At 39.0% G+C, this 115,343-nt stretch carries 115 protein-coding genes and 1 pseudogene (1 of these 116 only partly in view); 43 read left to right on the forward strand and 73 right to left on the reverse strand.

What is annotated here, in order from left to right:
* Positions 1–243: 243 nt before the first annotated feature.
* Entirely contained in the window at positions 244–2,229 is a 1,986-nt protein-coding gene (locus tag B7E07_RS16195) for a S9 family peptidase (protein ID WP_080847409.1), read from the reverse strand.
* Positions 2,230–2,459: 230 nt separating this feature from the next.
* Between B7E07_RS16195 and B7E07_RS16200 the strand changes: the two genes are divergently transcribed.
* Positions 2,460–2,858 carry a hypothetical protein gene (locus B7E07_RS16200; RefSeq protein ID WP_080847413.1) on the forward strand — a complete coding sequence of 133 codons (399 nt, stop codon included), beginning with the start codon at positions 2,460–2,462 and terminating at the stop codon, positions 2,856–2,858.
* 90 nt (positions 2,859–2,948) lie between these two features.
* Here the strand turns inward: B7E07_RS16200 and B7E07_RS16205 are convergent, their stop codons facing one another.
* Positions 2,949–3,506: a competence protein ComK gene (locus B7E07_RS16205; protein ID WP_080847414.1), complete on the reverse strand. Its 558-nt coding sequence runs from the start codon at positions 3,504–3,506 to the stop codon at positions 2,949–2,951.
* A 183-nt stretch (positions 3,507–3,689) separates the two neighbouring features.
* On the opposite strand from B7E07_RS16205, the gene B7E07_RS16210 reads away from it, so the two are divergent.
* Entirely contained in the window at positions 3,690–3,935 is a 246-nt protein-coding gene (locus tag B7E07_RS16210) for an IDEAL domain-containing protein (RefSeq protein WP_257391473.1), read from the forward strand.
* Positions 3,936–3,986: 51 nt separating this feature from the next.
* Here B7E07_RS16210 and B7E07_RS16215 read toward each other — a convergent pair whose 3' ends face one another.
* The 3 genes from B7E07_RS16215 to B7E07_RS16225 form a co-directional block, all read right to left on the reverse strand.
* Positions 3,987–5,279 (reverse strand): M48 family metallopeptidase, encoded by a 1,293-nt coding sequence (locus B7E07_RS16215; protein WP_080847416.1) that lies wholly within the window; start codon positions 5,277–5,279, stop codon positions 3,987–3,989.
* Between the two features lie 117 nt (positions 5,280–5,396).
* The gene (locus B7E07_RS16220) at positions 5,397–5,702 is read right to left on the reverse strand and encodes an AzlD domain-containing protein (RefSeq protein ID WP_080847419.1); all 306 of its coding nucleotides are present in this window, start codon (positions 5,700–5,702) and stop codon (positions 5,397–5,399) included.
* Positions 5,695–6,426: an AzlC family ABC transporter permease gene (locus tag B7E07_RS16225; protein ID WP_080847421.1), complete on the reverse strand. Its 732-nt coding sequence runs from the start codon at positions 6,424–6,426 to the stop codon at positions 5,695–5,697. Before B7E07_RS16225 ends, B7E07_RS16220 begins: the two co-directional genes overlap by 8 nt.
* 144 nt (positions 6,427–6,570) lie before the next feature.
* Between B7E07_RS16225 and B7E07_RS16230 the strand changes: the two genes are divergently transcribed.
* Positions 6,571–7,122, forward strand: a complete 552-nt coding sequence (locus B7E07_RS16230; RefSeq protein ID WP_080847424.1) for a helix-turn-helix domain-containing protein — start codon at positions 6,571–6,573, stop codon at positions 7,120–7,122.
* Between the two features lie 70 nt (positions 7,123–7,192).
* Here B7E07_RS16230 and B7E07_RS16235 read toward each other — a convergent pair whose 3' ends face one another.
* The 9 genes from B7E07_RS16235 to B7E07_RS16275 form a co-directional block, all read right to left on the reverse strand.
* Positions 7,193–7,987 (reverse strand): ABC transporter ATP-binding protein, encoded by a 795-nt coding sequence (locus B7E07_RS16235; protein WP_080847427.1) that lies wholly within the window; start codon positions 7,985–7,987, stop codon positions 7,193–7,195.
* Complete coding sequence (locus tag B7E07_RS16240) at positions 7,962–8,969, reverse strand: ABC transporter permease (RefSeq protein ID WP_080847430.1); 1,008 nt, start codon at positions 8,967–8,969, stop codon at positions 7,962–7,964. Before B7E07_RS16240 ends, B7E07_RS16235 begins: the two co-directional genes overlap by 26 nt.
* A gap of 28 nt (positions 8,970–8,997) precedes the next feature.
* A complete protein-coding gene (locus B7E07_RS16245) occupies positions 8,998–9,987 on the reverse strand; it encodes an ABC transporter substrate-binding protein (RefSeq protein WP_080847433.1) in 990 nt (329 codons plus the stop codon).
* A gap of 593 nt (positions 9,988–10,580) precedes the next feature.
* Complete coding sequence (locus B7E07_RS16250; protein WP_080847436.1) at positions 10,581–11,360, reverse strand: enoyl-CoA hydratase-related protein; 780 nt, start codon at positions 11,358–11,360, stop codon at positions 10,581–10,583.
* A gap of 143 nt (positions 11,361–11,503) precedes the next feature.
* Entirely contained in the window at positions 11,504–13,057 is a 1,554-nt protein-coding gene (locus B7E07_RS16255) for a fatty acid--CoA ligase family protein (RefSeq protein WP_080847439.1), read from the reverse strand.
* A gap of 150 nt (positions 13,058–13,207) precedes the next feature.
* Complete coding sequence (locus B7E07_RS16260) at positions 13,208–14,197, reverse strand: lipoate--protein ligase (RefSeq protein WP_080847441.1); 990 nt, start codon at positions 14,195–14,197, stop codon at positions 13,208–13,210.
* Positions 14,198–14,210: 13 nt separating this feature from the next.
* A complete protein-coding gene (locus B7E07_RS16265; RefSeq protein ID WP_080847444.1) occupies positions 14,211–14,945 on the reverse strand; it encodes an MBL fold metallo-hydrolase in 735 nt (244 codons plus the stop codon).
* Between the two features lie 260 nt (positions 14,946–15,205).
* Entirely contained in the window at positions 15,206–17,374 is a 2,169-nt protein-coding gene (locus tag B7E07_RS16270; RefSeq protein WP_080847445.1) for a YhgE/Pip domain-containing protein, read from the reverse strand.
* Positions 17,375–17,444: 70 nt separating this feature from the next.
* Positions 17,445–18,017: a TetR/AcrR family transcriptional regulator gene (locus tag B7E07_RS16275; protein ID WP_080847448.1), complete on the reverse strand. Its 573-nt coding sequence runs from the start codon at positions 18,015–18,017 to the stop codon at positions 17,445–17,447.
* A 451-nt stretch (positions 18,018–18,468) separates the two neighbouring features.
* Between B7E07_RS16275 and B7E07_RS16280 the strand changes: the two genes are divergently transcribed.
* Positions 18,469–20,574 carry a methyl-accepting chemotaxis protein gene (locus tag B7E07_RS16280; RefSeq protein WP_080847452.1) on the forward strand — a complete coding sequence of 702 codons (2,106 nt, stop codon included), beginning with the start codon at positions 18,469–18,471 and terminating at the stop codon, positions 20,572–20,574.
* A 363-nt stretch (positions 20,575–20,937) separates the two neighbouring features.
* On the opposite strand, the gene hemY is transcribed toward B7E07_RS16280, so the two are convergent.
* Genes hemY through hemE form a run of 3 tightly spaced genes read right to left on the reverse strand, consistent with a single transcriptional unit; the run spans position 20,938 to position 24,409 of the window.
* The gene (gene hemY / locus B7E07_RS16285) at positions 20,938–22,374 is read right to left on the reverse strand and encodes a protoporphyrinogen oxidase (protein ID WP_080847455.1); all 1,437 of its coding nucleotides are present in this window, start codon (positions 22,372–22,374) and stop codon (positions 20,938–20,940) included.
* Positions 22,375–22,401: 27 nt separating this feature from the next.
* Positions 22,402–23,337: a ferrochelatase gene (gene hemH / locus B7E07_RS16290; protein ID WP_080847458.1), complete on the reverse strand. Its 936-nt coding sequence runs from the start codon at positions 23,335–23,337 to the stop codon at positions 22,402–22,404.
* 25 nt (positions 23,338–23,362) lie between these two features.
* Entirely contained in the window at positions 23,363–24,409 is a 1,047-nt protein-coding gene (gene hemE, locus B7E07_RS16295; protein ID WP_066447767.1) for a uroporphyrinogen decarboxylase, read from the reverse strand.
* 261 nt (positions 24,410–24,670) lie between these two features.
* On the opposite strand from hemE, the gene B7E07_RS16300 reads away from it, so the two are divergent.
* Together B7E07_RS16300 and B7E07_RS16305 are read left to right on the forward strand one after the other, a co-directional pair.
* A complete protein-coding gene (locus tag B7E07_RS16300; protein ID WP_080847461.1) occupies positions 24,671–25,186 on the forward strand; it encodes an antibiotic biosynthesis monooxygenase family protein in 516 nt (171 codons plus the stop codon).
* A 301-nt stretch (positions 25,187–25,487) separates the two neighbouring features.
* Entirely contained in the window at positions 25,488–26,894 is a 1,407-nt protein-coding gene (locus tag B7E07_RS16305; protein WP_080847464.1) for a hypothetical protein, read from the forward strand.
* Between the two features lie 115 nt (positions 26,895–27,009).
* On the opposite strand, the gene B7E07_RS16310 is transcribed toward B7E07_RS16305, so the two are convergent.
* Positions 27,010–27,672 carry a phosphatase PAP2 family protein gene (locus tag B7E07_RS16310; RefSeq protein WP_080847467.1) on the reverse strand — a complete coding sequence of 221 codons (663 nt, stop codon included), beginning with the start codon at positions 27,670–27,672 and terminating at the stop codon, positions 27,010–27,012.
* Positions 27,673–27,942: 270 nt separating this feature from the next.
* Here B7E07_RS16310 and B7E07_RS16315 point away from each other — a divergent pair, with 270 nt between their 5' ends.
* Positions 27,943–29,148, forward strand: coding sequence for a M20 family metallopeptidase (locus tag B7E07_RS16315; RefSeq protein ID WP_080847470.1), 1,206 nt, complete (start codon positions 27,943–27,945; stop codon positions 29,146–29,148).
* 30 nt (positions 29,149–29,178) lie between these two features.
* Here the strand turns inward: B7E07_RS16315 and B7E07_RS16320 are convergent, their stop codons facing one another.
* From B7E07_RS16320 to B7E07_RS16330, 3 genes are all read right to left on the reverse strand, one after another.
* Complete coding sequence (locus B7E07_RS16320) at positions 29,179–29,904, reverse strand: EcsC family protein (protein ID WP_080847473.1); 726 nt, start codon at positions 29,902–29,904, stop codon at positions 29,179–29,181.
* Between the two features lie 64 nt (positions 29,905–29,968).
* Entirely contained in the window at positions 29,969–31,186 is a 1,218-nt protein-coding gene (locus B7E07_RS16325) for an ABC transporter permease (RefSeq protein WP_080847476.1), read from the reverse strand.
* On the reverse strand, positions 31,179–31,919 hold the full coding sequence (locus B7E07_RS16330) for an ABC transporter ATP-binding protein (RefSeq protein ID WP_080847477.1): 741 nt from the start codon (positions 31,917–31,919) through the stop codon (positions 31,179–31,181). The genes B7E07_RS16325 and B7E07_RS16330 overlap by 8 nt, the downstream gene beginning before the upstream one ends.
* 740 nt (positions 31,920–32,659) lie before the next feature.
* Here B7E07_RS16330 and B7E07_RS16335 point away from each other — a divergent pair.
* The 3 genes from B7E07_RS16335 (at position 32,660) to B7E07_RS16345 (ending at position 34,978) form a co-directional block, all read left to right on the forward strand.
* Positions 32,660–33,079 carry an HIT family protein gene (locus B7E07_RS16335; RefSeq protein WP_080847478.1) on the forward strand — a complete coding sequence of 140 codons (420 nt, stop codon included), beginning with the start codon at positions 32,660–32,662 and terminating at the stop codon, positions 33,077–33,079.
* Positions 33,080–33,238: 159 nt separating this feature from the next.
* On the forward strand, positions 33,239–34,321 hold the full coding sequence (gene serC, locus B7E07_RS16340) for a 3-phosphoserine/phosphohydroxythreonine transaminase (protein ID WP_080847480.1): 1,083 nt from the start codon (positions 33,239–33,241) through the stop codon (positions 34,319–34,321).
* A 135-nt stretch (positions 34,322–34,456) separates the two neighbouring features.
* Positions 34,457–34,978 (forward strand): tryptophan transporter, encoded by a 522-nt coding sequence (locus B7E07_RS16345; protein WP_080847482.1) that lies wholly within the window; start codon positions 34,457–34,459, stop codon positions 34,976–34,978.
* Between the two features lie 96 nt (positions 34,979–35,074).
* Here the strand turns inward: B7E07_RS16345 and pdxR are convergent, their stop codons facing one another.
* Positions 35,075–36,529: a MocR-like pyridoxine biosynthesis transcription factor PdxR gene (pdxR, locus tag B7E07_RS16350; RefSeq protein ID WP_080847484.1), complete on the reverse strand. Its 1,455-nt coding sequence runs from the start codon at positions 36,527–36,529 to the stop codon at positions 35,075–35,077.
* 130 nt (positions 36,530–36,659) lie between these two features.
* Here pdxR and B7E07_RS16355 point away from each other — a divergent pair, with 130 nt between their 5' ends.
* The 6 genes from B7E07_RS16355 (at position 36,660) to B7E07_RS16380 (ending at position 40,958) form a co-directional block, all read left to right on the forward strand.
* Positions 36,660–37,277 carry a LysE/ArgO family amino acid transporter gene (locus B7E07_RS16355; protein WP_176215228.1) on the forward strand — a complete coding sequence of 206 codons (618 nt, stop codon included), beginning with the start codon at positions 36,660–36,662 and terminating at the stop codon, positions 37,275–37,277.
* Positions 37,278–37,405: 128 nt separating this feature from the next.
* The gene (locus B7E07_RS23960) at positions 37,406–37,579 is read left to right on the forward strand and encodes a hypothetical protein (protein ID WP_218970432.1); all 174 of its coding nucleotides are present in this window, start codon (positions 37,406–37,408) and stop codon (positions 37,577–37,579) included.
* A 172-nt stretch (positions 37,580–37,751) separates the two neighbouring features.
* Positions 37,752–38,123: a YtxH domain-containing protein gene (locus tag B7E07_RS16365; protein ID WP_257391474.1), complete on the forward strand. Its 372-nt coding sequence runs from the start codon at positions 37,752–37,754 to the stop codon at positions 38,121–38,123.
* 872 nt (positions 38,124–38,995) lie between these two features.
* Positions 38,996–39,571, forward strand: a complete 576-nt coding sequence (locus tag B7E07_RS16370; RefSeq protein ID WP_080847489.1) for an HTH-type transcriptional regulator Hpr — start codon at positions 38,996–38,998, stop codon at positions 39,569–39,571.
* A 433-nt stretch (positions 39,572–40,004) separates the two neighbouring features.
* On the forward strand, positions 40,005–40,553 hold the full coding sequence (locus B7E07_RS16375; RefSeq protein ID WP_080847491.1) for a DUF3267 domain-containing protein: 549 nt from the start codon (positions 40,005–40,007) through the stop codon (positions 40,551–40,553).
* Positions 40,554–40,778: 225 nt separating this feature from the next.
* Positions 40,779–40,958: a hypothetical protein gene (locus B7E07_RS16380; RefSeq protein WP_066447810.1), complete on the forward strand. Its 180-nt coding sequence runs from the start codon at positions 40,779–40,781 to the stop codon at positions 40,956–40,958.
* A 212-nt stretch (positions 40,959–41,170) separates the two neighbouring features.
* On the opposite strand, the gene B7E07_RS16385 is transcribed toward B7E07_RS16380, so the two are convergent.
* Positions 41,171–41,266, reverse strand: coding sequence for a YjcZ family sporulation protein (locus tag B7E07_RS16385; RefSeq protein WP_066447818.1), 96 nt, complete (start codon positions 41,264–41,266; stop codon positions 41,171–41,173).
* A 58-nt stretch (positions 41,267–41,324) separates the two neighbouring features.
* Positions 41,325–41,408 (reverse strand): YjcZ family sporulation protein, encoded by an 84-nt coding sequence (locus tag B7E07_RS16390; protein WP_139785739.1) that lies wholly within the window; start codon positions 41,406–41,408, stop codon positions 41,325–41,327.
* A 431-nt stretch (positions 41,409–41,839) separates the two neighbouring features.
* Between B7E07_RS16390 and B7E07_RS16395 the strand changes: the two genes are divergently transcribed.
* Positions 41,840–42,766, forward strand: a complete 927-nt coding sequence (locus B7E07_RS16395; protein ID WP_080847494.1) for a peptidylprolyl isomerase — start codon at positions 41,840–41,842, stop codon at positions 42,764–42,766.
* Positions 42,767–42,831: 65 nt separating this feature from the next.
* Here B7E07_RS16395 and B7E07_RS16400 read toward each other — a convergent pair whose 3' ends face one another.
* The 6 genes from B7E07_RS16400 to B7E07_RS16425 all read right to left on the reverse strand — a co-directional run bounded on the left by B7E07_RS16400 (position 42,832) and on the right by B7E07_RS16425 (position 50,733).
* Complete coding sequence (locus tag B7E07_RS16400) at positions 42,832–43,017, reverse strand: sporulation YhaL family protein (RefSeq protein WP_080847495.1); 186 nt, start codon at positions 43,015–43,017, stop codon at positions 42,832–42,834.
* 161 nt (positions 43,018–43,178) lie between these two features.
* Positions 43,179–44,123: a 3'-5' exoribonuclease YhaM gene (gene yhaM, locus B7E07_RS16405; RefSeq protein ID WP_080847497.1), complete on the reverse strand. Its 945-nt coding sequence runs from the start codon at positions 44,121–44,123 to the stop codon at positions 43,179–43,181.
* 99 nt (positions 44,124–44,222) lie between these two features.
* Positions 44,223–47,192, reverse strand: coding sequence for an AAA family ATPase (locus B7E07_RS16410; protein ID WP_080847499.1), 2,970 nt, complete (start codon positions 47,190–47,192; stop codon positions 44,223–44,225).
* 28 nt (positions 47,193–47,220) lie between these two features.
* Positions 47,221–48,444, reverse strand: a complete 1,224-nt coding sequence (locus B7E07_RS16415; protein WP_080847501.1) for a metallophosphoesterase family protein — start codon at positions 48,442–48,444, stop codon at positions 47,221–47,223.
* Positions 48,445–48,587: 143 nt separating this feature from the next.
* Complete coding sequence (locus B7E07_RS16420; protein ID WP_080847504.1) at positions 48,588–49,841, reverse strand: ABC transporter permease; 1,254 nt, start codon at positions 49,839–49,841, stop codon at positions 48,588–48,590.
* Entirely contained in the window at positions 49,834–50,733 is a 900-nt protein-coding gene (locus B7E07_RS16425; RefSeq protein WP_080847507.1) for an ABC transporter ATP-binding protein, read from the reverse strand. Before B7E07_RS16425 ends, B7E07_RS16420 begins: the two co-directional genes overlap by 8 nt.
* A 139-nt stretch (positions 50,734–50,872) precedes the next feature.
* On the opposite strand from B7E07_RS16425, the gene B7E07_RS16430 reads away from it, so the two are divergent.
* On the forward strand, positions 50,873–51,058 hold the full coding sequence (locus B7E07_RS16430; protein WP_080847512.1) for a YhzD family protein: 186 nt from the start codon (positions 50,873–50,875) through the stop codon (positions 51,056–51,058).
* A 177-nt stretch (positions 51,059–51,235) separates the two neighbouring features.
* Here the strand turns inward: B7E07_RS16430 and B7E07_RS16435 are convergent, their stop codons facing one another.
* The 7 genes from B7E07_RS16435 to B7E07_RS16465 all read right to left on the reverse strand — a co-directional run bounded on the left by B7E07_RS16435 (position 51,236) and on the right by B7E07_RS16465 (position 59,691).
* A complete protein-coding gene (locus tag B7E07_RS16435) occupies positions 51,236–52,009 on the reverse strand; it encodes an enoyl-CoA hydratase (protein ID WP_080847516.1) in 774 nt (257 codons plus the stop codon).
* A gap of 233 nt (positions 52,010–52,242) precedes the next feature.
* The gene (locus tag B7E07_RS16440) at positions 52,243–53,862 is read right to left on the reverse strand and encodes a long-chain fatty acid--CoA ligase (protein ID WP_176215306.1); all 1,620 of its coding nucleotides are present in this window, start codon (positions 53,860–53,862) and stop codon (positions 52,243–52,245) included.
* A gap of 463 nt (positions 53,863–54,325) precedes the next feature.
* Positions 54,326–55,825: a coproporphyrinogen III oxidase gene (locus B7E07_RS16445; protein ID WP_373886075.1), complete on the reverse strand. Its 1,500-nt coding sequence runs from the start codon at positions 55,823–55,825 to the stop codon at positions 54,326–54,328.
* 486 nt (positions 55,826–56,311) lie between these two features.
* Positions 56,312–57,178, reverse strand: a complete 867-nt coding sequence (locus B7E07_RS16450; protein ID WP_080847522.1) for a Cof-type HAD-IIB family hydrolase — start codon at positions 57,176–57,178, stop codon at positions 56,312–56,314.
* A 114-nt stretch (positions 57,179–57,292) separates the two neighbouring features.
* Positions 57,293–57,817: a D-glycero-alpha-D-manno-heptose-1,7-bisphosphate 7-phosphatase gene (locus B7E07_RS16455; protein ID WP_080847525.1), complete on the reverse strand. Its 525-nt coding sequence runs from the start codon at positions 57,815–57,817 to the stop codon at positions 57,293–57,295.
* A gap of 152 nt (positions 57,818–57,969) precedes the next feature.
* Positions 57,970–58,320, reverse strand: a complete 351-nt coding sequence (locus B7E07_RS16460) for a YlbF/YmcA family competence regulator (RefSeq protein WP_066447861.1) — start codon at positions 58,318–58,320, stop codon at positions 57,970–57,972.
* 231 nt (positions 58,321–58,551) lie between these two features.
* Positions 58,552–59,691: a DUF445 domain-containing protein gene (locus B7E07_RS16465; protein WP_080847527.1), complete on the reverse strand. Its 1,140-nt coding sequence runs from the start codon at positions 59,689–59,691 to the stop codon at positions 58,552–58,554.
* Positions 59,692–59,812: 121 nt separating this feature from the next.
* Between B7E07_RS16465 and B7E07_RS16470 the strand changes: the two genes are divergently transcribed.
* Genes B7E07_RS16470 through B7E07_RS16485 form a run of 4 tightly spaced genes read left to right on the forward strand, consistent with a single transcriptional unit; the run spans position 59,813 to position 64,825 of the window.
* Positions 59,813–61,192: a YheC/YheD family endospore coat-associated protein gene (locus B7E07_RS16470; RefSeq protein WP_080847530.1), complete on the forward strand. Its 1,380-nt coding sequence runs from the start codon at positions 59,813–59,815 to the stop codon at positions 61,190–61,192.
* 3 nt (positions 61,193–61,195) lie between these two features.
* Positions 61,196–62,296 carry a YheC/YheD family endospore coat-associated protein gene (locus B7E07_RS16475; RefSeq protein WP_080847532.1) on the forward strand — a complete coding sequence of 367 codons (1,101 nt, stop codon included), beginning with the start codon at positions 61,196–61,198 and terminating at the stop codon, positions 62,294–62,296.
* Entirely contained in the window at positions 62,274–63,635 is a 1,362-nt protein-coding gene (locus B7E07_RS16480) for a YheC/YheD family endospore coat-associated protein (RefSeq protein ID WP_080847534.1), read from the forward strand. Before B7E07_RS16475 ends, B7E07_RS16480 begins: the two co-directional genes overlap by 23 nt.
* On the forward strand, positions 63,632–64,825 hold the full coding sequence (locus B7E07_RS16485; RefSeq protein ID WP_080847537.1) for a YheC/YheD family endospore coat-associated protein: 1,194 nt from the start codon (positions 63,632–63,634) through the stop codon (positions 64,823–64,825). Before B7E07_RS16480 ends, B7E07_RS16485 begins: the two co-directional genes overlap by 4 nt.
* A 42-nt stretch (positions 64,826–64,867) precedes the next feature.
* On the opposite strand, the gene B7E07_RS24480 is transcribed toward B7E07_RS16485, so the two are convergent.
* Positions 64,868–64,990, reverse strand: coding sequence for a hypothetical protein (locus tag B7E07_RS24480; protein ID WP_257298207.1), 123 nt, complete (start codon positions 64,988–64,990; stop codon positions 64,868–64,870).
* 207 nt (positions 64,991–65,197) lie between these two features.
* Here B7E07_RS24480 and B7E07_RS16490 point away from each other — a divergent pair, with 207 nt between their 5' ends.
* The 4 genes from B7E07_RS16490 to B7E07_RS16505 all read left to right on the forward strand — a co-directional run bounded on the left by B7E07_RS16490 (position 65,198) and on the right by B7E07_RS16505 (position 67,974).
* Positions 65,198–65,407, forward strand: coding sequence for a YheE family protein (locus B7E07_RS16490; RefSeq protein ID WP_080847540.1), 210 nt, complete (start codon positions 65,198–65,200; stop codon positions 65,405–65,407).
* A 94-nt stretch (positions 65,408–65,501) separates the two neighbouring features.
* Positions 65,502–65,702, forward strand: coding sequence for a hypothetical protein (locus B7E07_RS16495; RefSeq protein ID WP_080847542.1), 201 nt, complete (start codon positions 65,502–65,504; stop codon positions 65,700–65,702).
* 128 nt (positions 65,703–65,830) lie between these two features.
* On the forward strand, positions 65,831–66,721 hold the full coding sequence (locus B7E07_RS16500; RefSeq protein ID WP_080847545.1) for a PucR family transcriptional regulator: 891 nt from the start codon (positions 65,831–65,833) through the stop codon (positions 66,719–66,721).
* Positions 66,722–66,876: 155 nt separating this feature from the next.
* A complete protein-coding gene (locus B7E07_RS16505) occupies positions 66,877–67,974 on the forward strand; it encodes an ABC transporter ATP-binding protein (protein WP_080847548.1) in 1,098 nt (365 codons plus the stop codon).
* A 74-nt stretch (positions 67,975–68,048) separates the two neighbouring features.
* On the opposite strand, the gene hxlA is transcribed toward B7E07_RS16505, so the two are convergent.
* The 8 genes from hxlA to B7E07_RS16545 form a co-directional block, all read right to left on the reverse strand.
* Positions 68,049–68,666: a 3-hexulose-6-phosphate synthase gene (gene hxlA / locus B7E07_RS16510; protein ID WP_080847551.1), complete on the reverse strand. Its 618-nt coding sequence runs from the start codon at positions 68,664–68,666 to the stop codon at positions 68,049–68,051.
* Between the two features lie 122 nt (positions 68,667–68,788).
* Entirely contained in the window at positions 68,789–69,739 is a 951-nt protein-coding gene (locus B7E07_RS16515; protein WP_080847552.1) for a sugar kinase, read from the reverse strand.
* A 48-nt stretch (positions 69,740–69,787) separates the two neighbouring features.
* Entirely contained in the window at positions 69,788–70,462 is a 675-nt protein-coding gene (gene rpiA, locus B7E07_RS16520; protein WP_080847554.1) for a ribose-5-phosphate isomerase RpiA, read from the reverse strand.
* 28 nt (positions 70,463–70,490) lie between these two features.
* Positions 70,491–71,777: a TRAP transporter large permease gene (locus tag B7E07_RS16525; RefSeq protein WP_080847556.1), complete on the reverse strand. Its 1,287-nt coding sequence runs from the start codon at positions 71,775–71,777 to the stop codon at positions 70,491–70,493.
* Positions 71,777–72,262, reverse strand: coding sequence for a TRAP transporter small permease (locus B7E07_RS16530; RefSeq protein WP_080847557.1), 486 nt, complete (start codon positions 72,260–72,262; stop codon positions 71,777–71,779). Before B7E07_RS16530 ends, B7E07_RS16525 begins: the two co-directional genes overlap by 1 nt.
* Positions 72,263–72,280: 18 nt before the next feature.
* A complete protein-coding gene (locus B7E07_RS16535; RefSeq protein WP_080847559.1) occupies positions 72,281–73,303 on the reverse strand; it encodes a TRAP transporter substrate-binding protein in 1,023 nt (340 codons plus the stop codon).
* A 36-nt stretch (positions 73,304–73,339) separates the two neighbouring features.
* A complete protein-coding gene (hxlB, locus tag B7E07_RS16540; RefSeq protein ID WP_080847561.1) occupies positions 73,340–73,897 on the reverse strand; it encodes a 6-phospho-3-hexuloisomerase in 558 nt (185 codons plus the stop codon).
* 18 nt (positions 73,898–73,915) lie between these two features.
* On the reverse strand, positions 73,916–74,920 hold the full coding sequence (locus B7E07_RS16545) for a LacI family DNA-binding transcriptional regulator (RefSeq protein WP_080847563.1): 1,005 nt from the start codon (positions 74,918–74,920) through the stop codon (positions 73,916–73,918).
* A gap of 207 nt (positions 74,921–75,127) precedes the next feature.
* Here B7E07_RS16545 and B7E07_RS16550 point away from each other — a divergent pair, with 207 nt between their 5' ends.
* Positions 75,128–75,847 carry a sugar phosphate isomerase/epimerase family protein gene (locus tag B7E07_RS16550; RefSeq protein ID WP_080847565.1) on the forward strand — a complete coding sequence of 240 codons (720 nt, stop codon included), beginning with the start codon at positions 75,128–75,130 and terminating at the stop codon, positions 75,845–75,847.
* Between the two features lie 275 nt (positions 75,848–76,122).
* Here the strand turns inward: B7E07_RS16550 and B7E07_RS16555 are convergent, their stop codons facing one another.
* Positions 76,123–76,365 carry a hypothetical protein gene (locus tag B7E07_RS16555; protein ID WP_080847567.1) on the reverse strand — a complete coding sequence of 81 codons (243 nt, stop codon included), beginning with the start codon at positions 76,363–76,365 and terminating at the stop codon, positions 76,123–76,125.
* 264 nt (positions 76,366–76,629) lie between these two features.
* On the opposite strand from B7E07_RS16555, the gene B7E07_RS16560 reads away from it, so the two are divergent.
* Positions 76,630–76,848 carry an alpha/beta-type small acid-soluble spore protein gene (locus tag B7E07_RS16560; protein WP_066447930.1) on the forward strand — a complete coding sequence of 73 codons (219 nt, stop codon included), beginning with the start codon at positions 76,630–76,632 and terminating at the stop codon, positions 76,846–76,848.
* Between the two features lie 69 nt (positions 76,849–76,917).
* Here B7E07_RS16560 and fumC read toward each other — a convergent pair whose 3' ends face one another.
* The 8 genes from fumC to sigY form a co-directional block, all read right to left on the reverse strand.
* Positions 76,918–78,297 carry a class II fumarate hydratase gene (gene fumC, locus B7E07_RS16565; RefSeq protein WP_080847568.1) on the reverse strand — a complete coding sequence of 460 codons (1,380 nt, stop codon included), beginning with the start codon at positions 78,295–78,297 and terminating at the stop codon, positions 76,918–76,920.
* A gap of 363 nt (positions 78,298–78,660) precedes the next feature.
* Complete coding sequence (locus tag B7E07_RS16570; RefSeq protein ID WP_080847572.1) at positions 78,661–80,421, reverse strand: ABC transporter ATP-binding protein; 1,761 nt, start codon at positions 80,419–80,421, stop codon at positions 78,661–78,663.
* A gap of 1 nt (position 80,422) precedes the next feature.
* On the reverse strand, positions 80,423–82,165 hold the full coding sequence (locus tag B7E07_RS16575; protein ID WP_080847575.1) for an ABC transporter ATP-binding protein: 1,743 nt from the start codon (positions 82,163–82,165) through the stop codon (positions 80,423–80,425).
* A gap of 406 nt (positions 82,166–82,571) precedes the next feature.
* A complete protein-coding gene (locus tag B7E07_RS16580) occupies positions 82,572–82,889 on the reverse strand; it encodes a YbjQ family protein (RefSeq protein WP_080847577.1) in 318 nt (105 codons plus the stop codon).
* Positions 82,870–83,073 carry a hypothetical protein gene (locus B7E07_RS16585; protein ID WP_080847579.1) on the reverse strand — a complete coding sequence of 68 codons (204 nt, stop codon included), beginning with the start codon at positions 83,071–83,073 and terminating at the stop codon, positions 82,870–82,872. Before B7E07_RS16585 ends, B7E07_RS16580 begins: the two co-directional genes overlap by 20 nt.
* Positions 83,074–83,087: 14 nt before the next feature.
* Complete coding sequence (locus B7E07_RS16590; RefSeq protein WP_080847582.1) at positions 83,088–83,297, reverse strand: sigma-Y antisigma factor component; 210 nt, start codon at positions 83,295–83,297, stop codon at positions 83,088–83,090.
* A complete protein-coding gene (locus tag B7E07_RS16595; protein WP_080847585.1) occupies positions 83,294–83,626 on the reverse strand; it encodes a YxlC family protein in 333 nt (110 codons plus the stop codon). Before B7E07_RS16595 ends, B7E07_RS16590 begins: the two co-directional genes overlap by 4 nt.
* Positions 83,610–84,146 (reverse strand): RNA polymerase sigma factor SigY, encoded by a 537-nt coding sequence (gene sigY / locus B7E07_RS16600; protein WP_080847588.1) that lies wholly within the window; start codon positions 84,144–84,146, stop codon positions 83,610–83,612. Before sigY ends, B7E07_RS16595 begins: the two co-directional genes overlap by 17 nt.
* Positions 84,147–84,564: 418 nt before the next feature.
* On the opposite strand from sigY, the gene B7E07_RS16605 reads away from it, so the two are divergent.
* Positions 84,565–84,879, forward strand: a complete 315-nt coding sequence (locus tag B7E07_RS16605; protein WP_080847593.1) for a hypothetical protein — start codon at positions 84,565–84,567, stop codon at positions 84,877–84,879.
* A 32-nt stretch (positions 84,880–84,911) separates the two neighbouring features.
* Entirely contained in the window at positions 84,912–85,430 is a 519-nt protein-coding gene (locus B7E07_RS16610) for a universal stress protein (RefSeq protein WP_176215229.1), read from the forward strand.
* 387 nt (positions 85,431–85,817) lie between these two features.
* On the opposite strand, the gene B7E07_RS16615 is transcribed toward B7E07_RS16610, so the two are convergent.
* The gene (locus tag B7E07_RS16615; protein WP_080847600.1) at positions 85,818–86,276 is read right to left on the reverse strand and encodes a helix-turn-helix transcriptional regulator; all 459 of its coding nucleotides are present in this window, start codon (positions 86,274–86,276) and stop codon (positions 85,818–85,820) included.
* A 213-nt stretch (positions 86,277–86,489) separates the two neighbouring features.
* Between B7E07_RS16615 and B7E07_RS16620 the strand changes: the two genes are divergently transcribed.
* Positions 86,490–87,611 (forward strand): histidine kinase N-terminal domain-containing protein, encoded by a 1,122-nt coding sequence (locus B7E07_RS16620; protein WP_080847608.1) that lies wholly within the window; start codon positions 86,490–86,492, stop codon positions 87,609–87,611.
* Positions 87,612–87,905: 294 nt separating this feature from the next.
* Here the strand turns inward: B7E07_RS16620 and B7E07_RS16625 are convergent, their stop codons facing one another.
* The gene (locus B7E07_RS16625; protein WP_080847612.1) at positions 87,906–89,129 is read right to left on the reverse strand and encodes a dicarboxylate/amino acid:cation symporter; all 1,224 of its coding nucleotides are present in this window, start codon (positions 89,127–89,129) and stop codon (positions 87,906–87,908) included.
* A 251-nt stretch (positions 89,130–89,380) separates the two neighbouring features.
* Between B7E07_RS16625 and B7E07_RS16630 the strand changes: the two genes are divergently transcribed.
* The 4 genes and pseudogenes from B7E07_RS16630 to B7E07_RS16640 all read left to right on the forward strand — a co-directional run bounded on the left by B7E07_RS16630 (position 89,381) and on the right by B7E07_RS16640 (position 92,068).
* Positions 89,381–89,938: a GNAT family N-acetyltransferase gene (locus B7E07_RS16630; protein ID WP_080847615.1), complete on the forward strand. Its 558-nt coding sequence runs from the start codon at positions 89,381–89,383 to the stop codon at positions 89,936–89,938.
* A 287-nt stretch (positions 89,939–90,225) separates the two neighbouring features.
* Positions 90,226–90,408: pseudogene (locus B7E07_RS24485) on the forward strand (MerR family transcriptional regulator); the annotation flags it as partial.
* 12 nt (positions 90,409–90,420) lie between these two features.
* The gene (locus B7E07_RS24490) at positions 90,421–90,627 is read left to right on the forward strand and encodes a MerR family transcriptional regulator (RefSeq protein ID WP_257391475.1); all 207 of its coding nucleotides are present in this window, start codon (positions 90,421–90,423) and stop codon (positions 90,625–90,627) included.
* Between the two features lie 64 nt (positions 90,628–90,691).
* The gene (locus tag B7E07_RS16640) at positions 90,692–92,068 is read left to right on the forward strand and encodes a hemolysin family protein (RefSeq protein ID WP_080847621.1); all 1,377 of its coding nucleotides are present in this window, start codon (positions 90,692–90,694) and stop codon (positions 92,066–92,068) included.
* A gap of 91 nt (positions 92,069–92,159) precedes the next feature.
* Here the strand turns inward: B7E07_RS16640 and B7E07_RS16645 are convergent, their stop codons facing one another.
* On the reverse strand, positions 92,160–93,569 hold the full coding sequence (locus B7E07_RS16645) for a sensor histidine kinase (RefSeq protein ID WP_080847624.1): 1,410 nt from the start codon (positions 93,567–93,569) through the stop codon (positions 92,160–92,162).
* A complete protein-coding gene (locus tag B7E07_RS16650; RefSeq protein WP_080847626.1) occupies positions 93,559–94,260 on the reverse strand; it encodes a response regulator transcription factor in 702 nt (233 codons plus the stop codon). The genes B7E07_RS16645 and B7E07_RS16650 overlap by 11 nt, the downstream gene beginning before the upstream one ends.
* Positions 94,261–94,451: 191 nt before the next feature.
* Between B7E07_RS16650 and B7E07_RS16655 the strand changes: the two genes are divergently transcribed.
* A complete protein-coding gene (locus B7E07_RS16655; protein ID WP_080847629.1) occupies positions 94,452–95,069 on the forward strand; it encodes a hypothetical protein in 618 nt (205 codons plus the stop codon).
* Positions 95,070–95,167: 98 nt separating this feature from the next.
* On the forward strand, positions 95,168–95,488 hold the full coding sequence (locus B7E07_RS16660) for an ArsR/SmtB family transcription factor (protein WP_080847632.1): 321 nt from the start codon (positions 95,168–95,170) through the stop codon (positions 95,486–95,488).
* Here B7E07_RS16660 and B7E07_RS16665 read toward each other — a convergent pair.
* Positions 95,485–96,408 carry a cation diffusion facilitator family transporter gene (locus tag B7E07_RS16665; protein ID WP_080847633.1) on the reverse strand — a complete coding sequence of 308 codons (924 nt, stop codon included), beginning with the start codon at positions 96,406–96,408 and terminating at the stop codon, positions 95,485–95,487. The genes B7E07_RS16660 and B7E07_RS16665 overlap by 4 nt on opposite strands.
* 433 nt (positions 96,409–96,841) lie before the next feature.
* Here B7E07_RS16665 and B7E07_RS16670 point away from each other — a divergent pair, with 433 nt between their 5' ends.
* On the forward strand, positions 96,842–97,153 hold the full coding sequence (locus tag B7E07_RS16670) for a DUF948 domain-containing protein (RefSeq protein ID WP_080847634.1): 312 nt from the start codon (positions 96,842–96,844) through the stop codon (positions 97,151–97,153).
* A gap of 106 nt (positions 97,154–97,259) precedes the next feature.
* On the opposite strand, the gene B7E07_RS16675 is transcribed toward B7E07_RS16670, so the two are convergent.
* Positions 97,260–98,111 carry a YihY/virulence factor BrkB family protein gene (locus B7E07_RS16675; RefSeq protein WP_080847635.1) on the reverse strand — a complete coding sequence of 284 codons (852 nt, stop codon included), beginning with the start codon at positions 98,109–98,111 and terminating at the stop codon, positions 97,260–97,262.
* A 187-nt stretch (positions 98,112–98,298) separates the two neighbouring features.
* On the opposite strand from B7E07_RS16675, the gene B7E07_RS16680 reads away from it, so the two are divergent.
* The gene (locus B7E07_RS16680) at positions 98,299–99,171 is read left to right on the forward strand and encodes a YitT family protein (RefSeq protein ID WP_373886076.1); all 873 of its coding nucleotides are present in this window, start codon (positions 98,299–98,301) and stop codon (positions 99,169–99,171) included.
* An 80-nt stretch (positions 99,172–99,251) separates the two neighbouring features.
* On the opposite strand, the gene B7E07_RS16685 is transcribed toward B7E07_RS16680, so the two are convergent.
* The 7 genes from B7E07_RS16685 to B7E07_RS16715 all read right to left on the reverse strand — a co-directional run bounded on the left by B7E07_RS16685 (position 99,252) and on the right by B7E07_RS16715 (position 106,032).
* The gene (locus B7E07_RS16685; protein ID WP_080847641.1) at positions 99,252–100,664 is read right to left on the reverse strand and encodes a SpoVR family protein; all 1,413 of its coding nucleotides are present in this window, start codon (positions 100,662–100,664) and stop codon (positions 99,252–99,254) included.
* Between the two features lie 129 nt (positions 100,665–100,793).
* The gene (locus tag B7E07_RS16690; RefSeq protein ID WP_080847644.1) at positions 100,794–101,390 is read right to left on the reverse strand and encodes a PepSY domain-containing protein; all 597 of its coding nucleotides are present in this window, start codon (positions 101,388–101,390) and stop codon (positions 100,794–100,796) included.
* 224 nt (positions 101,391–101,614) lie between these two features.
* The gene (locus tag B7E07_RS16695; protein ID WP_080847647.1) at positions 101,615–102,322 is read right to left on the reverse strand and encodes a PepSY domain-containing protein; all 708 of its coding nucleotides are present in this window, start codon (positions 102,320–102,322) and stop codon (positions 101,615–101,617) included.
* A gap of 64 nt (positions 102,323–102,386) precedes the next feature.
* Entirely contained in the window at positions 102,387–103,724 is a 1,338-nt protein-coding gene (locus tag B7E07_RS16700; RefSeq protein WP_080847654.1) for a sensor histidine kinase, read from the reverse strand.
* Positions 103,721–104,416 (reverse strand): response regulator transcription factor, encoded by a 696-nt coding sequence (locus B7E07_RS16705; protein WP_080847656.1) that lies wholly within the window; start codon positions 104,414–104,416, stop codon positions 103,721–103,723. Before B7E07_RS16705 ends, B7E07_RS16700 begins: the two co-directional genes overlap by 4 nt.
* A 251-nt stretch (positions 104,417–104,667) precedes the next feature.
* Complete coding sequence (locus tag B7E07_RS16710; RefSeq protein ID WP_080847658.1) at positions 104,668–104,982, reverse strand: DUF3889 domain-containing protein; 315 nt, start codon at positions 104,980–104,982, stop codon at positions 104,668–104,670.
* A 39-nt stretch (positions 104,983–105,021) separates the two neighbouring features.
* On the reverse strand, positions 105,022–106,032 hold the full coding sequence (locus tag B7E07_RS16715; RefSeq protein ID WP_080847660.1) for a M14 family zinc carboxypeptidase: 1,011 nt from the start codon (positions 106,030–106,032) through the stop codon (positions 105,022–105,024).
* Between the two features lie 173 nt (positions 106,033–106,205).
* Here B7E07_RS16715 and B7E07_RS16720 point away from each other — a divergent pair, with 173 nt between their 5' ends.
* Positions 106,206–106,460: a YhdB family protein gene (locus B7E07_RS16720; protein ID WP_080849235.1), complete on the forward strand. Its 255-nt coding sequence runs from the start codon at positions 106,206–106,208 to the stop codon at positions 106,458–106,460.
* A 67-nt stretch (positions 106,461–106,527) separates the two neighbouring features.
* On the opposite strand, the gene B7E07_RS16725 is transcribed toward B7E07_RS16720, so the two are convergent.
* Together B7E07_RS16725 and B7E07_RS16730 are read right to left on the reverse strand one after the other, a co-directional pair.
* Entirely contained in the window at positions 106,528–108,267 is a 1,740-nt protein-coding gene (locus tag B7E07_RS16725; protein WP_080847661.1) for a phospho-sugar mutase, read from the reverse strand.
* 139 nt (positions 108,268–108,406) lie between these two features.
* The gene (locus B7E07_RS16730) at positions 108,407–109,909 is read right to left on the reverse strand and encodes a bifunctional GNAT family N-acetyltransferase/carbon-nitrogen hydrolase family protein (protein WP_080849236.1); all 1,503 of its coding nucleotides are present in this window, start codon (positions 109,907–109,909) and stop codon (positions 108,407–108,409) included.
* 398 nt (positions 109,910–110,307) lie between these two features.
* Here B7E07_RS16730 and B7E07_RS16735 point away from each other — a divergent pair, with 398 nt between their 5' ends.
* Positions 110,308–110,751, forward strand: a complete 444-nt coding sequence (locus B7E07_RS16735; RefSeq protein ID WP_080847663.1) for a disulfide formation protein C — start codon at positions 110,308–110,310, stop codon at positions 110,749–110,751.
* On the forward strand, positions 110,748–111,212 hold the full coding sequence (locus B7E07_RS16740) for a thioredoxin family protein (RefSeq protein WP_080847666.1): 465 nt from the start codon (positions 110,748–110,750) through the stop codon (positions 111,210–111,212). The genes B7E07_RS16735 and B7E07_RS16740 overlap by 4 nt, the downstream gene beginning before the upstream one ends.
* A 51-nt stretch (positions 111,213–111,263) precedes the next feature.
* On the opposite strand, the gene B7E07_RS16745 is transcribed toward B7E07_RS16740, so the two are convergent.
* Positions 111,264–111,665 carry a YhcU family protein gene (locus B7E07_RS16745; RefSeq protein WP_080847668.1) on the reverse strand — a complete coding sequence of 134 codons (402 nt, stop codon included), beginning with the start codon at positions 111,663–111,665 and terminating at the stop codon, positions 111,264–111,266.
* A gap of 242 nt (positions 111,666–111,907) precedes the next feature.
* Here B7E07_RS16745 and B7E07_RS16750 point away from each other — a divergent pair, with 242 nt between their 5' ends.
* Positions 111,908–112,813, forward strand: a complete 906-nt coding sequence (locus B7E07_RS16750) for an RluA family pseudouridine synthase (protein ID WP_080847671.1) — start codon at positions 111,908–111,910, stop codon at positions 112,811–112,813.
* A gap of 72 nt (positions 112,814–112,885) precedes the next feature.
* Here B7E07_RS16750 and B7E07_RS16755 read toward each other — a convergent pair whose 3' ends face one another.
* Complete coding sequence (locus B7E07_RS16755; RefSeq protein WP_080847673.1) at positions 112,886–113,146, reverse strand: GlsB/YeaQ/YmgE family stress response membrane protein; 261 nt, start codon at positions 113,144–113,146, stop codon at positions 112,886–112,888.
* Between the two features lie 299 nt (positions 113,147–113,445).
* A protein-coding gene (locus tag B7E07_RS16760) for a HelD family protein (RefSeq protein ID WP_080847676.1) crosses the window boundary here: on the reverse strand, positions 113,446–115,343 show its 3' portion. Its footprint extends 373 nt past the window's final position; only the last 1,898 of its 2,271 coding nucleotides appear in the window; its start codon lies beyond the right edge, outside the window — the gene reads right to left on this strand; the stop codon is at positions 113,446–113,448.

Below are 115,343 nucleotides of genomic sequence, written 5' to 3' on the forward strand. Positions count from 1 at the left end.
TGCGCTGCGGACCCTCGCTTTCCGTGGGGAGGAAGCTGAGCCTCCTCGGAGCAAGCTCCTGCGGGGTCTCACCTTTTCCTCTATTGCCCACAGGAGTCGAGGGTCCTCCGCTCCATTTCACTCATGCTAATAAAACACATTTTATAATCGTAAAAAAACCGAATGATTAGAAAGATGACTTCCTAACCATTCGGTTCTATGAGAGTGTTAAATACTTATGACCCAGCCTCGTTTTTTTCTTTTTTATAAGTAGGCATTAAACCAACCTGTAATATAGTTTAGTCTGTCTATTCTCAAGTTTGGCTTTCCGCTTCTCGATAGTTCATGATTGGCTTCCGGGAAACGGATGAATTTCGTTTCTTTCTTCCGATGCTTCAGGGCAATAAATAATTGCTCCGCCTGCTCAATTGGACAGCGATAATCCTTTTCACCATGCAAAATAAGCAGTGGTGTTTCTATGTTATTCACATAAGCAAGCGGGGAATGCTTCCATAGCTTCTCTATATCATTCAAGTCCGCCTGAATTTGCCAGTCTGTGAAATAATAACCGATATCACTTACTCCATAGAAGCTGATCCAATTGGATATTGATCTCTGCGTAACAGCTGCTTTAAAGCGATTTGTATGACCAACAATCCAGTTTGTCATAAAGCCGCCATAGCTGCCTCCGGTAACTCCGAGACGATCACTGTCAATAAAGTCATAATTAGCCAGCACATGATCAACTGCTTCCATAATATCTTCGTAGTCCTTGCCGCCATAATCTCCTCTTACAGCATCTACGAATTTCTGGCCATACCCGTGGCTACCGCGCGGGTTAATAAATAAGACAGCATTTCCTTCTGCTGTAAGACATTGAAACTCGTGAAAATACGAATTAGCGTACATTGCATGTGGTCCGCCATGAATCTCCACGACTAGAGGGAGCTTATCTCCTTCTTTATATCCTGCCGGCTTCATGAGCCAGCCATGAATATCCCAATCATCTGAAGACTTAAACTGCAGCGGCTCTGCGTCTGCTAACTCAACTTCCTGTAAGAACTCGGCATTGACACTTGTCAGTCTTTTTAATTCACCGGTTGATATCGTTAAATAAAATAGGTCACCAGGCTCTGATGGTTTGCTGATGGCAACTACTGCTTTATCAAGGCTTCCTCCCGTAGTCAATCCATACACATGCTGACGTTCATGCAGGGTTGGGTACATCTCTCCATCAATTGACCCATAATAAACAGCGGTACTGCCATGATCAGTCGTAATGAAATAAAAGCTGCGGCTATCATCTCCCCAAAGAATTCCAGGGTTAACCGCACCCTGCTGAAAATCACCAATGGCGAAATCGCCAACAAGAGTATCCCATTCCTCCGTAAGACATGTTAATGCCGCTTCTTCCAGATGATATAGCCAGATTTTTGTTAATGTAGCATTTTCATACTCACGCGTATGCCCTGTCATCCCTAAATATTTTCCATCTGGCGAATACGAAATATTTCCAAAAAAGCCTGTACCATTAGTTAAATTCTTCAATTCCTTAGAAGACATATCTAACAGAAAAACGTCATTTTGAAATGAAAAATCTTTATCCTCGGCTAAATCTGCCGTCACTACCATTGTTTGTCCATCAGGCGACCAGCAGTGCACATGATAATCATATTGTCCTGAAGTTACTACTTCAACCTCACCAGTCTCAACAGCTACAACAGCTGCATATTTATATTTGCCATCCCAAAAGGCAGCAGCATCCGACTTATGCTTCATCACATCAATTTCTAGAGGAGCCGGTTTCTCCTCTTTATCTTTATCAGGCTGATCTGAAACAGACTCTCCTTCTTTTAAAGAAGTAGTAAAAGCAATTTTTGTGCCGTCTGGCGACCAGATTGGATTGGATGCACCGTGCAGGCATGAGGTCAGCTGACGGGCTTCACCACCATCTTTATTCAATATGTATATTTGTGATTTGCCATCACGATCAGACACAAAAGCAATGCTTTTCCCATCTGGAGACCAGCGCGCTGAATGATTTCTGGCTTTTCCGAATGTCCATTGCACTTCTATTCCCTGCTCTGTATTCAAATAATAAATATTAGAGCAGTATCCGTTTTTCTCTTCGCTGGCAATTGTTTGTGTGTAAACAAGATCACTGCCATTAGCAGCAAGCTGAGGATCCACAACCGACTTTAAGTTATATAAATCCTCAGCCTTTATTGCACGCAATTGCTTCTTTTCCATCTTTTCATCCCCTTATTAAATATTCCACCTTCAATATTTCGACATCTGAAATAAATACCCTTCTTATTTCTACAATTTTTTTCAATGAGCTACACATATTAAGAATAGAGGCGGTTCCCGATCATCACAAAATAAGAAGTGATTTTTTGGAAACAGTTGCGATGTAAAAAAATCCGTTGTAGAATAAAAAGAGAACAAATGTTCTATACCAAGTGAGGGAGCAGGAAAAAATGACGAGAATTCCAGAAGCAGATCGGGACATCATGGAGCAAGCCATCTATTTGCCGATGGTTTTAACTATTTTAAATCGCGATCTTCAAGTCATCCAAAAAAGCCCTTTTAAATTAAAACAGCCTTATTTGAATTTAGTGGAAGAAACCCTGAAGGCAATTCAGAGGGAACTTGCAGAGGTAAAAAAGTATATGAGCAATAACCGCCTGAAAGTAGAACAGATTAAAAGCGATGATGCGTTCACCATGTTTATGTTTCTTTACAAAGGCTATGAAGAACATCACAATTACTTTAATCCGCGAATCCGCAATAAAGTTCAGGAGCTCCTTGAATATTATTTATTTAAAAGATACATTATTCAGCTAAAGATATCCGACCGAACACGCTCTGAAGCATAATTTTTTAAACAAGTGAGGAAACAGATTTATAATTTCAAAAAGCCAGCAGTCCCAAGGTGATTTCCATGACCTCACCTGCTAAAACCACGATTAATCGCGTTCTTTCCTTAGCTGTTTTTTATATGATGACCTTCTAGGCCTCTTTTCGCTTACAAAAAAAAGCGTTTTTCTTTCCGATTCTTCAATTCTGCGCATTAAGGTTGTTTTTAATACTGCTGTTCGCATGATCTGATTTCTAAACGTATTGTACGAAACAGGCAGCCTGAGACTTAGCTGATTCTTAAACGTAATCTCTGTTTCTCCATCCTCCGTGCGCTTATGGGAATAAATATGCTCAGCAGAAATCCATGTGCATCCATTTTTTGTAGCAGATGAGGTAGGGAAAAAATAAAGATAATTTGTGGAGTCAATGGTGATTGGAAGCTTATGAGTGTATCCAGTCAATTGCTTAGTGCCTTCCCTGCGTCCTTCATAGCTTGATCCAAAAAACCTGCAGCCTTCCTTGATAATATCCAATGGTTTAAAAGGGGAAGTCATTTCATCATCCAATTCAATAATATGGGAGTATATTTTACTGCCATATGGAATTGGGCGAATAATCATGGTGTTAGGGTTGATCTCATATTCGTCAATAATTGTCTTTGACATTCTTTTCAGCTCCTTTTACATAATCTCCCTTCAAGTATAACGAAATGTACAGGTTATGAAATTAAATTGTGCCAATATTCCTAAAATGTTCACAATTATACCCCTGAATAAATATTTTCTAAAAATTCAAAATAAAATGATTGCACATGCCCTTCTTACATACACTATTAAAAAGCAGCTGAGGTGATTTTCTTGAAAGAACATTCAAACACCGAACTGACAAAAGCCCGTATGATGAAGAGAAAAAGATTGAAGGAAGATTTTGTTTTAGATCTCTATCTTGACATGCTCGTGTATGAAGCTACATTACTGCAGAAAAAAGAAACCTTATTGAAAAAGATTGACAATGCCATCGATCAGCATGATAAGCAGCAATTTATGTCGTTAGCAAACGAATATAAGGAACTCACAAAACAATTTGGAACATAATTGAAAAACCTCTCCTAACTTTGGAGAGGTTTTTCATTAGAAGCGAGCAGATCATTGACCCTGCTCGCTTTTTTCTTGATTTCTTTTTTCAATTGCATATTCCTCCAGCATAGAAATTCTCTCTAGCATGGTTGGATGTCCATAGCGGAAAATCTTTACTAAAAGCGGCGGGTTCACTTGACTTCGTCCTGCACGAGTCAGCTCTTGAAAAGTACCTATGGCAGCATCCGCGTTTTCAGTCATTTCAATTGCATAAGTATCTGCCCGTGTCTCCTGATACCGGGAAACCAGATTCTCAAAAGGACTTGCCACAAAAAGCAGCATTGAAATAATCATCAAAAACAACGGAAAAGAGCGAATATCATCAACCGCTGGAATTCTCAGCGCTTTGCCAAAACGAGCAACAACCGCTTCCATTATTTTTGCAGCTAAAAACAAACCAATTAAGGTGAGCAGCAAATAACCCGCGATACCAATATAAATATGCTTTTCCACATAATGGGCCATTTCATGTGCCATGATAAAGAGAATTTGGTCATCATCCAGTCTGTTTAAGGTCGTATCCCAAAGCACGATTCTGGAGTTAGAGCCAATACCCGTCACATACGCATTCAGAGCATTTGTTTTCTCAGCCATATTTACTTCAAACACGTGCTCAGCAGGTATGTTCGCCTGATCAGCAAGGTTTAATATCTTCTCTTCAAGTTCTTGGTTTTTTAACGGATAAAAGTCATTGTAGAGCGGGTCAATGATTACCGGCTGTAAAAACATAATAAATAATGAAAACGGCACGGATAGGAGCCATGCATAAAGCCACCAGCGTTTAATGCTTTTTTTCATTAGCCAATATAGAACGGCTGCAATGATCGCTATTGTGCCAAAATTAATCCAGAAATCGATTAACTCATCCTTCATCCAGCTGCTGAAGCTTTGTGTTGAAATATTATATGTTTTAGATAAGGAATAGCTGATATAGCTTAAAGGCAATGTTGCTGCAAATGCAATAAACGAAAGCCATGCCACATATATAACGGTTTGTACAAATTTATAAGTTGAAGATTGCTCTGCCCATTTTTTAAAAACGCCCGAAAGACCGAATAATAAGATAAATAGGTAAAGCAGCCATTCAAATGGCGTAGACAAAAAGAAGAGCAGATTTCTAATCTTTGAATATTCCTCACTCAGCATCAGCTCTCTGCCATTTAAAAATGTCGCAGGGTCTGCGCGCGAACCTTCATATTCAAACGGAAGACTTGCATCCGCAAAATAAAATAAATACCAATAAAAAAATAACCCATATAAACAATAGGCTAAAATCCCATATAAGCCAATTTTCCTTGCCATCTCATCCCCCCTTGTACAAACTTGTCCTTATTAGTGTAGTATAAATCACAAAAATTAGAACTGCTAATTTGGACAATTTGAAGATGAGATGACGATAAGGAAATACGAGTAGAAAAACTAAATTAAATAAGAGTAAACCGCTAAACATGCAATCGATCCTAGCACCACAAAAATAACATTTACCCCTATATACGCTAATAAAAAGGCCGCACAGGCTCCAAGCAGACCAAACCAAATATCTTCCCCGATAAATAAAACCCCCGGAAAAATTAATGCTCCCAGGGTGGCATATGGAACATTTTTCAAGACCCCTTGAACAAAGGCAGGAAGCTCTGCTCCTTTAAAGAGAATAAAAGGAAGCAGCCGCGGAAGGTATGTAACCACTCCCATTCCAATGATCATCCACATGATTTCACTATTCACTGGACTTCCCGCCTCCTTCTCTTATATATTGTACAGCCTCAACCACTACAGCTGAGATCAGCGTAGCCGCGACAATTGACCAGCCCGTCGATAAACTTTCCGTTACAGTAAAAATACTGTTCAGGCACGCCGATGTGGCAGCAAGAATGACAACCTTTACTCCTTTTTTCATCGAAGGAACGAGCAGTCCAATAAACATGGCATAAAGAGCAACCGACATACTGTCCTGTAAAACACCTGGAATACTCGCTCCAATGACATGGCCTACTCCCGAAAATACAACCCAGCTTGCATAAGCGATTAGATTAACACCAAGCATGTAGCCTGCCGAAATGCTCCCTTCCTTGACAGCTGCGATCGAAAAGGTTTCATCCGTGATGCCAAACGAATAAACAGCTTTTGAGAAGGTAGAATCATTATCCGCTTTTTCATTTAATGCTGCGGACATCAAAAAATGTCTGATATTCACAATAAAAGTTGTCGTAATGATCTCAAAGATACTCGTTCCTAAAGTAAGCATGGTCAGCGACATATATTGAGAAGCCCCAGCAAATACAACCATACTCATCATAACGGTTTCAACAAGAGTTAACCCAGTCGACTTAGCTAATAACCCAAATGTTAAAGCAATCGGTGCATAGCCGATTGCAATCGACAGCCCTGAATGCAGCCCTCTTTTAAAATCAGAAGGAGAAGTCTGTTCTTTCATTGCAATTTCAGTCATACCGTAACCACCTTAATCGAAAAAGTGTAAACGCAAATAGAGTGCTCTTTTCACTAAATCATTTATAATGAATATACTTATTCATACTTTTCCATTATATTATACATATGTGCGTTTTATCAGACAACCATATTGGAGGTAAATATGGAGAATATTCAAAAAAACATTGGAAGCAACTTAAAGGATATAAGACGATTGCGCGGACTTTCATTAGATGGATGTTCAGCCCTAACAGGCGTAAGTAAAGCGATGTTAGGACAAATTGAGCGCGGAGAATCAAACCCAACAGTAACAACATTATGGAAAATAGCCAAAGGACTGCAAATATCATTTTCCTCCCTCATAAAAGAAGATCCCTCTACGATCCAGATGATTGAATTAATGTCCATCGACCCCGTGGTGGAAGAGGATGGAAACTATCGGGTTTATACAGTATTCCCTTTTGATCCCCGCAGAAAGTTTGAAGTATTTACAATTGAATTAGAATCTGGATACACTCACACTTCCCAAGAACATACAAAAGGCGTAGAAGAGTATATAACTGTCATGTCCGGGGTACTTGAACTTGATGTAAACGGACAAATTTTCACCATATATAAAGGAAATTCTATTAAATTTGTCGCAGATCAGCATCATGCATATAAAAACTCCGGGAATGAAGTCACTCGCTTTCAGGCTATTATGTATTACCCCTAAGCACCCTTTTATCCATGCAAAGGCAGGATCACCTAGTAGAAGCTGATCCTGCCTTTTTATGAACATATCATTAAATTAATATAGCCTGGTCATTTGTTAACTGTTCACCGCGAATGCGCTGGAATTCTTCTAGCAGACTTGTAACAGTCAGCCCTTGCTTTTGCTCTTCAGTAGCTTCCATAATAATTTGGCCTTTATCCATCATAATCAGTTTATTTCCAAGATCAAGTGCCTGCTGCATATTATGGGTCACCATTAAGGTCGTAAGTCCAAAATTGGCCACAATGGTTTTCGTCAGTTCTGTAATCAGTTCGGCTCTTGAAGGATCAAGTGCAGCCGTATGCTCATCCAGCAGCAAAATTTTCGGTTCAGTAAAAGTCGCCATTAATAAGGACAATGCTTGACGTTCTCCTCCTGATAAAAGACCAACCTTTGCCTGCAGGCGATTCTCCAATCCTAAGTGAAGCATTTCAAGCTTTTCCTGAAAGAAACTGCGTCTGTTCTTTGCTACTCCCATTTTCAATCCGCGCCGGTGTGTTCTCGTATATGCAATAGCCAGGTTTTCTTCAATCGTCATGGAAGGAGCTGTGCCAGCCATAGGATCCTGAAAGACTCTTCCGATAAGCTCTGAACGTTTATGTTCTTTCCAAAACGTTACATCACTTTCAGCGATCCTGACTTCCCCAACATCGGGTATCATTTTTCCAGAGATTACATTCATCAATGTAGACTTGCCTGCACCATTGCTGCCAATGACGGTCATAAAGTCACCAGGTGCAAGATGAAGATTGAGATTTTTGAGCGCCGTCTTCTCGTCCGCGGTTCCCTCATTAAACACTTTATGAATCTGTTTTAGCTGCAGCAAGCTGTTCACCACTCTTTTCCATCATGTTTCTGCTTACCTCTGCCATTCTTCTTTTACGCCGCTGCCTTTCACGCTGATTTTCAATCAGCTTCGGAACGACAAGGGCACCAATAACAATTAAAGCAGTAATAAGCTTCATATCTCCTGTATCTAGAAACTCAACACGAAGTGCCAGCGTTACAATAATTCGATAAAGGATTGCTCCTCCAATGATGGCAAGTGTTGCTCTCACAATCGTTTTTGCACCAAAGACCGCTTCGCCAATAATGACCGATGCAAGCCCAATCACAATCATGCCGATTCCCATGCCAATATCACTGAAGCCATTATATTGGGCAATTAATCCTCCAGAAAGGGCAACGAGTGCATTGGATAATCCAAGGCCAAGCACCTTCAATAAATCTGTATTGGCTGAGAAGCTGCGAATCATTGTTTCATTATCTCCTGCCGCCCGAATGGCCAACCCGATATCTGTTTTTAAGAACCAGTCAATCAGGAATTTAAACAAAAAGGCAAGCAGCAGCATCAGGATAATAATTCCCCATGTTTTTGGAATAAATCCTGGCATCATACTCTCCAAAAACTCATCAATCCCTAAGCTTTTCCAGAATGAAGTAAGCTTTGTCATCATCGTTTCTTCAGATAGTAAAGGTATATTTGATTTCCCCATTATTCTTAAGTTAATTGAATATAAGGCAATCATCATAAGAATCCCTGATAATAAAGGATTGATTTTTCCTTTAGTATGAAGCAGACCCGTTAAGCAGCCTGCCAGAAAACCGCTGAGCATGGCTGCGGCAGTGGCGATAAATGGATTCACTCCTCCGACGATCAGCACCGCAGCCACAGCTGCACCAGTCACAAAGCTGCCATCGACCGTTAAATCGGGAAAATCAAGGATTCTAAATGATAAATACACGCCCAATGCCATTAAGGCATATATCGCACCTGCCTCTATAGAGTTAAAAATTGCAATAGGCATACAAGCTCTTCCTTTCTATTTGCCGCTATTATTCTTCAAACTCCGCAATCTCTTCCCATTCTGTCTTTAGTTCTACACCCATTTCAGCTGCAGCATTTTTATTGATTAATAGCTTTAGATTTTGAGGATATTGAACAGGAAGCTCTGAAGGCTGTTTTTCTCCCTTTAATACTTGTGCTGCCATGATGCCTGCTTCATAGCCAATATCATCATAATTAAATCCATATGCTGCAAAGCCCCCGCGGCTGACAGAATCTAATTCTCCTACAAACAAGGGCAGGTCTTCATCATTTGCGACTTGGATAACAGACTCAAGCGCTGAAACAACGGTATTATCTGTAATAATATAAATCATATCTGCTTTACCAATTAGAGATTCGGCAGCTTGCTTTACTTCTGAGGAATTTGAAACCGTCGCTTCTACAAGTGATAAATCTGTAGACTTCATCGCTTCCTTTACAAGGTCAATTTGCGCTACGGAATTTTGTTCACCAGCATTATAAACGACTCCAACACTGTTACCGTCGATCTCTTCATCCATAAACTTCACTGTATTCGGTATAGCATCTGGATGATTATCGATCGTACCTGTAATATTTTCACCTGGCTCATCCACTGACTTGACCAGCTCCGCCCCGACAGGATCTGTAACAGATGTAAAGATAATCGGAATATCACTTGTCGCATTCAGAGCACTTAAAGCACTTGGCGTTGAATTAGCAAAAATCAAATCCACACCATCTCCAACAAAATTGTTTGCAATGGTTTGATTATTATTTTGATCTCCCTGTGCAATTTGCACATCATATTCAACTTCAAGACCTTCCTCTTCCAGCGCCTTTTTAAATCCTTCAAAGGCAGCATCCAATGACGGGTGTTCGACCAATTGTGTTACACCGATTTTATAAGTATCCTCACCGTTGCCAGTACCATTTGCTTCATCACCGCTTGCAGAGCTTCCGCAGCCGCTAAGCAGCAGCATACTTAATAACCCTGCACTATAAATTAATTTTTTCATTTCTTGTTCCCCCTCTACTTTAACGCTTTTATGCTTTTATTCACTAAATTATAAAGCTGCTTTATAACAAATTCAAGGGATTTTTTATAATTGAGGGATAATTTTGAAATTTATGTGTCAGGATTGGTTATTTAACATGATGTTACGGCGTATTAGGGAGAGTGACATAGACTGAGGAAGTATATTCGATGAAAAGTGGGGATTTAAGTGAAATTTTAATTAAATAGTGGGTTTATTATTAAAAATATGCCGTTTTCTAATCCTTAAATTAGGAGATTCCCTTTTAGATTGAAGTAATCAAAGCAAATTTATTGCGATCCTATCAAAATTTTCGAGTTTCCTATCAAAATTATTGGTTTTCCTATCAAACTTCCCCGCTTTCCTATCAAACTTCCCCGCTTTCCTATCAAAATAAAAGCTTTTCCTATCAAATTTGCGAGGTTTCCTATTAAATACTATTTCCCCCTTAATTAAGCTGGATAATACTCTCTTTTAAATGAGCAGCAACCTCCTACTCCTCCGCTTCTATCTTTATATCTTTTAAAAAGAAAAAGATCATACGCCCAAGTATGATCTTAACGACAATCACTTTATTACTCCCCTCTAAAAACAGGTGCTCTTTTTTCCGCGAATGCCCCCAATGCTTCTACCCTGTCTTTTGTAGGAATCGTTACTTCATATGCTTTTCTCTCTATATGTAATCCCGTTTGCAGATCCGCATTCATGCCTTGTTTAATTGCAAATTTTGCCTGCTGAAGGGCAATCGGGCCGTTTTTGAGTAAGAGCCCAGCAAAGGCATGGCATTCATCTAATAACTGCTGCGGCTTTTCGGATACCCCTGTCATTAGTCCCCATTCCAGTGCTTCTTCTGCCAAAAATCGCTTCGCCGTTAAAATAAGTTCAAGTGCTTTTGCTTCTCCAATAATCCGCGGAAGCCTTTGTGTCCCGCCTGCCCCTGGAATGATCCCTAGACTAGTCTCTGTTAATCCCATTTTGGCATCTCTCACAGCAAATCGAAAATCACATGATAAAGCCATTTCCATGCCGCCTCCGAAGGCAAAACCATTAATCGCTGCAATCGTAGGCTGCGGAAGTGTGTCAATTGCTGTAAACACCTCTCCAATCTTGTAAATATTTCGGCGTACTTCCTCCTGTGATAATGTTTTGCGCTCTTTTAAATCAGCGCCTACACTAAATGACTTTTCTCCCGCTCCCGTAAAAATAACGGCTCTGACATCCTTATCTACCCGGATTCCTTCTATTACATTTTGAAGTTCATTTAGCATTTCATAATTAAAGGCATTTAAAGAATCTGGACGATTTAAATGGATAACACTAAGAAAATTAACCTTTTCTACTAAAATACTACTCATAACGGCCCCTCCTCTATACATCTATATAAATACAATTCAATAACAACAGATGTAAACCCTTTCAATTATAGTAATCTAATAAAAAAACCGCTATAAAGCTCATGCAGGAATCACATAAACCTTCAAGCGGTCTGCTCGGCATATTATTTTTCTGCCAGTTGATTTCGTAAAGCTCTGCGCAGAATTTTTCCGGTCGTATTTTTCGGCAGCTCCTCAATAAATTCAATCGAAGTGGGTACTTTATATTTTGCCAGATGCGCACCGCAGTAACTCAACAGGTCTGCTTCGGTTAGCTGCGTATTTTTGCTGACAATAAAACAGTGCACCGCTTCACCTAAATTAGCATCAGGTATACCAAGAACTGCTGTTTCAATCACATCTGGATGATCGTATAAAACTTCCTCTACTTCCCGCGGATATACATTGTAGCCGCCGACAATAATCATATCCTTTTTGCGATCAACAATATAAAAATATCCTTCATCATCCTGTCTGGCTAAATCTCCTGTATACAGCCACTCTTCCCGAAGAGCCGCTGCAGTATCTTCTGGTGCTTTATAATAGCCCTTCATAACATTGGGACCCCGGACGATTAATTCACCGACCTCACCAGGCTTAACTTCTTCTCCAAGTTCATTAACAATCTTATTCTCAACATCAATGATGGACTGTCCAATCGATCCAGGCTTTCTCGGGGAATCTAACGGATTAAAGCAGGTCACTGGAGAAGCCTCAGATAATCCGTAGCCCTCCGAGATCACAACATTAAATTTCTTTTCAAAGCTGGTTAATAGGGCTACAGGCATAGATGCACCGCCGGAAATACAAAGACGCAGGCTTTCTAGCGCAGAAGCTTCGCCTTCTTCATACTGAAGCAGAAAATTGTACATCGTCGGCACCCCTGCAAAAACAGTCGGCTTATATTCCTTCGCCAGCTTAAAGATTTCTTTTGGACTAAACTTTGGATCAATTAAAATGGTTGCTCCATTCAAGAGGGGAGCATTTAATGCAACGGTTAAACAAAACACATGAAACATTGGCAGAGTGGTGATCACAATATCATTTTCATTCATATGAAGAAAATCACTCACGCTTTTGGCGTTGCTGTATAAATTACCATGTGTTAGCATCGCACCCTTAGGTTTGCCTGTTGTTCCAGAGGTATATAAAATAACCGCTACTTCATCATCTTCAATATCAGGACCTTGAAAGTGATGATTTCCTGCCGAAAGCATACTTGTAAACGATTTCATTTTACTAGACTGTGTTATGGAAGAGTCAGCTTGTTGGGCTGCCTGTCCACCCGGTGTTTCACATACGATAAAATGTTCAACCGTCGGCAGCGACTGATGCATTTTTTCGGCAAGCGGTACAAGTAAATCAAGCATAATTACAACCTTCGCATCGCCGTTATTCACAATATAAGCAATTTCATCTGGTGTGTAAATTGGATTAATGGGGATCACAGTAGCCCCAAGTCTAAGCGCTCCATGCAGGGAGATCACAAAATGCGGTGAGTTCCCAAGCAGCAATGCAATATGATCGCCTTGCTTTACCCCTAAATCAGCCAGCGCAGATGCAAACTTTGTAACTGCTCCATCTAATTCACCATATGTGCTGCTTTCTCCCATAAAATAATACGCCGTTCTGCTTCCATTTTTTAAAGCTGTCTCATGCAATTGCTTTGTCAGATTCATCCTTTCATCCCCTTTGTATGACGAAATGAATGAATAGTCATTCATTTCATAATTAAAAATTTTCTAAATTTATTATATTAAAAGATCTTTCCTGCCGCAATAGATGGAGCAAAAAAGAAGTGCAAAATACGCACTTCTCTCTGTCTTCCATCAATATATTAATTGTAAAAAGTCTTCCATCGTAATATTTCCAAAATAATGCTTGATGTCTGTCCCTTTTAAAGCTTCTTCAATCGCAGCTCTTTCATAGCGCTGACCAGTCAGTTTCTCTTCAATTTCCCCAACATCACCTACACCAAAAAAGTCACCATATATTTTGCATTCTTCAACGATGCCTTTATTGACATTTAGTCTGATATCTATTGAACCAACTGGAAAGCGGTGAGAATGCTGCAAATCAAATTTTGGAGATTTCCCATAATTCCAATCCCAGTTTTGGTATCTTTCTTTAGAAAGCTGATGAATTTTTTCCCAATCTTCCTCTGTCAGGACATATTCAGGAATATCGTCAATATCGCCAAAGATATTTTTTAATAGAAGTGTACGGAATTCCTCAATTGTTACCTTTTCATGCAGGAATTCTGAGATATTTGCCACTCTGCTTCGAATCGATTTAATTCCTTTAGATTCTATTTTATCCTTTTTAACTCTTAGGGAGGATACGACATGATCAATCTCAGAATCAAACATTAACGTACCATGACTAAACATTCTGCCTCTAGTAGAAAATTGTGCGTTTCCGGAAATCTTACGGCCCTCAACCGTTAGGTCATTACGACCGCTAAGTTCAGCATTAACGCCAAGCTTTTTTAATGCGTTAACAACAGGTTCGGTAAATTTACGGAAGTTGTGAAAGCTTTCTCCATCGTCTTTTGTAATAAAGCTAAAGTTTAAATTTCCAAGATCATGGTAAACCGCTCCGCCGCCAGAGAGTCTGCGTACGACTGTAATCCCATTCTTTTCAACATACTCTGTGCTGATTTCTTCAATTGTATTTTGGTTTTTTCCAATAATAATGGAAGGAGCATTAATATAAAACAATAAATAAGTTTCATTGATGTCCAAGTTTTTTAACGCGTACTCTTCAATCGCAAGGTTAATTTGCGGATCATTAATGCCTTTGTTATCTATAAATAACATTTCTGTTCACTCCTTATATATGTATGCATTCACCTGTTTTTGCAAGCGATATAGGGCCGTTAAACACTTGCCCAGCCTCTTCAATCAGCATTTCAAGTTTACCATAATGGGGTAAATGAGTTAAGACTAAGTGCCCAGCATTCGCACTATTTGCGAGCTTCCCTCCATCAAAACTATTCATGTGCCCTGCATTTCTGCCATCCTGATCTCCATAAAAATTACACTCAGCCACTAACAAATCCGCATCCTGGCTAAAGCTGGCCAATTCATCCTTGTAGGCAGTATCAGCCGTGTATACCAGCACTTTTCCGCCAGCTTCAATGCGCATGGCATAACAAAGAACAGGATGAACCGTTTCCATAAAGGTAATTTTAAATGGGCCGACAGTTAAAGGCTGATTAGGATTATACTTAATACCTTTTGTAATATTTTTATAAGAGAGCTTTTTAAATTCAGTTCCATCTCCATCATGAGCGTATATAGGCAGCTCCGGCATGTCTTTTCCTAGGAAACCCTGAATTAATCTGGCATGCTGCAGAACACCAATATCTGCATTATGATCAGGATGATAATGAGAAAGAATAACAGCATCCAGTTGTTCCGGCTGAATATATTCCTGCATTTTCGAAAGTACACCGCTGCCGCAATCTACAAGCAGATGAAAACCTTCATGTTCTAAAAGATAGCCAGAGCTTGCTTCGTTCATCTTTGGATAGCCGCCCCAGCAGCCAATAACCGTTAGTTTCATCCGATAACCTCCAAATTAAATTTCTTAATTCCAATATACTTTATCATGTCCATAAATTCACTTTTTTGATATTGGCATATTAAATAAATACTATAGTCTTCAGGAAATTGGCACCTCTCTCTATTAAAACATGTTTCTCAGCAGACTGAAGTGTGTATTCTCACTGCTATAGGCATCAAAAAACCCAAACAATCCGGCAGATCATCACTGAAAGGATCTGCTTAAATGTTCGGGTTTTGGTTTGATAAATATTTATGGTATCAATGTGTTAAGGTTTCTGTTCCTCCGTGCAATCGTTTATATAATAATTGAAAGTACAGCATGCTTCCCATTATGAAGACAATCATATATCCTGCTAAGAAGCTTGCGTTATGCCACATAAAGCTGAAATCTCCGCTAGAAATGACTGCTCTAAAGCCAGCAACAGAATAAGTCATTGGCAGAAGGGCATGAATTGGCTGTAAAACATCTGGAATTAACTCGAGCGGGAATGTCCCTGCACTAGTTGTGAGCTGCAGAATTAAGATGATAATGGCGATAAAGCGGCCAGGATCTCCTAAGCTTGTAACTAGGAATTGGATGATTGCTATATAGGTTAAGCTTGTAATGATCGCAAAAAGAACAAACAAGCCTATATTTTGCACCTCAAGGTTTAATCCAACCAGCATCACAAACGCAGCAATCAGTGCTTGAATCACACCAACACCAGCAATCACGCCAAATTTGCCGATAAACCAGCTGAATGCATTTTTAGGCTCTGCCGCAGGTTCTTTCACCGGAAAAACAATTGTTAGCAATAAGGCACCGACAAATAATCCTAGTGATAAAAAGTAAGGCGTTAAGCCAGTTCCGTAGTTTGGCACATCACTGATGCCATCAGAGTCGAGTTCTACTGGACTCGCCATCATATTAACTGTCTGATCTGTAGCCTGAACCGAACCAGCCTGATCGGCACCTTTAGCTAAACTGTCTGCAAGCTGGCCAGAACCGTCAGACATTTTGGCGTTTCCATCTGCAAGCTTTGTTGAACCGTCCGATAATTTTCTGGTACCATCTGCAAAACTGGCAGATCCATTCGTAAGCTCACCAACACCGCCTGATAATTCACCTGCTCCTTTAGCAAGCTCAGCTGCTCCTGTCTGTGCTTCTGTAAATTTAGCAGCATATTGCTCCATGCCTGCTTGAAAGTCTGAATGTCCTTGCACAAGTGAGTCAGAACCGCTTTTTAAAGCTCCAGACCCTTCTGCCATTTTTTGTACTCCTTGCTGTAATCCTGTTTGACCTTCATGTAAACCCGTTAGTCCAGCAGCAAGCTCGGTCGCACCAGCAGACAAATCGGAAGCAGAGTCTGCAAGCTGTGTTGTTCCAGCTATAAGACTTTCTAAGCTTGATTCTAAAGCAGCTCTTCCAGGAGAATCTTTTGGAAGCTGTGAGATCATTGCCTGCAGATTAGCCTTTAAATCTTTAACACCATTACTTACCTTATCAGCACTAGATTTCCACTGTACTAAAGATGATGATAGTGTTTTCGCACCTGACTCTAATTCTTCTGTGCCGCCTATTAATGCGGGAAGTTTTTCGGCAATAGCATGGATCCCTTCCTCAGTCTGCTGAATACCTGAGGCTAAATCGCTTTGACCGGCTGTTAGCTGTCCTGCTGCTCCTTCAAGCTGTTTATGTCCTTCCTCCAGCTGCTGCAGGCCGCTGGCCAAATTCTCGGCACCATTTGCAACCTCTTTTGAACCATTATTGATTTCACCTACTCCATTATTAAATACAATGGATTTTTCTGCTAATGTGACTAGATTCTTATGAAGTTCTCCTGACCCCGTTTTTAATTCTTTGGCAGCTGCATCAAGCTCAGCTGCACCATCACTTGCCTCGCCAAGACCGTCAGCAACCTCTGTCATTTTATCAAACATCTTTTCAGCGTACGTTTCCGTAATTTTTTCTGATAGAGAAGATTTAATCTTTTCGATTGCTGAATCTCCTATTTTTCCGGATAAAAAGTTATAGCCTTCGTTTGTAACATATTTTAAACCTAATTTCTTCGGATGATCTTTCAGCAAAGTTGTCGCGTTTTCAGAGAAATCTTGAGGAATCTCAACGAGCAAATAGTATTGTTCATTTTTAAGGTCCTCATAAGCTTTGTCTTTTTCTAGAAAATGAAAGGAAAAATCAGCGCTTTCCTTTAAGTTTTCCACCAGATCATTTCCCAGCTGCAGTTCTTCACCTTCAAAATCAGCACCTTTGTCGTCGTTTACAATTGCAACAGGTAATTGATCTAAATGCCCATATGGATCCCAAAATGCCCAAAGGAACATGCCCGCATATAAGATGGGTATAAATAAAATAGCCATAATTGGAATCAGCACTTTTTTATTGCCGAAAATGGATTTAAGTTCTGCTTTTAGTAAACTTTCCTTCATAGTTGTCCTTCCTCCAGTACTATTGACCGTAATGTTCAATTGGTCATTTTAATAAAAAATGGAGGATTATCTACACAGATAATCCTTTAAATACGTATTGCTCAAATATTTTTGCTATTCTTTCCTTTTCGAGAGGTTCGTGCTCTTTCTCCCAATCAAAAATGAGTGAGACATACAGTTTTAACATGATAAAGGCGGTCAATTCTGGATCACATGCTTGTATCTCACCTTTTTTAATCGCCTCAATCACCTTTTCCTTCACATAATGGATGATGGCATTCTCGAGCCTCGTCATCACCTCTAATACAGCCGGTGTGCCCATTTCCTTTTCTTCCTGAAAGAGTTTAATTGTCAGCTGATGCTCTTTGCGGAATTCGAGAATTTTGTAAAGTGCCCGATGGACATTTTCATGAAAAGGCAGCTCCGGATCAATCGCCTCATCGGCTTCCCTTTTCATTTCAGAAATTAATGTTGAAATGATTTCATCAAAGAGCTCCTCTTTGTTTTTAAAAAAAGTATAAATCGTTCCTTTACCTACATTTGCAATTTTTGCTACCTGATCCATCGTTGTTGCTTTGTAGCCAAATAAAGAAAAGCTCTTTGTTGCACCCTCAATGATTAACCTTTTACGATCAACAGACATTCCTTCACCCCAAAACTGACCAAATGAACAAATTGGTCATTTCAATAGATGTAATTTATCATGAATTCTATTTTATTGCAACTGCCATATTGTTCTTGATGCTAGATGTGAATGATTAACAGTTAAAATCAAAAAAATTCACAAAGTTTAAACTTAAAGTGATTTCGAAAACTTATCTATAAAAAACATTTTCATTACCGATATAGTTAAAGTGATTTAAATTTTCCTTATTTGAATGCCTGTTCTAGTATTTTTACAATGAAAATGATTTTTGGTTCAGAAATTGCCGTGAATAGAAACAAAGCTTTTTGCAACTACAATGGTTTATCCCCTTTCCCTGCAGTAGCATCTTTCACTATTAAACGACATTCTTCTTATTAACAGCCTGCTTTTTCATTTTGATGCTGACATCATTTCATCAACTAGGAATCATCCAGGAGGATCAGACAACATGAAAAAAATATTCAAACCCGTAACTTCCTTAATGAACTCAATGAAGTTTGGAGCAAAGTTTAGCCTTATTGGAGCATTAATAGCTGTTCCGATCATCATTTTGCTGTATTTGTATTTAACAGATATAAATGAACAGCTCACAGCTTCAAAAACACGCCAAATAGGTGCAGAACATAGTGTACAGTTAAAAAATCTGCTTGAAAATGTTCAAAAACATAGAGCACTATCAGTTAGTTTGCTTGAAGGAGACTCTTCTTTCAAAAACCAAATAGAAGAAAAACAATCTGAAATTCATGATGCCTTTCAGGGAATAGAAGAGTATATTCAGAAAAATAGCAGTACCATTCAAGGTGGAGAAGAGTGGGAAATACTGCTTCGTGATTGGGATGAAATCGAATCGTCTCTAGACACACTTACAGCAAATGAAGCTATTGAAGTCCATAATCAATATATTGAATTGCTATTATCACATATCTTAAATTCAGCTGAAGACACAGGATTATTACATGCAGACAGCACACCGGGGTTGAACCTAGCTCAAATTAATGTCAAAACAATCCCACAATTGACGGAAACTTTAGGACAAGTCCGGGCTTATGGACTTTCTGTCATATCTTCTGGTGAAATGACAGCTTCTGATAGGAGTAAGCTTCGATCCTTAGAATCATTGATTCATAAATATGTACAAAACTTACAGCATGAAGTGGAAATGGTCAGCATTGATGAGCAAATGGAATCAGCTTTTAAAGTGCCAAACGAGAAAGTAATCAATGACACGAATAAGCTATTGTCAATTCTTGAACAAGAACTCTTTAATGCAGAAGAGATTTCTATTAGTTCAGAAGAGTTTTATACTGTTTCAACAGAAACGATTGATAAAGCATTTGAACTTGAAGAAGAAAGTATGAATCAAATTGTCAGCAGAGTAAACGGATCGGTTGAAAGCAGAGTAATGAAAATAGCCTTTGTCCTTTCACTAACTATAATTGTGTTTCTCTTGCTGACCTACGTCTTTATAGGATTCTACTTTTCGATTCGCAACAATATCATCAAATTAAGTGAATCGGCTGAAAGGGTTGCAAAAGGGGACTTAACAGAAATAGTTTCTCTGCAAACAAAAGATGAAATGAAGAATATTGAGACTTCCTTCAATGAAATGATCGGCAGCCTTAAGCATCTGGTTATTCAAATTAATGATAGCTCTAATCAAGTTGCTGCTTCATCTGAAGAACTTACAGCAAGCTCTGAACAGACAACGAGTGCAACGGAACATGTTGCCAATACAATTCAGCAAGTCTCAAGCGGTGCTGACAGTCAATTAAGCGGCATCAGCGAAAGTACAAGAGCACTTGAAGAAATTTCAACTGGCGTTCAGCGAATTGCAGAAAACAGCAGCAGCGTTGCTCACTTAACATCCAAAACAAGTGAACATGCAGACGAAGGCGCAAAATCGATTCAACTTAATGTGAGCCAGATGAACAGCATTCAATCATCCGTCATAGAGTCCAGTAAAATCATTAAGGCATTATATGATCGTTCACAGGAAATCGGCAAGATATTAGAAGTGATTAAAGGCATTACCGATCAGACAAACCTGCTTGCCTTAAATGCATCCATTGAAGCAGCAAGAGCTGGTGATCATGGTAAAGGGTTTGCGGTTGTTGCAGAAGAAGTAAGAAGTTTAGCAGAACAGACGCAAAGCTCTTCTTTACAAATTGCTGACCTCATTAAAGGAATGCAAATTGATACAGAAAAATCCGTAGAAATGATGACAGAAGTATCTAGCAACGTAGAATCAGGCATGAGAATAACAAAAGAAACGGAAGAAAAATTTGATCAAATACTAGAGGGAATGAAAGAAATTGCTCCGCAAATAGAAGAAGTTTCGGCTACAGCTCAACAAATGTCTGCCGGTACACAGCAAGTATTAGCAGGTGTAGTGGAGATTGCTAATATTTCAACAGAGAATGCAGCTTCTTCTGACGAAGTCGTTGCATCAACACAAGAGCAATTAGCTTCTATGGAAGAAATCACTACCTCTGCAAATGCATTGACCCAAATGGCAGAAGATTTGCAGGAGCTGGTTAAAACATTTAAGCTTTAAGATTTTTTCAGTGTATAAAGAGGATATGAGAAAGCAACAATAACTATTTTAAACACGAACAATTAGATTTATGTTTAGATGTTAAAACAAAGACCGTTACACTGCGCTGCGGTCCCTCGCTTTCCGCGGGGAGCAAGCTGAGCCTCCTCGTCACTTCGTTCCTGCGGGGTCTCACCCTTTGCTCTGCAGCCCGCTGGAGTCGAGGGGCCTCCGCTCCATTTCACTCAAATTTCCAAATTATATTTAGCAGTAGCAACAAAAAATTGGAATGATTAGAATCTTTTAGTTCTAATCATTCCAATTTATAGTTAACTTAAATACATATGCACACCTTCTAATTATTCCACAAAAAAACAGCCTTTATCAAAAAGCTGCCTTCTGAATTGGGTCATGCAAATATTCTAAAACCTTGCGGACTGCTTCTTCTCCCTGATCTATACAATCAGGCATGCCCAAGCCTTCATAAGAACTTCCCGCAAAGAAAACGCCAGGCATTTTTGCTGACAGCTGTTCTTGTGTACTGCTGACTCGCTTTTTATGACCAACGGTGTATTGCGGCATTGAATCCTTCCATCTTGAAACAACAGAAAATTCAGGTTCCATCGTGATATCCATTGTTTTTCTTAAGTCTTCTAAAACACTTGCAATAATGGCATCATCTGATAAGTCGACGATTGTCTCATCGTTTGCGCGGCCAACATAACATCTGAGCAGCACTTTTCCTTTTGGAGCTGAATGCGGCCATTTTTTATGCGTCCATGTACAAGCTGTTATCGTGTAATCGCTATTTCTCGAAACGACAAATCCGCTGCCGTCTATATCTTTGATGATGGCTTTTTCCGGAAATGCTAACGCAACTGTAGCAACAGAGGTGGAAGGCATTTCTTTAAACTCATCCATTATCTCTGTTTTGTTAAGGATGGCTGCGGCAGCATGATGCGGAACAGCCAAGACAACACTATCAGCGAAAATCTCCACTCCGCCATTCATTGAAACTTTGTAGCCTTTTGAGAGTTTTATTACGTTCTCTGTTCGGAGACCTTTATAGACAGAACCACTTTCAAGCTTTGATTCTATAGCATGAATAAATGATTCTAACCCGGATTTAAATGTTAAAAATGCACCTTGTTTCTCTTCCTTATGCTGCTCCTTTTTTGGAGCTGCTGGCGCTGCTTTTTTCATTCCGAGAATTAAACTTCTATGTTTCTGTTCTACCTGGTAAAACTGAGGAAATGTTGACATTAAGCTTAATTGATCAATGTCCCCAGCATAAATTCCTGATAATAAAGGTTCTATCAGATTTTCTACAACTTCATTCCCAAGCCTTCTGCGGAAAAATCCGCCGAGAGACTGATCAGAAACCGGAGCTGACCGAGGCAGCAGAAAGTCTGCTGCTGCCCGCAGTTTGCCTCCTGGCGAAAAGAGAGCTGTTGTGATAAATGAAGCAATCTCAGTAGGGATACCCATAATAGAGCCTCCTGGCATCGGATGCAGGCGCTCCCGTGCAAGAACAAATGATTTGCCTGATGTGCTTGTAACAAGTTCTTTTTCCAGTCCCACTTCCTCTGCAAGCCGATAAGCACTTCTCTTACGGGCGAGGAAGGAATCCGGACCTCTTTCAATTACATAGCCATCTCTCTTTACGGTATGTACCTTCCCTCCAAGGCGATGTGTTGCTTCAATCAGCTTTACATCAAGGGACTTTCCTGATTCCTTTGCAGACTTCTGCAAATAGTAAGCAGTTGCCAAACCAGTTATGCCGCCTCCAATAATAACCACCTTGTGATTGTCTCCCTGCACGATTCTCGCCTTCTTTTCATTTTTCTATTATTTTTCTTTCAGTTTATTTAAAACAACAGCTGCCATTGCATCAATAAATTCTGGTTTCGCATTTGGCATCGCTGGACGATAATAGCTCGCACCAACCTCATCCGTGACTACCTTGCACTCATAATCATTGTCATATAACACTTCCAGATGCTCAGCAACGAAGCCAACAGGAGCATATACAAATGCTTTATAGCCTTTTTGTTCGTATAAATCTCTCGTTAAATCTTGAACATCTGGTCCCAACCAAGGCTCTGGCGTATTGCCGGCACTTTGCCAGCCAATCTCATAGTTCTTGATTTGGGCAGCTTCTGCAATTAAGTCAGCCGTTTCCTTGAGCTGATCTGGATATGGATCGCCCATTTGTATAATTTTTTCTGGCAGGCTATGTGCAGATACAACTAGCACAAAGTCATCCTTTTCTTCCTCTGGCATTGAATCTACAACCGTTTTTAGAGCGTCTGACCAATATTGAATGAATCTCGGCTCCTTATACCAGCTTTCAACGGATGTTATCGTTAAACCGCCAAGTTTCTCTGCTTCCTCTTTTGCTCTGCCATTGTAAGACTTTATACTGAAAGTCGAAAAATGTGGCGCAAGCACAATGCTAACAGCTTCTGTTATGCCATCTGCATGCATCTGCTGTACTGCATCCTCAACAAAAGGTTCAATATGCTTCAATCCGATATACATTTTAAATTCGTACTCGTCTTGAATGTCATTTAAATGCTGCTCTAATCCCTCAGCCTGTTCTTTTGTAATTTGTGCAAGCGGTGAGATGCCTCCAATTGCCTCATATCTGCTGCGCAAATCCTCGAGCATTTCGTCAGAAGGCCTTCTTCCATGACGAATATGTGTATAGTACCGTTCAATATCTTCCTCACGATACGGTGTTCCATATGCCATAACTAATAATCCAAGTTTCTTTCTTTCCATGCTGTTCACCTCTAAGTTTCTTAGCTTACTTGCTTAATTTTTCTGCAGAATATTCATGAACAAATGCTGTGAGTTTTCTTAATGTTTCCGGATTCACCTCAGGAAACACACCATGTCCTAAGTTAAAGATATAACCTGGTGTTTGCAGCCCTTGATCAAGTATTTCAATCGTTCTTTTCTCAATTTCACTCCAAGGAGCGAGTAAAATGGCCGGATCCAGATTTCCTTGAACCGCTTTTGTGATTCCGAGCTCTCTCGCTTCTTTAATTGGAAGCCGCCAATCAAGACCCACTACATCAAGCGGCAAATCATGCCATTCCAATGCTAGGTGGCTCGCACCGACACCAAACATAATTAATGGCACATTTTCTCCCTTTAATTCCGTAAATATTCTTGTCATGACCGGCTTAATAAAATGACGGTAATCCGCTACATTTAATGCACCAACCCATGAATCAAAAATCTGAATAGCTCTTGCTCCAGCTGAAATCTGAGATTTTACATATGTAATGGTCATGTCAGCAAGCTTGTCCATTAATGCAAACCAAGCAGCTGGCTCAGAATACATAAATGCTTTTGTTTTGTTGTAATTCTTTGAAGGACCTCCCTCAATCATATAGCTTGCAAGCGTAAACGGTGCTCCCGCAAAACCGATTAGCGGAACTGACAGCTGTTCTTGTGTCAGGAGTTTAATGGTATCTAACACATACGGCACATCTTCTTCTGGATGGATTTCCCCCAATTTATCAACATCTGCTTTTGATCGAATAGGATTATCAATCACAGGGCCGATTCCAGATTTGATTTCAACATCGACACCGATAGCCGGCAATGGTGACATGATGTCTTTATATAAAATAGCTGCATCATTGTTGTACTGATCCACCGGCAGCTTTGTTACATAAGCACAAAGCTCAGGCTGATGCGTAATTTCAAATAAAGAGTATTTCTCCTTAATCGCTCGGTATTCCGGCTGAGATCTGCCAGCCTGGCGCATATACCAAACAGGCGTATAGTCTGTCTTTTCCCCTTTTGCTGCTTTTAAAAATGTTTCATTGATTACTTTTGTCATTTACATTATATCCACCTTTCAAAACCTGTCTGCCTTACATTGTAATATATATAATTTAAAAATAGAAATTTGAAGATTAGCTTGTTTGTGATTGCTTACAATATATCGTTTTTCCCCGTATTTTGTATAGAAAATCAGACAAAATGTCAAAAAATATTCTTTTTTAGCGAACAAAATGAAAGCGTTCTATATTATTAGGATATTCATTTTCCAGCATGTATAATAGAACTGAGCATTTGAATTTGAAAGGAGTGTTGAAGAATGTTTATGTATTTTACTTCCGGCACCTATGATTTCTTAAAGAATATTAAAGAAAAACACACAAATGAAAAGCTTGTCCTGCTGGAGAATGAAAACAATGCACTGCTAATCCATGAATCTTCTGGCAGCACCTTTTTTAGTGCACCAAGATCCTATGAAATCTTTGAAAGTGCTGGTGAGTTCTCAGAACCCGGCTTTGCCGTATTAAACAATATCCCTGTTACAGATGAAGGAAGACCCCTTTTTGAATATCGGTTTAAGAACCGGAAAGGCAAAATTGAAAATGAACCTGGTTTTATCGGTCTGCGCGTTTTGCGTCCCCAAAAAGATAATACATATATCGTTTTAACCTTTTGGGAAGATGAAAAATCGTTCAACAACTGGCAAAAATCAAATAGTTTTAAACAGGCGCACAGCAAACCAGACGGACAAAAAGAAGAACAGAGCAAACCGCCGCAGATTTTTGCCGGTGCTTCCTACATTACCAAATACTATCGTACAAATGAAGATGAATAAATGATATAAAGCGGAATCACGAGGAGTTTCATTCCTTTGTCATTCCGCTTTTTATTTTGTTCTCTATTTACATTTTTTAATAGACGTCACTCATTGCAGATCATTCATATTCAGCTTTTCCAGCACCTTCTTACAGCTATGCCTCTATTCTCCTGCTTCGAGTTATGAATCTAGTAACTCCATTTATTCATCCAATCCGCCAGTCTATTAGCCCAAATTTAATTTCATTCACACCTGCACGCCTTTTTCATAATCTGTATAACAGGCGATAGCCTAATGTTTTATGAAAGGGGAATTCCTTATGGGGGTTGAGCTTACTTTACTTCATTGGATTTATGTCCTGTTTATTATAGCAATAATCGGCTTTATGGTGATGAGAAGAGATACGACCATAGTTTGTATCGTTGGCATATTTCTAATTGCTATTGCAGCCTCTGGTTCCTTAAGTGCATCTGTCAGCAGTATTTTTTCCAGTTTTATTTATGCCATCACTGAGCTTTTGCCAACCATTCTCATTATTTCTATTATCGTTGCCATGAGCAAAACACTGACAAAAACCGGCATTAATGATGTGATGATTTCTCCTTTTGCGAAATTTATTAAAACACCTGCTTTAGCTTATTGGACAATCGGAATATTAATGATGGTTATTTCTTATTTTTTCTGGCCATCTCCCGCTGTTGCTCTACTTGGAGCTGTCCTGCTTCCAGTAGCTATTCGTGTCGGTTTACCGGCTTTAGGCGTGGCAATGGCAATGAACCTATTCGGCCATGGAATTGCACTATCAGGAGATTTTATTATTCAAGCTGCACCAAAGCTTACAGCCGATGCGGCAGGACTGCCCGTATCTGAGGTTGTTTCCGCAAGCATACCGCTTGTCATTGTCATGGGTGCAGTTACAACGATCACCGCGTTTTACTTTATTAGAAGAGATATGAAAAGCGGAAAATTAACTGCACAAACCGGCAAGTCAAAAGAAGAAGAAGTTTTAGAAAAAGAAGATCATGTTCAAGAATCACTGCTGACACTTGGCCAGAAGCGCTTTTTCGCCTTGTTCATTCCCCTCCTGCTTATTGCTGACGTGGCAGCGATGTTTGCATTAAATCTTCAAGGCGGAGATGCTACGGCACTGGTTGGCGGGACCTCGATCTTTATCCTTCTGATCATTTCCATTGTCGCTCATAAAAACAAAGGGCTTGAAAAAACAACAGGCTATTTAATCGAAGGCTTTCAATTTGGGTTTAAAGTATTTGGTGCTGTAATCCCAATTGCTGCATTTTTCTATCTGGGCGATGCTGGCTTTACCGCCATTATCGGTGAATACTTACCAGAGGCTTCATCTGGCATTGTCAATGACCTTGGGCTTGCACTTGCCTCCATTGTTCCATTATCCGCAGAGGTTGGAGCCATAACTTTAACAGTTGTTGGTGCCATAACTGGTTTAGATGGATCTGGCTTTTCAGGCATTTCTCTCGCTGGATCTATTGCCAGCTTATTTGCAGCTGCCATCGGGTCAGGTGCAGCCGTATTAACAGCTCTTGGGCAAATAGCTGCCATTTGGGTAGGCGGAGGCACGCTTGTCCCTTGGGCGCTCATTCCTGCTGCAGCCATTTGTAATGTCGACCCTTTTGAATTGGCTCGCAGAAACTTGATTCCTGTAGTTATAGGACTTACAGTGACTACTATTGTTGCTATGTTTTTAATTTGATGAACTGAAAAGAGACAGTAAGAAGAATAAAGAATGCTTGGAACACAGTGTTCCAAGCATTCTCCCTTTTCACTTACCTTAAATATCGAGTTAGATTATTCACTATAAATTCCTGCTAATTTCCTTTCGCTTTCCTCCGCTCTCCTAAAACGCCAAGCAAAAGCTCATACAAAATAATGCACAGAAACACCCATATAAAACCAAATGTATAGCCGGCAGCAACATCTGTTGGGTAGTGGACACCTAATACAATTCTGCTGATGCCCATGAGAAGAATCATTGTTGCTGCCAATACTCCAATAAGCCACCTAGCTGCACTTTTCTGAAGAGACATAATGATTAAATAGGCCATCATAAAATATAAGATCATGCTGATCATCGCATGGCCGCTCGGAAAACTTAAACTGTTGACCTCTACTAAATGTTCAGCATCGGGGCGTTCTCTGCCGATTGTATTTTTCAGCCACTTATTAACCTCATTTCCTACAGCCACAGCAAATACAAAAACAGCAATTCCCACAAAATCTTTTTTAAAGAAACCAAGCCAAAGAATAAATATAATGGCAACTATGCCTACTCCCATTGTATTGCCCAGCCAATTCAGACCAATAAACAACTCATGAAGCAGCTCGCTGCCAAAAAGCTCGCTTGAAACTGCTGTAACTTGCACATCGAAACTCAAGCGCTCACCTGTTTGGACAACCATTACAAGCAATATAGTAAAAATAATGGCAATGGCTAAAAGAACATAAGATAATTTTGACTTTCGTACATTCATAACCTCTCTCCCTCTAAATAAGGCTTCATTTAAAAACTTTTACACAATAACAAATATCGATACTTATTTTACCATCTTTTACATATTCTTTTTTGTACCTTTTAAAAATTTTATCCAGAGTAAATCCTATTGTGCACTTAAATGATTCTTGTATGAGGAGATGTATCCAGAAATTTATTTCGGAAACAGAAAAAAATTCTCTTATATAATTTTAAAAATGTTCATAATATTATATAATATAGTACAAAAAAGAAGTTAGGGGAGATTTTTTTGCTAGAACAGCTCTTTAGCTCTTTAGAAAAATATTATGATGAAATGGTTTCCATTCGCAGGTATCTTCATCAGCATCCAGAACTATCATTTAAAGAAGAGAAAACAGCATTATATATTAAAAACTATTATGAAAACCTCGGCATTGATGTCCGCGCTAATGTCGGCGGCAATGGTGTGGTTGCAACCATTAAAGGACAAAAGGCTGGCAAAACAGTTGCTTTGCGTGCCGATTTTGATGCACTTCCTATTCAAGATGAAAAGGATGTACCTTACAAATCTCTTGTACCTGGTGTGATGCATGCTTGCGGTCATGATGGCCATACTGCTACTTTACTTGTATTAGCTAAGGCGCTTCATGAAATGAAAAATGATTTGCACGGTACATTTGTCATGATTCATCAGCATGCAGAGGAATATGCCCCAGGCGGTGCAATTTCTATGATCGAGGATGGCTGTCTGGATGGTGTTGATGTTATTTTCGGAACTCATTTGTGGGCATCTGAACCAGTTGGAAAGATTCAATACAGAGTCGGGCCAATTATGGCAGCTGCAGACCGCTTTGAAATAACGATTCAAGGGAAAGGCGGCCATGGTGCACAGCCTCATCGCACAAAAGATGCTATTGTTACTGCTTCTTCTCTTGTTGGGCAGCTTCAGCAAATTGTCAGCCGCAAAGTGAACCCTATTGACTCGGCTGTTGTAACAGTTGGCTCATTTGTTGCTGAAAATGCATTTAATGTAATTGCAGACAAAGCAAAGCTGACTGGAACAGTTAGAACTTTTAATGAAGAAGTGAGAACTTCAATTGAACAAGAAATAGAAAGAATCGTTAAAGGCATTTGCTATACTTCCGACAGCTCTTACAGCTATGAATTTGAAAGAGGCTATCCTGCTGTCGTGAATCATGAGGAAGAAACAGATTACCTTGTTAACTGCGCACGCAATATCGCAGAAGTAACAGCTGTTGAGGAAACAGAACCGCAAATGGGCGGAGAAGATTTTGCCTACTATTTGCAGCATGTGAAAGGAAGCTTCTTCTTCACTGGAGCAAAACCTGAAGGCAATGAAAACTACCCGCATCATCACCCTATGTTTGATATTGATGAGAAGTCCATGCTGATTGCTGCCAAAACATTAGGCAGTGCAGCTTTAAATGTTCATAACGAACAAAATGCTTTGGAAACGGAAAGTGCACAAGTATAAGATCAATAAAATAAAAAAGCGTTCCTCCGGTTATTGAACGGGAGGAACGCTTTTTATTAATCTTAACCTGTAGGCATTTTTAGCTGTCATTCCTAACGCATCAAGTAAGTTATAATTGGCATAAGCCCCTATTGCAGCACCTACTCCTGGAACAAGCTGCAGCATTTTCACAAAATCAATGTGATCGCGGTACTCCTGCTGAAATTCCCGCCAGTCCATATCCTGCAGTTCTTCTTTATACTGATCCCAATTTTCAATGATCGGCAGCACTTGCCTTCTTTTTTCATCACTTGAAAAAGCCAGCTGGAATATATGAAGAATAAACAGCCGTTCTTCATAGTTAGAAGTATCATAGCCATAAATAGATGCCGCTTCAAACAACAGCTTCATTTTAATGGAGAGCAAAAGCGGAAAATCAGCAAGTCCTAACAGGATTCCGCCTGCCCCGGTCCCTGCTCCCTCCACCGTTGCGGTTCTTCTATAAAAAGTCATCTTCTCAGCGAATACAGCATCTCGTTCCTTCATGCTCAAACCAGTTGACTGAGAACGTTTCGTTGTAAAATCAGAACCTGTTAATGTCGCTTTAACCATTTGCTTAATGCTATTGGTGATGATTTCATGCGCTCTCTCAGGGATAAATGAATTAACCCTTGTCTGAGCTTTTTTCGATATTCGGCTGATCAGACTTGAGCGCTTTAGCAAACCTCTTTTCCACTCAACAATTTCTTCATATACCTGCAGTTCATATTCATTCATAGAAAACATTCCCTTCGTCTTGTGCTATTTTATACGAGACAATAACGAAAAATGTTTCCTTTTTTTAATCCTTTGTCTGCAATCGCTTCGGCATATAGAGAAAAACATAAAGATAAGAAAAGAGCAGACCAGCTGTAAGCGTTAGAATAGCAGTTGTAAACTCTCCTTTTAAAAGGACTGTCAGTGCCAATAGAAACGCCTGCAGTGATAGTATACTTCCCATTAATTGTTTAAAAGATGTTTCCTTATATGCATCACCAGTTGGATATAATTTCACCCATAATTTGTTTTCATGATGATAAAACAGCGGAAGAAGCTGAAAAGCCGTTAAATACATGAATAGGATCGCAAGCAGGATTTGACCATACCCATATGAGATAAAATAGATAACAGCAGCCCCAATAAGCGTTAAACGAATAAATAGCCCTAAATAATCACCTGATCTTGAAAATGTCCGAATATACAAATGCGCATATATTTTTTCCGGTAAAAAAGGAACGCCTGAATACAGAGGGTCCAGCCACTTTCTTCTTTTAACTGCATTTTTTAATTTTGGGACATCTGTAAACATATTGGCAATCCGATAAAATGCTGTCATTCTTCGTTCTTCTTGTTCAATTAAATATTCCCATTTTAAGCCTCTGTTTTTGATTTTCCCATTGAAAAAGACGAGCAGCAAGATCAAAAGCATGCCAACGGGGATCATAAATAAATAGGACGCACCAGAGAATAACAGGTATAAAAAACCGGTATTAACCGCAAAGCGCACTGCTGAATCAGATCTCAGCACATTTTGCTCTGTGTAATACTGAATTCTCCAGCGAATCTCCAAATTCAGCCATTTCACCAAAAGTAAAACGGCTAATAAAGGGAAAAAGCCCTGAAAGCTCCCTCCGTTCACCTTTGCATACATCGGCATAAACAATGCCAGCAGCATCAGTAGTAAATACGCCTGTAGAAAAAAACTAACCATTAAGGATTTGCGGAAATACCCGTGTAATTTTGTTTCAAGCGGCAAAAGAAAAATCCGATCAGCCTCCGTTAAAAATGTAAAAATCGGGCTATATGTAAGCAATATTCCCAGAAATACAGCCATGATGGCTGGGACGGGATAATCAAGGGGCATCTCTTTTACCCAGCCTTGATAATAATAAGCTCCAGTTCCAAGGAGAAAAACGAGCACGATCACTAGATGGCCGTTAAATATGTACCTCAGATAAGAACTCAGCTCTTTGCTGGTGCGCGCCAGTCTTTCTTTCCATAATGTATTCTCATTAAACATAATCTTCTTCCTTTGTGAGCTGTATATATAGATCATCAAGAGTCGCATCCGGCATTTTAAATTGCTGCTGAAGCTCCTGCAATGTCCCTTTTGCCCGCACCTTTCCTTCATGTAAAATTACAAAACGGTCGCAATAGCGTTCAGCTGTAGCAAGAATATGAGTTGACATAAGAATTCCTGCTCCCTCTTCCTTCATCTTTTTCATTAAGTCAAGCAGGGATTGAATCCCAAGCGGATCTAACCCAACAAAAGGTTCATCTACAATATAAAGGGACGGCTGCACTAAAAAAGCACACATAATCATAACCTTCTGCTTCATTCCCTTAGAAAAATGAGCAGGAAACCATTTTAAGCGCTTTTCCATTCGAAATTCTTTTAACAGCTTTCCTTTTCTTTCTTTAAATTCCTCGCTGCTGATTCCATAGGCCATCGCCGTCATCTGCAGATGCTCGTCCAGTGTTAGTTCATCATATAAAATCGGCGTTTCTGGAACAAACGTGAATTGCTTCCGATACTCTTCCTTATCTTCAAGAAAAGATTTGCCGGCAATTGAAATTTCTCCCTTATGAGGCTCCATTAAGCCAATCACATGTTTTATGGTAGTACTTTTACCTGCCCCATTTAATCCGATTAAACCAACAATTTCATTTGCTTTCACGTCAAAACTCACATCTTTTAATACAGGATTTCTTGTGTATCCGCCTGTGACATTCTTTATCTCCAATAGAGCCATCTTAAAACGTCCTCTCCATATATCATGATTTCATTGTAAAAAAGGGTGAGTGCATTGTCCAGTGTCGTCATTTTTCGCATACATTTTGCTGCTTGTTGTCTTAAATGCTTGATATAAGCAGTTCTCTAATTTTAAAATTTTTTCTCCGTAAAAAAATGTATATAAGCTTCATATGCGGGCATTCTAATTCTTGAAGGGGAAACAAATCATTAATTGAACATCTAACCGATATTCAAAATTTGAAATGAGGTGCTTGTCGCAGACAGCAATCTTTCAATAAACGTGATTTAACCTGAAACGTTCCTAAGATAAGGGGATGGTTGCATTGCACGAAAGTAATGAAAACCGCAGATCTTAAACACTCTAGGCCGTATAACCGTATATTGCCTTAAATCATTTAAAATGAGGTGTTTATCAAAGACTAACATCACTTTCTTTATAAGTTGTGAAACATATAAAGACAAATAGGGGATGGTTAGCTTGAACAAAGATCGAATGTCTCTATTGTAAACACAATTCATGTAAAAATGAGGTGTTTGTTAAAGAGTACTTCCCGTTTTAGAACATATTCAGAAGTTTCTCCTTCACGAGGCAGGATTCCCAAGCGGGATCCTGCCTTTCCTTTGTTCTTATGCTCGACAGATTTCGAGATGTTTCGGGACGTCCCAGTGACGCGTCGAATTTTCATACATTTTATGATAAAATTCAAACAACAAAAAAAATTGATTGGAGTTGTTTATATGAGTGATTGTATTTTCTGCAGCATTATAAATGGAGATATTCCAGCTGCTAAGGTTTTTGAAAATGAGCATTGTTTGGCATTTTTAGATATCAGCCAAGTAACAAAAGGACATACACTTGTGATTCCAAAGGTACATAGTGAAAATGTATATGAATTAGATGAGGAGACAGCTGCCAATTATTTTAAAGCCATTCCAGAAATTTCCCGTGCCATTAAAGCAGCTTATAATCCTATCGGGTTAAACCTGCTGAATAACAACGGAGAAGCTGCCGGACAATCTGTATTCCATTATCATATGCACCTCATCCCCCGTTATGGTCAAGGCGATGGAATGGGTGTTGTGTGGAAATCAAACCAATCAGCCTATACTCCAGCAGATTTGCAGGAAATTGCTTCTTCTATTAAAAATCAATTATAAGAAAGCATGATGCTTCTCTATTTAGAGAAGCATTTTCTCTTTTTAATTTTCATAATATTCTTATTTACCCTCTGTACAAATTCACAAAGTCTGTTAACATATATGTATCTTTAGCTCTTTACAGTGTAATCGTATTACAGCATAACGGAGGTTATTGAAATGAAGCGTGCGCTAAACTTTAATGCTGGACCAGCTGCAATGCCGGCAGAAGTCTTACAAAAAGCCGAAAAGCATTGGCTCAATCTTGCTGATACCGGCATGGCTGTCATGGAATTAAGCCATAGAAGCAAAGAATATGAACAAATCCACGAAAACGCCATACAAGGACTGAGAAAGCTGCTTTCCATTCCAAGTGACTATGAAGTTTTATTTATTCAAGGCGGCGCAAGCCTCCAATTTTCAATGATCCCCATGAACTTCTTACATGAGAACACTTCAGGAAATTATGTTTTAACAGGATCATGGTCTGAAAAAGCATTAAAGGAAGCTCAAAAGATCGGCAGCACTGCTGCAATAGCTTCCACCAAAGAAAACTCCTATCGTTCAATCCCACAACTATCAGATCTCAACACTACGGAGAATGCAGCCTATTTGCATATAACAAGCAATAACACGATTTTCGGCACACAATGGCACACTTATCCGACACAGCTGCCTATGCCTTTAATCGCTGATATGTCCAGTGATATTTTAAGCAAGCAAATTGACATACGTCAGTTTGGGATGATCTATGCTGGTGCACAAAAGAATCTTGGACCATCTGGAGTAACGGTTGTGATTATTCATAAAGATCTCATTTCACAGGATAATGATCACTTGCCAACTATGCTTCAATATAAAACCTATGCTAATAACAGCTCTTTATACAATACACCTCCTACACTTGCGATCTACCTACTGTCCCTTGTTCTGGAATGGGCAGAGGAAAAAGGCGGACTGCAAGCCATTGAAAAAATGAATGAAAACAAAGCGAAATATTTATATGATACCATAGACGAAAGTGACGGTTTCTATTTAGGGCATGCAGAAAAAAACAGCCGTTCATTGATGAATGTTACCTTTAATTTAGCTGATAAAGAGAAAGAAGCTTTATTTTTACAATCGGCATCTGATGCAGGTTTTATCGGACTAAATGGCCATAGATCAATTGGCGGCTGCCGCGCCTCCATTTACAATGCAGTACCTGAAGATCATGTATATAAGCTTGCACAATTTATGAAAAGCTTTAAACAAAATTCTTAAAAAACAAAAAAAACATGCTAAAAAAAAATCATTCTGTGGTATAATGAGTGAAAGTTTTTCGCTGCAGGCAAAGAGTGCACTGCAGGAGAGACAAAGAATAAAAAAGAGAACAGCAGAGCAGAGGAGAGATTAGAAATGAATAGTAAGAATATTGTAGCATTGGCGCTACTCGTTGGAATGGGTGCCGTTTTGCACACCGTTGTACCTGGATTTGTATTTGGCATGAAGCCGGACATGATGCTGACCATGATGTTTCTTGGAATTTTATTATTCCCTGACATGAGAAGTATTTTATTATTAGGTATTGCTACTGGAGTTATTTCTGCACTAACTACATCATTCCCATTAGGACAGATTCCAAATATGATCGATAAACCGATTACAGCCTTTTTGTTTTTCGGAATCTATCTAGTCATTAGAAAATTTAACAAACCAACATTATCTGTTGCCATATTAACAGCAGCTGGAACGCTGATTTCTGGAGTTATTTTCTTAACATCAGCCTATCTGCTAGTCGGCCTGCCTGGTGCATTTGCCATTTTATTTACTGGCACTGTACTTCCTGCAATGGCCATCAATACAGTGCTGATGCTGGTCCTTTATCCAGTTGCACAAACTATTGGCAAACGTACAAAATTAATACCAGCAGGTAACTAACTATAACCGTTAAAGGTCCAAATCAACTGATTTGGACCTTTTTTATATAGACATTAAATAAGTGCAGCTGTGCCCTCTTTCATACAATCATACTCCTCAACGTCTACTCATTTCACCGATGATCTCAGCCAGTCTTTTTAACCCTTTCTCAAGCTGTGCAGGCTCTGCGTATGAATACGATATTCGGATATGTGAGGAATCTTTATAATCGTATATATTGCCGGGATTAATAAGAATCCCCGCCTTTAACGCTCTTTTAAACAACTTATCCATTGAAACAGCTTCATAAAGCTTCAGCCAAATATAAAAACCCCCTGCAGGATTGTTCCATGTCGCAATTCCGCTATAATACTTTTCAAGAATTCGAATAGCTGTATCTCTGCGAAACTTCAATTTTTCTCTCAGATGAAAAATATGCTCATCATAAAGGCCGCTTTGAAGCCATTGTGCAACAGCATATTGTGACAATGTGCTCGATCCATAATCTGTCTGCATTTTAATATCAGCCAAACGGTCAATTACTTGCTCCGGACCAACTAACCAGCCTATTCTTAAGCCGGGACCTAGTGTTTTTGAGATACTGCCCATATATAAAACAAGCCCTTGTCGATCATTTGCTTTTAACGGCTGCGGCGGTGGTTCCTCAAACCATAAATCACCATATACATCATCTTCAAGAATGGGCAGTCTTTCATGGCTGCAGGTCTGCAGCAGTTCTTCCCTCTTAAGTACTGGCATTGTATGACCCGTGGGATTATGAAACGTAGGAATAGTATACAGCAAGGATGCATGATGCTGGCGTCTTAATTTCGGTAACAGCTCGGTTTTCATTCCCTTATCCCCCATAGGCACACCAAGCAAATTCATTCCTGCAGATTGAAAAACATTAACAGAAGTAACGTATGAAGGAGATTCATGAAAGACAACCGATCCTTTTTGCAATAAGCCCAGAGAAATCAATTGAAGTGCCTGCAATCCTCCTGAAACAATTAATACCGATGATGGACTTGCTTCGATCCCTTTTCTCTTCAAATAATCACAAATAGCTGCTCGCAATGAATAACTGCCTTTTGGCTCTGTGTAGCTGAGTGATAACTCTTGAGCTGTTTTTTGCTGAAAAATGCCTTTCATCTTTTTCCTGGGTAAAAATTCTGGAGCTAGTTCACCTGTCCCGAGACGGATCATATCCGCTCTAAACTCGGATCTATTGATTTCCTGAATAATAGACTGATTTGATTTATGCACACCTGAGTCAACGTACGTTTTCCAATCTGGTGCTGCACCTGAAGAAATAGTGCTCCAGGTGTTATTCGCTACGAATGTCCCATAACCAACCCTAGAATCGATAAAGCCGTCAGCAGCCAACTCTTCCAGTGCTGCTACCACCGTACTTCGATTCACATTAAGTTGTTCGGCCAAGATCCTTAGAGGTGGAATTTTAACACCAACTGTCCATTCTCCATTTAAAATTTTCTGTTTTAAATATTCGTATATTTGCTGATGTAATGGATATTGAGCTGAACGAATTGGCTTCCAATCTACTTGATCCATATATATAAATACTCCTCGTTTTCTTTCTATTATAACGTATTGGTTGGTATAATCCCCAACCAATTGGATGGAGACTTTTCAGACTGTCTCTTTTAAAATATGATTTATCAGCTTTAAGGGGGACATTACAATGATTGAAGCTTTGATTCATGGAACCGCCTTGGCATTCGGTCTTATTTTGCCGCTTGGCGTTCAAAACGTTTTTATTTTTAACCAAGGAGCCATTCATAAAAAATTCACCCGCAGTCTTCCTGCCATTTTAACAGCTGCGGTCTGTGATACTCTATTAATCCTTTTAGCCATCACTGGAGTATCTCTTATCATTTTCCAGTTTGAATGGTTAACCACGCTTATTTATATCATAGGATTTATTTTTCTGATTTATATGGGATGGACTATATTAAAAAGTGACCCAGCAGCGGATCATCAAAAAACAAATATACATTTTACAGCTAAACGCCAAATTACATTTGCTGCGTCCGTGTCCTTACTAAATCCTCATGCCATTATTGATATCATTGGTGTAATTGGTCCAAATTCATTAGGCTATAAAGGGGTTGAACTAGTTGTTTTCACACTTTCTTGTATAAGCGTTTCTTGGATTTGGTTTTTCGGACTGGCAATTACGGGAAAAATTTTGGGGAGAGTTGATACAACAGGCAACTTGGTCAGAAGGTTTAACCAAGTATCAGCATTTCTTATATGGGGGATCGCCATTTATCTTGGAGTGAAAGTGTTTAGCGGTTAAACAATTGCTATATCGTTCTACTTATTTAAACGTTTATTACGATTCAATCCTGACAATCTTGGCAGTAAAGGGCTTATCAGCATTTTCACTCTGCCGACTACTTTCCCATTAATGCTTTAAAAAAGAGTGTGACAATTGCTAAGAATAAAAGCAAGCCTCCTATTGCTCCTAGTGCAGCAGCTCTTTTCTTCAACAAATATTTGGGAGGATACATGCCAGGTTTTTTGATTAAAAGAAAACAATATCCGGCACAAGCCAGCATGATGAAGCACAAAATAAATAAAATACTTGTCATCCTTTAACCACCACTCCTTCTTAGCACTTGTACCAATGTATGCTGACTAAAGCTTTCTTATTAAACACAAAAACGTTTATATAAGGCAATATTGTGTTAAATACATAAAAAGGTGTTTATTGATCGACAAAATTTGTGTAAGATAAAACTATGAAAACGTTTTATCTGGGGAGGTTACCATGATGAAGGCAAAATCTTTTCTATTAGGTTTGATTGCCGGAGGTGCGGCTGCCAGCATTTCTGCCCTTTTAACAGCACCCGCATCCGGGAAAGAAACAAGAACTGTCATTCATACAAATAAAAATATCGTCAAACATCAATTAGATCATGTAAAGGAACAGCTCTTAGATATAAAAAGGGCTACTACAACAGTAACAAAAGAAGGAAAAGTGGCTTTTGCGGCAATGTCCAAGGATCTGAAAGGCTCCGTCAATGACTGGAAAAATGAAATTCGCCCTCATGAACAAAACTTAAAGCGGGAAATCCAAGAGATTGAAACAGCCATTCAAGAATTAGAGACGACATTAAATCAAGGCAAAAATTCCAATTAAGCACAGCATCTTTCCAAGAATTAAAATTCTTAGGAAAGATGCTTTTTAATGCTTTTTCAATATTTTTAAGTTTAATACATTAGAAAAGAAGGATTTTTGTCTTTTTACACGAAAACTAATATATTATAAAAATGCTTTTATCCAAAGAAAAGATGAAACAAATCGCCTATTTTAAAAACAAAATAACTGAAACACATAACAAGCAACTTCCCAAGAAATAATTTCTAAAAATTTCGCAAATTTATACCTTTATTAATTTTTGTTTTATTGGCATAATGATAATATGAAATGTGGAAACGGCTTGCTCAGCCCCGACAAGCATAAGGCAAGTCATTTAGAAGGTTGTTCTTTAACCTTCTGGATGGATTGACTTATGACCTCGAGGGGCTAGCCGTTGGAACTGGACTACTTAGAATGTGGAAGGCGCTTGCTCAGGGGCGACAAGCTTAAGACAAGTCGGCTGGAAGGTTGTACTTTAACCTTCTAGACGGATTGGCTTAAGACCTCGAGCCCCTAGCGCCCTGGAACTGGACTACTTAGAATGTGGAAACGGCTTGTTCAGCCCCGACAAGCATAAGGCAAGACATATAGAAGGTTGGTCTTTAACCTTCTGGATGGATTGACTTATGACCTCGAGGGGCTAGCCGTTGGAACTGGACTACTTGAAATGTGGAAGGCGCTTGCTCAGGGGCGACAAGCTTAAGACAAGTCGGCTGGAAGGTTGTACTTTAACCTTCTAGACGGATTGGCTTAAGACCTCGAGCCCCTAGCGCCTGGAACTGGACTACTTAGAATGTGAAAACGGCTTGTTCAGCCCCGACAAGCAAAAAAACCGGAATTTTAATTTCCTTATAAAGCAGGTGAATATGTGTATGTCAAATAAAGAATATACAATGAAAGAAGCATTACTTTTCAGCCAAAGAATAGCGCAGTTAAGTAAAGCATTATGGAAAGCTGTTGAAAAGGATTGGCAAAATTGGATTAAACCATATGATCTTAATATTAACGAGCATCATATTTTATGGATTTCGTATCACTTGAATGGAGCATCTATTTCAGATGTAGCCAAATTTGGGGTTATGCATGTTTCTACTGCGTTCAACTTTTCAAAAAAGTTAGAGGAACGAGGCTATTTGCGTTTTTCTAAGAAGGAAAGTGATAAAAGAAATACGTATATTGAAATTACGCAAGAAGGTGAAAACGTTTTACTAAATATGATGGAGTCTTATAAACCTGAAGAAAACTCAGTATTTTCAGGGGCATCACCTTTGCGGGAACTATATGGAAAATTCCCTGATGTCATCGAAGTAATGACAATCGTACGAAATATTTATGGTGATGATTTTATGGAGATTTTCGAGAAATCGTTTGCAAACATAGAAAACGAATTTACCGATAACAATGGAACAATTGAGAAAAAAGATAAATCGGAAAAAGAACTCGTTTAATCAAAGCTAGGCTTCCCCACTTCCCCGGAGAATTCGTTTGGCCCAATGCGCCTCATTCAAGTCCAGCTGTAACTATGCATCTCGTTTTATGATCACCACACAGCTGGACCACTTAAATCATTTCCAAGTTCTCATTGATACCATCTTTAAAACCCAAGTAACACTACGCATGCATATTTCTTAGAAAACCACCGATGGCAATGCAATCAACTTGGCTTCCTTGCACTCATTTTTCCTTCTGAATGAGATGCTTCGTCTAATCCGATCCTATGCTGCTTATTTATACTTCCTTTTCTGCTATTATAGAAGAAAAAATTGTCCATCGGTTTGTAAAATTAACCATAAAAATACCTATTGATTTTTCATGCTATTCATCGTAAAGTATCTTAGTAAGTTTGGTCTTACTTAATACTTCTCCCTTTGGAGGTCCGACATGATGAACTGCTGGAAGACGATTAATTTCACAAAACAATATAGACCCGAGCGGCTTTTTATATTGTCTTCCTTAACTATGCTACTTACATTTATTACAGTGTATGTACCTGCAACCTATATTTTTGTTCCGAATTCGTTTTATGATAATTATTTTATTTTATTTGTGGCAGGGATGTGGATTCTTTATCCGCTTCATAAGATTCTCCACTTTATTCCCTTAATGCATTGCGGAAAAAAAATCAAGAAAACGGCTGAAATGAGATTTGGCATTATTCCGATTCTGCACTTTATGGTCACTGAACCTATATCGCGGTTTGTATTTGTTATTGCACTTTGCACACCTTTTATTGTGATTAACTGTTTGCTGATTGCCGGATGCTTTCTTCTACCTCATTATGTTCACTATTTTGTTATCTTAATAGCTTACCATACGGGGATTTGTTTTTTTGACATGATTATTATGAAAGATATAATGAGAGCACCTGCACACTCCTTTATAGAGGAAAATGAGGATGGCTTTGAAATTTTACTTCAAAGAGAAGGATAAAAAACGCAAATAAACCATTACTGTAAGATAATAAGAAGTATTTACACAGAACTGTATGATACCCTTTTATCTTAAAAGACATCCTCATAAAGGATGTCTTTTTTTCATAAGCTTATTGTAAATGGGAAAGATTATCATGTTACAGTCTTAAATACTATCTTTTTTATTTAAATTTTGTTATTGTAATTAAGTAAGAAAACTTCGCCGATGGGGAGGGAATCTTCGTTGATCTCCATTTTTATTGTGTTTGCTATATTTATTTTATTCTATATTAACAAAATGACATATTCCCTTTGTCTGCAAAAGGAAATACCTGAAGAACGCCAGCCAAAGGTTTATAGGACAATTAATGTTCTGATCACGATTCTTCTTATTTCTTCTTTTGTAGAAATTTCATTTACGTAATGCCAAATAACCAAGCTGTATAGAACAGCTTGGTTATTTTTGTTTCATTTTTTATAAATGGTATAAGAATATGAATTGCATATGCAAAGGACGCTGTTTAGCGTCCTTTGCATTTCCCCGGCTAAATCCGGGAGATACTCATACTGATATAATACCATCAGCATTCCTTATATAAGAAAGTATCCTTCATTTACAAGGTACGGTCTTCTAAATTACAGCCAAGAAGCTCCGATGATAATTAACAGAATGAAAAGAACTACGATTAACGCGAAACCTCCACCATAACCATATCCGTTTGAACCAGACATTCAAATTCCTCCTTTCTCGTTGGGACAAAGGGTTCAGAGAACCCAATGTCTTTTTAAATTAAAGCCATGCTGCACCAACGATGATCAATAAGATGAACAACACAACGATTAAAGCGAATCCGCTGCCGTATGCACCGCCCATGATAACACCTCCCTCATAGGTTGCTACCATATACTATTCAAAGCCTTCTGTTTTCGAGTAGGCATTTTCACCAGGAATCTGAAATTTCTTTCCTGGCTGTTTTTCAAAACCGCTTATCGCAGTTTCTATGTATCATATGTAGCAAATCAAAATTCGGGATAGGCAAATACCCAAATTTTTTAAATTGACTATGTAGTTTTATTTTTTTTATTAAATACATTATGGTATAGTAATGGATGTGTATAAAAGATAGGCTTATTTCTAAATGTTGGTTGTTTCTTTAATGAATCGAATGCAATGCAACGATGATGGGCTGCCATCAGCATCTGGAAAACCTTTCATTCATTAACTAGCGTGAAGCACTAAATCACTTTAAAACAACTGCGTTTATGAAAGCTGCCAATTGAAATTAACGATTAGGAGTGTTCAACATGAAGAAATGGGTTATTTCCTTCTCCCTTGCTGCTGGAGTTTTAGGATTAAGTGCATGTAGCAGTGGAGGTTCTGATGCTGTTGTTGAAACAGGAAATGGCGATATAACGAAGGACGAGCTTTATGAAGCAATGAAGGAAAAATATGGTGAGCAGACACTTCGAGAACTTGTTTATGAAAAAGTTCTTTCCGAAAATTATGAAGTTTCAGATGAAGAATTGAATGAGCAAATTGATGAACTAAAGCAGCAGCTTGGCGCAAACTTTGAGCTTGCATTACAGCAATATGGTTATCAAGATGAAGATCAACTTAGAGAAACACTGCGTGCTACTTTATTGCAGGAAAAAGCAGCTGTGAAAGATGTTGAAGTGACTGAAGAAGAAGTTCAGGAGTACTATGACAATTATCAGCCTCGAATTAAAGCACGCCATATTCTAGTAGAAGATGAGGCAACTGCAACCGAAGTAAAACAAAAGCTTGATGATGGCGGAAACTTCGAAGAATTAGCAACTGAATATTCTCAAGATCCTGGCTCTGCTGCTAATGGCGGTGACCTAGGCTGGTTTGGACAAGGTCAAATGGTTGCAGAATTCGAAGAAGCGGCATATGCGCTTGATGTAGATCAAATTAGTGAGCCTGTTCAATCTCAACATGGTTTCCATATAATCCAAGTAACTGAAAAAGAAGAGAAAAAATCTTTTGACGAGATGAAAGATGATATGGAATATGATCTTAAAGTAACTAAACTTCAACAGGATCCAACAATTGTACAAGCTGCACTTGATAGAGAATTAAAAGATGCGAATGTAGATATTAAAGATGAAGATTTGAAGGGCATCATTAGTGACAGCTCTGCAGCAGATGAGAATGCTGACGAAGAGGGCGCTGACGAAAGCACTGAAGAATCAGAAACTGAAGCAAAGTAAAATAAAATTAAACGGGCTCCTGAAAAGGAACCCGTTTTTTTATTCAAGCATGTTTTTATACGTACTCAGCCAAAGGAGCGTTCTCCCGCCTTTTTCTCTTCCTTCTTTTCTTCCAGCCGCTGCATATACACTTCACCTTCGCGCTCAATGATTTCATTTTCCTCTCGTCTTTCATCTCTGCCTGTTTTTATGGCCATAATCGCACAAAAAACGATTCCTGCCGCAATAAAATAGACCCACATTGGAATCATGTTATACCCCCATCCCGATTGGTTTGTCCTGCTATCTATTAAACTTTATGCAAATTTCATAGATTTTATGCTATTTTTTTATAGAATTAGAGTCTATGCTGAACTGCTGATGTTCAAATAAAAAAAACCAAGATTTTTTAAAATCTTGGTTTTTCTATGTTTTATTTATGAAAGGTTGGTTTATAAAAGGAACGATTATCAAGTGCAAAAACTCGTTCTGTAAATTCACCTGGTTTGGTGCGGTCAAGTGCACGGTCTAGCATATTCATTTTTGCATCTAAATTATCAATATAATGGAGGATTTCTGCTTCTTTAATCATCGGCGGTTTCGGACTCCCCCACTCTGCCTTTCCATGGTGAGAAAGAACGAGATGCTGAAGAACCATAATCTCTTCTCCGCTTATAGAAAGCTCCTCCGCTGCCTTGCCGATTTCATTTACCATAATGGTAATATGTCCAAGCAAGTTCCCTTCGATTGTATACACAGTTGAAATGGGCCCAGAGAGCTCTGTTACCTTACCTAAATCATGAAGAATAACACCTGCATATAGAAGGTCTTTATCCAGACTAGGATAGAGTCCTGCAATAGATTTTGCCAGATCAAGCATAGATACAACATGATAGGCTAAGCCGGAAACAAATTCATGATGGTTTTTGGTTGCAGCTGGAAATTCCAAAAACGCTTTCTGGTGTTTTTTCAGCAAATGCCTTGTAATCCTTTGTACATTCGGATTTTTCATTTCGAATATATATTGAGTGATTTTACTCATCATTTCATCAGTACTTACTGGCGCAGTTTCCAGGAAATCTGCTAGTTTTACCGGATCTGTTGGAGACGCTGGTCTAATTTGGCGGATACGAAGCTGATTACGTCCACGATAGTTTAATATATCTCCAGCGACTTTTACAATGGTTTCAGGACTATAGCTTTTTTCATCATCATCTGAAACATCCCAGAGCTTCGCTTCAATCTCCCCGCTCTGATCCTGAAATATTAAGGTTAAAAACGGCTTCCCGTTGCTGGCAATCCCTTTTGTTGCGTTTTTGATCAGCAGAAATACTTCTATTTGTTCTCCAACTTCGTAATATACAATTCCTTTGCTCATACGTGCACCGACGCTCCCTTCTATGAAAATAGTATAACATAGAAAGCAATCGTTTCGAAATTCATGTAAGAACTGCCAGCCTGCAGCACACATGATCAATTACTTTTGTGTGAGTGCAGGGGCTGTCAGCTCAATTATTTCCTTATTATAAAAATGAGAAAGCAAGTGCTGGTGACAGGTGAAGAAAAGGATTTGCCTGTTTGTCAATGAGCGAAGAAGCTTGATCATTCGTTCTGTCCTGTTATGGTCGAAATTGACAAAGCTATCATCTATGATCAGCGGATAGGTCTCTTTATCATATGCTGTTTCCGCGAGTGCAAGTCTAAGGGCGACATATACTTGTTCCTTTGAAGCTTGACTAAGTTCATAGACCTCAAAAGCAGTTTTTCTATTGTTTTCAATCAGAAAACCACTTTCCTCCTGCTTTGGCCATATTCGTACATATTGACCGCCTGTCAGTGTGCTCAAATGTTCCTCAGCTTTTGCTATGATTTTTGGCAGCCGTTCATCTTTAAAGGCAGTAATTGTTTTTTTCAAAATATGCTGTGCGGCTGCATACTTAGCCCATTCCGCTGCATCCTTTTCCAGTTCGGACTTAATCTGCTTATACCGATGGAGCAATTCTGCGTGTGTACCGCCTTCTTCAATCAATTTTGCTTCATACTTCATCTCAGCCAACTTTTTTTGCTGAGCGGGAATGGACAGTTCAAGTGAATCAATACGTTCTGTTAATTCTTCAATCGAATGCTCGTCCTCCATTCCTTCCAAAGACTCCATCTGTACTGAAGTTAACGGTGTGATTTGAAGCTGCATATGTAAGGCATCTATTCTGGCTATTATTTGCTCTTTTGTGTCAGCTTGTTTAGCAAGTTCACGAAAATGTTCTTCACCTGCAGCCTTTGCTTGCTTCAGCAGGTCAGATAGCTCTGCTTGATATTGATTTATTTCCAGTACACACTTTCGCTCTTCCTCTTCAAGCTTTTGCTTTTCACGTGCAGCTTCCTCTTCCTTCCCTTTTTTCGCGATTTCATTTTTAAGCAGTTTTCTTAATTCATAAACCTGTTCTTCATAACTCATCAATGGATGAAGCTGAAATGTCCTTGCCAGCATATCTGTTTTTCCCTGCAGTGCTTGTAAGCTTTCGTTTGTTTGCCGATGCTCTTCAACAATATGTCTTTTTTCCTTTACAATGGATTTTAATTGTTCAAGCAGCCGATAGACTTCACCAATCTGTTCAAGTGTCTCTTCATTTTGAGAAGGCAAATGAAGCTGAACGCAGAGCTCCTGTATATTCCTTGTAGCCTGCTGAAAAGCCGCTTCCCAGCGCTCAAAACTGGCAATGATTTTTTCATTCGTGTGCAGCTCCTGCTGCAAATAAATATCCAGCTCTTTCAGTTTCTGCTTGCGTTCATCGTTTTGTGCTTTTAAAACCGATATAGCTTTTATATCATGTACTCGCAGCTCTTGTAGGCGATTTTCTATATCTTTCTGCTGCTGCTCAAATCCAGTGTACTCTGCATCCGTTTTTGCTTTAGATTTCATAACAAAATGATATAGAACATACAGTAACCCTGCAGCACTTGCAACCCCTATTAGCCATTCTCGACTAACTACTGCCCAAATCGATAAAATAAGGAACAAGCTGGCAAAAATAATGGCGGGAAGCCCTTCATTTTTTGGTTTGGCTTGCTGCCTCTTTGCTGTGCGCCCCGTATTTGCAGTTTTTTGTTTTTCCATCATTTCCTGAAGCTGCTGCTCAAGTTTGGTTCTTTCCTCTACTTCATCATGTTTCTTCTGTAATTCCGCCTCTTCTTTAGATGATAGCAGCAGATTCTTTAGGTCGTTCACTTGCTTCTCAAGTGCATCCAGTTCCCTTGCACTTTCATTAAACTGCTCATCTAAATCCGCTTTTTTGGCAATGAGTCTTTTATATTCATCCTCTGCTTCCGTTACTTTCTTCTTTTTATGAATGCTCGTATCAATAGTGGCAACTTCCTGATCTGATAAAGATAGATTTAATTTTTCACTCAGATCTCGAATGTCACTTTCTTTATTTGAGAGCTTAATAGAAAGAGCTCTTTCTTCTTCTCTAAGCTTTTGCATAAGCGGGAGCTGCTCAGAAATATGCACTATTTCCTTTTCAGCTGCCAGTATCTCTTTATTCGCCTGGCCATCACAAATCTCATCAGATAGTTGTTGGATTTGCTGCTTGACCACAGTATGCTTTGCTAGAAGGGGACGCTGTCCTTCATGAAGCCGTTCGTATCGAGCCAACCCATCGATTGGGAAGACAAGCTCTTTATACGCAGACAATTCTTTTTCAAGAAGTTTATGTTCCTTAAAGACTGTCTCTATCTGTTTCCAGGAAGTAAGAATATGTATATTCCCTTTGCTCTCTGCCAGCTCCTTCTGCATGCTCTTAATTTGTGCCTCAAGCTTTTCTATTTCTTTTAAAAGCTCCCAATATTCTTCGTTTTTTTGCTGTGCGGATTGTAGCTTCTTATACAGCTCTTTCACTTCTGAAAGCTTTTGATTTAGTGCCGGCTTTTTTCCATTCGGTTTAAAACGCGACTCCAGCTCCTTTTGCAGCGTTTGCTCTGCCAGCAGAAGCTGATCTGTTCCGAGGGCTCCAGCAGAAAAGAGAAGCCTGCCTAAATCTTCACCATTCATTTGATGAATATTCTGCAAGCCATGAACATTAAACGAAAAAATCGACTGAAACATTTTTTTATCCATGTCATGCAATAATTCTCTTAGGAGTGCTTCAGAACCAACCGTTCCATCCTCCATTCTGACCGATACATCTCCGGCTGATTTTCCCTTCACCCGCTCAATAACGGCTTTACCTTTGCCAGGAAAAAAAGCCGTCAGTTTTCCTCCATATTTGTTTCCTTCTTTAGGTTCATATCTTGACTCATTCTGCTGTTTTGCCGGGAAACCAAAAAGGATTGCATGAATAAAAGCCATAATGGTCGATTTGCCTGCTTCATTTTCACCATAAAACACTTGAAAATCGCCAATTGATGAATAGGTTTTATCCACTAGTTTGCCGTAACCATAAATTTGCATATCTATAATTTTCAGGAAAAGCACCTCCTTATTCTTGATATAATAACTGCATTAACAGATTTTCCGCTTCTTTGGAAATAGAGTTCAGATCTTCTTCATTCTTTTTTTGTAAAAATCTTCTCGCTTCCGGATGCTTATATAGAAGCTCTAAGGTTGTACCGATTCCTTCCAAATCGTCAGCTGCATGAAACATTTCTGCAAAAAAAGCTGATTCGGACATCAGTTTCTCTTTGTTCCATTTCTTTCTTTCATTTACATGGATATCAGCAACCCAAGTAAAGCTGTCCTTCACGTCCGCTTCATGTTCCTGAAGCAACTCGAGCAGCTCCCCATCACGAATAGCAGCTGCATCTTTTGAAGGAAGATCTGTATTTTGCAGAGATAGGGTTAAAATTTTTGCTTGGCCGTTCAATTTTTCTTCATCTAAAAGATCCAGGCACTTTGAATAGATTTCCTGAAAAGAAGAAGCTTCCTCACAGTTTAATTCTTTTTCGGACCATACAACTGGGGCTGTCTTTATAAACGCCATCTCTGCACCTTTTTCTGAAAGCTGAACGAGATAACAGCCCTTATCTCCTGTTTCCTTCACATGCCGGCCTTGGGTATTGCCTGAATAAACAATTGGAGGTTCATTTTGGATCACATTTCTTTTATGTATATGTCCGAGTGCCCAATAATCAAAGTTCTTATCTGCCAGCTCAGAGATGGTAAAAGGAGCGTAGGCTCCATGCTCACTTTCTCCTTCAAGCTGTCCATGCAGAATCCCAATGTCAAAATCGGCTCCATCTCTTTTTTTATAATGCTGAATCATTCGCTCATATACATGCCTGCTATGATAGCTAAACCCATATAAGTGAATTCTGGTTTGAGATTCTGTTAAAAATTCCATTGTTTCAACTTGATGCGAGAAGAGATGAACATTGTCTGGCAAAGGCAAATGTACCCAGCTGCCCTCCATGTGGTCATGATTGCCATGCACAGCGAATACAGAAATACCCTCCTCTGCTAGGCGTTCCATTTCTTTTATAAAAATGATCTGCGCACGAATACTGCGGTCTTCAGCGTCAAATAAATCCCCAGCCAGCAGGACAAAATCGACATGATGATATATTGCTGCATCCACAATTTTAGAAAGCGACTCAAATGTGCTTTCTCTCAGCTTTGAAAAAATAGGCTGAGGCAAATGCCGCAGTCCAGCCATTGCGCTGTCGAGATGCAAATCCGCAGCATGAATAAATGATACTTTTTTCATTCCGATCCCTCTTTATACAGGTTTTATGCATTTATTGTACATGAATTTAAAAGCGAATGCACGTTCTGTATTCATCTATTATTTTTATATGAGACAAATAAAAATACCATAGAAAAAGCCCCCAAACGGGAGCCTTAAACATTTTATTCTTTATTCGACAGCTGCAATGCTTTCTTTATGTCTTTAAATGAAGAGGACTTGCCGTATAGTAATACGCCGCCCTTGTATACCTTAGCTCCAAAAATCGCCAGCACAATGATTGAAATCAGCAGGATTGCAATTCCTAAAATAGGTTCCCATACCGGAAGAGTCAGCATGCCCACCCTCATAAACATAATCATTGGTGTGAAAAATGGAATATAGGAAGTAATCGTTACAAAAGATGCTTCAGGGTCCGTCAATCCAAACATGGCTATTAAAAAGGCAGCAACAATAACCATAGTCATTGGAGTAATCATCTGCTGCACATCTTCAATTTTGCTGACAAGTGATCCTAAAAATGCAGCAAGAGTGGCATACAGGAAGTATCCTAAAATAAAGAATACGACAGCATAAGTAATGGTGCTGGCAGGAACATCGCCAAATCCAAAGAATTCAAAAAATCCGCCCTGCATGGAGTCTAGATTTTGTTTAACAAAATAATAACCCACTGCAAGAATTACCAGCATTTGTGTCAAGCTTAATAACGCGACACCTAGTATTTTGGCGAACATTTGGCGGATCGGCGGCACACTTGAAATAAGAATCTCCATAACTCGGGATGATTTCTCTGTGGCAACCTCCATCGCAATCATATTTGCGTACATAATTACCGCAAAATAAATAACGAAGAGAAGAACATAAACGAGACCGCGTGCTTGATTCAATTCCTCTGCCGATTTAGCATTATCCTCAAGTGCAGCTGTATTAAAAGAAACTGGATCATAAAGCTGATTTAATTGCTCTTGTGTTAAGTTTACTTCAGATGCTGCTATCAGTGTTTTCAATTGCTGAAGAGCAGCCTGTAATTCTCCCGAAATTGTGGAATCTGCCACACTTCTTGCTTTATATAATCCCTCTGGCATATTATCACTATTTATCGATAAAAGCAGTAAGCCGCTATACTCGCCATTTGTTACTGCTTCCTCTGCCTCTTCTTCTGTTCCAGTGAACTGTTCAACGATCAGTTCACTTTCTGCAAGCTGCAGCTGCTCTGATAATGAAGCGTATAAGCCGGAATCCTGATCCATTACAAGCACTTGATCTGCCGCTTCATCTCCTTCAAAGAAGCTGATGATATTGTTCATGTTTGCCAATCCTGCTACAAGCAAAGCTGTAATGATCGTGGTAATAATAAATGATTTCGTTTTTAGCTTAGAAAAGTAGGTATGAGATAATATAATCCAAAAACTATTCATATGCCGCACCTGCTTTCTCAATAAAGATATCGTTTAAAGAAGGCTCTTCTAATTCAAATTTGCGGATAAATCCCTTCCCGACTATTTCCTTTAAGATAGCCTCAGCATCTTCTTCTTTTGAAATTTGCAGATGTGCACCCTCTGCGGTTAGCTTCGCCTTCAGAACAAGCGGATGCGACTTGAAAAATTCCATTGAAAAATCGCCATGAACAATTAAATTTTTTCGCCCGAATGACCGTTTGATCTCTTTAAGGGATCCGTGAACAATCGGCTTTCCTTTTTGCATTATACACAAATGTTCACATAGTTCTTCGACATGCTCCATTCGATGAGACGAAAAAACAATAGTTGTTCCTTTTTCTTTTAAATCTACAACTGCTTCTTTTAATAGTTCAACATTAACTGGATCCAGTCCGCTGAATGGCTCATCTAGGATTAATAGTTCCGGTTTATGTATAACAGCTGTGATAAATTGAATTTTTTGCTGGTTTCCTTTAGAGAGCTCCTCCACTTTCTTGTCAGCATATTCTGGCACCTTAAATCGATTCAGCCAATAATCAAGCTCAGACAGAACATCCTGCTTCTGCATTCCCCGCAGCCGAGCTAGATAGACAATCTGATCTTTCACCTTCATTTTTGGATATAAGCCACGTTCTTCCGGCAGATAACCGATAATATGACTTGTCTTATAGTCGATTCTGTTCCCTTTCCATGTAATGGTTCCATCGGTAGGATCGATTAATCCAAGGACCATGCGAAAGGTAGTTGTTTTACCTGCACCGTTTGCTCCAAGAAAGCCAAACATTTCTTTTGCTGGAATCTCCAGTGATAGATCATCAACAGCTGTAAACGAACCAAATCTTTTTGTGACTTGGACCAGCTTTAATGCCATACAATCTCCTCCTTTAAATCAGCTATACTTTATATACGATTTAGTAAAGCCAAAAGTTCCATTTAAAAATTGCGTTCATTACATTTGTATGATTGAATAGTGGTAACAATCTGAATTATTTACACAAAGGAGAATTCTCATGCAAACTTATAAACTGACAGCATTCGAACAAAACGGAGAAAAAATTCTGGATGAAGCCTTCGTGGCACAAAATGACCAAGAAGCAAAAACAAAAGGAGAAACCCTGCTCCAAGAAAAAAACATGCACGAAAAGACGCACCGCTGCACCTCCCCTGCCGGCAAACTGATTCTATTTCACCGCTGACCACAGGCGGGCTCTGCTGGTTTTTTCAATCTTATTTTTTAGCATTCACTTTCCAGGAGCAAAACAATCCCTCTTACAGAAGATATTTTATTAATAGAAATGTATTGAGCTGCTTAAAAATAATAACGGGCTATCCAAGATGCGATCAGCAATATTGGATAACCCGCTTAATAAATATTATTTCCCCTGAAAGACAGGCTTTCTCTTTTCTATAAATGCTTGGATCCCTTCTTTATGATCCTGTGTTTCTCTCATTTTGGCCTGTCCCAGCTTTTCAAGCTCTAACACCTTTAAGAGCAGTGGACGGTTTTTATCGGATAGGATTTTTTTCGTTTTAATCATAGCCTGTACAGGACTGTTTAACCATTTATTAACCTTTGCGGCAAGTGCATCATCCAGTTCTCCCGCAGCAATTTCATGAATAATCTCTTTCGAAAACGCCTCGTCAGCGCTCATCACCTTCCCTTCCCAGATCAGCTGTTTAGCCTTATCTTCACCAATTCTATTTTCAAGGAAGAAATGTGCTCCGCCATCGGGAATTAAACCGATGCCAATAAAATTCATTGCCAGCTTGCTGGCAGAATCAGCGATAATATAGTCGGTTGCAAGAGCTAAACTCAGCCCAAGACCAGCAGCTGCGCCCTTCACCGCACTGATCGTCAGCATAGGCATACTGTAAAGAGTAACAACCAATTCGTTAATACAGTCCATCACCTGATAGAAATCGCTTTCATTTTCAGCCGACATCATGGTCTTAATATCCCCGCCAGATGAAAAAGCTCTGCCTTTTCCAATCAGGACGACGATATCTATTCCATCCGAATTGCTCACATCCTTTAACACACTTAATAGCTCCCGCAGCATCTCCACATCAAGTGCATTTAAAGCATCAGGTCTGTTCAGCTCTACCGTAGCCACTCGGTCGTTCACACTTAGATTTACCTTCCCCATTGTAATTCCTCCTTTACCATCTCACTTCCATTATAAAGAGATCGTCACCATTTTAACATCATTTCATATGCTGTTTTCAAAAAATTTAGAGTAGTGAGATTCCTAGTGATTGCTTGTGCCACCTATCAAAGGGAGTATTAGCCGTTTTTCTACTTAAAATTTCTTTGGCTCAGTTAAAGCATCAAAAATAGCGCTCGGAAGAAAATACCCAAGCGCCATAATTTTTCCTAGATTTAATTCACCTTCGAACTCATCGTTCGAACTTGATCTCTCAATCTCATTTTCAAAAATTTCCCGACCGAGGTTTTCGGTATTTCGTCCATGAAAAGAATATCATCAGGCAGCCACCATTTTGCAAACTGAGGCCGTAAGAAGCTGTAGAGCTCTTCTTTCGTTACTCTCTCTTTATATCCTTCCTTTATAACTACACATGCGATCGGGCGTTCCTGCCATTCTTCATGCGGAACAGAAACGACGGCTGCTTCAAAAATGGCTTCATGTGCCATTAATGCATTTTCAAGATCTACCGAGGAGATCCACTCACCACCGCTTTTAATTAAGTCCTTTGTCCGGTCTACAATTTTCATAAAGCCTTCTTCATCCACCGTCACTACATCACCGGTATAAAGCCAGCCATCCCGAAACGCTTCATCCGATCGCTCATCACGATAATATTCTGAAGCAATCCACGGTCCTCGTATCGCTAATTCGCCCATTTCCTTGCCATTCCATGCAGCATCTCCATCTTTTCCGATCACCTTCATTTCCAAGCCTGGTACAAGGATGCCTTGCATGGCTTTAATGTTTAACTTTTCATCATCTGAAAGTTCTTCCTGATAGCTTTTTAACGAAGAAATCACAACAAGCGGACTCGTTTCTGTCATTCCATATGCATGCATAAACGGTATGCCATGCTTTTGTTCAAAGGCTTTAATCATCCCGCGGGGTGCTGCAGATCCGCCGCAGAGGACACTCCGCAGGGAACTCATATTATAGTTATGTTCATCCAATTCTTTTAACAGTCCAAGCCAAATGGTAGGGACGCCAGCTGTAATGGTCACTTTCTCAGACTCTATTAATTCTGCTATTAATTTTGGTGTAAAGTACGGACCAGGCAAAACTAAACTTGTTCCAAACCAAACCGCGGCAAATGGCAGCCCCCAGGCATTCACATGGAACATTGGTACAACAGGCAAAGCGATATCCTTTTCACTGACAGCTGCACTATCGGCCATTCCAAGCGCCATACTGTGTAAAACGATTCCGCGGTGAGAATAGACTACTCCTTTTGGATTGCCTGTTGTTGCTGAAGTGTAGCACATCCCTGCCGGTGCATTTTCATCTAAATCATCAGGATATTCATAGTTTCCGCTTGCTTCCTGGAGCAGCTTTTCATAGTTGTAAACAGATTCTATTGTTGTTTCTGGCATTTCATCTTCAGCACACATGACAATAAATGCCTTCACCGTTGGCAGTTGCTCCTTTACCTTCTCAATTAAAGGCAAAATATCGGGATCAATCAGCAGCGCCTGATCTTCTGCATGATTGATAATGTATATAATATGCTGTGGAGAAAGACGGATATTGATTGTATGCAGAACAGCCCCGCTGCATGGAATTGCAAAATATGCCTCCAAGTGACGATGATGATTCCATGCCATTGTCCCAACTTTATCTCCACGCTTAATGCCCAGCTTCTGGAGACTTTCAGCCAGCTTTTTAGTCCGTTCAGCAATTGTTTTGTACGTAAAGCGCTGCATTCCGCTGCCTGTTCTTGATACAACCTCTTTTTTCGGAAAAAACTTTTCAGCTCTTCTAATCATTTGCGTCATTGTCAAAGGTGTTTGCATCATCATAAACATTCCTCCTTTATATAGTAAACGCTTACATTTTACTCTAAGAAGTATATGATTGATTGTCTTTATATCATTCGTCTCACATGATGATTATCCTGCTTTAGTGCAAATTTTTTATTGAAAAAGAGAAAGTGGCTTGGACAAAACGAAATTCTATTTCTAAGACTTGAATATAAATGTAATTGGTTTGGTCATTTAAACAAGCGCGTTCCATTGCGCTGCGGACCCTCGCTTTCCGCGGGGAGGAAGCTGAGCCTCCTCGTCGCACGGCTCCTGCGGGGTCTCACCTTTTCCTCTATTTCCCTCCGGAGTCGAGGATCCTCCGCTCCATTTCACTCATATTTAAAAGAACTATTTTTAAATAACAAATAAAAAACCGAATGATTAGAAAGATGAACTTCCTAATCATTCAGTTCTATGTCATGGTTAATACTTATGTTACAGCCTTTTTCTTGAAGGTTTATTCTTGTTTTTGTAAAAATAGATGGTTCAATATATCAATTTTTTCTTGCGTGTACGCTTCGAAGCTTTCATTATAGGTTTTTGGATCCTTTGGATTGGCAAAATGCGTGATTTTTCCTGATTGAGGATCAATGAATTTGCTTGCCGCACCGCAGCCGATTCCAATAATTGTCTGCAGCTCTTCCATAATCATAATATTATAGATGCTCTCCTGATCTGGAAGGGCATAGCCCACATTTTCCAGGTTTCCGAGGATATTTTTTTGCCTGTATAAATAATACGGTTCATATCCCTTTTTAACAGTCCACTTTTCAGCCATTTCCATCATTTTTTCAACTTCATCCCGTTCTGCCACTTTATACTTCGCTTTATTTCTTGTCATTTCAGAAGCACGTTTAAACGAAAGTGTATGAACAGTCAGAGATTCAGGCATTAACTTTTCCGTTTCATCCAGAGAATGAGAAAATTCTTTAATTCCCTCACCTGGTAGTCCGATAATTAAATCCATGTTTATATTATTCATGCCCATATTTTTAGCAAGATGATATTTTTCAATCGTTTCTTCAACACTATGATGTCTGCCGATAGCCTTAAGTGTTTCTTGTGTATATGATTGCGGATTAATGCTGATCCGGTCAATATTCCATTTTTTTAATATATCTAATTTTGCCGTAGTAATCGTATCCGGACGGCCAGCCTCGACCGTAATTTCACGGATATTTTCTACATCCGGAAAGGATGTGTACATTTCTTCATAAAGCATGTCCATCTCTTCAGCCGAAATGCTCGTCGGTGTGCCGCCGCCATAATAAACAGTCGTAATTTTTACGTTTTTTTCTTGCAGCCATTCACCGATTTTTCTAATTTCAAAATGAAGGCCGCCTAAAAATGAATCAACCGAGCCTTGTCTGCCGTTGATTGCATAAGCGGGAAATGTGCAATACGCACATTTGGTTGGGCAAAAAGGAATGCCGATATAAATGCTGACTTCCTTTTGAAGATTATATAGATCGGGTACAACAGCAAGCTGGCGATCCACAATCCTTTGCATTAATTCTATTTTCTCATCCGTAATTAAATAATCTTCTTTTAGCTGCTGATGTGCTGCTGTAGGCGAAGATCCGTTTTGCATATGGCGGTGCAAAAGCTTAGTTGGACGTATACCGGTTAAAATGCCCCATTTTTGCCTTACACCCGTCCAATCCTGCAATACTGTTAAATACACATAAGAAACAGCATGCTTCAGCTGTTTAAACTGTTCTTTTTCTGTCAGATCTGCTTCAAGAATACGTTCATACTGAGCAGAATAGCTTACTCCGTTTTGATCTTTCAGCTTTACAGTTACTTGAACTGCTGTATCCATAGATAGCTCAAACATGATGTTTGCATCAGCATTCTCTTCCTCATTGTCCATCACGATGTCACTTTCTTCAAAAAATAAATTAGCAATCAGACGGAGCGGACGATGAAAACGCTCATCTTCTATACCTTGTATCATTAGTTTCACTAGAATCACCTTTTTATAAAAACTATTTCCCTGTTGAAAATAGGATCGTATTTAAACAAACTTCTTTAAGTTTACAAAAGAGAGTATACAAGGTCAATATAAGAGTAACCTCAATGTGTAAACGAACCTCCCTTTCATTTAGCTTTATATTCAAAAGAGGGTGGGACAAAACGAAATTAATCTTTCTAAAACACGAATATTCAATTTAAACAAGTCCGTTCCATTGCGCTGCGGACCCTGTTTTTTCGTGGGATCAAAAGCTGAGCCTCCTCGAAGCAAAGCTTCTGCTGGGTCTCACCCTTTCCTCTATTGCCCACAGGAGTCGAGGGGCCTCCGCTCCATTTCACTCATGTTTAGAAACATTAAATGTTAAACAAAACAAAAAAAAAACCTAATGATTAGAAAGATTCACTTCCTAATCATTCGGTTCTGTGGTTGTGTTAAATACTTATGTCCCAGCCTCCAGGACAGGCAATATTATTTTAATAAGTTCATTTTACGCAAAAATTGGATAGGCTGCTGTTTGCGGAAGTGTTCTTTGACCATGTATGTGACGCCATGCTGATCGTTCGTTCTTGTCAGCCAGTCTGCTGCATTTTTGACCTCAGCTGGGGCGTTGCCCATTGCCACACCTAATCCGGCTGCTTCAATCATTTCCAGATCATCCAAGCCATCTCCAATGACAACCATTTGGTTTCTGCGGATGCCGAGCTGCTCGCCTAAGTATAGAAGACCATTAAGCTTTGAAACACCAGCACTCACTATTTCAAGGCGAAGGTCATTGAGCTGAAGCATGTCTACTTCTGAGAACATTCCTCTGATGGCCGTTCTTGCGTCCTCTAGATCCTCGCTGTTTTCAAAATACACTTCGATCTTTGGCGGTGAAACCGGCTCTTCTAAAATGGTCTCACTTACTGATTCTACAAATTGCTGTGAGTAGAAAACAGGATCTCCTGATGAAAACACTGTTTTAGCCATTAGATTATGATTAAGCTTATATTTGTTGGCTAACGCAAATTTTTCATGAACAATTCTTATTTGACAAGGAAACCCTTCAAGAAAGCGGATAATATCATATGTGACTTCTTCTGCAATTCTCTTCACAAGAACAGGTTTATCGATTGTTTTGCCGATAAATGCTCCTCTATGTGTCACAATCTGTGTGTCCAATTTTAAAGCCTTCGCCACCTTTTTAGCCGATGGAAAGCTACGGGATGTAATTAATGTTACGTATATGCCTTTTTCCTGCACATACTCAATTGCTTCCTTTGTAGATTTGTGCAGCCTGCCATTTGACTGCAGCAGTGTTCCATCAATATTTAAAGCGAGCAGTCGATAAATCATATTTTTGCCCCCATTCATGGTGTAAATTGTCCCTATAACACTTGTATGAGAACGGAAGCAGAAATAGAACAATCACTGTAGCAGGCATGGACTTATCTGATTTCTAATCAGCAGCTATGCCAGCAGTTCCAGAATCAGCGATACTGCATCTTTTAGAGAATTTGCTTTTCGATCTGCTTTTGTTTCCCCATCACCGATAAACACCGTTTTGCAGCCCGCTTTAATCCCTGCCTCTATATCACGTTCATGGTCGCCAACCATCACACTGTTTACGAGGTCAATTTCATATTTTTCAGCAAGCCTTATAAGCATCCCTGCATTTGGCTTACGGCATTCACAGCCTTCTTTTGGTTTATGAGGGCAATAGGCCACCTCTGTAATGCTGCCTCCATGCTCCCCAACTAGCTCTTCCAGCCTGCTATGTATTTCTACCAGTTGTTTTTCCTTCATGAATCCTAAGCCTACTCCGCCCTGATTCGTCACAACGAATATTTCATAACCGCTTTTTGTTAGTTCTCCAACTGCTTCAGCTGCACCTTCCAGTAAATAAAGCTGTTCAGGTTTGTTAACAAATTTGACCCGATCGGTCAGCACTTCGTTTAGAACACCGTCGCGGTCAAGGAAAATTGCTTGTTTCATACAATCTCTTCTCCTTTCTTTTATCTTTATATAGTAACGGCAATTTGTCTTAAAATCATACATTGAAACCTGTTAAGATTCTCATTAAATAACTTTAAAAATGTCCACAAAAAAAGGATAGATCTTATAGCAAAGATCCATCCCGTTCACTCTTACTCGCCGGCTCCGTATAAATCTTCAAGCGGCTTCATAATGATTTTGTTTAGTTCAGCGATGACCATGCTCATACGCTGTTCTGCTTCCATTAGTGCGGAAATTTTGTCATGCTGCTGAACGAGCGCAACCGCTTTTTGAGCCTGCTCGACTTCTTCCTGACTGATTTCCTGGCCAGACATTTGCTTTTGCTGAAGCTCTAATTGAATGTTACGGAAGTTATCAAACATTGATTTTGCAGAAGGATCTGCGTTCACTTCATCGTACGCTTTTTTTAATGAAACATATTCTTCACTCTGACGCACTGTTTTTTCAAGTTCATATGCTGAATCAAATACGTTTACTGCCATAATAGACACTCCTTTTTCTAGCTGCTGGCGCTAAGCAAGCGCCTTCCGCTTTTCTTTGTCTAGCTTCAGGCGCTAGGGACTCGAGGTCTTAAGTCAATCCATCTTGAAGGTTAAAGGACAACCTTCCAGCCGTCTCGCCTTAAGCTTGTCGTCCCTGGGCAAGCGCCTTCCGCTTTTCTGGATACCAAACCACTATAACAGACTGGTTCTTTGAAATCTAATCATATACCTTTAATTCATTAATAGTGCAATAATCCCTTGGACTATTCCGATTATTCCTCCAAGAAGAGCGCCTAAATACGTAATCATTTTCAGCTCGCTTTTAATAATAGAGAAGACCATTTCTTCGAGCCTTGCTACTGAGAATCCGCTAACCTGTTCTTTTACAATATCTGCTATGCGCAGGCGTTCCATTAGTGTTTCTATTTTTTCTGATAGCTCGGTTACACCAAACGCAACCATTTTTGGCGCCATGTCATCCACAATAGTGTCATGATATTTGGCAGTCAGCTCCGAAACTGGTGTATTATATAACTTTTCTGCGTTAACAGCTTTCTTTACATATCGTTTGGCCATCCCAACGAGCTTTTCTTTTTCAAATTGATCTTCAAAAAAAGCAGCTTCGCGTTCAAGCAGTTTTTCCCATTCATTTTTTATTAAAGTCGTAATTAGATCTGCCGTTCCTTCACTTTTTAGAAACTTAATGATTTCCGGCTGAATTTTATCTGCGAGATTGATGTTTCCAGCCAGCATTTGCAGCATATTGCCAAACATTCCATTTCTTTCGCGGACGAAATCATCGACCATGCGCTGAATGCGCATATACCCATCCATGCTGGAAAAATAAGAAATTCCCTTTTGCAGAATCATTAATGTAATGAGCGGTATTTTACTGTTTGCTTTTTCAATAATCTCAGCTGGCAAAGCGTCACGCAACGGCTTATCACGGTATTTGCCCATAAACTGCTCATATTTATTTTCCACTAGTAAGTCAAGTTGTGTTTCTGTTTTTTCCACTGCATTTGTAATGCCCATTTTTTTAAATAGCTGTTCTGGTGTTTGTTCTGACGTTAAAAAACTGCCAAGCTGCTTTTGAACGAGAAGAGTCAATTCAGTTCGAAACTTTTCATTCATAAATTTTTGTTTAATGCTTGCTGGTGTAAGCAAGTGATTGACAACTAGCTTACCCATTTGATCAGCGAGCTCTCCTCTTCGCTTCGGAATTAATCCCGGGGTAAATGGCAGCTGCCATTTTCCAATAAAAACAGGATTATATGGTTTAAAAAGCATCTTGATCGCCAGATAATTTGTAAAGCCGCCGATTGCAGCTCCAATACCGGCCATAAGTAAAATGGTTATCGTGATTTGCATTCCCTCTACCTTCTTTCATAAAAGCACAAAAAGTCCACGTAAATCATACGATGCTTTATCAGCTTTTGCCTATTTTTTCATTATACTAACACAATCGAAGACGAGCAAATGAGGAATGTGTATGAGTGTTTCTTTAACCCCTATTACGATTGCAGCACTTAAAACGTTTCAAAATGACCATAAATATATGCATATTAGCCAGTCACTGGCAAAACACTTGAAAATCAATACCGATCTCCCGCTGAACATAAAGATTGGCAGTACCGTCGTACCTGTACATGTGCGGATTGAAGCGATTGAAACAAATCATATTCATTTAAGCAGTCATATTTTACAGCAGTGGAAATTAGATTCAGCTCCCTTTCAACTGCTTGCCCGTTTTCTGCGGAATCAAAACACGCTTGTGCTTGGTCCTGTGATCGGGATTTTAACAGATTATAAAGAGAAAAATGGAGAAGCGAATTTTCGCTCCATTCATAGCTTTTGTTTGGAATTACATCAGGCAGCTGCTGATATTGGCGGAATACTGTATGTATTTAAGCTTCAAGACTTCGTTAACGGAGAAGTAAACGGCTATATTTTTAAAGATGATCAATGGATCAAAACAAGTCTCCCGCTGCCTGGTGTTATTTACAATCGTCTTCACTCCAGAAAGCTTGAAGGCAGCCATCATTTTCAAACATTTCGAGAGACAATCAATGAACTGAATATCCCCCTTTTCAATGACCGATTCCTGGCAAAAGATGATGTACATGAGCTGCTTTATCCTGAGGAGCATATGCAGGCCTATATCCCAGAAAGTGCTGTGGCAGATAAGCAAACAATTAAAGATTTTCTTGATTTGTATGAATGCATTTATCTTAAACCTGTAACAGGAAGTCAAGGGCGCAGCATTCTGCGCGTGCATTATTCAGATGGAGTTATTTATAGTGAAGCCTCAACTTCCGGGAAACGAGGATCGGTTAGAGAGTTTAAGGATTATGACCACTTTAGCAGATTTTTTTCGCACTATTTAACAAAGCAAAGCTATATTGTTCAAAGAGCTTTATCTCTTAAAACATTTGAAAATCGTCAGCTCGATTTTCGGATTCTTTGCCATAAAAACTATCAAAATATCTGGAAAGCTACTTCTGCTGTTGCCCGGATCTCAGCTGAAGATCAGTTTGTCTCCAATTTAGCGCGTGGAGGAGAAATGTTAAAGCCATTGAAAATCCTTTCAATCTATACGGACCACAAACAGGCTGTACAGCAGCTCTCACTTATGAAGGAGCTTGCCGTAGAGGTTTCGTCGATCATTGACCAAAAATCCGGAGGGCTCTTTGCTGAACTCGGCATTGATATTGGGTTAGATGAAGAAGGAAAACTGTGGATTATTGAAGCAAATGTGAAACCCTCAAAAAATACAGAGGAGCAAACAAGCAAAGTTCGCCCCTCTGCCCGCGCTGTCATTGAATATTGTCTATCTATGGCGTTTCGCCAAACTGCTAAAGGGGAGGAATAGAAATTGCGATCCATTGGAATTATGACTCTTAGTAAAACGAGTGAAACAACCTATCACACTGAAATGGCAAAAAGAGCTTCAGCGTTAAATCTATTATGTTACCGGTTTATTCCAAGCAGCATTAATCCCATGACTGAGAAAGCAGATGGAGAACGATATAATCCTGCGAACGACAGGTGGGAAAGCTGTCAATTTGATATTCCTCCCATACTTTACGATCGCTGTTTTTATTCAGATAGTGTTTATTCAAAGCATAATGCATCGATTGTTGACTGGCTGAAAAAGCGGGAGGATCTAACTTTTATAGGATATGGTCTGCCGAATAAACTGACATTATACGAACAGCTGCGCCAAACTGTGCTTAATCCCTATTTACCTATAACAACAACATTTACTAGTCCAGATGCATTTATTAAAAGTTTACAAGATACTGTGCCTGTCGTATTAAAACCTGCTAACGGCTCTCAGGGGCGCGGCATCTATAAAGTAACAAAGCTGAAGGATCATATCTTAATTGAAACAGATAAACAAAATCAGCATATGACTAAAACCTTTCCTGCCCCAAAAGCAGCATTATGGCTTGAACAGCTCACTGAAAATAATTCTTATTTTTATCAGCCATACTTAACACTTGTCAATCAGCATCAGGAGCCTTTTGATCTTCGCTTTCTTCTGCAAAAAGATAAAAGTGGAAAGTGGCATCAGGCTGGAAACGGCATTCGAACAGGCAGAAAAAATGGACTCATTTCAAATATGAGTGCAGGCGGATTGGTTTCAAAAACAGATGATTGGCTAAAAACCTTACCAGCAAAACAAAGTGCCTTTATCATCGAGGAATTGCAATATATTTTAGAGACCATCCCTGTATTGCTGGAAAAACATTTTCCGCCCTTGTTTGAATTGGGCATTGATATAGGGATTGATACAAATGGAGCCATTTGGATCCTAGATATCAATTCAAAGCCCGGCAGAAAAGTAATGCTCACATTGTATCCAGAAAGCTCTGATGATCTATATAAAGCCCCCCTTCTATACGCTAACTATTTAGCTGATAAGAATCTGCCATCTAAGGAGGACCACCATGAAAAAACAATATCAAATTAGCAGATCTGAGGATTTGCATAATACGATTATTGTACCAAGCAGCCTAAAGCTGCCACAGCAGATGAAAATAACATTTGGCACCCATTCAGCAGAAAACGTAGAAGTAAAATCAGCAGGAAAAGAAGGAAGAGTCATCCTTAGCTCTGAGCTTGCAAAACGTTTATTACTTCCGGATCTAAAGGTGCCTCTTCATTTATTTATTGAAGGAGAGGAAATGGTCATCGGACCGCTAATTGGCATTTTCACTTCCGGATTTACCTCCTTCCCAATGAGACCAATTGGTGATCGGACGATGTTTTTTGCCAAGCTGCTGTCTGTGAAAAGCAACATAGGTGCGATTCCATTTGTTTTTGGAGAACAGCATATCAATTGGGAACAAGGCACGATTAATGGATACTTTTACTTTAAAGAAGGCTGGATTACAATGGAAGTCCCTTACCCTAATGCTATTTATGATCGCTTGCCGAACCGAAAAACAGAAAGACAAAAGCAATATCGTGCCGTTAAAGCACGGCTGCAGGAAGAATACTTCATTCCTTGGTATAACCCAGGATTTTTTAACAAGTTGGATATCAGTGAAAGACTTCAGCAAACTTCTGTAGAAAAATACTTGCCGGAAACACATCCTTTCACTTCTTTTTCCATTGTTGAAAGAATGCTGGCTGACTATGGGCATGTTTATATGAAGCCAATAAACGGCAGCCTGGGACTGGGTATTCATCAGATTATTTATGATCGCCAAGGTGAGGCTTATTATTGCCGATACCGAGATGAAAATAAACAAAATAAATTGCAAAAGTTCAGCAGCCTTGAGGCTTTAAGTAAATACATTTTTAAAAGCAGAAATCTTAATAGTATGCTTGTTCAGCAAGGTATTCATTTAATCCGCAAAGAACAGCGTCCTATTGATTTCCGTGTGCATACAAACAAAGATGAACATGGAGAGTGGCAGATTTCTGCCCTCGCAGCTAAGGTTGCCGGCCGGGGAAGTGTGACGACACATGTAAAAAGCGGTGGAGTCATTATGACAGCTGAAGAAATCTTTACAAACAAAGAGGAACAAAAACAGGCTGTAGATGCATTAAGTAAAGCAGCTCTAGAGATAAGCAAAGCTTTGGAAGGAACAGTAGAAGGGCTAATCGGTGAAATCGGTTTTGATCTTGGACTCGACCGTCTGGGAAATGTATGGCTCTTCGAAGCTAACAGCAAACCTGGCCGCTCTATTTTTAAACACCCTGAGCTGAGAGAATTTGACTTGCTGACCCGGAAGCTCAGCTTATCCTATGCTGTCTTTTTGACTGAAAAGTCCATCACTTCACCTGGGGAAGTTATTAAATGAATGTATTCTATTGCCTTTCTGACAAAAGCTGGTATAGCGATGAAGTCCTGACATTTGGAAGCAGCGGGAAGCCAGTTGAAAGGAGGGAGACAGGGAATCATGAGATGATTCCTTTCTCTCTCTCCTTAAAGGGCAACAGTGCTGGCCCCTTAGTCGGTATTTTAACAGGTGAAGATAAACACGGAAACCTTGCCGGAAACGGACCTTTGTTTATGCGCCTGCAGAAAGAGCTCCTGCACCAAGGGGGAGTTTCTGTTGTGTTCACCTCAAAACATTTGCACGAAAACGGTGTAAACGGCTTTCTTTATTTGCCTGCAGAAGAAAGATGGATTCCCGTGTCATGTCCATTGCCCCATTTAATTTATAACCGAGCACCATTTCGAAAGCACGAAAATACACAAAGCTTTCATAAAGCTATTACAAATATTCGTAAAATGAATATCCCTTTCTTCAATCCAGGTTTTATTGAAAAAAGAGAACTTTATGAGTTAATCAGTTCCTCAGAGGACTTAGCTCCATATTTGCCGGCCACCTTAACAAACCCCAATGCATCCCAGCTTGAATCGCTGCTTCAACAGTATAAGCGCGTCTATTTAAAACCTTCACGCGGAGCCAAAGGAAAAGGCATATATGTTGCAGAATGGAATGAAGACCATTCTATTGCGCTCACATCACACACTGCGCAATCTCTCTATCCCTCTTTTCAACTATTTTGGAAAGATATAGAAAGCCAGTTTAAATTTAAAGATTATATCGCTCAGGAAGCCATTTCCCCTGCTTTAATACACGGCTCCCGCTATGACTTTCGTATACTTGTACACTACGCTGATCACAGCTATAAAGTGACAGGAATTGGGCTGAGGGTCTCCAATTCTCAGCAGATTACCACACATATCCCGAACGGAGGAAAAATCCTTCCTTATACTCTCATTCAAACAAAGCAACATGATCAATTCATTGAGGATATTGCAGCAAAACTCGGACACCTCTTATCTGAAGCGTACGGTTTTTTTGGGGAATTCTCCATAGATGCCGGCATTTCAGACACAGGAGATTATTATCTTTATGAGGTTAATTCCAAACCGATGAGTTTTGATGAAGAAGAAATCGAATCAAAAAGAATTCAGCAGCTTTGCACCCTGTTTTTTAAAGAAACTGGATTTAAACCCTTTCAAAAGAGGATGAAATAAAGCCAGGCGAAACCTTCGCCTGGCTTTTTTACAGCTTTATCTTTAGGAACGTTTTGAGTTTGTAAAGGATTGAAACTGCTGTTTTAATTTTTGACGAGCGTCTTTATTTCTCATTAAGTAAGCTGCTCCTAATGCTACTGTTGTAAATGCTAATTTATTTTTCATAAAGAATCCCTCCTGAATGTATCATATTGTTTCTATTCCCTCTATTTCAGAAAAAAAACACTTGTCACGAATAGGCATGACTAACTGTAAGTTTCCCTGAGAATACGCCGTTTAATCTGCTTAAACAGAAAAGTTATTTTCCTTGTATTTAATTGTTGGGATTTTAATTATAAGCAGTTACAATTGAGTATAAAAGGGGGAATATTCGTGCTTCAGCATTTTCAGTTTAAACCTTTATACAATGCTTCACAGCTTCCAGGATGGACCATTCATTTTTATTTTGAAAAACAAAAGTATGATGGTGTTTATCATCAGGATGGCAAAATTGAATGGACACATTCCGAACCTCCTGCACAGGATCTCGATAAAATTAAATCGCAAATTCATGAATTAATGCTTTTTCATGTATACGAATAGGCTTTATCTTTTTTTCAAAGGCTATGTATAAGCACTTCTGAGCATATGTTAGTTGCTCAATGCTAATTTGCCTTTCTAAAAAGGAGTTTTTTTTATGAGCAGACATAAAAAGAAGAATATGCCGCAAGACCTGCAATATGAAGGAAAAGACAAAGTTTATATGGACGTTGACCGTATGATCAATGAAGGTTTATCGGGCGGATCCGTTCATAGAAAAGATGAGTTTGCCAATATTGAGGAAGCCGTTGATTTTCCGGAAGAAACACCGCCGCATAATTCTGAATTGAATCGATAAGCGAAAAAGGACATTTGAAAATCTTCAATGTCCTTTCTTTGTATGCTAAAAATGTACACTAACCTTAAAACTATTTCATAACCAAGGTTATGCTATAATTTTTTTAAAAGGAAAATCGAGGTTTTATCATGCTCTTAAAAATACATCGTCATTATCCCCATTCGATTTTAAGCGACTCTGTCCAAAATAAAATTGAATATCATTGGTTTCAGGAAGACACTCAATGGTTAGGCATTCGGAAGGCTGATTTAACAGATGAAGAACTATATTTATTACAGACATTATTTCCAGCGCAAATATTAAATCAGAATCATTCACCTGCTGCCGAGTCATGGCGCCAATTTTTAGCAGAGGACGGGGCATATCCAGATCATTCGAAAGATGCAGACTATCGAATTATTCACTTTTCTCTTACAAAAGGCGACTGGACTCCCTACGATTTTGAAACAGCCTTTAAAGGTTTTTTTCACCAAAGTATGATCATGTTTTGGAAGAATAAGTTCGAAGGCGCCATTATTGAAGAATATAATCATCACTCACCTCAATCAGATGAATTTGAAGGAATCTGCCATGCGATTGAGAGTGATTTCTTAACGGATTTAACATTATACATTGGTACACCGCAACGAGTTACAAAAGATTTACCAAGAAACTTTCAACATGATCAGACCATATTTGAAACAGTAAAAAAAGAAAACCAAGCTGAAAAGATCTTTACATTTGAGACTCTTCTTCCCGTCATCCTTATTAATGAAATGCCAGAATACATACAGAACAGTCTGCTGGCTAGATTTTCATTTCTTTTGGATGACCAAGAACTTTTAACTACTATAATGTTCTTCTTGAATAATGGGTCCAATGCTTCCATGACTGCGAAAAAATTATTTATTCACCGCAATACACTGCAGTATAGACTGGATAAGTTTAGTGAAAAAACAGGGATTAATCTAAAAGACTTTAAACAGGCATCTACCGTTTATCTTGCCTGTTTGTACTTAAAGCAAAGCAGCAAAGAATAACTCTTCACTATTGGTTTTGCCAATTGTGTATAGCATTTAAAATCTTTTTCAGCACATTGCATAAAACGCTTTCATTTTCTTTGTGCATGTTTCCCATATGGTTTTAGAAGCATGTGTTTTACAATAAACCTATCTAAAACGGGGAGCTGATACATATGGCAGAATTGAAATTAGACCACATCTATAAAATTTATGATAATAAGGTAACAGCTGTAGAAGATTTTAATTTGCATATTAAAGATAAGGAATTTATTGTCTTTGTTGGACCTTCTGGATGCGGAAAGTCAACAACACTTAGAATGATTGCCGGACTTGAAGAAATTTCTCAAGGTGATTTTTATATTGATGAGAAACGTGTAAATGATGTTGCCCCTAAGGATCGTGACATCGCCATGGTATTCCAGAACTATGCACTATATCCACATATGAGTGTATATGATAATATGGCTTTTGGATTAAAGCTGCGGAAGTTTCCAAAGGAAGAAATTGATCGCCGTGTGCAGGATGCAGCAAAAATTCTTGGGCTTGAAGCCTATTTAGAACGAAAGCCAAAGGCTTTATCAGGCGGACAGCGTCAGCGTGTAGCATTAGGACGCGCGATTGTCCGAGATGCTAAGGTATTCTTAATGGATGAGCCGCTCTCCAACCTGGATGCTAAGCTTCGTGTACAAATGAGAGCTGAAATCGCCAAGCTTCATCAGCGACTGCAAACAACTACAATTTATGTTACGCATGACCAAACAGAAGCAATGACTATGGCGACTCGTCTCGTAGTTATGAAAGATGGCATCATCCAGCAAGTCGGAGCACCAAAAGAAGTATATGAAAAACCTGAAAATGTATTTGTCGGCGGCTTTATTGGCTCACCTGCTATGAACTTTTTCAATGGCAAGTTAAAGGAAGGCAAATTTCATATTGGCGATGTGGCCCTGGCTGTTCCAGAAGGAAAATTAAAGGCACTTCGTGAACAAGGTTATGAAGGGAAAGACATTATTTTTGGCATTCGCCCTGAGGATATTCATGATGAGCAGCTTATGATTGAATCATTTCCAGAGACGACCATTCAAGCCAAAATTGATGTTTCCGAACTAACTGGAGCTGAAACGATGATTTACGCAAGCCTGGCAGGTCAGGATTATATTGCACGTGTTGATTCCCGTTCTGATATTAAACCAGGACAGTCTCTGCAGCTTGCATTTGATATGAACAAAGGTCATTTCTTTGATGCTGGCACTGAACAGAGAATTCGCTAATTTAGGTTAATGTAAAATAAATCCCCGGGTTGATTCATCCGGGGATTTATTATTTAAAGAGTTTTATATTTGCATTATTGAAGAGTTGCTTTCATCGTGCGTGCAGCCGCCGCCGGGTTTTCCGCACCTGTTAGAGAGCTGCCAGCGATGATGATATCTGGCTTGTGGTCAGCAATATCCCGTACATTATCCAGCTTAATTCCACCTGCTACTGCCACATCAAAATCAAAGCCTGACACTAGAGAAAACAATTCTGTGTTAAACTTCCCTACGGTTTGCTGATCTTTACCTACATGCAAACTGACAAGCTTGACACCAAGTTCTTTAAGCTCCTCTATTCTTGCCCTCGAATGAACCTCTAATAAATCTACCATGACCTGTTTACCCATTTCGCGGGCAGCCTGCAATGTATCCTTTATGGTCAGATCTGATGAAAACGCCATGACGGTTGTAATATCTGCACCTGCTTCAAAGGCTTGTCGAGCTTCATGCTTACCTGCATCACATGTCTTCATATCAGCAAGGATCATTTTGTCTGGAAAAAGGGTGCGCAATTCTCGAATGATAGACATTCCGTACTCTTTAATGACACCTGTTCCAACCTCGATAATATCAATGCTCTCCTCTGTTTCTTTCGCAATGGTCATACACTTCTCTTTTGTTAATCGATCTAATGCCAGCTGTAATTTCACTATAACACCTCATTTCGCTTTCGTTCCACAACGGCCAATTCCTGATACAGTTGAGTGATCTATTATTATCTTTCAATCCGTTCCACAACGGCCAATTCCTGATACAGTTGAGTGATCTATTATTATCTTTCAATCCGTTCCACTTCTCCCAGTCTAGCCTGAACATCATGCAAATAGGGCAAGCCTTCATTATCTCCCTTAACCGAAACAACCATGGAACCAATCGTATTCGCAAAATGAAGACTCTTTTCAAGAGACCACTGATGTAAAAATCCATAAATGAAACCTGCATTAAATCCATCCCCTGCTCCAACCGTGTCAACGACCTTTGCCGCTTTCACAGGCGCAGCATTCACAGTATTACCTTCCATATACCCAACAGAGCCTTTATCGCCTTGCTTTATTGCAATCACTGAAATTCCTAGTTCTCTCGCTTTTTCGATGATTATGGCTGGATCCTTTTCGCTGAGAATAATTTCCATTTCTTCATCACCAGCTAGTAAAATATCGACGTGCGGAAGAATTTCTAATAGTACTTTGCGGGCCTCTTCCTTACTCCACATGCGAAGGCGAATATTAGGATCAAACGAAACCTTCACGCCATTTTTTTTGGCGTATTCAATCGCCTTCTTAATCACTCCAATGTTTTTCTCGCCTATTGCAGGATAGATGCCTGTAATATGAAGAATTTTTGCCTGACTGATATACGTTTCATCTAAGTCCTGCCCTGTCATTGTCAATGTCGGTGACTTATCTCGGTAGAAAAAGGTTCGTACATTGCCGTCTTCCATGATCTCTTTGAAATTAACGGAAGTCGGATAGCCGTCTACAAATTCAACTTGTGAAACATCGATGCCTTCTCCGCGGGCATAATTTAGAATATACCTTCCAAATTCATCATTCCCCAGTCTGCTGATGAAGCCAGCTTTTAAGCCAAGACGGGCACAGCCAATCGCTGTGTTAAGCTCTGCACCGCCTATTCTTTTCTCAAAACTGTTTACAAATTTCATCGGACCTGTTGCTGTTGGGTTAAATGCGATCATCGCTTCCCCAATCGTAATAATATCCATCATGTTGAAGCCTCCAAACTTTTGTCCCCTGATTCTTTCTCTTGGAGAATACTACTCTTGCTTTTTTTGAAACAATTCGATTTCTCCCTTGTTGGCAACAATCACTTTGTCTGCCATATCTGCAAAAATCCCCGTGTCCACTACTCCAACCAATTTAACTAATGTTTCATGTAATCTAGCAGCATCATCGATGTGGCCAAAGGAACAATCAAGGATGTAGTTCCTATTATCACTAATAAAAACTTCCCCATCTTTTCTTCTTAATACTGGGTCACCGCCTAGCTTTTTAATATATTCAGCGGTGACTTCAAAACCAAACGTCAAAACTTCAACCGGCAGTGGAAACCGTCCTAATGTGGAAACCACTTTCGATGAATCCGCAATAATAATCAGCTCATCTGCACAAGCATCGACTACTTTTTCTCGAACGAGCGATCCGCCGCCTCCTTTGATGAGATTCAAGGAGGGATCAATTTCATCGGCTCCATCAATCGCCAAATCAATATGTGTGGTTACTGAAAAATCTACTAGCGGAATGCCTAATTCTTTTGCTAGCTTCTCCGTCTTTTTCGATGAAGGAATTCCTTGTATTTGGAGCCCTTCTTGAACCCGTCTCCCAAGCGCATGAAGCATGAAATCAACGGTTGATCCTGAGCCTAAACCAACAGTCATGCCATTTTTCACATATTTCACAGCTTCCTCAGCAGCTATACGTTTATCGTCCATAGTAAACAATCACTCCTCAAACATTAACTTAGAATAATCCCGGATTAATCGCTTTCGGAATAAAGAATGCAATCTCTGGGAAAAACGCGATAAACAGCAGGACAATCACAACAATTGCAATATAAGGAATAACAGCTACAAACGATCTTTCGATTGACATATCGCCAATTTTTGCTGCCAGTAATAGACAAAGCCCATATGGCGGTGTAATCAGCCCAATTGCTAAGGTGATTACAACAATAAGTCCTAAATGAACTGGATCCATTCCAAATTCTAGAGCTGTTGGCAAAATGACTGGCACGAATAATATCATTGCCGGAATTGCATCCATAAAAGTTCCAATAAAAAGGAAGAATACAATAAGAATAATAATGAACAGCCATTCTGAGCCAACATTATTTGTAAAGAATTCTTGCGCTGCTGTTCCCAGCTGATAATAACTCATCAATTCGCCAAGGGCGCTGGCACAAGCTAAAGCAAATAAAGACAACGAACTTAATGCAAGTGTATCCATTAAAATCTTCGGCAAATCTTTTACTTTCAGCGTTTTATAATAAAACATACAAACAAGCAACGTATACAGTGATGCCACTGCAGCAGCCTCTGTGGCTGTAAAAAACCCGGTTACAATTCCCCCAATAATGATAATCGGTGTAAGCAACGCAGGAATTGCCTCAAGGAATAGCTTTGCAAATTTTTTAAATTCAACCGCTTGAGAACGAGGATAATTTCTTTTTACAGCGAGTATATAGACAAAAAGCATCATGCCTAAACCAATTAAAATTCCTGGTACAATCCCCCCAAGGAACAGTGCACCAATACTAGCGTTTGTTAAACCAGCAAAAATAATCATTGGAATACTTGGCGGTATTACAACGCCTACCGTAGAAGAGGCAGCTGTAACACCAACAGCAGTTTCTTTGTCATAGCCTTTTTTAAGCATGCTGGGAATAAGGATTTTCCCTACTCCAGCTGTATCTGCCTGTGAGGCTCCAGATACACCAGCAAACATCATGGACACAAGAATATTGGCATGTGCCAAACCGCCGCGGATCGGTCCTACAATCGCGAGTGCCAGATTAATAAGTTTCTCTGAAATCTTACCTGAGTTCATTAAATTAGCTGCCAATATAAATAATGGTACCGCTAACAAAACAAAGGAATCGAGTCCATTGACCATCTTCATTGGAACAGTGGCTTCAGGAGTGTAAGGGATACCTGTGATGCCCAGAAGAGCAACAATCCCTATAACAAAAGCAATTGGCACACCAATTAACATCAAGATAATAAATAAGCCAAGAAGTAAAAATCCCATTACGCTCTAACCTCCTTCTCTTTAAGAGATTGGATGTGACTCAGCAGATGTGAAAGAGAATAAATCAGCATGGTTCCTGCCATAACTGGGATGGCAAGCCAAATATAGCCCATTTGCATTTCAGGAAATGTTGCCCATGTGTAATTCCAAAATTCCCTTACGACAATGATTCCCAAAAAGAAAATACAAACGTTAAAAGCAATTAAAACAAGATCATTAAAGATATTAAGAAAGACTCTATTTTTTCCTTTTAATTTTCTTTGGAAAAAGTCAAAATTAAAGTGTTCACGACGGTTGACCATAACGGCTGCACCCATAAACATCGCCCAAATAAAGGAATAATTAGCGACTTCTTCTGTCCATAAAATCGATATGCCTAAATGCCTTGTAATGATTTGCAATAAGATAACCGCAAAAAACACCGTTAAAAAGACAATTCCGAGTGTCATTTGGATTTTTTCAAGTGTCTGAACAAAACGTTTCATCCCGATCCCCCCTCTAGATTATTCCAGGTCAACAATTTTCTGCAGCAGCTCTTCTACTTCAATTTCCTTTGCAAAATCTTCTAGAATAGGTCGTGCAATATCAATAAAAGGCTGTGTATCTATTTCGTTAACCGTCGCACCTTCATCAATAGCCTTTTCCTTATACTCAACATCTTGAGCATTTGTTGCATCACGCTCTGCTTTCACAGATTCTTCCGCTGCTTTTAAAATAATTTCTTGATGTTCTTTTGAATATTGATCAAATTTTTCCCCATTAATTAATAGAAATCTAGTTGTATAGTCATGACCTGTTTCTGTAATATATTTTCCGTTTGGCGTCGTATGATGGGATTGCTGCACAAAAAACGGGTAAGCGTTTTCAGATGAGTCAACAACATCCTGCTGCAATCCTTGATATAGTTCTCCCCAAGAGATTCCTGATGGAATTGCTCCAGTTGCTTCCCAGAAGTCAGAAACGACACCAGACGTTTGTGTTCTTAATGAAACACCCTGCAGGTCCTCTACAGCGTTAAGCGGTTTCTTGCCATAGTAATGACGGACACCAGCAGACCAATAGCCTAACAGTTTAAAAGAATTATTGGACTTTTCATTGATAATATCTCCCATCTCTTTTCCAATCTCACCATCCACTACATTTAGCCAATGATCATAACTGGTAAACAGATATGGAGCAGAGAATAAATCAACTTCTCTAATTCCGGTTTGAGTCATAAATCCTGGAGAAACAAGAACCACATCCGCCGCACCTAACTGAAGCTTTTCAACCAGCTGTGATTCTTCTGTACCGATCGTCCCAGCATGCACTTCTACTTCTATACTTCCGTTTGATTCACGTTCGGCCACTTCTTTGAACTTTAGCATGCCAACCTGATAAGGATTATCTGGAGAGGTTTGATTATGTGCTGCAATAATTTTTATTTTGCCGTCCCCATCGCCATCAACTTCATTGCTGCTGCATGCAGCCAAAATACCAATGGTCATACTAATAAGTAATAGAAAAGTAAATTTGTGTTTCAGCATGTTTCTTTCCCCCTTGTCGTCATTGTCCGTCCAAAACTACTCTAAATTTGCATGTTTCTGATTTAGACTATTATGGCTTTTTCCTTCAGGCTGCTGCTCAAGCAGATAAACCACAATCGCATCTAAAAGCAGATGTGCTGCCTGATCGAATTGACTACCAAGCGGCTGAATCGTCTCTGGCTCTGTGGCAAGGCGCTTTTTTGTTGCAGCCGGGATCACTACCGTACACTCGCTAAGTTCTCCAATTACAGAATCTTTGTTCGTCGTTACTAACGCTACTTTTGCATCAATTTCTTTTGCTTTTTTGGCATATTGCAATAATGTGCCCGTGCTGCCTGAACCGGAAATTGACAGCAGCACATCTCCCGTTTCAATACTTGGCGTAATGGTTTCACCGACTACGTAAACAGGATATTCGCTATGCATGAGCCTCATGGCGAATACTTTGCCGACCAGACCGGAGCGACCTGTCCCTGCAATAAAAATTCTCTTTGCGTTTTGCAGAATATCTGCCAATTGCTTTGCTTCCTTTTCGTCAATCTTTGCTAATACGCCAGCAATTTCTCCAGCGATTGTATCAATGATTCTTTTCATATTCTTCACCTCTAGAATTTATAGTGATTCTCTTTGTATTAACGTTGGTTCAAAACGATAGATTTCTGCTTGATTTGCTTCTTCTTTTTGCTGAATCCTTTGAAATAATAGCTCTGCTGCCTTCTCTCCCATTTCAAAAGCTGGCTGAGCAACAGTCGTAAGAGCCGGATTATAGATATCTGCAAAGGAAACATCATCTATTCCAATCAGGCCGATGTCTTCAGGTATACTGAGCTTATTTTTCTTCACATACGACAGAAGTTCCATTAAACTGCGGTCATTTGTCGCCAAAATTGCTTTTGGCGGATCACTGAGCTGGAATAAATGATGTATAAGACTCTGCATGTCTGTCGTCTTCCCGCTCACAATAAATTCTTCCCGAATAAAAAGCTCATGGTGCTCTAGCGCTTTCTTATAACCGCTCAATCGCTCCACCCTCGGTGTAACGTCTGGCTCAATTGGCGGAGATAATACCGCAATTTTTGAATAACCGTGCTTTACGAATGAATCTACTGCCAGGAAAGAGGCTTTCTCGTTATCAAGCAATACAGTATCCGTCTGCAGTCCAATAATCAGGCGATCAATAAATACTACAGGGTAGTTCTCAGAGATTAACTCCTGATATTGCTCAACATTCTTTCCTGTTGGAAATAAGATAAGGCCATCAACTTGCTTAGCTCTTAACATATCAATATACTTCTTTTCCTTTTCCGGCTGATCATCTGCATTGCATATGATGACGTGAAAATCCTTTTCATTACAAACATCCTCGATTGCCCGAATAACCTGTGTTGAAAAAATATGCAAGATGTTTGCAACGATTACACCAATGGTTGTAGTTGATTTTTGCTTCAAGCTTCTTGCTAAAATATTGGGTCTATATCCGAGTACTTTAATTGTTTCTTCAATCCGATTTTTTGTATCTTCTCCCATATAATCAAAACGCTGATTTAAATATTGAGATACGGTGCTTTTAGAAACACCTGCATGCTGTGCAACATCAGCAATAGTTACTTTTTTCATTTGATATTCTCCTAGCGAAAGATAAATCGATTTACTAAATCGGTTTAGTGAAAGTATAAAATAAATGTAAGCGTTTTACAACCCGTAATTTTAAAAAAGTATTTTTATTTTCTAAACCGTCTCACAATTATGGATAAGCGCTTTCATTCATGTTATGATGTATCAGCTAAATCGATTTAGTTCATAAACGGCCAGGGAGGTTCTATTGTGACAAAAGTTATTCTGCCTACACTCATTTTTAATAATCACCATTCAATAGAAGAACAAGTGGATATGATAAAGGAATTTGGTGCTGATGGGATTGAAATTCGCCGCGAGCGGCTGAAGGATGTCTTACAGGAATTGAGTTTGTTTAAGCAGGAGATTAAATTAGCTGATTTTGATGCTGTGGTTTATTCTGTACCGGTAGAACTATGGCAGGATCCAATCTCCTTAAATCCCGATGCTGTAAATGCATTAAAACAAGCAGAATTTCTAAATGCAACACATATAAAGTTCTCGCTGGGAAAGTTTGATGCAAAACAAGCAGATGTGAAAGGGTTTAAAGAGTGGTTGGCGTCAAATTTGCCAAGTTCAATCACAATGTTAGTGGAAAATGATCAAACTCCATATGGAGGAACGCTGGATCCAATTTTATCTTTTTTTCAATGGCAAACAGAAACGTCTGTCCGAATGACTTTTGACGTCGGCAACTGGACTGTCCAAAATGCAGACTGGAGTGCTGCTCATCAGGAGTTGAGCACTTGGATCGAATATCTTCATTTAAAGACAGCAGCAAAAACGAATGAAGGCTGGGTTAATAAACCGGTGGATCTTGAACATTTAAAACTCCCATTTCCATCGTATACAGCGATCGAATTTCCATTAGATAACCCACAGGTTGAGGCACCTCAGTGGATTGAAATAATTAGGAAAGAAGATAACTAAATACATTACATAGGATTTAATCTTCTGGCAAATAAGGGTGGTTGTAATTTGGAATACGACCCCGGAAACCAAATGGCGGAGTGCTAAATGCTTATTCACGACACTATGATCCAGATAACGGTAAATCATGGTGTGATAAATGCTTAAACGGAAACACTAACTCAAAATCCATACAAAGTTTTAATAAGGGGCATGGGAAATTCTTATGCCTTATTCCCCTTTTTCTTTAGAGCAAATCAATGTACAACCCACCTATCCCCCTCTAAGCTCTCTATTTACTCCTCCAAAAGCTTCACGCTTTCCATTCCGCAATGAGAACATGTTAACAAATGTGGACACAATTGATCTCTATAATCATTTTGATAGCCATCCTCCATCTTCATAAGGTCTGTCGGCATGTATGCACTATAGTCATCATAATAATCCATAATCTTGCCATGATCATTCATCTCTCTGCCGCATTCTCCACATAACTCATGAAGTTCTCTAAAACCATTGCATATTGAACAGACTCCCATTATTCCCATCCTTTCAGCGTTTGAAGTTACTTATAGGATATGTAAAACACACTTTTTATTAGATGGAAAATATTACTGCTTTTATATCCCGCATAAACTTCTCAAAATCAAACATAATAGTTAGTACAAACAGCGGGTCACACACACACCGCAGCAACTCATACCGATGGGTTAACCCACTAGATGGAGCAAGAAATCTTGCGCTGGTGCAAGTCCAGCTAACCCAACCATCAAACAAAAAATTCATGAGGAGATGAATCAAAAATGACAAACCAAACATCAAGCAGAAGCAATTCCTCAAACCAACTTTTAGTACCAGGAGTATCTCAAGCACTTGACCAAATGAAGTACGAAATCGCTTCAGAATTCGGTGTAAACTTAGGTGCTGAAACAACTTCACGCGCTAACGGATCTGTCGGCGGTGAAATCACTAAACGCCTTGTGCAAATGGCTGAACAACAACTTGGCGGCGGTTCATTCTAATATCCTTTACATTTTGTAAAAATTTAATATTATGGCTTGGCCCCCTTGTAAAGGGGGCCATTTCCAATTTCAAACCATTTTTTGCGGGTCCACCCACTGGTTAAATTCAGCTGTATTCACATAACCCGTTTTCAGCGCTGCTTCCCGTAACGTAGTTCCTTCATTAAATGCAAGCTTCGCAATTTCTGCCGCTTTTTCATATCCAATATGAGGATTCAATGCCGTTACAAGCATAAGTGAATTCTGGACATGTTCTTGAATCATTTCAACATTTGCTTCCAGACCGACCATGCAATTTTTGTTAAAAGAGGTCATTCCGTCCGCTAAAAGAGTGACGGATTGCATAAAGTTATAAATGATCACCGGCTTAAAAACATTTAATTCGAAATTTCCTTGGCTTGCAGCAAATCCAATGGTCGCATCATTCCCAAAGATTTGACTGGCAATCATTGTAAGTGCCTCACTCTGAGTTGGATTTACTTTCCCTGGCATTATGGAGCTGCCAGGTTCATTAGCAGGAATCGATAATTCACCAATTCCGCTGCGCGGTCCACTTGACAGCCATCTGACATCATTGGCAATTTTCATTAGATCCGCTGCCAGTGCTTTTAGCGCACCGTGGGCCAGCACTGATTCGCTATGGCTCGTTAACGCCTGGAATTTATTATCGGAGGATTTGAATGGGTAACCTGTGAAACTGGAAATTTCTTTGGCTGTTTCTTCTCCAAATTGTTTATGTGCATTAATCCCCGTTCCTACAGCAGTCCCGCCAATCGCAAGGTCTTGTAAGTATTTTAAAGCATCTGAAATCATGTGCTGATTTTTCTCCAGGCTGCAGCGCCATCCGCTGATCTCTTGTCCTAATGTGAGTGGTGTCGCATCCTGTAAATGTGTTCGTCCAATCTTTACAATCGATTGATATGCTTCTTCTTTTAATTTAATGGTTTGTTTAAGATCATGCAGAGCAGGCAGAAGATTTTCTGAAAGTCCTTTGTATGCAGCAATATGCATAGCCGTAGGAAAAGTATCATTCGAGCTTTGTGACATATTGACATCATCATTCGGATGAATGCGCTCCTCCCTGCTCTCAGCTTCTAAAAATTCATTTCCACGCTTCGCGATCACTTCATTCATATTCATATTCGTTTGTGTTCCGCTTCCTGTTTGCCATACCGATAAAGGAAAATGCGTATCCCATTTCCCTTCCAGAATTTCATCACAAGCTTTTACAATAGCCGAACTCTTTGCTTTTGACAATCCGCTCAATCTTTCATTCACGATTGCAGCTGATCTCTTTAAAACGGCAAAAGCATAAATTAATTCCAATGGCATTTTTTCAATGCCGATATTAAAATTCTCTTTGCTCCTCTGCGTTTGGGCACCCCAATATTTATCCGCGGGAACATTGACTTCTCCAAGTGTATCTCTTTCAATTCTGTATTCACTCATGTTTCCTTAGTCCCTCCTTAAATTTCTACTACCCTAATATATTCATTTCCCCCATATTTAAACGTTCATAAACATATTTGGCAGTTAAAATGTAAAAAGGTTTTTAATTAGTCATGAGGCAGGAAACACTCCCCCTAACCACAAAAAAACTGCCGTACGGAAACCCGCAGGCAGTTACGCTTTCGCAATAGCATAACCAATAAAGTACCCAAGTACCATGATACTTGCTATTGCTAATGTAATTGAAAAGTCCTCCATCTATGTTATCCCCCTTTAAAAGGAATCTTCCTTTTTAACATACCATGCAAAAGAAAGGGGTTTTCATACATGTCAGTACGATTCTGTGTCCTTTATTTGAACAATTTATGAACGGATACCGAGAGCAGATTCCTTATACAGTGACTTTGCCTGCATTTCGTACATTTGCTGATAAATTCCGCCACTCTCCAAAAGCTCGTCATGAGTGCCTTGTTCTTTAATGACACCTTTTTCGAGCACAATTATCCGATCTGCATTTTTGATCGTTGATAGACGATGTGCAATGATAAATGTCGTACGTCCTTGCTTTAAGACATCCATAGCATGCTGAATGATTTCTTCCGTCTCTGTATCAATATTGGAGGTTGCTTCATCTAAAATAAGAATAGCCGGATCAAAGGCTAAGGCTCTTGCAAATGAAATGAGCTGACGCTGACCCGAAGATAATGTGCTCCCCTTCTCAATAACAGGTTCATCAATGCCTTTCTCCAAATGTCCTAACACACGGTCGGCACCTACTGCTTTTAATGATGCTTCCACTTTTTCTCTTGAAATCGTTGAATCATTAAGATTGACGTTAGAAGCAATTGTTCCTGTAAAAAGGTAAGGATCTTGAAGCACAATCCCCATATGTTTGCGGATGGATTGTCTTGGCAGAGAGGTGATATCCATCCCATCAATCATAATTTTCCCTTTTGATGGATCATAAAATCGGAATAGCAGGTTCATAATTGAACTTTTTCCAGAACCCGTATGACCCACAAGTGCGATGGTTTCTCCTTTTTTCGCTTCAAAGGATAAATCCTTCAAAACGTAGTTGTCGGCTTTATATGCAAAGGAAACGTGATCAAAAACAACATGGCCATCATATCGCGGAATATTCTCTTCAGACACTTCTTCTCCTGTCATCTGCAGAACTTCAAAAACACGGTTCCCCGCTACTAATGAGCGCTCGAGCTGCGAAAACTGATTAACAACATTGGTAATAGGATTAAATAAACGTGTTAAATAGTCTACAAAGGCATACAATGTACCTGCCGATGCAACTTCTCCTGCTGTAAATGACTGTGTGCCAAAATAGATAATAAAAATCATAAACATAATCAGACGGATCGTATTCACTAGATTAAACGAAGTGGCTGAGTCCAAAAACAGCAGCTTCCGCTGATTTTCATAATGAGATTCATTCATCTCATCAAATTCTTTTGTCATTTGTTTTTCGCGGCGAAAAGCCTGAATGATGGTCATTCCCTGTATTGACTCATTAATCATGGCATTCAGATCTGCAATTTTTGTCCGAATGATGTCATTATATTCAGCTGCATATTTGCGATAAAGAATCATCCATAAATAAACAATCGGGATCATAATCAAAGCTATTGCAGCCATTTTCCAGTTCAGTATGAATAATGCTGCATACACACCCAAAATCGATATTGCGCTTGTCGCAAAATTGGATAACACCTGAACATACAAATTTCGAATCGCTTCTGTATCATTGGTAACACGAGCGACAACCTTACCAGCTGGAAGATGATCAAAGTATTGAATCGGCAGCTTTTGGATATGTCCAAAAACGTCTTTTCGCAATTTCTGAATGATCCTATTAGCGCCCATCTGCAAATAAATATACATAAAATATCTCAACAGCGCGGTTGCCAATGCTAATACAAAGTATAAGCACAAAAGCCATGCAATCGGTTCAATTTGCAGATCTCCCACAACCATATGTTCATCAATGATATATTTAGCAATGAACGGACCAGCAAGCTCTGTCAAAACAGCGATTGATAAGAAAAACAATCCTAAGAATATCGGTTTCTTAAAATACATGGCATATTGAAATAATTGTTTACCTGTATTCATTTTATGCCTCGCCTCCTTCTAGCTGCTGGCGGTCATATTGCTCTTTGTACCAGCCTTTTTGCTGCAGGAGCTCTTCATGTGTACCTTGTTCAATAATTTGCCCGTTTTCCAGAACAATGATTAAATCTGCATGCTGTATTCCAGACAAACGATGTGTAGTGATAATCGTCGTTTTATCACTTCTTTCACTTTGAATATTTTTAATAATGCTCGTTTCTGTTTTGGCATCTACTGCAGATAACGAATCATCAAGGATCAGAATTTCTGGATCTTTTATTAAGGCGCGGGCGATGGAAACACGCTGCTTTTGGCCTCCAGATAACGAGACACCTTTTTCTCCCACAAGCGTATTTAACCCATCAGGCAGATTTTCTAAATCCTTTGTAAAGTGAGCAAGGTAAATCGCCTTATTAATATCATCTTCAGTAGCATTTTCCTTACCGAAGAGGATATTTTCTCTGATCGTTCTTGAAAATAAAACATGATCCTGCGGCACATATCCGATCCAATCCAGGATTTGTTCTTTCGTCTGCGAAGCTATATCCACATCATTGATATTTAATCGGCCTGCTCCAATTGGATACTCACGAAGCAATTGTCTTAAAAAAGTTGTTTTTCCAGCTCCTGTTTTGCCTACAATTCCTAGCGTTTCTCCTTTTTTCAAGGCTAATGAGATTTCCTGCAGGTTTTTCACCTGACTTGTTGGATACTGGAACATTAAAGATGTAAATCCAATTGAATCAGGGTTTTTTACGGCAATAGGGGATTCACTATCCTTCACATCTGCTTGATAATTCAATGTCTCTTGTACACGATCAAGCGATGCATTTCCCTGCTGCATAACATTAATAAGCTCTCCGATTGCAAAAATTGGCCAAACAACAATACCTAAATATACATTGAATGTAACAAGCTGCCCGACAGTAAGCTCTCCTGCTGATACAAGAACAGCTCCATAACCAATCGCTACAACATAGCTGATGCCCGTTCCAATTTTGGTGATTGGATTAAAGAGTGCATTGATCTTAACGGTATCCATATTCTTTTGGTATACGTCCTCAGACATATCAGCAAAGTTCTTTTCATCCTTCTTTTCCTGCACATATGCACGTACAACTCTGACACCTGCAACAGATTCTAGAACATTGTCATTTAGCACACCAAATGAATCCTGAGCAAGCATATACCTTTGATGAACAAGCTTGCCCAGATACTGAATAAGAATCGCCATAATCGGTACAGGCAGCATTGCAAAGAAAGTAAGCTTCCATGAAATGAGAAAACCCATCGCACAAATAATGGCTCCCATAAAAAGAGTCGAATCAATTAATGTCATAATACCGAAGCCAGCCGTCAGAGAAACCGCGTTTAAATCATTGGTTGCACGGGCCATTAAGTCCCCTGTCCGGTTTTTTTCATAAAATGTAGGTGTCATCTTCAAAAACTGCAGCATTAACTTCCGGCGCATAATTTTCTCTAAATCAATTGCACCGCGAAATAAACGGTATTGCCAAATAAAGTTTAGAATATAGCCACCTATAATAATCCCAATAAAAATATAAACATACTGTAATAGATCTGCTCTGGTAAATTCTCCAAACGTAATCTGATCAATTATTTCTCCCAGCAAAAAGGGAGGTATGACCTCTAAAACACTTGCGATAATCAGCAGTACAATCGCTACTGTATATTGCTTCCAATACTGTTTAAAAAACCAGCCAAGCTTGCCTAATACATCAAACATCTTTCACACCTGCTTTCTCTTCCTCCACTCGTAAGCCGAAGCTACCCACTATCCAGCAGCACCTTTTTAAAGTTCAGTTGGGTTTGTCTGTTCCATATCATCATCCACTAGCTCCTTTTATTTCACGTCACTAAATTTAGGCAAAAATAAAGATGCATACCCTAAAAAGAGCATGCATCTCATCTCAGGAGGTATAGTGATTTGCTCATACCTCACGTATAATCGCCAAAATTTACGCCAAATTCGGATATGAACAATGTATGAAGTTGGATTTATCTACTAGTCTTTTCATTTCCATTGTTCTCTCCTCCTTTTTTGTAAAAATATTAGTGCTCTTGAAGATTACCATTTTTTTCTGATAATTGTCAACAGTCAGAAGTCCATATTTACACTTTTTAAATAATCATCATTCTTCCACATATACCGCCGTTCCATAAGCGATGATTTCAGCAGCATTCTGCATAACGCCAGCTGTTTGCATGCGCATCCCAACAATCGCATTTGCTCCTTTGCTCCTTGCATCTTCTACCATTCGGCCAATTGCTTTTTGACGCGCTTCTTCCATCATTTCAGTGTACTCGCCAATCTCACCGCCAACAATCGTTTTTAATCCGGCAAGAATGTCTTTTCCAATATGCTTTGACTGAATGGTACCTCCTCTGACAAATCCTTTCCATTCTTTAATGACCTTACCAGGTACCGTTTCAGTAGTTGTGATAATCATTTTGATCGTCCTCCTCTTTTTCCTTTTTACGCTCTGCAATTAGAACAATAATTAATATAATGACAGCAGCAAAGTATATGATATAAAAAATAATGGCAGTCCAAATATTAATAAATAACATGACAAAACAAAGCAATTGTCCTAATAGTCCTAACCATAAAAGCCATTGTTTCATTCTCTGCATAGGCATCATTTCCTTTACCTTTTATCGTTCTTTCGCCCTTGCTTTTTAATAAAAAACAAATAAACCAGCAATGGCATTGGAGCCTGAATCATACCGATAATTCCCCAAAACCAATAATTATGTCCATTTTTTCTTGCATCTCTAAACAGATAGATGCTTTGACAAATCAATATAACTGCCGCAGTGATCATAATAGAAATAGGATGCTCAACATCGGTGTTCATGACTGTCCACCTCTTTTTAGGGAACTAGAGAATGTACCATAGATCGAGATGAGTAGGAAAACAGCTATTTGAATCAGAAGAAAAATCTCTGGACTAGTATACAGCGTGAATAAGACGAAGCATAAAACTGTTAAACCTATAAAGGCAAAGAGCCAGTTGTCTCTATGCTGCTTTTTCTTAATATGCTGTATTTGATGTACTGTATACCGTTCAAACCAGTCTAAACCCCTGTCTTCATTCTCTATACTATTATCTAATCCGCTCAGACCGCGAACTAGCTCATCTTCTATTCTTTTCAGTTCCTCATCTTGCCTATTTTGATTCTCCATTATCTGTCTTCAGCTCCTTTCTGATCGCTTCGATCCCATTGTGTACCCTTGACTTTATGGTCCCTTCGGATTTATTCATCATCTCAGCAATATCGGCGTAAGAATAGCCGTAATAATGCTTTAATATGATAGGTATTCTCATGTTATCTGAAAGAGTGCCAAGTGCCTGCATCGTATCATTCCAGTCTTCATTTCGGTATTCCATTTGCCATCTCATTTGCCGCTGCTGCATTTGGTCTTGTTTCCAAAGCTGGTGCCGGCTATTTTTCCGCTTATTGTCTACATATACATTTGTCGCAATGGTAATCAGCCATGAAGAAAACTTTGCTTCTCCTTTGTATAATGAAATTTTTTCAATCACCTTTGCTATCGTTTCTTGTGTAAGATCTTCGGCCGTATGTTTGTTCATTGTAAGCTTGATGCAATATTTAAAAAGGAAAGAATAATGTGAATGCAGCAGCACTGCCAGGGAATGTTGGTCACCTTTTTTAGCTTTTTGTATTAATATCTTATCTTCCATCCAAAACCCCCGCTTCTGCTCCACTTGTCTATAAGACGTATTAATCGAAAAAAAGTTCATTTTAATATTAAATTTTTTCCACAAATGATTTTTGCCCAAGACAATATGTCTGTTGATTGAAACTGAATGTTGCGAAACTCCAGCAAGACGAGTGGGTAGCTTAGACCCCACAGAAGCTGTATGCGACGAGGAAACTCAGTACCCGCCTCGCCGAAAAGCGCGTGCTATGAAGCGGAATCTAACTAACCTAATAATAGAAAAACAAGTAGTAATGACATGCAAATTGGGATTTTTTTAAAAATAATAGTTCCATTTACACATTTTCCTTTGAACGGTTTACTTTGTTTTTTCGGCGGGTAATTTTCTGATAACAAAGCAAGGTGATCAGATAATTTCATCACTAAAAGGAGTTTTTATTATGAATAACATCGAATCTGCATCTGTGATTATAAAAAACAAAATGTCTATGAAATCAATTTTAGATCTTTACCAAAAAAGCAAAAGCTTTAAGGGCACAGCATTTTTATATAGCGGGGATAAACTAACTCAAGTAAAGAATTTACCTAAACTTGTATCTTTCTTATTGACTGTTACTCCAGGCAGTATTGTTAAAATTATTGTCGAAGGAACACACTCAGAAAAACATCTGCAAAGCATCTCTGAAATCTGTCAGCAGCCTGCAGGTAAGCATTCTCTAAACAAAGAATCAGCTTATAATTCTATCCAAATTTGATTAAACGAAAAATGCTAAGGAAGGTGAGAAACATGAATGAACAATTTAACTGTATTGTAGTTGCTTATGATGATTCAACAGCAAGTCAAAATGCACTGAAAATGGCTAGTAATCTTGCAAAAGGCAATCCTGATTGTTCATTATATATTGCTCACGTATTTGAAGAAAAGGTTGCAAATAGGACATTACAGACTCAGCCTGGCTATCAGCCGCTTCGTGCAAATGGTTTTGGCTTAGAAGGCATGCCTATTCCACCCGCAGAGGATCGACATGAAGATATTTATCCTGACACACATGCACAAGTCAGCAATAGTGCAGATCAAGCCCTTTTTAATGCAAAGCAAATTGTCGCAGGATCCCATGCGAAAACGGACTATGAAGTGTTAAATGGAGATCCTGCCGAAAGCGTCTGCGAATTTGCATCACAAAAAAATGCAGACCTTATTTTAACAGGAAGTTCCCACAAAAGCGGCCTAAAGAAACTATTCCTAGGCAGCACGAGCGAAAAAATCCTAAAAAATGCCCCATGCTCTGTTTTAGTTGCACAATAAGTAGAAAAACTCTTATAAAAAAAGATTATTGTACCTTTAACTACTTTATAAGGATATTTTAGCAGTATGCTTGTTGATTGAAACGGAATGGTGCGAGACTCCTGCGGGACGAGTGGGGAGCTGAGACCCCGCAGGAGCGTAGTGACGAGGAGGCTCAGCGCCCGCCCCGCCGGAAAGCGAGTACCATGGAGTGGAAATCTAAAAGCAGCAAAAAAGAAAACACTTCACGTGGTGTTTTCTTTTTTTTCCCTCCATAAAAATCTCAGCAACCTATCTATAATCGAGCTCTTCTGCAAAAAAAAAGCAGCCTCAGCCGCTTATCAATCGTTTCATATATTCTAATTATGCTTAAAAAGCTTCCTTCATCTGAAATACAATGATAAAAAGTTAAAAGTACTCCTTCACTGCTTCCTGAAACCTCTCTTTAGAAGATTGTTCATCAAAACTGCTATAAATGCGAAAGTGATCTTGATCAATAATACGGAAATGCTGACTAATAATGTTCTGCTGGAGAATTAACCCATCCTTTTTCTCCACTTCACGCCACCAGATTTTACCACCCATTGTTTTTTCTTTTCTGTAATCAATTCCTTCTCTTGCAATTGTTTCAAGGACTTCCAATGGTTCATTCCCAAATAAAAACCTTACTGTTTCGGTTTCACGAAAAAGTGCACATACAGCTACAACAGTAGACCAGCCGGCTTCAGCCCTGCCTTTTTCAATTTGCACGAGCGTTTTTTTTGAAACACCAATAATCTCTGCCATTCGATCTTGAGTGTATCCTGCTTCAGTTCGAATAAGCCGTAATTTTTCGGATACTTTCATAATAATTTCTTCTCGAGTCAATATTGATTCAGTCCTTTTGGATTCGTGTAAAATTACACATGATACCACTATTATAAAACGAATTCCTTATTTATTTCAAATTCTAGATATTTTTTTTTATGCAACTAAATAACGATTTTTCAATTTTCGACATCACCTAAAAGGAATTTATTAATTGTAAGCGAATCTATTATAGTATTTAAAACGATAATTCACTATATTATGGAGGCCTTCATGCAAACTGTCACAAAAGAAACTGTACTGCGTTGTCTGCAAGCTAAAAAACAAGAGCTGTTAAGCGATTGGATGGGACAGCTTAAAACGAAAACCAATGACCCTCATGCCCAGCAGATTTATCAGAACGGAAACGATATGTTTGAATTATTTGTTGAGTCCCTTTTTGATCAAGAACATGTCCTTAAGGAAAAAATCAGTACATTCGCATTAAAGATTGCACATCAGCGTGTAGAAGCCAATATAAATATTGGCGATTTTGTTTACAATGTGAACAGCGGAAGAGCCGTTATTTTAAAATTTGCATTAACCTTACAGTTAGAAACAGAAGAACTGCAGATTTTTGTTGATCAATTGAATTCATGCTTTGATCAGTTCCTTTACTACTCTGTCTCTCATTATAGTGAAACCCAGAATAATATTATTAAAGAAAAAACACAATTTATCGACTCTACCCATAAAGATAGACTGACATTACTTGGACAGATGACATCAAGCTTTATTCATGAATTTAGGAACCCGCTTACATCAATCCAAGGCTTTATACAGCTTTTAAAAGCTGAACATTCTGACATGAAATATTTGGATATTATCTCAAATGAAATTGAACAGCTAAATTTCCGCATCTCTCAATTTTTGCTTCTATCAAAAAAAGAATTGATTGGAAAAGATAAAATTGTCTTTTCTTTAAATGATTTAATAGATGAAGTCCTTATTTTCCTTTATCCCAGTATTCTGGATGGCAAAGTTAAAATTGTACAAGATCTTGCCGAAGATACCTATCTTGAAGGCTATGAAGATGAGATTAGGCAAGTGTTTATTAATATCATTTTCAATGCAATTGATGTATTAAGTCCCGACAGAATAAATCCAATAATTGAAATCAAGTCATCCATTGTTGATGGCAGGATAAAAGTCGATATTGCGAATAATGGACCGGAAATACCTGAGAACCTTGTTTTGACAATTTTCGAACCGTTTTTCACAACCAAAACCCTTGGAACTGGACTAGGTTTATTTGTTTGCCGGGAAATTATTGAGAAGCATCGCGGCACACTCACATGTACATCAGAGACAAGTAAAACCGTTTTTACCATGCTGCTTCCAATCGCGAAAAAATAACTTGTTCATTCATTGTTGTCATCAAATAAAAAGTGATGCCTCTACAATACGAAAAAGGTTAAGCTTCAATATAAGTCCTTTTCCTTACCCTGCGGAGTCTCACCCATTCCTCTATGGCTCGGCGACCGTGGGGCTCCGCTCTATTCATCAAGTTAAAAAATGTATTTTATGCAACAATAAAAAACCGAATGATTAGAGCGTGTTATTGTTCTAATCATTCGGACGTATCACTGTGGTAAATTCTTATGTCGAGCTGTCATTTTATTGTGTTTTAAATAAAGAAATTCAGTGAGTTTATACGGCTTTATGCTTTCTCTTTTTTTCAGTATTGGCGACAACTACAGCACATGCAGCGTCACCTGTGATATTGACCGAAGTTCTTACCATATCAAGCAAGCGGTCAATCCCAATAATTAAAGCAATTCCCTCAACTGGCAGATCAACTGATTGCAGCACCATTGCCAGCATGATTAGGCCAACCCCAGGAACACCAGCCGTTCCTATGCTTGCTAACACGGCTGTTAAAACGACGGTCAGCAACTGGGTGAATGATAAATCGGTTGCAAATACTTGTGCAATAAAAATAGTTGCTACACCTTGCATAATGGCCGTTCCATCCATATTAATAGTGGCTCCCAAAGGCTGAACGAAACTGCTGATCGGCTCTGGCACGCCTAATTTTTTCTGCGCAGTTTCCATCGAAAGCGGCAATGTTGCATTACTGCTTGATGTACTAAAGCCTACTCCCATTGCTGGAGCAAACCCTTTAAAGAATGTGACCGGATTCATACCGCCCAGGAAGTAAACGGATGATCCATACGTTACAATCGTATGAATAAGTAAAGCCCCTAATACAACAAGCATGTATACACTCATCGCCTTGATAGCAGAAAAACCTTGACTGCCTATTGCAGAAGCAATTAATCCAAAGGTTCCATAAGGTGCCACCTTCATCGCCAAGCCAACTAAATACATCATGATTTCGTTTCCTTGCTCGATTAGGTTTACAATCCCTTTTGTTTTTTCTCCTAACCTTGTTAACGCAAAACCTACTAAAACAGCAAACACAATGATCTGCAGCATATTTCCAGAGGTTAAGGCTTCAAATGGGTTGACAGGAATAATATTTAATAATGTGTCACTGACAGGGGGAGCTTCTTCTGCACTATATTCAGCTCCTGAAGTATCAAAATCTCCGACCAGGCCGGGCTTGATAATAAGAGACAAGCCTAATCCTATAACGATGGCAATTGCGGTTGTCAATAAGTAAAAACTAACCGTCTTTATTCCAATTCTACCAAGACTTTTCGGTTCACCTAAGCCCGTGACACCTAAAATAATAGAAAATAGAACGATTGGAACAACTAGCATACTAATAAGATTAATAAATATGGTCCCTAATGGATTAAATAAATACGTATCAAAGGCAGAAAAAAGATCTGGGGCATACAGGTTCAATAAAATCCCGACGATCGCTCCAGCAATTAACCCAATGATTATTTTTGTTGTTAACTTCATGTATGTCTTCCTCCGTCTTTCATTTTTCGAGCTGAAAACCAATAAAGGAAAATCCTTCTAATTTTCGTATTTATACCCTTAAATATTATATACGAAACTATACCCTCAACAAAATAAAACACATTAATCAGAAGGGTTATATATTGAATCAATGTTCATCAGTATTTTTTAAAAAATTTCACAATAATATATATTTTTTCATATTCGTTCGATATGATGATGATAATTCAAAGGGCAAAGGGGGAATCATCATGTTTACTTTAAAAGTGGATGAAGAGTTAGAACTGCAATTATTTCAGCTTCATCATGCTGAAGAATTATTTACTTTAGTGGATGTAAATCGTCACCATTTACGCAAATGGCTGCCATGGGTTGATACTACAACCTCAGCTGCACAATATCATTCCATTATTCCCATGTGGCTAAAGCAGTTTTCCGATAACAATGGCTTTAATGCCGGCATCCGTTATAAAGGCAAATTAGCGGGATCGATTGGATTTCACCACATCGATTGGCACAATAAACAAACAAGCATAGGATATTTTCTTGGTGAGGGCTTTCAAGGCAATGGCATAATGACAAGAAGTGTGCAAGCATTAGTGAACTACAGCTTTTTTGATCTGCAGTTAAATCGGATTGAAATCCGCTGTGGAATTAACAACACCAAGAGCAGAGCTATTCCTGAAAGACTGGGATTCACACAAGAAGGAATCATCCGCGACGCAGAATTTCTTTACGACCATTTTCATGATCTCGCCGTATATAGCCTGCTTTATCGAGAATGGAATGACATGTTAAAGAACAGCTGAATACGGTGATCCTCCCATGATGCCCAAAATACAAACAGAACATCATGGGACAGGATCAAAGTATTGCCCCATTTATTCACGAATCACACAAACCCTTCCGTTATGGTATTAATAAAATATTATAATTAAAAGTCAGAATATTTAGTTATCATTTTTATTCAGCCAATTTCATATGATATGTTAAATCCATTTTTTTCAACTGCAACGTTTGACTGTATGGTTTTTAGTAACGTATAATAATGACAATTAATGATAAGCTGAGGTGGTAAGATGGGGCATTATATCGCATCGGTGAACTAGCAGAAATCGCTAACGTCTCGAAAAGAACAATAGATTACTATACAAGTATTGGTTTAATTCAGGCAAGTCGTTCTAAGTCTAATTATCGAATTTATTCTGAAGAAGTATTAATTGATTTACGCTTTATCGAGGAATGCAAAAAACTGCATATTCCTTTAGATGAGATTAAGAGAAAACTAGAAATGAGGTCAAATAGGGAAATTCGCTCAAGAGAAGTTGAGAAGCAAATTGATGCAGTTACACTGCAAATGAAGCAGCTTCAAAATGAAATATCCGTCCTTATGCCGCTCATTAAGAATTTAGATGAGAAAAACAAAAACGGTTTTTCTAAAAAGCTATCACTAGAGGGGTCTGCATTATTGCAATCACTTGTCAGTATAACGAGTTAACCTTATTTTTCCATTAATCAGGAGGTGACACCCTGCCCGTTCACACGGGATAAGGGGAACTTATTTGGACATATTTAACTTGGTTATTTTCGCCACTTTAATTGCTTTGACGGCATTTTTTGTAGTTTCAGAATTTGCCATTGTGAAGATTAGAAGCTCACGAATCGATCAATTAATTGAAGAAGGCAGTACAAGAGCGATAGCCGCAAAAAAATTAACGACCAATTTAGATGAGTATTTATCAGCATGTCAGTTAGGGATAACCATTACTGCGTTAGCACTCGGATGGCTTGGAGAGCCTACTTTTGAAGTATTGCTTAGCCCAATCATTCAATTCTTTGGTTTATCACAGTCTGTTTCACACGTACTCATTATTGCATGTGCATTTTTAATTGTAACATTCCTTCATGTCGTAGTTGGAGAACTCGCACCAAAAACACTGGCGATTCAAAAGGCTGAAGCAGTGACATTAATAATTGCACATCCGCTTATTTGGTTCTATCGCATCATGTATCCATTTATTTGGTTCTTAAACGGGTCTGCACGCTTTTTAACTGGATTGTTTGGGTTAAAGCCTGCATCCGAACATGAACTTGCCCATTCAGAGGAAGAGCTTCGCATCATTCTTTCAGAAAGCTATGAGAGCGGAGAAATTAACCAATCAGAGTTCAAGTATGTAAATAAAATATTTGAGTTTGACAATCGTATTGCAAAAGAAATTATGGTTCCACGGACAGAGATTATCTCCCTGTCTAAGGAAGACAACGTAGAAACCGTTTTGCAGACCGCACAAACGGAGAATTTCACAAGATATCCTATAATTGATGGAGATAAAGACCATATTATTGGCATGATTAACATGAAGGAAGTCATGACCGATCTCATTGCGAAAAAAAATACAGCGGTGAAAACACTTGAACCATATATCCGTCCGATTATACGCGTTATTGACAGCATTCCTATTCATGATTTGCTGTTAAAAATGCAGAAAGAACGGATTCATATAGCCATTCTAATGGATGAGTATGGTGGTACATCTGGTCTTGTCACCGTAGAAGATATTATTGAAGAAATTGTTGGAGAAATTCGGGACGAATTTGATAGTGATGAAATACCAATGATCCAAACGGTCACGGATGATCACTATATTATTGATTCAAAAGTGCTTGTCAGCGAGATCAATGATCTGCTGGGCCTTGAGATCAATGATGAAGACGTTGATACAATCGGCGGCTGGGTACTAACAGAGAACTACGAAGCACAAGAAGGCGACGTTATTACCCATGGGTCATATTCCTTCAAAGTGATGGAAATGGAAGATCATCATATTAAATACGTTGAAGTAATTCGCCTAGCTGAAATTGCAGAGAGAGTACCTCAAGTCCAGCCACAGCTGCAATCACAGCCAGTGGCCTATACAGAAACAGAAGTTATGCCATAATAAACAAAACTCCCGGCTGTTTTGCCGGGAGTTTTGTTTTTAATCTTGTAAATCTTATCGGGTGCAATCCCTGAAACAAAAAAAAGTACTTTTATATTTCATTTGGCAACTCAATGAAAAATGATGTTCCTTTCCCTTTTTCACTCTTCACTTCAATCTTTCCATTATGCAATTCCACTAGCTGTTTCACAATTGATAGGCCAATGCCAAATTCTCCAAAAGAATTGCTGGTCCGAGAAACGTCCGCTTTGTAAAAACGCTCCCAGATCATTTCCACTTCTTCTGGATCTATCCCAATTCCGTTGTCTTCAATGATAATATGTGTTTCTTGATCACGATCCTCACTTCGCAAGTAAATCTCCCCATCTTCAGTGAATTGAATGCTATTTTTCACTATATTAACGAGAATTTGCACTAATCGATCATAATCGGCTATAACCGTTGTTTCTGGGTCTGCCTTTATAATAATTGTATTATTTTTTTCTTCTGCTTGAAGCAATAGCTGGTCAGCAACGACCTCAAAAGCGTCGAGCAGATTTACATTTATTTTGTGCAGCTGTAACTGATTAGATCGAATTTTTTCATAATCGAGATTCTCATTGACTAAGCGAATCAGCCTCTTAGCCTCCCGATCAATTAGATTCATCCCCTTTTCCATTTCCTGCTCTGGAATCAGATTGTTTTTAATCCCTTCGGCTAAGCCGCTTATCGTTGTCAGGGGAGTACGCATTTCGTGTGAAACATCAGCTATAAATTTCCTTCTTCTGTTTTCAAGCCGGTCGATTTCTTCATTCGATTTTTTCAGCCTAGCTGCCATCTCATTAAAATCCTTTGCCAGCTGTCCAATCTCATCCATATAGAGATGAGGAACATTGACATCGTAATTCCCAGAAGAAATCATCGAAGTGGCATCGCGGATATCACGAATTCGTTTAATTAAATTCTTTGCAAGAAACCAGCTTAACAGGATCGTTGCCGTTAAAGAAATAATAATTGTGTATAACAGAAATTTATTCAGCTGACTGATCATTTGGATCGCCCCACTAATCGGCGAAAGAAGAATAACTCCACCGATTAGCTGGTCCCCATTCATATAAGGCAGCGCAACAAGGGTTACCTCCTGATCGAAACGTTTAATATCGTGCAGAACAGATATCCCTTTTCCAGCAGAAAGTTCAAGCCACTCCTGTTCAGATAAAAGGACAACCGGCTCCTGCTGCAGCTCAGGATAAAGCACCCTGCCCTTTCGATCAAATAAAATATACTGAATATTACGAGCCTCAAGAAGCTGGCTATATTCATTTAAAAATTCTTCTGTCCCTTCAATTCTGACTGTTAACTCGGTCAGGATCTGATTGCCAAATGATTCAAGCTCGTCTACTTTATTTTCAAAAATATAATTTTCCAAGAACTGCGAAAACAGCAAACTAAGCAGCAGAAAAGCGAGAACGAGAATAATAATATGGCTGATCAGCAGCTGATAAAAATACTTAATTTTCATGTCCATCCGCACTTTCATCAAACTTATAGCCGATTCCCCATACCGTATGAATAAACGGCTGGCTCTCTGTCCCAATCTTCTTCCTTAAACGCTTAATATGTACGTCAACCGTCCGCTCATCACCATAAAACTGGTATCCCCACACCTTATCAAGCAGCTGCTCTCTCGTAAATACCTGCTTCGGATTTTTCACAAAGTAATACAAAAGATCAAACTCTTTAGGTGTCAGGTTCCCGAGCAGTTCTCCATTAAAATAAGCTTCTCTTGTATCTTTGCTGATTTTAAAGTGAGAAGAAATAATGTACTGCCCCTCCTCTTTCTCATCTGTTTCCATATGGAATCTTCTTGTGACCGCTCTAATTCTTGCCATTAGCGTTAAGGGGCTGAACGGTTTTGTCACATAGTCATCTGCCCCCATTTCTAGACCTAGCACTTGATCTGATTCGCTATCCTTAGCTGTCAGCATAATAATAGGCACTTTGCTGAGCTCCCGTATTTTCCGGCATAGTGTTACACCATCCATCACTGGCAGCATCCAATCTAAAATAATTAAATCCCAGGATTCCTTATTAAAATGCTCAAAACCAGATTGCCCATCATGAATGAATTTCCCTTCATAACCTTCTTTCATAAAAAACATTTCCAGCATCGAGCAAACACTCTGATTATCTTCGACTACTAGTATTTTCATATTCACCATCCTAAGGCTCTGTCATCTTTCATACGGTTATGTATACCTACATTAAATCGAAATACGTTCATTTTTTCAATTTTTAAATGCTCTTACACGAACTTTCTATAATTTAGCAAATTGACTCTCATGGTTTTCCTATTTTTGGACATGCTAACATTTGAATTTACTCATGAAGAGGAGGACTACACATGAAAAAAATATTTATCCTGATTCTTTCAATTTTCACGCTTCTTTTCCCATCACTGGGAAGTGCTTTTGCTCAGGAAGGCGGAGAAGGACATCACGAACACCATCATTTTATGAACAAGGAACAGGTTGATTCCTTAATGAATAAAGGCTATACGAAAGAAGAAATCTACAAAGCTTCGTTTATTGCAAAATTTTCAAAATCGAAAGTTGAAGACGTACTAGCGGCTTATAAAAAGAACGGATCATCTTGGGATAAAACAGCGAAAAACTTTGGTGTCGATTTACAAAAGATGAAACAGCATTATAAAGCAAAGGGACGATTTCTCAAGAAGCATCAGGCGGAGGTTCTCCAAACTTTATCCGTTTATACAGGTAAAAAAGAAGCTGATCTTGAAGCTTTGGTAAAAGAAGAAAATATGAGCCTGCACTTCATAATAATGGCGGTAGCCATGTCAAAATCTTCAGGTAAAGATTTGAATGAAGTCATTCAATTGAAAAAGGATGGAAAAAACTTTCATGAAATGAAGAAACAGCTTAACTTGAATGATGACAAGCTTCACCAGGAAATGAAAACCCTTATGGGCGCAATAAAAGATAGCATTAAAGAAAAAGAATAACCAATAAAGAAAACCACCTACAAGAAGATCGGTGGTTTTCTTTGCTGTATGCTTCAATCGGGATTATAATAGCAGTACATTAGGAGGTGCACTTTGCAATGACAAATGACCAGCCATACTCTATTTCTGAAGACGATTTTGATGAAGAAACCTTATTTATAGTTTCTCAAACATTTAAAGCATTATCAGACCCGACCCGGCTGCGCATCCTGCATTTGCTTTCCAAAGGAGAGTATTCGGTCAATGATATTGCTGAAAAGCTTTCATTACTGCAATCAACTGTTTCCCACCAGCTGCGATTTCTAAAGAATCTGCGTCTAGTTAAGTTTCGCCGCGAAGGTACGACCCTTTATTATAGTCATGATGATGAACATGTCTTAAGTATTCTTAAACAAACCATCGATCATGCACAGCATTAATTACAAGTGCCATGATGACTCGGACATCCTTCTGTCTTCCCTTCAACCTGAATCGTACTGTGCTCAATTGCGTATTCATCATGCAGAATCTCTTGAGCCTCTTTAAGCACAGTATCATGACCATGATCTCCGTTTAAAACGACATGACAGCTCAATGCAGGAAAACCAGATGTAATCGTCCATATATGCAAATCATGCACATCCTCTACCTGGTTTATATGGAGAAGTGATGCTTTTATTTTTTCTGGATGCAGATTCTCTGGGGTTCCCTCCATTAATATATGGAAGGAATCCTTCATGACTCTCCATCCGCTGATCAAAATCAAGATGGCTACGATAATACTTGCAATAGGGTCAGCAATTCCCCATCCAAAGAAATACATAAGTAATGCAGCTGTGATAGCCCCGACCGATCCAAGCAAATCACCAATTACATGCAGAAATGCACTGCGGACATTTAAATTATGATCTTTATCCCCGCTCATTAAAATAAATGCAGCAATAATATTCACTACAAGTCCAATGACAGAGATCGTCAGCATGCCAAGACTTTGAACCTCAGGCGGATTGAGAAGCCTGTGATAGGCTTCATAAAAGATATATAAAGAAATAATTAAGAGTGTCAGTCCGTTAATCCAGGCTGCAATGATTTCAAATCGTTTATATCCAAAAGATTTGCTGATGGTGGCCTTTTTTTCTCCCAGCTTAATAGCTAAGAAGCTTAAACCTAAAGCAGCAGCATCGCTAAGCATATGCCCTGCATCTGACAAAAGCGCTAGACTATTTGTAACGAGCCCTCCAATTACCTCTACAATCATAAAACCGAATATTAAAATAAATGCGGTAAGCAACGCTTTTTTATTATTAGTTGAATGATGGTGATGGTGATGCGAATGACCATGTGAGTGTGAATGTCCCACCGTATTCCCTCCCTTTTTTTCACTCATATATGAGTATGTGTTCATATATATTATGTACCACTCTTACGAATTGTTCAATCATTTTAATAAAAAATAAATGCTCTTTTCTGAACCATAGGTTGTTTAAATATTCATTTTTTTGCTAATATATCTGTTTATTGAAACGAAAGAGTGCGAGACCAGCTCAAACTAAGCGCCAGTTCCGCCAGAAAGCGAGTACTTTAAAGTGGAAATTTTTTCATTAAAGTAAAAGCAACAAAGTTAGCGAAAACAGCCAAAATAAAAAAATCCTCAATCAAGCAAGCAGCAGTTTTTAATTGCCTGACTATATTTTTTAACAGTTGTTATTTTTCATGCTTAAAGGGTAAAAAAAGAATACAATAAGTTTATCCATTAAATGACGCTTAACTAGGACAACTACAGGAGGGATAGAATGTTTATTGTGTATGCAAGTATTGCTGTAATTGTGCTTGCCATTGTGTTTTTTATTATTTCGGCGGTAAAGACTTTAAAACAAGCACAGCCAAGTATTGAACGACTGAATGAAACAAATAGCCGATTGCAGCATAAGGTCAATGTACTAAAAAATGAAACAGATGCACTAAAAGTGCAGCAGGAACGTCTGCAGGAAGATTTTGAGTTTAAAAAAGGAGTTTTCACATCGCTTATATCATCCGTTAAGGAGACACCAAAGGTAATTACCAAGTGGTGGAAAATTAAAATTCCTTTTATTCATAAACTCTAAAGATTAATCGACAGAAAAAAGCGAGGAGCTCTCCTCGCTTTTTTTTCGTCTTGTAATGCTGTCTTCCATCCAAACATCAAAATGATCATATCTTTCTCACTCACTCTTACATCACGGCTGTTTTTTGTTTATTCAAAGCTTGTCCCTTTTTTCTTCTATGAAGCAGAGCGTTGATTTCTCCCCCAAGCACAAATGTTAAGCCTGTTAAGTAAAACCACAGCATAAGCACAATGACACCACCAAGACTTCCATATGTGGCTGAGTAATTGGCAAAGTTATTGACATATATGGATAATCCAAAAGAAATGATTTGCCAAATGACAGTGGCTGCAATCGCACCAGGTAAGACTTCTTTAAACGGATAATGCTTATTTGGCGCAAATTTATAAAGACCAGCCAGCACTGCGGCCATTACGACAATAGCAATGACATAGCGCAAAATATTAATCAATACTTCCAGATTATTGGGGATATATATAAATTGTCCAACAAAGTCGACAATAACATTCCCGAAAACCGGGAGTAGCATTGCTGTGACAATGGCAAGAATTAAACCAAGCGTTAGCCCAATAGATATAAGCCTTACAATGATAAAGGATCTGGATTCCTCTACATCAAATGCCGTGTTCATAGCACGAATAAAGGCCATCATTCCATTGGAAGCCGACCAAATTGTACCGATGATCCCGAATGTCAGCAGTCCTCCATTGGGCACGGTTATAATATTAATGACATTTTCTTCGATTAAGCTGAACGTATCACCAGGTAAAATACTGCCTAAATAAGTTTGCACCGTTTGCGGATCGATTGATAAATATGGCAAAATAGAAATCATTAAGATCAATAACGGGAAAATAGCTAACATATAATAATACGCCTGCTCAGCTGCGAGCCCTGTTGCACGATCTTCTTTTAATTCTGCAGACAGCTTTTTTCCAAAAGTAATTGCACGGTTCACTTTTATTCACATCCTTTAATGGAATTAGAGAGTATAGTCTCCTTTTCCCAGTTCAGAACAGAGATAATCATTTAACATTGGTTCTTTTTTATTAGACTGTACAGAATTTTCAATCTTTTCTTTCTTATAGTGTTAAAATAGAGTTGATATGAGAGGAGGTTTGTTGATGGCAATCACAACAGAAGAAATGAGCAGTCAGCAGCTGCATAAAGCTACAACTAAAGGAAAAGTGCTTAAAAGGATCATTTTTATTATCATTGGCGCCATTTTCATGGGGATTGGCATTGAGGAATTTTTAGTGCCTAATCAAATTCTGGATGGCGGGATTGTCGGAATATCCATTATATTGTCTCATTTAACCAATATAAAGCTTGGGATCTTTATTTTTCTCCTGAACATTCCCTTCTTTTATATAGGCTATAAACAAATCGGGAAAACCTTTGCTCTGTCTACCTTGCTTGGCATAGGTGTACTCTCCCTTACCACATTGCTGCTACATAATGTACCTGTTTTTACGACTGATCTCTTATTAGCCACCGTTTTTGGAGGCATCAGTTTAGGGATCGGCGTTGGCATTGTTATTCGTTATGGCGGGTCCTTGGATGGGACAGAAATTCTTGCGATTTTACTGAATAAAAATCTTCCGTTTTCTGTTGGCGAAATTATTATGTTTTTTAATGTCTTTATTTTTGCCACAGCCGGCTTTGTTTTTGGCTGGGATCGGGCCATGTATTCAATAATTACATACTTTATCGCCTTCAAAACCATTGACATCGTCATTCAGGGCTTAGATGAATCCAAATCAGCTTGGATCATTAGTGAAAATCACCAGTTGATTGGAGAAGCCATTTTGGCTCGTCTTGGCAGAGGGGTTACGTATTTAAAAGGCGAAGGCGCTTTTACAGGGGACGATAAAAAAGTCATTTTCGTTGTCATTACGAGGCTGGAAGAAGCAAAATTAAAATCAATTGTAGAAGAATTGGATCCGAATGCGTTTCTTGCTGTTGCGAATATATCTGAAGTACGGGGCGGCAGATTTAAGAAGAAGGCGATTCATTAGTAATTCTAGATTCAATTTTAAAGGAGCCGCAAATAAGCACAAAAATCCATGCTTTTTCGCGGCTTATCATATTTTTGAAGCTATAAGTACTTGCGATGTATAGACTTTCCATCATAAGAAAATAACATTTCCTTGCCTTCTACCATGCTTTCCATGTGGACATTTCTCCCCCACAGCTGATGAATATAAGGAAGTACCTTTTCCAAATATTTCAGGTCAAGCTCAATGCCTTCATACCAATGTTTGATATATAGCTCGCCATTTTTCAGATAATCGCCATCCGTTACTGTTAGATAAGGAAAGCCGCCATTTACTCTCATGCCAACTAACTGATCACGTACGCTTTCCCATTGTTTATCAACAACTTTGTAATCCTTGCCCTGCTTTTGGAATAAGTACATATCCTCTCTCATCACAAGGTCCTTAGTTAAATAATTGCGTAAAAATGAAATATCGGATTCAATTTCACGTACTTCAAACATTTTTTCACGCCCTGAACCTGGCTGAACCCCACGGCGTTTCATTTCTTCAGTTGGATGATTATAGCGCTCTTCAATATCTTCAAACACTTTTAAGCCAAGATAATAAGGATTGATGCCCGTTCTCGATGGCTGTACAACACCAGCATTTAATTTTGCAAATTCAATGGCTTCTGCACTTGTTAAGTCAAGCTCTCTTAAAATACGCTGATGCCAATAGGATGCCCAGCCTTCATTCATAATCTTCGTTTCAAGCTGCGGCCAAAAATACAGCATTTCCTCGCGCATCATCGTTAAAATATCACGCTGCCAATCTGTCAATTCACGGCTATAGCTTTCAATAAAAAGCATTAAATCCTTCTCAGGACGAGGCGGAAATTTGCGTTTTTTCTTTATTTTTTCCTGCTTGGGCCCGCGATCATCTAAACCCCATAAATCATCGTATGGAGAAGCCGCTATAGTATCAGAGCTTTCAAATTCACTTTCTTCTGTGCTCCAAGCAAACTTAGGCCGCATTAAGGAAGGATCAATATGTTCCTCAATGGCAAGAACAGCATCTAAAAATGTTTCAACCTCTTTTCTGCCATGTTCTACTTCATATAAGCGTATTCTTTCAGCTGTTGCTGCCATGCTTTCAACCATATCGCGCTTTGTATTCTGAAAGCGAACATTGTTTTTGAAGAAGTCGCAGTGAGCCAGAACATGCGCAACGATGAGCTTATTTTGTATAAGTGAATTCGAATCAAGCAAAAAGGCATAGCATGGATCAGAATTGATCACAAGTTCATATATTTTTGAAAGTCCAAGATCATATTGAAGCTTCATCTTAAAGAACTGCTTGCCAAAGCTCCAGTGAGAGAAACGAGTTGGCATTCCATAGGCTCCAAATGTATAAATTATATCAGCAGGACAGATTTCATAACGCATCGGATAAAAGTCGAGACCAAACCCACTGGCAATTTCCGTAATTTCCTGTATCGCATATTCGAGTGCTTTCGCATCCTCCACTTGCATTTGCCACTCCCCCTTTAAGTCCTTATCCTAATCTATGAGCAGGGACGGGGAATGATGATTCTTGCTTGTATTTTTATAGATTGGTCATTTACAGAAAAAAAAACAGGCTGATAAACAGCCTGCCGGAAATTAGTCATTATCGTTGTCGAATTCAAGTTCCAATACTTCGCCTGTTACTGCATCTAATTCAACCTCTGCTTCTCCATTATTTGTACGAAGCTCAAACTCATACTTCATTCTGCCATCATCACTATCCAAGTCGATTTCCTTTACTTTGCCGTTCGCTTCTTTTTCTGCAATGGCAATTGCATCTTTTTCAGATAAAATCTTTTGATCAGCTGTTTGCGTATTTTGTTCTGATGTTGAAGTATTTGCTTGGTTGTTTTGTACATCATCATCTTGGTCATCGTAATGATCATCGTCATCATCATGATCTTTTCTAACAGATAACACTTCCCCCGTATAGGCATCAAGGTCCACATCATAATCCATTCGATCATCGTTGTTATCGATATCTACGTCATAGTAGCGTCCGTTGAAATGACTTTCCAGCTCAATGCTTTCAATCACTCCAGGCTGTTCTTTTAAAGCAAGCTCTTTTGCCTTCTCTAATGTGATCATTTCTTTTTCAGCCTGTTCTGCTGATTTTTGTGTGGCTCCAGCTGCTGCTGCTCCTCCTAATACGACTAATCCTGCAAGTGCACCGATCCAAATTTTCTTTTTCATGTTTGTTTCCTCCTTCAATTTGTTTTCTACATTATCAATATAGTCTTCTTATCTTAAAGAAACGGTAGAATAAGATTAGAAAACAATGAGAAAGACATGAAATTTACTCATTTAGATGTGAAACAGTTCATGGAGAAGCTAATTCTCCTGAGTGAACAGCGAAACCACTCGCTGATTTAGATATAAAAAATGGCCAAGGGAACCTCTATCCCGTGGCCTTAACTTTAGTCCTCTTCCCATGAAATGGTGTATTTACCGGTGATGGCGTTGATTTGGATGACGGCTTCGCGGTCATCGTCCGTTTCAATTTCTACTAGGTAATATGGCTGTTCATTGATTGATTCAAAGTCAATGTCGTCGATATCGTCCATTGTGCCATTAATTGTTTTTAAGGCAATGTCTTTTGCTTGCTCTTCTGTCAGGATTTTTACGTCTTCTTCAAATGGAGTTGTTTTGAGAATTTCACCTGATTTTGCGTCAATTTCAAGTTCACTTTTTTGATTCTCTTTCTCTACTACAGCAAGATAGATCTGCTGCTCACCTAGTGCTGCAATTTTCAGGGAATTAACTGTAAAACCAGAAGCCTTCAGTTGATCTGATACCTGCTGTTCAGAAACCATTTCCTCTACTTCCTTCTCATCTGTTTGTTGAGGAGGATCATTGCTTATGTTATCTCCCGTTTTTTCAAGTGATCGCGTTTCTCCATTATAAGCATCAATGCTTACTTGATATTGACCGTTTTCACGATTCAACTGAGCAACGTACTCCCCATCTTTTTCTTCAATATTCGAAATCTCTCCAGTATAGCGGTTGGCAATAAGTGTTTTTGCTTCCTCGATGGTGATTGCTTTTTCTTGATTAAACAGAAAGAAGCCTGCAATAAATCCTGCTAAAACGAATACAGTCAGGATCCATATCCAATTTCTCTTCATGTTCCCCCTCCATCCTTCTCTCCATATTATGAATCATAAAAATGAGAAAGTGATGAGAAAATCCTTAATTAAATATTAAAGTCACAGTAGTACCTTCGTTTTTTTCACTTTTAAGCTCAAGCTTTATTCCGATTACATCTGCAATCTCTTTAGCAAGTGACAGACCAAGACCTGTACCGCCATTTTGTCTCGTTCTCGCTTCATCAACCCGATAAAAGCGATCGAATACTCGAGGCAAATCCTTTTCAGCAATTCCTCCACCGAAGTCTTGAATATGAATCAGCGTTTCCTGGTCTTTTTTTTCACATTGAAGAATGATGTTGCCATCACTATATTTCCGGGCATTATCCAGGAAAATAAACAACAGCTGCTTTAACTTTTGTTCATCTGAACTTACAACCGAAGAATCGTCACATATAAAAGATATCTGTCTATTATACGCCTGTTCAAATGCTTTCACGGTCTGCTGTAAAAATGGCTTTAACTTAATGTCCTTGCTCTCTACATTCCATTGCTCATGATGTTTTGCAAGCTGAAGCAGCTGTTCCGTCATTTCCCGCATCCGTATAGCCTCTGAATGAATCGCTTCTACAGACTCTTCGAATAAAGCATGATCCTGCAACCCTCTTCGTTTCAATAGACTCGCATAGCTTTCAATGACGGTTAAGGGCGTTTTAAATTCATGGGAGGCGTTGGATACAAACTGCTTCTGCTTTTCATAATTGGCTTCCAAGAGGGTAATCATATGGTTAAAGGTGTCTCCCATTAAATGAAGCTCATCCTTTGATTTCCCATCGAGTGTCAGCCGTTTAAATTGACCGCTTTCCCTAATTTCCTTCATGGTGTCGATCATATTGATAATCGGGTTCATAATTAAACTGCTGAGTATTCTGCTTGAAATCAAAACAGGAACAAGTGTCAGCAATGTAATAATGATGAGGACAATTCTAAATAACTGTAGTATGTCCATCGATGATTGAATGCTTTTGGCCATCTGCAGGTTAGCCACCTCACCATCAGGCAAGATGATTGGAATGGACGTAAAAGCATAATGCTGATGATCTTTAACCAATTCTTGCATCTGTTCTGACTGATAAAATTGTTCATCGATAAGATTCCGATATTCTTCTGAATTTGAACCTGCAGTGCTTTTTAAATCCTGTGTAACAATTTGAATAACCCCATCCATAGGAGCATAGGCCCGAAGCAAATCCGCTTGAGGTATTTGTCCCAATGATTCGTCAATCTCCTGTGCAAGGTTTTCGGTTTCACTCCGCGCTGATTCCAATTCACTGTCAATCATCATCTTTGAAAATAGAAAAAATAATGCTGCATTCATTAAAATAATGAGGCAGGCAAATAAAACGGATGTATATAAATTAATTTTGTTTCGAAGCTTCATTTTGGCTCCTTTATAACATAGCCGACTCCGCGAACAGTGTGTATAAGGGGCGGTTCTCCTGCTGGTTCAATTTTTTTGCGGACATAGCGAATATAGACATCCACAACATTGGTGTCTCCCATAAAATCATAGCCCCACACCGTCTCTAAAATCTGCTCTCTTGATAAAACCTGGCGTTTATTGCGCAGCAAATAGGAGAGAAGATCGTATTCACGTGGCGTTAACTCGATTTGAATTTCCCCTCTTGTTACTTCTCTTGTTTTCTCATTCATTTTCAGATTTTCAATCCCTAATAGCTCTTCCTGTTCTTCATTCTGTTCGACCATTTTATGTCTTAATGCTACACGCACCCTTGCCAGGAGTTCCTCAATTTGAAATGGTTTTGTGATGTAATCATTTGCACCTAAATCAAGTCCAGAAACTTTATCTTCCACTGAGCTTTTAGCGGTAAGAAGAAGGACGGGTGTGGCTTTATTGCCAGCTCGGATTCTGCGGAGCAGCTCAATTCCGCTTAAGCCTGGGAGCATAACATCAAGCAGGATTAAATCCCATGATTCTGTTCTGAATTTCTCGAGACCTTCTAAACCATCAAACACTTTGGTCACTTCATACCCTTCAAATCCCAGCTCCAATTCAAGCAAACGGGCAATTTTCACTTCATCCTCGACAACAAGAATTCTCTCTTTCGCCACCGCCTCTGCCTCCCCACAATTTCTATTATCTTTAGACTAGCAGAAATATTTTTTAAAATCCATTTCTTGTTTCACTAAGAATATAAATGGATTATACATTGGCTGGTTGGGAAGCTTTTGAGCAGAGAATGATATTGAAACACCGTCGCAGCAAACTCATCAGACAGTAAAAAACGAATGTCTCTCCATGTAATCTCATTTTAAGATTGCACGTTAAGACATTCGTTTTAAGAAAATCGATAAACCAAGGTTTATTTTTGTTCCTCTACCGTCAGGCTTAAAGACTTATTATCGCTTAGCAAATGAGTCACTTTTACTAGTATCGTTTTATCTTTGCCGTCTTCTTTTACTATAAAAACAAAAGAGTCCATCACTTCATTTTCCGTCAGTTTTCTGCGGCCGCCGTATTTGTATTCCACTACATCTTCTCCGGGATAATCCTCTTTTACAACAACTGTAGCGATTCTTCCGTATTTTTCATAATCTGGCTTTTCTTCCGCCTGTACAAGTAATCCTGCATGACCTATGAAAAAGAGCGCGAATAATAAAACTGAAATTCGTTTCATGCGTGCCTCCATATGTTTGTCGTTGCCTATATTTTTTCGTTAATTTTTATTTTTATACAGATCATTTTCTTCTTTCATCATTTTTCTTGCTTCATGTGCCAGCAGGATGCCCACATGCTGATTACGCTGCCACTCCTCCGAAAACTCCCCAATTGGGGGATGCCGCTCTTCAATCAGTTTGCATATTTCAATAGTCATGGCAGGTTTATGAAATTCCGTAATAAACCAATCTTTAAAGCCGCCTCCTACTGCTTCAGCGGATGGCTCGGATAGCGGATATCCCGTTAACTCTGATACCTGCTCCGCAATAGCACGATCTCTAGCAGAGTGGCTTCCATTGTGATAATCCCAAAATATTTCCTGTCCTGACGAATGGTATGCCACTGCAATCTCAGGCTTTATTTTTCGAACAAACCGTATTAGAGCCTTTATTTCTGCTGTTTCAACAGGTTTTCTTCCTTTAAAAAATTGCCAGGAAGGCTCGTCGACTCCTGTTTCCAAGTCACTCCAGCCTGAAGGATATTGTCTATTTAAATCAATGCCTATTCCATTCGCTTTCCAGCTTGTGAAATCATTACGGCCATCGTTCATTCTAAGAAGCTTTTGATGGGAGCTTGCCGGGAATGCCTGAATGCCTTCTTGCTGCAATACAACTCCATCTGGATTGATCATGGGAATAAACCAGATGGAGATATCGTCTAAAAGGTCATAGGGAAATCCGCCGATTTTACTTTTCTCTTTGTAAGCGAGAGCATAATATTCCATCATCTTCATTGTTAAACTTGATGTCAGCCACTCTCGGCCATGATGGGAACCAATCATGAGAATATGATGCTTCCCCTTTCCAAGTCTTACCGCATAGAGATTTCGCCCATACGACGATTGACCGATCTTTTTCACTTTTAAAAAACCATATTGCCTCTTCATCTTTTTTATGTCGTTTTTCAATGTATGGTAATTATACGGTACATATGGATTGACCACGTCAGCATGTGTAAAAGTACCTCCTGCTATAAAACACAGTAAAAATAAGAGCAAATATCGCTTCATGGGAAAAATCCTTCCTTTTTCACTACACAATTACCTTCCGCAAAAAAAAGAACCTTATACAGGTAAAAGATGAAAAAGCCTTTGCAATAGGATGACCAACATTTACAGAGAAATATAACACAGAGAAGACATACACTAATAACATCTCCTAAAGAGGAGGCAAGATCATGAAAATGAATAAAGTCGATTATGACCGAGCATTATACTACACCCATCGATCTGAATGGGATAACTTGTTAATCCTTATGGTGAGAACCCAAGATCAGTTTCTTTCTAAAAAAATCGAGCATTTCCTGCATGCTTATAATTTTGAGCGTGACTACTCCATAGTTGAGAAACATTTATATTCTTTACTAAGATACATCGACCATGCCAATGAATTGTCCGCTGAACACATTCTTGAACATACAGAAGCATACTCAATATAGAGAATTCCACCAAAAAAACACGAGCGCAGCTGCTCGTGTTTTTTTTTGCAGATCATATGACAAGTGATTAATGAGATGATAACACCTGCAGTTTTTCATTTACCAACTTCATAAATGCGTCTTTAACTTCACCGAGCTTATGTTTGCTCGCATCGAAGGAATCGGCTGTGATGCCGAAGTAAAATTTAATTTTCGGTTCCGTTCCAGATGGGCGAAGACAAATCCAAGTACCATCTTCAAAAAAGTATTTGATGACATTTGATTTCGGCAATGACATTTGTACTTCTGTTCCATCCTGTTCCGTGCGGATTCCTGTTAAGTAATCTTCAACAGCCTGCACCTTTATATTTTTTAATTCTGTTAAAGGCTCAGAGCGGTAAGATGATAAGATTTGCTGAATGGTTTCAGCGCCTTCTTTTCCTTTTAAGGTTAAAGACTCAAGTCCTTCCATGAAATAGCCATGCGTTTCGTATATTTCAGTAAGAACATCATAAAGTGATTTTCCTTCTTTTTTATAGAAGGCAGCTGCTTCAACCGCAAGCAGTGCAGCCTGCACAGCATCCTTGTCTCGGGCAAAGTCCCCAATTAAATAACCATAGCTTTCTTCATATCCGAAGATAAATTTGTATGTGCCTTCATATTCATTGATCTTTTCGGCAATAAATTTAAAGCCAGTTAGTACATCTTCCGTTTTCACACCAAAGGATTCGGCAATCTTGCTTCCAAGCTCGGAAGTGACGATTGTTTTCATCATAATGCCATTGTCAGGAAGTGTTCCTTTCGCCTGTTTTTGCGTCAGCAAATAATGAAGCAATAGTGCCCCTGTCTGATTCCCACTCAATAGCTCGTACTCTCCGTCTTGCATCTTCACTGCAAGTCCGATTCGATCCGCATCTGGATCAGTAGCTATTAATATGTCTGCATCCTCACGCTTTCCTTCTGCAATAGCGAGTTCAAATGCAGATCTTTCTTCAGGGTTTGGGCTATGTACGGTTGAAAAGTTGGGATCAGGCAATTCCTGTTCCTTCACGGTATAAATATGTTTATAGTGAAGCGACTGAAGACCATATCGAACAGGCTTATTAGCCGTTCCATGCAGCGGAGTGAAAACGATTTTTATATCCGAATCTTCGCCGAGCTGCGGATGCTCTGAAATGGTCATTAGCTTTTGATTGTAAGCCCGGTCTAAGTTTTCCCCAATCATGGTAATAAGACCTTTTTCCTTTAACTCACCTTCATCAGCCACTTCAATCGTCAATTCATTCTCAATCTCATTAACTTTTCCGATAACTTCATCTGCTGCAGCAAGACCAAGCTGGGCACCATCTGGTCCATATACTTTATAGCCATTGTATTCAGGCGGATTGTGGCTGGCAGTGATCACGATTCCTGCAAACGCATGCAAATATCTAACTGCAAAAGAGAGCTCAGGAGTTGGTCTTAGCTCCTCAAAAACATACGTCTGAATTCCGCGGGTAGCCAGTGTTTTTGCTGCCTCCATTGCAAATTCAGGGGACATATGTCTGGAATCGTAGGCAATCGCGACACCACGATGCTTTGCTTCTAATCCTTGTTCCTCTATGTAAGCCGCCAATCCTGCTGACGCTTTCCGGACGGTATAGATATTCATGCGGTTTGTCCCTGGTCCAATAACTCCGCGCATGCCGCCTGTTCCAAACTCTAATTCCTTGTAGAAGGCATCCTCTAAATGTTTTTCCTCTTGTTCTAAATGTTGAAGTTCAAGCTTTAAATCGTCCTGTAATTGCTCAAACTGACTCCAGCGCTGTGCTTTCACTTGCCATGTCATTCACCATCAGCCTCCTAAAATCCATATGTATGCTTATGTAATTCGATAAAACAAACAGAAATCCTTTTGAAATCTCATCTGAATTTGTGACAATTCATGACAGAATCAAAAGGATTCATATTATATATCTGCTTTAATTTTACTTTTTATATTCTATTCTGTAAACATCATGGCGACGATCTTTTAAATGCAGGACTGTGCCATCCTGACGCTGTCTTCTTAAAACTTCAAGATCAACATCGCCTATCTGGACCATTTCAATATTTGCATTCGCCTCTCCAATTATCCCATCACGGGCGAATTCCACATCAGAAGGCGAAAAAATTCCTGATTGCGCATATTGAATATCCATATTTTCAGCTTGTGGCAAATTGCCAACAGTGCCTGAAATAACCGTGTAAATCTGATTTTCAATTGCACGAGCCTGTGCACAATAGCGAACTCTTAAATAGCCTTCCCGATTGTCTGTACAAAATGGAGTAAAGATGATGTTCGCCCCTTTATCTGTTGCAATACGGGCCAGTTCAGGAAATTCAATATCATAGCAGATCTGGATGGCGATTTTGCCACAGTCTGTATTAAAGACCTTTACTTCATCTCCCTCGCTGATTCCCCACCACTTTCTTTCGTTCGGTGTAATATGAATTTTGTATTGCTTTTCAATCGTCCCATCGCGTCGGAATAAATAGGCTATATTATAAATTTTATCATCATCTTCTTTGACAAAATGAGAGCCGCCAATAATGTTAATATTGTACCGGACCGCTAAATCAGTGAACAGCTGAATATAGTCCTCTGTATACTCTGTTAATTTTCTAATTGCCATGCTGGGCGTTTTTTCATCTAAGAAAGACAAAAGCTGGGTTGTAAAAATTTCTGGAAAAACAGCAAAATCGGATTCCGCGTCTGAAGCAACATCCGTAAAGTATTCCACTTGATTTGCAAAATCTTCAAATGAACTAATTTGGCGCATCATATACTGAACCACACAAATTCGAACAGGATAGCTTGTTTTATAAAACCGCTTTGACATCGGGCGGTAGTCTACATTATTCCATTCCATTAATGTTGCATATTTATTGGACTGCAAATCATCTGGTAAATAATTTGGATTAATCCGCATCATAGAAAAACCATTTAAGAGCTGAAAAGAAAGAACAGGATCATAAATGATATGCAGTGAGACTTCATTCACATACTCTCTTGGACTCATTTCATCAGCATATTTATGATAATTCGGTATTCTTCCTCCGATAATAATACTTTTCAAATTGAGCGCTCTTACCAATTCTTTTCTTTCCTCATACAAACGATGCCCGATCTTCATCCGCCGATACTCTGGATGAACCATCACTTCAATTCCATAAAGATTATAGCCATCCGGATTGTGATTAGTAATATAACCATTATCAGTTACGTCTGCCCAAGTATGACGATCATCATATTCATCGAAATTAATGATAAGACTTGAACATGAACCAATAATTTCGCCATCATATTCCGCAACAAACTGTCCTTCCGGAAAAATACTTAAATGACTTTCCAAATGCTCTCTTTTCCAAGGATCCATACCAGGAAAACATTTACCCTGCAGGCTAATAATTTCTGAAATATCTTTCGTTTGCATATTTCGAATAATCATCTTTTTTTCAAAGCGACTTAAATCAAGCTTACTCAAGCATAACACTCCTTAATTTTTGCATATACAATTTTAGATTTTGCGTTTACAATACTTAACTGTTTTTTATGTATAATCAATTATTTCCTATACCCCTTTTAACTGCGACCTAACCTTTCTTCTATAATTCCCATTTTTATCATATGAATTTATAAGAAAATCTATAATCGCAATAGAAAATAATCTTTTATTCAAGACAGTTTCGTTTACTTTAAAAGAGGTGCACTTTATAATTTTTACAGCAAGGAATTTTAACAGAATTTCTTCAACCAAATTCTAGGCTGTTTTTGAACTAATCTGGCAAGTTATATTATTCCGCTTAATAAAAAAGATGAAAGCAGCCATTCAAAAAGGAGACAAGTATGAACAAGTCTGTTAAGGACAAAAGGGAGAACATACTCTTTTTCGCCTGGGCAACATCCATTATCGCGATGCTTGGCAGTCTGTATTTCTCAGAAATAAGGCAGTATGAGCCTTGTGAGCTATGCTGGTATCAGCGGATCGTCATGTATCCATTCACCATTATGTTGGGGATCGCAGTTGTGAAAAAGGACTATAAAATTGCCTTGTACTCGATGGTTCTATCAGCTATTGGCGGATGTATCTCTCTTTATCACTATGCCATTCAAAAGCTGACCTTTTTAGCCGATGCCGCTCCATCTTGCGGACGAGTGCCATGCACAGGTCAATACATAAACTGGCTTGGATTTATTTCTATCCCATTTTTAGCATTACTTGCCTTTATTATCATTTTTATATGCAGCTTTTTGATTTGGAAAAAATCGAAGGAGGAAAGTTCACAATGAAAAAAGTCATTATTTTTCTAGTTATCATGTTGGTTTTATTCGGGGGTGTCGGCGTTCTTACATATATGCAAAACTTAGCTCCCGAGGATAATGTTTATCAGAAAAACACACTTGACCCAGCAACAACAGCACAGCTGGATGATCCGAATTATCAAAATATCATTCTGCCAGATGAACTTGAGGAGAAATTGGATAATGGTGAAGACGCAACAGTCTATTTTTACAGCCCAACCTGTCAGTTTTGTCAGCAGACAACACCGATCGTGTCTCCTTTAACAGAAGAAATGGGTGTTGATTTAGTTCAATACAACTTACTTGAATTTGAGCAAGGCTGGGATGACTTTAACATTTCAGAAACACCAACGATCGTTCAATTCAAAGCTGGTGAAGAAACTGCAAGAATTACTGGTTTAAGAGAAGAAACGGTCTTTGAAGATTGGTTCAATGAAAACTCAAAGTAACATACAAAAAAAGACCTGCTGAATCTTCAGCAGGTCTTTTACATTTACCGATTAGACAAGCCATTCATTTGCAGCTTTTGTATATACGCTGAAACGAGTAACATTGTTCATGTCTTTTTCATGGCTGAATTGACTAAAGTGAAACGGAAAGGAAAGTTCAAATCTTTCAAGAATTTCAACATTTCTTATAAACATCTCTTCGTATTTTGGATCAATATTAGCCATTTCCAAAATTGAGTAGATTGTTTCCAGCGCGCAAATAACCTGATATGCCTCCCGAAGCGTACCAAAATATTCAAAATGTCGAGTGGATGTGTGGAGTACATTCAATTTTTCGAACTCCTTAATCTCCTCATCAGTAAAATATTTCGGAAAAGTCTCTGCGTAAATTTTTTGAATGAGCCGGGCAATTCGCTGTTCCTGTTCTGGAGTGGATGCATATACAACCTTCACCGAAAAAAACCACCTTTAAACACCTGTAATAATTTCGTAATATATAATAAGAATAGCATATTCTAATAAGGAATCAGGGTGGTAATTATACCCACGCATAAGTTAAATATTAGCAATTATCTATTCCTTTACAGCTAAGCGGAAATGCAGGAAAATTCTTGTTATAATCAGCCAATGAAAGAACTGATTTTTTATTATATGATGGAATATAATCATTTTTCTTCCAAAGATAGGAGTAATTTATGGTAATTACAAAAGTGAATGGCGAATGGTTTGAAATGGTCATTCCAGACCAATGGAGTAATAATTCAGTCGACCATCTTTTCAGAACGATTTGGCAAGCGTCAAAGAAACAGATTCATTTTATGAGAATGGAGAAAATTGTATTCGTTAATGGACAAACAGCGCATTGGGAAAGGCCATTGCAGAAGGGCGACCTGCTGCAAATGAAAATATTTTGCGGAGAAGAATCGGAAATCATGCCGGAAAATATGCCGGTAGAGGTTCTGTTTGAGGATGAACATTATATTATTTTCAATAAGCCGCCAGGGATGGATACGCATCCAAATGAACCCGGACAAAAAAATACACTGGCAAATGCTGCCGCCTCTCATGTACTCGCAGAGGGCATGCAGAGGAATGTTCGTCATATACACCGACTTGATAAAGATACATCAGGATGCATTCTTTTTGCCAAGCATTCCTTAGCCGGGGTCATCGCAGATAAAATGCTTGAAGAAAGAAAAATCAAAAGAACGTATTCAGCCCTCGTTCATGGCCAACTTAAAGAAAAGAGCGGAACCATTAAGGAACCGATCGGCCGTGATAGACATCATCCAACAAGAAGGCGGGTTTCACCAAAAGGCCAGCATGCCATTACGCATTTTTCAACCATGAGATTTTTTGAAAAAGAAAACCTTACGTTCATTCAATGTCAGCTCGATACAGGAAGAACCCATCAAATACGCGTACATCTAAGTCATATTAAACATCCGCTAGCTGGCGATACTCTTTACGGAGGAAAACCCATTTTCACAAGACAAGCATTACATGCAGCAAAACTGACTTTTACACATCCTTTCACGCTCGAAACCATTAACGTCACCAGTCCCCCGCCAAAAGAATTTAGCGGGTATATGAAAAAATAAGCTAATGATAAACAAAAACAGAAAAGCCTTCCTATTAATGAAGGAAGGCTTTTCTTAACTTAGGTTTATATGTTAGTCCGTAGATTTTCTAAAAGCTCTCATCGCAAAGCTAACAATTAGCACAAGTACAATTGCACCAATTAGAGCTGGTACGATGGCAAAGTCTGCAACCACTGGACCCCAATCTCCTAAGATTAATGATCCAAGCCACGCACCGATAAATCCGGCAATAATATTTCCAATGACACCGCCTGGTACGTCTCTTCCTGTAATAAGGCCGGCAACCCAACCAATAATACCACCTATAATTAGTGCCCAAAGAAAGCTTAACATTATAATTCCTCCTTGTTTGTTTCCAATAGTTTTTGTCATATAGTTTAACTTATACAACTAGCAGAAAGTTTTCCTTTTCCACATGTGGTTTTTTCTGCTTGTACAAGTTAATTACCCCGCCTTCAAAAACTGAAACATGTTAATAAAATAGTGATTGAATAGTTTATAATGGAAACGTTTTATTGTCCGCAGTTTAAATATTCCCTCAGAATAACAAAAAGCGATTGCTCTTCGCAATCGCTCGTTTATTTGAACGGCTTTAGCCAGTTAGTTAGGATATTCCCGGCCAAAAATTTGTCCTAAACCTCTTCAAGCAAAAAATCAGACGAATGTAATCCATAAAAATATAAGCGATGCAGCGGACGTGTCATGGCTACGTATAAAAGCTTAATATCCAGCGGGGATGCATCTGAGTAAACTTCATTCAGGGAAAAAACAATTACTGCATCAAACTCCAGTCCTTTAACCAAATACGAAGGAACAATAACTGCCTCGTCCTTTGGAATTTCTTCCTGTTCCTGCAGCAATTTTACACGTTCCTTAGAATTGTCCTTAAAAAGCTGATAAAGCTGCTCACAATCTGTCCTCGTTTTGCCAATAAGCGCAAAGGTTTTAAAGTGCTCATTTTTCAATTCCTGCAATTTTTCTTCCAGCTGCTTTACAAAAAACCTGCCTTCTTTTCGTTTGTAAAAAGCTGGTGCCTCTCCATGTCTGACAACAGGAACTACCTTTGGAAAAGACATCGGGAGTTTTTCAAGAAGAATATTGGCTTCTTGCATAATCTCTACAGTCGTCCGATAGCTTTTTTGCAATTCCGTATAAGTTGCACGGGGAAAAATACGTTCAATCACCGTTTCCCATGAAGAAAGACCTCGATAAGAATGAATGCCTTGAGCCAGATCTCCAACTAATGTAAACATATCTGTATCTGCCGCTTTTTTTAAGGATAAAAGCTCCATAAAGCTATAATCCTGAGCTTCGTCAATCACTATGTTTTTGGCTCGATGTTCTTTTTCCAGACCATATAAATGAACCTTTAAAAATAATAGGAGTGCTAAGTCCTCCCGTTCATACTCATTTTTCTTAAATAACTGCTGATTGTGGTCACAAAGCAGCTCTGCTTCCTCCATAGATAGGGTTCCGTCTGAAAGCGAATGAAGCTCATTTGCATTCTGAAACAATTCGCGATAATAATAACGCAGATCTTTTTTAGGAAAAGGCTTCATATAGCTTCTGACTGCCCCTTTAATAGCAGACTGTATTTCCTTCACTCTTTTTTCTTTTTTATCCATGGCTTCAATTACATACTGTCGCCTTTTATCCGGATCATCCCCCCGATAGAGGGCCCGTTCAATCCGCACATCATAGTAGGTTTGAATCTTTTCCAGCATATTTTTCTTTTTTAATCGAACATCATTCTGCAGGATTCCCTTTAATTTTTCAAGCCTGCGGTAAAGAGGCAAATAATGATAGTCATCTTTAAAAAGCTTTATAAACTTTTTATGGCTAAATAAACGGAATTTATCTACATAGAAATCCTCAGCCGGATAAAAGGTTTTGCTTATTTTTATTAAATAATTGGTTAAAATAGTTTGAAATACAGGTGATCCTTTAAGGGCGGACAGCTGCTGAATTTCTTTTGAAGACTGTGAATCCTTATCTTCAATAATCCTAATCAGCTTATCATCCTTTTGTATCTCCATTTTCAAGTCAATACAAAGTTTGACATAGTCCTGAAAGGTTGTCTGGCGAATTCTTTCTACCCCAAGTTCTGGCAGAGCTTCAGATATGTAATGCAGGAACAATCCGCTTGGTGCAATGATCATCAGCTGTTCCGGGGCAAAATTCTCTTTATATTGGTAAATAAAATAACTAATCCTATGCAGTGCAATCGTCGTTTTGCCGCTGCCCGCTCCTCCCTGAACAATAATGGGCTTGTTCAAATCTGCTCGAATAATTTTATTTTGCTCTTCTTGAATGGTGGTAATAATTTCGGTGAGGCGGTTGCTTGAGCTTTTAGCCAAAGATTCCTGCAATAATTCATCTGTTGTGGTTAAGTCAATGTCCCGTATTTCCTGCATGAGTCCGTCTTCAATCATGAATTGCCGCTTTAACGATAAATCACCAGTAAAACTCTCCTCATAGGACTCATATTGGACCGGTCCAAGTCTGCCCTCATAATACAGATTCGCAATCG

The sequence above is a fragment of the Cytobacillus gottheilii genome, assembly GCF_900166665.1.
In the GTDB taxonomy this organism is placed as follows: Bacteria; Bacillota; Bacilli; order Bacillales; family Cytobacillaceae; genus Cytobacillus; species Cytobacillus gottheilii_A.

Bases quoted from the DNA above. Each gene is read 5' to 3' on its own strand.
- B7E07_RS16195 (WP_080847409.1), bottom strand. From the start codon at position 2,229: ATGGAAAAGAAGCAATTGCGTGCAATAAAGGCTGAGGATTTATATAAC.
- B7E07_RS16200 (WP_080847413.1), top strand. From the start codon at position 2,460: ATGACGAGAATTCCAGAAGCAGATCGGGACATCATGGAGCAAGCCATC.
- B7E07_RS16205 (WP_080847414.1), bottom strand. From the start codon at position 3,506: ATGTCAAAGACAATTATTGACGAATATGAGATCAACCCTAACACCATG.
- B7E07_RS16215 (WP_080847416.1), bottom strand. From the start codon at position 5,279: ATGGCAAGGAAAATTGGCTTATATGGGATTTTAGCCTATTGTTTATAT.
- B7E07_RS16225 (WP_080847421.1), bottom strand. From the start codon at position 6,426: ATGACTGAAATTGCAATGAAAGAACAGACTTCTCCTTCTGATTTTAAA.
- B7E07_RS16230 (WP_080847424.1), top strand. From the start codon at position 6,571: ATGGAGAATATTCAAAAAAACATTGGAAGCAACTTAAAGGATATAAGA.
- B7E07_RS16240 (WP_080847430.1), bottom strand. From the start codon at position 8,969: ATGCCTATTGCAATTTTTAACTCTATAGAGGCAGGTGCGATATATGCC.
- B7E07_RS16245 (WP_080847433.1), bottom strand. From the start codon at position 9,987: ATGAAAAAATTAATTTATAGTGCAGGGTTATTAAGTATGCTGCTGCTT.
- B7E07_RS16250 (WP_080847436.1), bottom strand. From the start codon at position 11,360: ATGAGTAGTATTTTAGTAGAAAAGGTTAATTTTCTTAGTGTTATCCAT.
- B7E07_RS16255 (WP_080847439.1), bottom strand. From the start codon at position 13,057: ATGAATCTGACAAAGCAATTGCATGAGACAGCTTTAAAAAATGGAAGC.
- B7E07_RS16260 (WP_080847441.1), bottom strand. From the start codon at position 14,197: ATGTTATTTATAGATAACAAAGGCATTAATGATCCGCAAATTAACCTT.
- B7E07_RS16265 (WP_080847444.1), bottom strand. From the start codon at position 14,945: ATGAAACTAACGGTTATTGGCTGCTGGGGCGGCTATCCAAAGATGAAC.
- B7E07_RS16270 (WP_080847445.1), bottom strand. From the start codon at position 17,374: ATGAAGGAAAGTTTACTAAAAGCAGAACTTAAATCCATTTTCGGCAAT.
- B7E07_RS16275 (WP_080847448.1), bottom strand. From the start codon at position 18,017: ATGTCTGTTGATCGTAAAAGGTTAATCATTGAGGGTGCAACAAAGAGC.
- B7E07_RS16280 (WP_080847452.1), top strand. From the start codon at position 18,469: ATGAAAAAAATATTCAAACCCGTAACTTCCTTAATGAACTCAATGAAG.
- hemH (WP_080847458.1), bottom strand. From the start codon at position 23,337: ATGGAAAGAAAGAAACTTGGATTATTAGTTATGGCATATGGAACACCG.
- hemE (WP_066447767.1), bottom strand. From the start codon at position 24,409: ATGACAAAAGTAATCAATGAAACATTTTTAAAAGCAGCAAAAGGGGAA.
- B7E07_RS16300 (WP_080847461.1), top strand. From the start codon at position 24,671: ATGTTTATGTATTTTACTTCCGGCACCTATGATTTCTTAAAGAATATT.
- B7E07_RS16305 (WP_080847464.1), top strand. From the start codon at position 25,488: ATGGGGGTTGAGCTTACTTTACTTCATTGGATTTATGTCCTGTTTATT.
- B7E07_RS16310 (WP_080847467.1), bottom strand. From the start codon at position 27,672: ATGAATGTACGAAAGTCAAAATTATCTTATGTTCTTTTAGCCATTGCC.
- B7E07_RS16320 (WP_080847473.1), bottom strand. From the start codon at position 29,904: ATGAATGAATATGAACTGCAGGTATATGAAGAAATTGTTGAGTGGAAA.
- B7E07_RS16325 (WP_080847476.1), bottom strand. From the start codon at position 31,186: ATGTTTAATGAGAATACATTATGGAAAGAAAGACTGGCGCGCACCAGC.
- B7E07_RS16330 (WP_080847477.1), bottom strand. From the start codon at position 31,919: ATGGCTCTATTGGAGATAAAGAATGTCACAGGCGGATACACAAGAAAT.
- B7E07_RS16335 (WP_080847478.1), top strand. From the start codon at position 32,660: ATGAGTGATTGTATTTTCTGCAGCATTATAAATGGAGATATTCCAGCT.
- serC (WP_080847480.1), top strand. From the start codon at position 33,239: ATGAAGCGTGCGCTAAACTTTAATGCTGGACCAGCTGCAATGCCGGCA.
- B7E07_RS16345 (WP_080847482.1), top strand. From the start codon at position 34,457: ATGAATAGTAAGAATATTGTAGCATTGGCGCTACTCGTTGGAATGGGT.
- pdxR (WP_080847484.1), bottom strand. From the start codon at position 36,529: ATGGATCAAGTAGATTGGAAGCCAATTCGTTCAGCTCAATATCCATTA.
- B7E07_RS16355 (WP_176215228.1), top strand. From the start codon at position 36,660: ATGATTGAAGCTTTGATTCATGGAACCGCCTTGGCATTCGGTCTTATT.
- B7E07_RS16365 (WP_257391474.1), top strand. From the start codon at position 37,752: ATGATGAAGGCAAAATCTTTTCTATTAGGTTTGATTGCCGGAGGTGCG.
- B7E07_RS16370 (WP_080847489.1), top strand. From the start codon at position 38,996: ATGTCAAATAAAGAATATACAATGAAAGAAGCATTACTTTTCAGCCAA.
- B7E07_RS16375 (WP_080847491.1), top strand. From the start codon at position 40,005: ATGATGAACTGCTGGAAGACGATTAATTTCACAAAACAATATAGACCC.
- B7E07_RS16385 (WP_066447818.1), bottom strand. From the start codon at position 41,266: ATGTCTGGTTCAAACGGATATGGTTATGGTGGAGGTTTCGCGTTAATC.
- B7E07_RS16390 (WP_139785739.1), bottom strand. From the start codon at position 41,408: ATGGGCGGTGCATACGGCAGCGGATTCGCTTTAATCGTTGTGTTGTTC.
- B7E07_RS16395 (WP_080847494.1), top strand. From the start codon at position 41,840: ATGAAGAAATGGGTTATTTCCTTCTCCCTTGCTGCTGGAGTTTTAGGA.
- B7E07_RS16400 (WP_080847495.1), bottom strand. From the start codon at position 43,017: ATGATTCCAATGTGGGTCTATTTTATTGCGGCAGGAATCGTTTTTTGT.
- yhaM (WP_080847497.1), bottom strand. From the start codon at position 44,123: ATGAGCAAAGGAATTGTATATTACGAAGTTGGAGAACAAATAGAAGTA.
- B7E07_RS16410 (WP_080847499.1), bottom strand. From the start codon at position 47,192: ATGCAAATTTATGGTTACGGCAAACTAGTGGATAAAACCTATTCATCA.
- B7E07_RS16415 (WP_080847501.1), bottom strand. From the start codon at position 48,444: ATGAAAAAAGTATCATTTATTCATGCTGCGGATTTGCATCTCGACAGC.
- B7E07_RS16420 (WP_080847504.1), bottom strand. From the start codon at position 49,841: ATGAATAGTTTTTGGATTATATTATCTCATACCTACTTTTCTAAGCTA.
- B7E07_RS16425 (WP_080847507.1), bottom strand. From the start codon at position 50,733: ATGGCATTAAAGCTGGTCCAAGTCACAAAAAGATTTGGTTCGTTTACA.
- B7E07_RS16430 (WP_080847512.1), top strand. From the start codon at position 50,873: ATGCAAACTTATAAACTGACAGCATTCGAACAAAACGGAGAAAAAATT.
- B7E07_RS16435 (WP_080847516.1), bottom strand. From the start codon at position 52,009: ATGGGGAAGGTAAATCTAAGTGTGAACGACCGAGTGGCTACGGTAGAG.
- B7E07_RS16440 (WP_176215306.1), bottom strand. From the start codon at position 53,862: ATGATGCAAACACCTTTGACAATGACGCAAATGATTAGAAGAGCTGAA.
- B7E07_RS16445 (WP_373886075.1), bottom strand. From the start codon at position 55,825: ATGATACAAGGTATAGAAGATGAGCGTTTTCATCGTCCGCTCCGTCTG.
- B7E07_RS16450 (WP_080847522.1), bottom strand. From the start codon at position 57,178: ATGATTTATCGACTGCTCGCTTTAAATATTGATGGAACACTGCTGCAG.
- B7E07_RS16455 (WP_080847525.1), bottom strand. From the start codon at position 57,817: ATGAAACAAGCAATTTTCCTTGACCGCGACGGTGTTCTAAACGAAGTG.
- B7E07_RS16460 (WP_066447861.1), bottom strand. From the start codon at position 58,320: ATGGCAGTAAACGTATTTGATTCAGCATATGAACTTGAAAAAACAGTG.
- B7E07_RS16465 (WP_080847527.1), bottom strand. From the start codon at position 59,691: ATGCAAATCACGATAACCATTTTACTTATGGCCGGTATTGGAGCTGCA.
- B7E07_RS16470 (WP_080847530.1), top strand. From the start codon at position 59,813: ATGAGTGTTTCTTTAACCCCTATTACGATTGCAGCACTTAAAACGTTT.
- B7E07_RS16480 (WP_080847534.1), top strand. From the start codon at position 62,274: ATGAAAAAACAATATCAAATTAGCAGATCTGAGGATTTGCATAATACG.
- B7E07_RS16485 (WP_080847537.1), top strand. From the start codon at position 63,632: ATGAATGTATTCTATTGCCTTTCTGACAAAAGCTGGTATAGCGATGAA.
- B7E07_RS24480 (WP_257298207.1), bottom strand. From the start codon at position 64,990: ATGAAAAATAAATTAGCATTTACAACAGTAGCATTAGGAGCAGCTTAC.
- B7E07_RS16495 (WP_080847542.1), top strand. From the start codon at position 65,502: ATGAGCAGACATAAAAAGAAGAATATGCCGCAAGACCTGCAATATGAA.
- B7E07_RS16500 (WP_080847545.1), top strand. From the start codon at position 65,831: ATGCTCTTAAAAATACATCGTCATTATCCCCATTCGATTTTAAGCGAC.
- B7E07_RS16505 (WP_080847548.1), top strand. From the start codon at position 66,877: ATGGCAGAATTGAAATTAGACCACATCTATAAAATTTATGATAATAAG.
- B7E07_RS16515 (WP_080847552.1), bottom strand. From the start codon at position 69,739: ATGATGGATATTATTACGATTGGGGAAGCGATGATCGCATTTAACCCA.
- rpiA (WP_080847554.1), bottom strand. From the start codon at position 70,462: ATGGACGATAAACGTATAGCTGCTGAGGAAGCTGTGAAATATGTGAAA.
- B7E07_RS16525 (WP_080847556.1), bottom strand. From the start codon at position 71,777: ATGGGATTTTTACTTCTTGGCTTATTTATTATCTTGATGTTAATTGGT.
- B7E07_RS16530 (WP_080847557.1), bottom strand. From the start codon at position 72,262: ATGAAACGTTTTGTTCAGACACTTGAAAAAATCCAAATGACACTCGGA.
- B7E07_RS16535 (WP_080847559.1), bottom strand. From the start codon at position 73,303: ATGCTGAAACACAAATTTACTTTTCTATTACTTATTAGTATGACCATT.
- hxlB (WP_080847561.1), bottom strand. From the start codon at position 73,897: ATGAAAAGAATCATTGATACAATCGCTGGAGAAATTGCTGGCGTATTA.
- B7E07_RS16545 (WP_080847563.1), bottom strand. From the start codon at position 74,920: ATGAAAAAAGTAACTATTGCTGATGTTGCACAGCATGCAGGTGTTTCT.
- B7E07_RS16555 (WP_080847567.1), bottom strand. From the start codon at position 76,365: ATGGGAGTCTGTTCAATATGCAATGGTTTTAGAGAACTTCATGAGTTA.
- B7E07_RS16560 (WP_066447930.1), top strand. From the start codon at position 76,630: ATGACAAACCAAACATCAAGCAGAAGCAATTCCTCAAACCAACTTTTA.
- fumC (WP_080847568.1), bottom strand. From the start codon at position 78,297: ATGAGTGAATACAGAATTGAAAGAGATACACTTGGAGAAGTCAATGTT.
- B7E07_RS16570 (WP_080847572.1), bottom strand. From the start codon at position 80,421: ATGAATACAGGTAAACAATTATTTCAATATGCCATGTATTTTAAGAAA.
- B7E07_RS16575 (WP_080847575.1), bottom strand. From the start codon at position 82,165: ATGTTTGATGTATTAGGCAAGCTTGGCTGGTTTTTTAAACAGTATTGG.
- B7E07_RS16580 (WP_080847577.1), bottom strand. From the start codon at position 82,889: ATGATTATCACAACTACTGAAACGGTACCTGGTAAGGTCATTAAAGAA.
- B7E07_RS16585 (WP_080847579.1), bottom strand. From the start codon at position 83,073: ATGCAGAGAATGAAACAATGGCTTTTATGGTTAGGACTATTAGGACAA.
- B7E07_RS16590 (WP_080847582.1), bottom strand. From the start codon at position 83,297: ATGAACACCGATGTTGAGCATCCTATTTCTATTATGATCACTGCGGCA.
- B7E07_RS16595 (WP_080847585.1), bottom strand. From the start codon at position 83,626: ATGGAGAATCAAAATAGGCAAGATGAGGAACTGAAAAGAATAGAAGAT.
- sigY (WP_080847588.1), bottom strand. From the start codon at position 84,146: ATGGAAGATAAGATATTAATACAAAAAGCTAAAAAAGGTGACCAACAT.
- B7E07_RS16605 (WP_080847593.1), top strand. From the start codon at position 84,565: ATGAATAACATCGAATCTGCATCTGTGATTATAAAAAACAAAATGTCT.
- B7E07_RS16610 (WP_176215229.1), top strand. From the start codon at position 84,912: ATGAATGAACAATTTAACTGTATTGTAGTTGCTTATGATGATTCAACA.
- B7E07_RS16620 (WP_080847608.1), top strand. From the start codon at position 86,490: ATGCAAACTGTCACAAAAGAAACTGTACTGCGTTGTCTGCAAGCTAAA.
- B7E07_RS16625 (WP_080847612.1), bottom strand. From the start codon at position 89,129: ATGAAGTTAACAACAAAAATAATCATTGGGTTAATTGCTGGAGCGATC.
- B7E07_RS16630 (WP_080847615.1), top strand. From the start codon at position 89,381: ATGTTTACTTTAAAAGTGGATGAAGAGTTAGAACTGCAATTATTTCAG.
- B7E07_RS24490 (WP_257391475.1), top strand. From the start codon at position 90,421: ATGAGGTCAAATAGGGAAATTCGCTCAAGAGAAGTTGAGAAGCAAATT.
- B7E07_RS16645 (WP_080847624.1), bottom strand. From the start codon at position 93,569: ATGAAAATTAAGTATTTTTATCAGCTGCTGATCAGCCATATTATTATT.
- B7E07_RS16650 (WP_080847626.1), bottom strand. From the start codon at position 94,260: ATGAAAATACTAGTAGTCGAAGATAATCAGAGTGTTTGCTCGATGCTG.
- B7E07_RS16655 (WP_080847629.1), top strand. From the start codon at position 94,452: ATGAAAAAAATATTTATCCTGATTCTTTCAATTTTCACGCTTCTTTTC.
- B7E07_RS16660 (WP_080847632.1), top strand. From the start codon at position 95,168: ATGACAAATGACCAGCCATACTCTATTTCTGAAGACGATTTTGATGAA.
- B7E07_RS16670 (WP_080847634.1), top strand. From the start codon at position 96,842: ATGTTTATTGTGTATGCAAGTATTGCTGTAATTGTGCTTGCCATTGTG.
- B7E07_RS16680 (WP_373886076.1), top strand. From the start codon at position 98,299: ATGAGCAGTCAGCAGCTGCATAAAGCTACAACTAAAGGAAAAGTGCTT.
- B7E07_RS16685 (WP_080847641.1), bottom strand. From the start codon at position 100,664: ATGCAAGTGGAGGATGCGAAAGCACTCGAATATGCGATACAGGAAATT.
- B7E07_RS16690 (WP_080847644.1), bottom strand. From the start codon at position 101,390: ATGAAAAAGAAAATTTGGATCGGTGCACTTGCAGGATTAGTCGTATTA.
- B7E07_RS16695 (WP_080847647.1), bottom strand. From the start codon at position 102,322: ATGAAGAGAAATTGGATATGGATCCTGACTGTATTCGTTTTAGCAGGA.
- B7E07_RS16700 (WP_080847654.1), bottom strand. From the start codon at position 103,724: ATGAAGCTTCGAAACAAAATTAATTTATATACATCCGTTTTATTTGCC.
- B7E07_RS16710 (WP_080847658.1), bottom strand. From the start codon at position 104,982: ATGAAACGAATTTCAGTTTTATTATTCGCGCTCTTTTTCATAGGTCAT.
- B7E07_RS16715 (WP_080847660.1), bottom strand. From the start codon at position 106,032: ATGAAGCGATATTTGCTCTTATTTTTACTGTGTTTTATAGCAGGAGGT.
- B7E07_RS16720 (WP_080849235.1), top strand. From the start codon at position 106,206: ATGAATAAAGTCGATTATGACCGAGCATTATACTACACCCATCGATCT.
- B7E07_RS16725 (WP_080847661.1), bottom strand. From the start codon at position 108,267: ATGACATGGCAAGTGAAAGCACAGCGCTGGAGTCAGTTTGAGCAATTA.
- B7E07_RS16730 (WP_080849236.1), bottom strand. From the start codon at position 109,909: ATGATTATTCGAAATATGCAAACGAAAGATATTTCAGAAATTATTAGC.
- B7E07_RS16735 (WP_080847663.1), top strand. From the start codon at position 110,308: ATGAACAAGTCTGTTAAGGACAAAAGGGAGAACATACTCTTTTTCGCC.
- B7E07_RS16740 (WP_080847666.1), top strand. From the start codon at position 110,748: ATGAAAAAAGTCATTATTTTTCTAGTTATCATGTTGGTTTTATTCGGG.
- B7E07_RS16750 (WP_080847671.1), top strand. From the start codon at position 111,908: ATGGTAATTACAAAAGTGAATGGCGAATGGTTTGAAATGGTCATTCCA.
- B7E07_RS16755 (WP_080847673.1), bottom strand. From the start codon at position 113,146: ATGTTAAGCTTTCTTTGGGCACTAATTATAGGTGGTATTATTGGTTGG.